95 protein-coding genes and 1 pseudogene (1 of these 96 running past the window's edge) are annotated in these 115,343 nt (G+C 68.0%); 40 read left to right on the top strand and 56 right to left on the bottom strand.

Features of this window, described 5'->3' with window-relative positions; translation table 11 throughout:
* The 16 genes from ABJK40_RS21235 to ABJK40_RS21310 all read right to left on the bottom strand — a co-directional run.
* The coding region (locus ABJK40_RS21235; protein ID WP_348510393.1) for a hypothetical protein at positions 1 to 1,673 on the bottom strand (1,673 nt) is incomplete at its 3' end.
* Positions 1,674 to 1,737: 64 nt separating this feature from the next.
* Positions 1,738 to 2,979 (bottom strand): competence/damage-inducible protein A, encoded by a 1,242-nt coding sequence (locus ABJK40_RS21240; RefSeq protein ID WP_348481992.1) that lies wholly within the window; start codon positions 2,977 to 2,979, stop codon positions 1,738 to 1,740.
* Complete coding sequence (gene pgsA / locus ABJK40_RS21245; protein WP_348481994.1) at positions 2,976 to 3,545, bottom strand: CDP-diacylglycerol--glycerol-3-phosphate 3-phosphatidyltransferase; 570 nt, start codon at positions 3,543 to 3,545, stop codon at positions 2,976 to 2,978. The genes ABJK40_RS21240 and pgsA overlap by 4 nt, the downstream gene beginning before the upstream one ends.
* A complete protein-coding gene (gene rimO / locus ABJK40_RS21250; protein ID WP_348481996.1) occupies positions 3,545 to 4,927 on the bottom strand; it encodes a 30S ribosomal protein S12 methylthiotransferase RimO in 1,383 nt (460 codons plus the stop codon). The genes pgsA and rimO overlap by 1 nt, the downstream gene beginning before the upstream one ends.
* Positions 4,928 to 4,979: 52 nt before the next feature.
* Positions 4,980 to 5,933 (bottom strand): SMP-30/gluconolactonase/LRE family protein, encoded by a 954-nt coding sequence (locus tag ABJK40_RS21255; protein ID WP_348481998.1) that lies wholly within the window; start codon positions 5,931 to 5,933, stop codon positions 4,980 to 4,982.
* Between the two features lie 61 nt (positions 5,934 to 5,994).
* A complete protein-coding gene (locus ABJK40_RS21260) occupies positions 5,995 to 6,960 on the bottom strand; it encodes a 2-oxoglutarate and iron-dependent oxygenase domain-containing protein (protein ID WP_348481999.1) in 966 nt (321 codons plus the stop codon).
* Between the two features lie 10 nt (positions 6,961 to 6,970).
* The gene (locus ABJK40_RS21265) at positions 6,971 to 8,224 is read right to left on the bottom strand and encodes an FAD-binding domain-containing protein (RefSeq protein ID WP_348482001.1); all 1,254 of its coding nucleotides are present in this window, start codon (positions 8,222 to 8,224) and stop codon (positions 6,971 to 6,973) included.
* A gap of 545 nt (positions 8,225 to 8,769) precedes the next feature.
* Entirely contained in the window at positions 8,770 to 9,180 is a 411-nt protein-coding gene (locus tag ABJK40_RS21270) for a DUF2256 and DUF3253 domain-containing protein (protein ID WP_348482003.1), read from the bottom strand.
* Positions 9,180 to 9,518 carry a hypothetical protein gene (locus ABJK40_RS21275; RefSeq protein WP_348482005.1) on the bottom strand — a complete coding sequence of 113 codons (339 nt, stop codon included), beginning with the start codon at positions 9,516 to 9,518 and terminating at the stop codon, positions 9,180 to 9,182. Before ABJK40_RS21275 ends, ABJK40_RS21270 begins: the two co-directional genes overlap by 1 nt.
* 82 nt (positions 9,519 to 9,600) lie before the next feature.
* Complete coding sequence (locus tag ABJK40_RS21280) at positions 9,601 to 12,183, bottom strand: DNA translocase FtsK 4TM domain-containing protein (RefSeq protein ID WP_348482007.1); 2,583 nt, start codon at positions 12,181 to 12,183, stop codon at positions 9,601 to 9,603.
* Between the two features lie 91 nt (positions 12,184 to 12,274).
* Positions 12,275 to 12,823 carry a hypothetical protein gene (locus tag ABJK40_RS21285; protein WP_348482008.1) on the bottom strand — a complete coding sequence of 183 codons (549 nt, stop codon included), beginning with the start codon at positions 12,821 to 12,823 and terminating at the stop codon, positions 12,275 to 12,277.
* A 9-nt stretch (positions 12,824 to 12,832) separates the two neighbouring features.
* Complete coding sequence (locus tag ABJK40_RS21290; protein WP_348482010.1) at positions 12,833 to 14,596, bottom strand: ribonuclease J; 1,764 nt, start codon at positions 14,594 to 14,596, stop codon at positions 12,833 to 12,835.
* Positions 14,589 to 15,479, bottom strand: coding sequence for a 4-hydroxy-tetrahydrodipicolinate synthase (gene dapA, locus ABJK40_RS21295; RefSeq protein WP_348482012.1), 891 nt, complete (start codon positions 15,477 to 15,479; stop codon positions 14,589 to 14,591). The genes ABJK40_RS21290 and dapA overlap by 8 nt, the downstream gene beginning before the upstream one ends.
* A 75-nt stretch (positions 15,480 to 15,554) precedes the next feature.
* Positions 15,555 to 16,175, bottom strand: a complete 621-nt coding sequence (locus tag ABJK40_RS21300; RefSeq protein WP_348482014.1) for a MarR family transcriptional regulator — start codon at positions 16,173 to 16,175, stop codon at positions 15,555 to 15,557.
* 30 nt (positions 16,176 to 16,205) lie between these two features.
* Positions 16,206 to 17,318 carry a lysylphosphatidylglycerol synthase transmembrane domain-containing protein gene (locus tag ABJK40_RS21305; RefSeq protein ID WP_348482016.1) on the bottom strand — a complete coding sequence of 371 codons (1,113 nt, stop codon included), beginning with the start codon at positions 17,316 to 17,318 and terminating at the stop codon, positions 16,206 to 16,208.
* 143 nt (positions 17,319 to 17,461) lie between these two features.
* Positions 17,462 to 18,865 (bottom strand): NAD-dependent malic enzyme, encoded by a 1,404-nt coding sequence (locus ABJK40_RS21310; RefSeq protein WP_348482018.1) that lies wholly within the window; start codon positions 18,863 to 18,865, stop codon positions 17,462 to 17,464.
* An 84-nt stretch (positions 18,866 to 18,949) separates the two neighbouring features.
* On the opposite strand from ABJK40_RS21310, the gene ABJK40_RS21315 reads away from it, so the two are divergent.
* The 4 genes and pseudogenes from ABJK40_RS21315 (at position 18,950) to ABJK40_RS21330 (ending at position 23,529) form a co-directional block, all read left to right on the top strand.
* A complete protein-coding gene (locus ABJK40_RS21315) occupies positions 18,950 to 19,891 on the top strand; it encodes an ABC transporter substrate-binding protein (RefSeq protein WP_348482020.1) in 942 nt (313 codons plus the stop codon).
* Positions 19,888 to 20,796, top strand: coding sequence for an amino acid ABC transporter permease (locus tag ABJK40_RS21320; protein WP_348482021.1), 909 nt, complete (start codon positions 19,888 to 19,890; stop codon positions 20,794 to 20,796). The genes ABJK40_RS21315 and ABJK40_RS21320 overlap by 4 nt, the downstream gene beginning before the upstream one ends.
* Positions 20,793 to 21,536, top strand: a pseudogene (locus ABJK40_RS21325) (amino acid ABC transporter ATP-binding protein); the annotation flags it as partial. The gene ABJK40_RS21320 and the pseudogene ABJK40_RS21325, both read left to right, overlap by 4 nt.
* Positions 21,537 to 21,609: 73 nt before the next feature.
* Complete coding sequence (locus ABJK40_RS21330) at positions 21,610 to 23,529, top strand: SGNH/GDSL hydrolase family protein (RefSeq protein WP_348482023.1); 1,920 nt, start codon at positions 21,610 to 21,612, stop codon at positions 23,527 to 23,529.
* A gap of 46 nt (positions 23,530 to 23,575) precedes the next feature.
* Here ABJK40_RS21330 and ABJK40_RS21335 read toward each other — a convergent pair whose 3' ends face one another.
* The 6 genes from ABJK40_RS21335 to ABJK40_RS21360 form a co-directional block, all read right to left on the bottom strand.
* On the bottom strand, positions 23,576 to 24,436 hold the full coding sequence (locus tag ABJK40_RS21335; protein ID WP_348482025.1) for a DUF1996 domain-containing protein: 861 nt from the start codon (positions 24,434 to 24,436) through the stop codon (positions 23,576 to 23,578).
* A 55-nt stretch (positions 24,437 to 24,491) separates the two neighbouring features.
* Entirely contained in the window at positions 24,492 to 26,021 is a 1,530-nt protein-coding gene (locus ABJK40_RS21340; protein ID WP_348482027.1) for a right-handed parallel beta-helix repeat-containing protein, read from the bottom strand.
* 122 nt (positions 26,022 to 26,143) lie between these two features.
* Positions 26,144 to 26,944, bottom strand: coding sequence for a molybdopterin-dependent oxidoreductase (locus ABJK40_RS21345; RefSeq protein WP_348482029.1), 801 nt, complete (start codon positions 26,942 to 26,944; stop codon positions 26,144 to 26,146).
* Entirely contained in the window at positions 26,941 to 27,822 is an 882-nt protein-coding gene (locus ABJK40_RS21350; RefSeq protein ID WP_348482031.1) for a cytochrome b/b6 domain-containing protein, read from the bottom strand. The genes ABJK40_RS21345 and ABJK40_RS21350 overlap by 4 nt, the downstream gene beginning before the upstream one ends.
* Before the next feature lie 146 nt (positions 27,823 to 27,968).
* Positions 27,969 to 28,469 carry a plastocyanin/azurin family copper-binding protein gene (locus tag ABJK40_RS21355; RefSeq protein WP_348482033.1) on the bottom strand — a complete coding sequence of 167 codons (501 nt, stop codon included), beginning with the start codon at positions 28,467 to 28,469 and terminating at the stop codon, positions 27,969 to 27,971.
* Positions 28,466 to 30,100, bottom strand: a complete 1,635-nt coding sequence (locus ABJK40_RS21360) for a long-chain fatty acid--CoA ligase (protein ID WP_348482035.1) — start codon at positions 30,098 to 30,100, stop codon at positions 28,466 to 28,468. The genes ABJK40_RS21355 and ABJK40_RS21360 overlap by 4 nt, the downstream gene beginning before the upstream one ends.
* Positions 30,101 to 30,142: 42 nt before the next feature.
* On the opposite strand from ABJK40_RS21360, the gene ABJK40_RS21365 reads away from it, so the two are divergent.
* The 4 genes from ABJK40_RS21365 (at position 30,143) to ABJK40_RS21380 (ending at position 34,742) form a co-directional block, all read left to right on the top strand.
* Positions 30,143 to 30,817 carry a hypothetical protein gene (locus ABJK40_RS21365; RefSeq protein ID WP_348482036.1) on the top strand — a complete coding sequence of 225 codons (675 nt, stop codon included), beginning with the start codon at positions 30,143 to 30,145 and terminating at the stop codon, positions 30,815 to 30,817.
* A 95-nt stretch (positions 30,818 to 30,912) separates the two neighbouring features.
* Positions 30,913 to 31,407 carry a thiol peroxidase gene (gene tpx, locus ABJK40_RS21370; RefSeq protein ID WP_348482038.1) on the top strand — a complete coding sequence of 165 codons (495 nt, stop codon included), beginning with the start codon at positions 30,913 to 30,915 and terminating at the stop codon, positions 31,405 to 31,407.
* A gap of 116 nt (positions 31,408 to 31,523) precedes the next feature.
* A complete protein-coding gene (locus ABJK40_RS21375; protein WP_348510394.1) occupies positions 31,524 to 32,297 on the top strand; it encodes an enoyl-CoA hydratase/isomerase family protein in 774 nt (257 codons plus the stop codon).
* A gap of 75 nt (positions 32,298 to 32,372) precedes the next feature.
* Positions 32,373 to 34,742 (top strand): hypothetical protein, encoded by a 2,370-nt coding sequence (locus ABJK40_RS21380; protein ID WP_348482042.1) that lies wholly within the window; start codon positions 32,373 to 32,375, stop codon positions 34,740 to 34,742.
* A 48-nt stretch (positions 34,743 to 34,790) separates the two neighbouring features.
* Here ABJK40_RS21380 and dapB read toward each other — a convergent pair whose 3' ends face one another.
* The 16 genes from dapB to rimP form a co-directional block, all read right to left on the bottom strand.
* Entirely contained in the window at positions 34,791 to 35,576 is a 786-nt protein-coding gene (gene dapB / locus ABJK40_RS21385; RefSeq protein ID WP_348482044.1) for a 4-hydroxy-tetrahydrodipicolinate reductase, read from the bottom strand.
* A gap of 122 nt (positions 35,577 to 35,698) precedes the next feature.
* On the bottom strand, positions 35,699 to 38,203 hold the full coding sequence (locus ABJK40_RS21390) for a polyribonucleotide nucleotidyltransferase (RefSeq protein ID WP_348482046.1): 2,505 nt from the start codon (positions 38,201 to 38,203) through the stop codon (positions 35,699 to 35,701).
* A gap of 302 nt (positions 38,204 to 38,505) precedes the next feature.
* On the bottom strand, positions 38,506 to 38,775 hold the full coding sequence (gene rpsO / locus ABJK40_RS21395) for a 30S ribosomal protein S15 (protein WP_348482048.1): 270 nt from the start codon (positions 38,773 to 38,775) through the stop codon (positions 38,506 to 38,508).
* Positions 38,776 to 39,070: 295 nt separating this feature from the next.
* On the bottom strand, positions 39,071 to 40,024 hold the full coding sequence (locus ABJK40_RS21400; protein ID WP_348482049.1) for a bifunctional riboflavin kinase/FAD synthetase: 954 nt from the start codon (positions 40,022 to 40,024) through the stop codon (positions 39,071 to 39,073).
* Between the two features lie 91 nt (positions 40,025 to 40,115).
* The gene (gene truB / locus ABJK40_RS21405) at positions 40,116 to 40,988 is read right to left on the bottom strand and encodes a tRNA pseudouridine(55) synthase TruB (RefSeq protein WP_348482051.1); all 873 of its coding nucleotides are present in this window, start codon (positions 40,986 to 40,988) and stop codon (positions 40,116 to 40,118) included.
* Positions 40,989 to 41,000: 12 nt separating this feature from the next.
* The gene (rbfA, locus tag ABJK40_RS21410) at positions 41,001 to 41,390 is read right to left on the bottom strand and encodes a 30S ribosome-binding factor RbfA (RefSeq protein ID WP_348482053.1); all 390 of its coding nucleotides are present in this window, start codon (positions 41,388 to 41,390) and stop codon (positions 41,001 to 41,003) included.
* Positions 41,391 to 41,509: 119 nt separating this feature from the next.
* Positions 41,510 to 42,166, bottom strand: coding sequence for a DsbA family protein (locus ABJK40_RS21415; RefSeq protein WP_348482055.1), 657 nt, complete (start codon positions 42,164 to 42,166; stop codon positions 41,510 to 41,512).
* Between the two features lie 134 nt (positions 42,167 to 42,300).
* Complete coding sequence (locus ABJK40_RS21420) at positions 42,301 to 42,579, bottom strand: hypothetical protein (RefSeq protein WP_348482057.1); 279 nt, start codon at positions 42,577 to 42,579, stop codon at positions 42,301 to 42,303.
* 123 nt (positions 42,580 to 42,702) lie between these two features.
* Positions 42,703 to 43,680, bottom strand: a complete 978-nt coding sequence (locus ABJK40_RS21425) for an oligopeptide/dipeptide ABC transporter ATP-binding protein (protein ID WP_348482059.1) — start codon at positions 43,678 to 43,680, stop codon at positions 42,703 to 42,705.
* Positions 43,680 to 44,738, bottom strand: a complete 1,059-nt coding sequence (locus ABJK40_RS21430; RefSeq protein WP_348482061.1) for an ABC transporter ATP-binding protein — start codon at positions 44,736 to 44,738, stop codon at positions 43,680 to 43,682. The genes ABJK40_RS21425 and ABJK40_RS21430 overlap by 1 nt, the downstream gene beginning before the upstream one ends.
* A gap of 8 nt (positions 44,739 to 44,746) precedes the next feature.
* On the bottom strand, positions 44,747 to 45,655 hold the full coding sequence (locus ABJK40_RS21435) for an ABC transporter permease (protein WP_348482063.1): 909 nt from the start codon (positions 45,653 to 45,655) through the stop codon (positions 44,747 to 44,749).
* Positions 45,652 to 46,872 carry an ABC transporter permease gene (locus ABJK40_RS21440; protein ID WP_348482065.1) on the bottom strand — a complete coding sequence of 407 codons (1,221 nt, stop codon included), beginning with the start codon at positions 46,870 to 46,872 and terminating at the stop codon, positions 45,652 to 45,654. Before ABJK40_RS21440 ends, ABJK40_RS21435 begins: the two co-directional genes overlap by 4 nt.
* Positions 46,873 to 46,977: 105 nt before the next feature.
* The gene (locus ABJK40_RS21445) at positions 46,978 to 48,807 is read right to left on the bottom strand and encodes an ABC transporter substrate-binding protein (RefSeq protein ID WP_348510395.1); all 1,830 of its coding nucleotides are present in this window, start codon (positions 48,805 to 48,807) and stop codon (positions 46,978 to 46,980) included.
* Between the two features lie 159 nt (positions 48,808 to 48,966).
* Positions 48,967 to 51,897: a translation initiation factor IF-2 gene (infB, locus tag ABJK40_RS21450; RefSeq protein WP_348482069.1), complete on the bottom strand. Its 2,931-nt coding sequence runs from the start codon at positions 51,895 to 51,897 to the stop codon at positions 48,967 to 48,969.
* Between the two features lie 355 nt (positions 51,898 to 52,252).
* Complete coding sequence (gene nusA / locus ABJK40_RS21455) at positions 52,253 to 53,680, bottom strand: transcription termination factor NusA (protein ID WP_348482071.1); 1,428 nt, start codon at positions 53,678 to 53,680, stop codon at positions 52,253 to 52,255.
* 11 nt (positions 53,681 to 53,691) lie between these two features.
* Positions 53,692 to 54,267 carry a ribosome maturation factor RimP gene (rimP, locus tag ABJK40_RS21460; protein WP_348482073.1) on the bottom strand — a complete coding sequence of 192 codons (576 nt, stop codon included), beginning with the start codon at positions 54,265 to 54,267 and terminating at the stop codon, positions 53,692 to 53,694.
* A 238-nt stretch (positions 54,268 to 54,505) separates the two neighbouring features.
* Here rimP and ABJK40_RS21465 point away from each other — a divergent pair, with 238 nt between their 5' ends.
* Complete coding sequence (locus tag ABJK40_RS21465; RefSeq protein WP_348482092.1) at positions 54,506 to 56,272, top strand: proline--tRNA ligase; 1,767 nt, start codon at positions 54,506 to 54,508, stop codon at positions 56,270 to 56,272.
* Positions 56,273 to 56,362: 90 nt separating this feature from the next.
* On the opposite strand, the gene ABJK40_RS21470 is transcribed toward ABJK40_RS21465, so the two are convergent.
* Positions 56,363 to 57,211, bottom strand: a complete 849-nt coding sequence (locus ABJK40_RS21470; protein ID WP_348482075.1) for a MaoC/PaaZ C-terminal domain-containing protein — start codon at positions 57,209 to 57,211, stop codon at positions 56,363 to 56,365.
* Positions 57,212 to 57,566: 355 nt separating this feature from the next.
* Between ABJK40_RS21470 and ABJK40_RS21475 the strand changes: the two genes are divergently transcribed.
* Positions 57,567 to 58,811 (top strand): geranylgeranyl reductase family protein, encoded by a 1,245-nt coding sequence (locus tag ABJK40_RS21475; RefSeq protein ID WP_348482077.1) that lies wholly within the window; start codon positions 57,567 to 57,569, stop codon positions 58,809 to 58,811.
* Here ABJK40_RS21475 and ABJK40_RS21480 read toward each other — a convergent pair.
* Positions 58,774 to 59,226 carry a hypothetical protein gene (locus tag ABJK40_RS21480; RefSeq protein WP_348482079.1) on the bottom strand — a complete coding sequence of 151 codons (453 nt, stop codon included), beginning with the start codon at positions 59,224 to 59,226 and terminating at the stop codon, positions 58,774 to 58,776. The genes ABJK40_RS21475 and ABJK40_RS21480 overlap by 38 nt on opposite strands.
* A gap of 179 nt (positions 59,227 to 59,405) precedes the next feature.
* On the opposite strand from ABJK40_RS21480, the gene ABJK40_RS21485 reads away from it, so the two are divergent.
* The 4 genes from ABJK40_RS21485 (at position 59,406) to ABJK40_RS21500 (ending at position 63,821) form a co-directional block, all read left to right on the top strand.
* The gene (locus ABJK40_RS21485; protein WP_348482081.1) at positions 59,406 to 60,410 is read left to right on the top strand and encodes a MoxR family ATPase; all 1,005 of its coding nucleotides are present in this window, start codon (positions 59,406 to 59,408) and stop codon (positions 60,408 to 60,410) included.
* 3 nt (positions 60,411 to 60,413) lie between these two features.
* Complete coding sequence (locus ABJK40_RS21490; protein WP_348482082.1) at positions 60,414 to 61,409, top strand: DUF58 domain-containing protein; 996 nt, start codon at positions 60,414 to 60,416, stop codon at positions 61,407 to 61,409.
* Positions 61,406 to 62,401: a VWA domain-containing protein gene (locus ABJK40_RS21495; protein ID WP_348482084.1), complete on the top strand. Its 996-nt coding sequence runs from the start codon at positions 61,406 to 61,408 to the stop codon at positions 62,399 to 62,401. Before ABJK40_RS21490 ends, ABJK40_RS21495 begins: the two co-directional genes overlap by 4 nt.
* Positions 62,402 to 62,672: 271 nt before the next feature.
* Complete coding sequence (locus tag ABJK40_RS21500) at positions 62,673 to 63,821, top strand: hypothetical protein (RefSeq protein ID WP_348482086.1); 1,149 nt, start codon at positions 62,673 to 62,675, stop codon at positions 63,819 to 63,821.
* A 54-nt stretch (positions 63,822 to 63,875) separates the two neighbouring features.
* Here the strand turns inward: ABJK40_RS21500 and ABJK40_RS21505 are convergent, their stop codons facing one another.
* Positions 63,876 to 64,922 (bottom strand): LLM class F420-dependent oxidoreductase, encoded by a 1,047-nt coding sequence (locus ABJK40_RS21505; RefSeq protein WP_348482088.1) that lies wholly within the window; start codon positions 64,920 to 64,922, stop codon positions 63,876 to 63,878.
* A 117-nt stretch (positions 64,923 to 65,039) separates the two neighbouring features.
* On the opposite strand from ABJK40_RS21505, the gene ABJK40_RS21510 reads away from it, so the two are divergent.
* Together ABJK40_RS21510 and ABJK40_RS21515 are read left to right on the top strand one after the other, a co-directional pair.
* A complete protein-coding gene (locus tag ABJK40_RS21510; RefSeq protein ID WP_348510396.1) occupies positions 65,040 to 67,268 on the top strand; it encodes an alpha-L-fucosidase in 2,229 nt (742 codons plus the stop codon).
* Between the two features lie 20 nt (positions 67,269 to 67,288).
* Positions 67,289 to 69,538 (top strand): EAL domain-containing protein, encoded by a 2,250-nt coding sequence (locus ABJK40_RS21515; RefSeq protein WP_348479913.1) that lies wholly within the window; start codon positions 67,289 to 67,291, stop codon positions 69,536 to 69,538.
* A 35-nt stretch (positions 69,539 to 69,573) separates the two neighbouring features.
* Here ABJK40_RS21515 and typA read toward each other — a convergent pair whose 3' ends face one another.
* Complete coding sequence (typA, locus tag ABJK40_RS21520; RefSeq protein ID WP_348479912.1) at positions 69,574 to 71,463, bottom strand: translational GTPase TypA; 1,890 nt, start codon at positions 71,461 to 71,463, stop codon at positions 69,574 to 69,576.
* A 160-nt stretch (positions 71,464 to 71,623) separates the two neighbouring features.
* Here typA and ABJK40_RS21525 point away from each other — a divergent pair, with 160 nt between their 5' ends.
* A complete protein-coding gene (locus ABJK40_RS21525; RefSeq protein ID WP_348479911.1) occupies positions 71,624 to 72,517 on the top strand; it encodes a neutral zinc metallopeptidase in 894 nt (297 codons plus the stop codon).
* A gap of 96 nt (positions 72,518 to 72,613) precedes the next feature.
* Here the strand turns inward: ABJK40_RS21525 and ABJK40_RS21530 are convergent, their stop codons facing one another.
* On the bottom strand, positions 72,614 to 74,200 hold the full coding sequence (locus ABJK40_RS21530) for a long-chain-fatty-acid--CoA ligase (protein ID WP_348479910.1): 1,587 nt from the start codon (positions 74,198 to 74,200) through the stop codon (positions 72,614 to 72,616).
* 100 nt (positions 74,201 to 74,300) lie between these two features.
* Between ABJK40_RS21530 and ABJK40_RS21535 the strand changes: the two genes are divergently transcribed.
* Entirely contained in the window at positions 74,301 to 75,035 is a 735-nt protein-coding gene (locus ABJK40_RS21535) for a hypothetical protein (RefSeq protein WP_348479909.1), read from the top strand.
* Between the two features lie 51 nt (positions 75,036 to 75,086).
* Here ABJK40_RS21535 and ABJK40_RS21540 read toward each other — a convergent pair whose 3' ends face one another.
* From ABJK40_RS21540 to ABJK40_RS21550, 3 genes are all read right to left on the bottom strand, one after another.
* The gene (locus ABJK40_RS21540; protein ID WP_348479908.1) at positions 75,087 to 76,316 is read right to left on the bottom strand and encodes a cytochrome P450; all 1,230 of its coding nucleotides are present in this window, start codon (positions 76,314 to 76,316) and stop codon (positions 75,087 to 75,089) included.
* Positions 76,317 to 76,414: 98 nt separating this feature from the next.
* Complete coding sequence (locus tag ABJK40_RS21545) at positions 76,415 to 77,194, bottom strand: enoyl-CoA hydratase-related protein (RefSeq protein ID WP_348479907.1); 780 nt, start codon at positions 77,192 to 77,194, stop codon at positions 76,415 to 76,417.
* Between the two features lie 51 nt (positions 77,195 to 77,245).
* The gene (locus ABJK40_RS21550) at positions 77,246 to 78,373 is read right to left on the bottom strand and encodes an acyl-CoA dehydrogenase family protein (protein ID WP_348479906.1); all 1,128 of its coding nucleotides are present in this window, start codon (positions 78,371 to 78,373) and stop codon (positions 77,246 to 77,248) included.
* A 469-nt stretch (positions 78,374 to 78,842) separates the two neighbouring features.
* Here ABJK40_RS21550 and ABJK40_RS21555 point away from each other — a divergent pair, with 469 nt between their 5' ends.
* Positions 78,843 to 79,649: an LLM class flavin-dependent oxidoreductase gene (locus ABJK40_RS21555; protein ID WP_348479905.1), complete on the top strand. Its 807-nt coding sequence runs from the start codon at positions 78,843 to 78,845 to the stop codon at positions 79,647 to 79,649.
* 103 nt (positions 79,650 to 79,752) lie between these two features.
* Here the strand turns inward: ABJK40_RS21555 and ABJK40_RS21560 are convergent, their stop codons facing one another.
* From ABJK40_RS21560 to ABJK40_RS21570, 3 genes are all read right to left on the bottom strand, one after another.
* Complete coding sequence (locus ABJK40_RS21560; protein ID WP_348479904.1) at positions 79,753 to 81,432, bottom strand: nickel transporter; 1,680 nt, start codon at positions 81,430 to 81,432, stop codon at positions 79,753 to 79,755.
* Positions 81,429 to 82,775 (bottom strand): tetratricopeptide repeat protein, encoded by a 1,347-nt coding sequence (locus tag ABJK40_RS21565; RefSeq protein WP_348479903.1) that lies wholly within the window; start codon positions 82,773 to 82,775, stop codon positions 81,429 to 81,431. Before ABJK40_RS21565 ends, ABJK40_RS21560 begins: the two co-directional genes overlap by 4 nt.
* A 145-nt stretch (positions 82,776 to 82,920) precedes the next feature.
* Complete coding sequence (locus ABJK40_RS21570) at positions 82,921 to 85,593, bottom strand: DUF4331 domain-containing protein (RefSeq protein WP_348479902.1); 2,673 nt, start codon at positions 85,591 to 85,593, stop codon at positions 82,921 to 82,923.
* Positions 85,594 to 85,787: 194 nt separating this feature from the next.
* Between ABJK40_RS21570 and ABJK40_RS21575 the strand changes: the two genes are divergently transcribed.
* From ABJK40_RS21575 to ABJK40_RS21590, 4 genes are all read left to right on the top strand, one after another.
* Positions 85,788 to 87,419: an AMP-binding protein gene (locus ABJK40_RS21575; RefSeq protein ID WP_348479901.1), complete on the top strand. Its 1,632-nt coding sequence runs from the start codon at positions 85,788 to 85,790 to the stop codon at positions 87,417 to 87,419.
* Between the two features lie 71 nt (positions 87,420 to 87,490).
* Positions 87,491 to 88,240, top strand: a complete 750-nt coding sequence (locus tag ABJK40_RS21580) for a beta-phosphoglucomutase family hydrolase (RefSeq protein WP_348479900.1) — start codon at positions 87,491 to 87,493, stop codon at positions 88,238 to 88,240.
* 3 nt (positions 88,241 to 88,243) lie between these two features.
* Positions 88,244 to 90,649: a glycosyl hydrolase family 65 protein gene (locus ABJK40_RS21585; RefSeq protein WP_348479899.1), complete on the top strand. Its 2,406-nt coding sequence runs from the start codon at positions 88,244 to 88,246 to the stop codon at positions 90,647 to 90,649.
* A gap of 88 nt (positions 90,650 to 90,737) precedes the next feature.
* Positions 90,738 to 91,634, top strand: a complete 897-nt coding sequence (locus ABJK40_RS21590) for an SDR family oxidoreductase (protein ID WP_348479898.1) — start codon at positions 90,738 to 90,740, stop codon at positions 91,632 to 91,634.
* 47 nt (positions 91,635 to 91,681) lie between these two features.
* On the opposite strand, the gene ABJK40_RS21595 is transcribed toward ABJK40_RS21590, so the two are convergent.
* Together ABJK40_RS21595 and ABJK40_RS21600 are read right to left on the bottom strand one after the other, a co-directional pair.
* On the bottom strand, positions 91,682 to 92,221 hold the full coding sequence (locus ABJK40_RS21595; protein ID WP_348479897.1) for a hypothetical protein: 540 nt from the start codon (positions 92,219 to 92,221) through the stop codon (positions 91,682 to 91,684).
* A gap of 57 nt (positions 92,222 to 92,278) precedes the next feature.
* Complete coding sequence (locus ABJK40_RS21600) at positions 92,279 to 93,040, bottom strand: alpha/beta hydrolase (protein ID WP_348479896.1); 762 nt, start codon at positions 93,038 to 93,040, stop codon at positions 92,279 to 92,281.
* A 95-nt stretch (positions 93,041 to 93,135) separates the two neighbouring features.
* On the opposite strand from ABJK40_RS21600, the gene ABJK40_RS21605 reads away from it, so the two are divergent.
* The 5 genes from ABJK40_RS21605 (at position 93,136) to ABJK40_RS21625 (ending at position 97,118) form a co-directional block, all read left to right on the top strand.
* Positions 93,136 to 94,305: an acyl-CoA dehydrogenase family protein gene (locus ABJK40_RS21605; protein WP_348479895.1), complete on the top strand. Its 1,170-nt coding sequence runs from the start codon at positions 93,136 to 93,138 to the stop codon at positions 94,303 to 94,305.
* 55 nt (positions 94,306 to 94,360) lie between these two features.
* Complete coding sequence (locus ABJK40_RS21610) at positions 94,361 to 94,630, top strand: hypothetical protein (protein WP_348479894.1); 270 nt, start codon at positions 94,361 to 94,363, stop codon at positions 94,628 to 94,630.
* A 75-nt stretch (positions 94,631 to 94,705) separates the two neighbouring features.
* A complete protein-coding gene (locus ABJK40_RS21615) occupies positions 94,706 to 95,521 on the top strand; it encodes an alpha/beta hydrolase (RefSeq protein WP_348479893.1) in 816 nt (271 codons plus the stop codon).
* Between the two features lie 59 nt (positions 95,522 to 95,580).
* Entirely contained in the window at positions 95,581 to 96,486 is a 906-nt protein-coding gene (locus ABJK40_RS21620) for a PD-(D/E)XK nuclease family protein (RefSeq protein WP_348479892.1), read from the top strand.
* Complete coding sequence (locus ABJK40_RS21625; RefSeq protein ID WP_348479891.1) at positions 96,483 to 97,118, top strand: phosphatase PAP2 family protein; 636 nt, start codon at positions 96,483 to 96,485, stop codon at positions 97,116 to 97,118. The genes ABJK40_RS21620 and ABJK40_RS21625 overlap by 4 nt, the downstream gene beginning before the upstream one ends.
* Before the next feature lie 101 nt (positions 97,119 to 97,219).
* Here the strand turns inward: ABJK40_RS21625 and ABJK40_RS21630 are convergent, their stop codons facing one another.
* Entirely contained in the window at positions 97,220 to 97,459 is a 240-nt protein-coding gene (locus tag ABJK40_RS21630; protein ID WP_348479890.1) for a hypothetical protein, read from the bottom strand.
* A 208-nt stretch (positions 97,460 to 97,667) separates the two neighbouring features.
* Here ABJK40_RS21630 and ABJK40_RS21635 point away from each other — a divergent pair, with 208 nt between their 5' ends.
* Complete coding sequence (locus ABJK40_RS21635) at positions 97,668 to 98,015, top strand: hypothetical protein (RefSeq protein WP_348479889.1); 348 nt, start codon at positions 97,668 to 97,670, stop codon at positions 98,013 to 98,015.
* Between the two features lie 70 nt (positions 98,016 to 98,085).
* Positions 98,086 to 99,279, top strand: coding sequence for a hypothetical protein (locus ABJK40_RS21640; RefSeq protein ID WP_348479888.1), 1,194 nt, complete (start codon positions 98,086 to 98,088; stop codon positions 99,277 to 99,279).
* 27 nt (positions 99,280 to 99,306) lie between these two features.
* Here the strand turns inward: ABJK40_RS21640 and nudC are convergent, their stop codons facing one another.
* Positions 99,307 to 100,164, bottom strand: a complete 858-nt coding sequence (gene nudC, locus ABJK40_RS21645) for an NAD(+) diphosphatase (protein WP_348479887.1) — start codon at positions 100,162 to 100,164, stop codon at positions 99,307 to 99,309.
* Positions 100,165 to 100,213: 49 nt separating this feature from the next.
* On the opposite strand from nudC, the gene ABJK40_RS21650 reads away from it, so the two are divergent.
* On the top strand, positions 100,214 to 100,798 hold the full coding sequence (locus tag ABJK40_RS21650; protein WP_348479886.1) for an FABP family protein: 585 nt from the start codon (positions 100,214 to 100,216) through the stop codon (positions 100,796 to 100,798).
* A 14-nt stretch (positions 100,799 to 100,812) separates the two neighbouring features.
* Here the strand turns inward: ABJK40_RS21650 and ABJK40_RS21655 are convergent, their stop codons facing one another.
* Entirely contained in the window at positions 100,813 to 102,441 is a 1,629-nt protein-coding gene (locus tag ABJK40_RS21655; RefSeq protein ID WP_348479885.1) for a M1 family metallopeptidase, read from the bottom strand.
* A gap of 163 nt (positions 102,442 to 102,604) precedes the next feature.
* On the opposite strand from ABJK40_RS21655, the gene ABJK40_RS21660 reads away from it, so the two are divergent.
* From ABJK40_RS21660 to ABJK40_RS21670, 3 genes are all read left to right on the top strand, one after another.
* The gene (locus tag ABJK40_RS21660) at positions 102,605 to 103,783 is read left to right on the top strand and encodes a steroid 3-ketoacyl-CoA thiolase (protein ID WP_348479884.1); all 1,179 of its coding nucleotides are present in this window, start codon (positions 102,605 to 102,607) and stop codon (positions 103,781 to 103,783) included.
* A gap of 137 nt (positions 103,784 to 103,920) precedes the next feature.
* Positions 103,921 to 104,439 (top strand): thermonuclease family protein, encoded by a 519-nt coding sequence (locus tag ABJK40_RS21665; protein WP_348479883.1) that lies wholly within the window; start codon positions 103,921 to 103,923, stop codon positions 104,437 to 104,439.
* 10 nt (positions 104,440 to 104,449) lie between these two features.
* Positions 104,450 to 105,283, top strand: a complete 834-nt coding sequence (locus tag ABJK40_RS21670) for a ChbG/HpnK family deacetylase (protein WP_348479882.1) — start codon at positions 104,450 to 104,452, stop codon at positions 105,281 to 105,283.
* 57 nt (positions 105,284 to 105,340) lie between these two features.
* On the opposite strand, the gene ABJK40_RS21675 is transcribed toward ABJK40_RS21670, so the two are convergent.
* Together ABJK40_RS21675 and ABJK40_RS21680 are read right to left on the bottom strand one after the other, a co-directional pair.
* Positions 105,341 to 105,580, bottom strand: coding sequence for a hypothetical protein (locus tag ABJK40_RS21675; protein WP_348479881.1), 240 nt, complete (start codon positions 105,578 to 105,580; stop codon positions 105,341 to 105,343).
* Positions 105,577 to 106,494 carry a PIG-L family deacetylase gene (locus tag ABJK40_RS21680; protein WP_348479880.1) on the bottom strand — a complete coding sequence of 306 codons (918 nt, stop codon included), beginning with the start codon at positions 106,492 to 106,494 and terminating at the stop codon, positions 105,577 to 105,579. Before ABJK40_RS21680 ends, ABJK40_RS21675 begins: the two co-directional genes overlap by 4 nt.
* A gap of 130 nt (positions 106,495 to 106,624) precedes the next feature.
* Between ABJK40_RS21680 and ABJK40_RS21685 the strand changes: the two genes are divergently transcribed.
* From ABJK40_RS21685 to ABJK40_RS21710, 6 genes are all read left to right on the top strand, one after another.
* Positions 106,625 to 107,350, top strand: coding sequence for a YbhB/YbcL family Raf kinase inhibitor-like protein (locus ABJK40_RS21685; protein ID WP_348479879.1), 726 nt, complete (start codon positions 106,625 to 106,627; stop codon positions 107,348 to 107,350).
* Between the two features lie 303 nt (positions 107,351 to 107,653).
* Positions 107,654 to 109,348, top strand: a complete 1,695-nt coding sequence (locus tag ABJK40_RS21690; protein ID WP_348510397.1) for an EAL domain-containing protein — start codon at positions 107,654 to 107,656, stop codon at positions 109,346 to 109,348.
* A 239-nt stretch (positions 109,349 to 109,587) separates the two neighbouring features.
* Positions 109,588 to 110,628 (top strand): rhomboid family intramembrane serine protease, encoded by a 1,041-nt coding sequence (locus tag ABJK40_RS21695; RefSeq protein ID WP_348479877.1) that lies wholly within the window; start codon positions 109,588 to 109,590, stop codon positions 110,626 to 110,628.
* Positions 110,629 to 110,666: 38 nt separating this feature from the next.
* Positions 110,667 to 112,367, top strand: a complete 1,701-nt coding sequence (locus ABJK40_RS21700) for a glycerol-3-phosphate dehydrogenase/oxidase (RefSeq protein ID WP_348479876.1) — start codon at positions 110,667 to 110,669, stop codon at positions 112,365 to 112,367.
* Positions 112,368 to 112,375: 8 nt separating this feature from the next.
* Positions 112,376 to 113,140 carry a M90 family metallopeptidase gene (locus tag ABJK40_RS21705; RefSeq protein ID WP_348479875.1) on the top strand — a complete coding sequence of 255 codons (765 nt, stop codon included), beginning with the start codon at positions 112,376 to 112,378 and terminating at the stop codon, positions 113,138 to 113,140.
* Between the two features lie 46 nt (positions 113,141 to 113,186).
* Positions 113,187 to 115,343, top strand: partial view of an EAL domain-containing protein gene (locus ABJK40_RS21710; RefSeq protein ID WP_348479874.1) — the 5' portion only. Its footprint extends 813 nt past the window's final position; 2,157 of the gene's 2,970 nt are visible here — the first part of the coding sequence; the start codon lies at positions 113,187 to 113,189; the stop codon falls past the right edge of the window.

Consider the following 115,343-nt stretch of genomic DNA (forward strand, 5'->3'; position numbering starts at 1 on the left):
GCCTCGAGCACGGTGACCCGATCGACCGCCACCGCCCAGCCCCCGACCGATCCCCCACCACCCCCACCACCGGCGCCCCCCGCGCTTGCGTTGCCGCCGGCGCCACCGCCGCCTCCGCCACCGCCGGGTGCGAGCCCGGCGCCCGTGCCCGATGCACCCCCGCCGCCACCGCCGCCGCCCGATCCGGCCGAACCGTCGTCGCCGGCGTCTCCCGTCGCACCGACGGGCACCGTGTCGTCACCGTCGAACAGTCCGACCCCTCCGTCGCCACCGCCCCCGCCGTCACCCTCCTCGCCGCCGAGGCCGGGGCCCCCGTCGTCTCCACGATCCTCGCCGCCCCCTCCCCCGTCGTCACCCTCCGCGTCCGCACCTGCACCATTCGACGCTCCGGGGGCACCGTCACCGCCTGCCTGCGACCCGTCGTCGTCATCGCCTGCGACACCACCCGCGCCGGCCTCGTCGCCGTCACCGTCGGCTCCCGAGCCACCCGGGGACACGTCCGATCCGCGCGTGGGGCTCACGCCGTCACCCCCTCGTCCGCCGTTGACGGTCGAGCGCTCGACGCGGAGCTCACCCGTGTCGACGGCGAGGATCCCGACGCTCGTTCCGGCGACGCCGATCTCGGGGTCGTCGTCGTCGCTCGTTCCGTTGCCAGCGTCGCCCGAGACGATGCGGCTGTCCTCCACGGTCACCGTCTCGGCATCCGCCACGCGCACACCGATCGATCGCCGCCCAGGTTCGGCCGACGCCGCGGTGAGGTCGATCGCCGAGACCCGTCGGTCGCCGTCTCCCTCGACGATGATGCCGACCGACGCAGCATCGATCCGTGCACGCACGGCGCGATCACGGTTCCAGTTCTCGTCGAAGCCGCCGTAGAGGCTCGTGCCGGGTCCGAGCAGGATGGGGTCAGCCTCGACGTACGTGCCGACACTCCGCACGTACAGGTCGGCGCCGTCCGACGCCATCGCCGCCGCGACCGCGAGGGACCTCAGGGGCGACTCCATGGAGCCGTCACCTGCGTCGTCGCCGGTCTCGGCATCGACGAAGACCGTCGCATCGGCCTGCTCGAACACGCGCACCGTGAGTGCATCGACGGCCTCGGGCGCCGTGGCAGCGCGGTCTCCGCTCGACACGACCAGTTCGAACTGCAACGTCACGATCTCGTCGGGTGCGCCGAACGACACCGCGCGACCCCCCAGTGCTCCGACCCCCGCCGTCACGTCGGGTCCGCTGATCTGGCGCCACGTGACATCGTCGTCGCCTGCGCCCTCGGTCACCGTCGACGCCTGGAGGGTCACGACCGATCCGGCGTCGACGTCGAGGTCGGGACCGGCGTCGGCCGCCGCTCCGACCGGTGGCGGAAGCGTGGTCGGCGCGGACGTCGTCGTGGACGACGTGGTGGTGGTGTCGACAGCGGAGGGGGCGGACGTCACCTCGGGGGTCGACACCTCGGCGACGGCACCCGTCCCGCCCGAGCGAGACGCCAGGAATGCGACGCTGCCGATGAGCAACACGATCGCCGATGCGACACCGAGGCCGATCAGTGCGTTGCGTTGGCGCCGTTGCGAGTCGAAGTCGGGCGGCGGCCGCCGTGCGGGATCGGTCCAGTTGACGCCGCGCTCGGTCGACGCCGAGGGGCGGGCCGGGTGGGTCGGAGAGTTCGGGTCAGACATCGCAGATCATCTCTGAGCAGGGACGATAGTCATCAACGAGCTCGACTCGAGGTCAGCTCGACCTTCAGGCGAGGTGGCCGCGCAACATGCCGAGCGCCGTGATCACGGCGAACTGCCGCATCTGCTCGCGCTGGCCGGGGAGACGCACGTGGCGCACGTCGTCGAAGCCCGGCCCGACCATCGCGACCCACAGCGTTCCAGCCGGCTGGCCGTCCTGCTCGGCCGGCCCGGCCACACCCGTCAGCGACAGCGCCACGTCCGCACCCAACGCCTCGCGCACCCCGTGCGCCATCTCGCGCGCCGCCGATTCCGACACGACCGGCCCATCGGACACTCCGAGCAGGTCCTGCTTGATCCGTGTCGCGTAACTGACGATCGACCCCACGAACACGTCGCTCGATCCGGCGATCCCGGTGAGGCGGGCACCGACGAGGCCGCCGGTGACGGATTCCGCGGTCGCGAGGGTGAGACCCCTCTTCCGGCACAGGTCGAGCACGACGGACTCCATGGTGTCGCCGTCCACCCCGAACACGAGGTCACCGAGTTCGGTGCGCACCCGGGCCTCCCAGCGGTCGAGCAGATCGACGCACGTCGCGACATCGGCCGCCTTGGCGGTGAGACGAACCTTGAGCCCTTCCCAGCCGGACGCCAGGAAGGCGAGCGTCGGCGTATCGGGACCCTCGAGTTCGTCGATGATCGCGTCGAGCCGTTCGTTCAGGCCGCTCTCGGATTCGCCCCAGGTACGCAACACACGACTCACGATCACGTCGGTGGTGCCACTTCGGGCGAGCAGGTCGGGGATGATCGCCCGGTGCACCATCTCGCGCATCTCGTGCGGGACCCCGGGTACCGCGTAGACCACCTTGTCGACACCGGCGACGCTGACCGGGCAGATCAGGCCCGGTGCGGTGCCGCGGGTCTGCGCGATGATCGACGCTCCCACCGGCACCATCGCCTGACGCAGGTTGTTCGCCGACATCGTGCGGCCTCGCGACACGAACATCGCACGGATCACCTCCGCGACCGCATCGTCGAGCACGAGCTCGGAGCCCATCACGGCGGCGATCGCGTCACGGGTCAGGTCGTCGTGGGTCGGGCCGAGCCCGCCACACACGATCACCGCGTCGGCGTCGGCGAGCAGTCGACGGAGCTGCACCTCGATGCGCCCGACGTTGTCGCCGACCTTGACCTGCACGAGCGAGTCGATCCCGCGGGCGGCCAGCTCCTCGCCCATCCACGCCGAGTTCGAGTCGATGATCTGACCGAGCAGCAGTTCGGTACCGACCGCCAGGACGGCGACGTTCATGCGACGGACTCCGCCGAGGCCGCTGCGGCGACGCCGACGGGACGCTGCGAGTACCACAGGTACTGCACACCGCTCACCAGCGTGAGCACCACTGCGATCCACAGCAGTGACGTCCACGTCCACGTGGCGTCGAGCGCAGTGAGCGGGAACAGGGCGAATGCGACGGAGAACTGCTGGACGACGGTCTTGTACTTGCCGAGCTTGCTGGCAGGAACGCTGACGCCGCGGCCACTCTTGACGATCCGGTACCCGCTGATCGCCAACTCGCGTACGGCGATGATCGCCACCGGAACGACCCAGTAGATGCCGTGTGCGACGAGGGTGAACATCGCTCCGAGCACGAGGACCTTGTCGGCCAGCGGGTCGAGGAACGCGCCCACCGCGGTGGGCCCGCGACGCCGTGCGATGTACCCGTCGATGCCGTCACTCGAGCACAGCACGAACCAGAGGAAGAACGACCACCACGATCCGGTGCCGTCCTCGGGGATCGCGAGGAACACGAGTGGTGCGAGCAGGATCCGCGTCGTGGTGATCGCGTTCGCCCAACTGTTCAACGACTCGACCATCAGCCCACCCAGGCACCGGCGTCGTCGAGGTCGGTCTGCATCTCCTCGAGGTCGTCACTGTCCAGATGGGCGAGATCGACGCCCGCTGCCACCAGGTCGGGGCCCAGCGCGTCGACGATGTCGACACGCACCAGGTCACCCTGCACGAGGTCGTGAGGAAGGTGGATCACTCCGTCGATCTCGGGCGCTTCGAGGTGGCTGCGACCCACGCCGGGAGCGTCGACCAACACCTCCAGCGTCGTTCCGATCAGCGCATCACGCCGCGACGCGGTGATGTCGTCCTGCATCTCCCGGAGTTCGACGAGGCGACGGTTCATCAGGTCGGCGTCGACGTGACCGTCGAGGCCGGCCGCGTACGTGCCCTCCTCGTCGGAGTAGGAGAAGAACCCGCACCAGTCGAGTTGGGCGCGTTCGACGAAGTCGAGGAGTTGGTCGTGGTCTTCCTCGGTCTCACCCGGGTAGCCGACGATGAAGTTGCTGCGGAACGCTGCGCTGGGCTCGCGCTCGCGGATGTCGGAGATCCGGTCGAGGAAGCGTTGCCCGTCGCCCCACCGCCGCATCCGGCGCAGCAGCGGCTTCGACACGTGCTGCAGCGACAGGTCGAAGTAGGGCACCCCGGTGCGCAGGATCGAGTCGATCAGGGCGTCGGTGAGGTCACTCGGGTACAGGTACAGCAGTCGGACTCGATCGGCCTCGGCGGCCACGGCGTCGATCAGCGGAACGATCGAGCCCGCCCCCAACTCGTCGGGCCGGTCCTTGCCGTAGGACGCCAGGTCCTGAGCCACCAGCACGATCTCGCGAGCCTCGGTCTGTCGGACCTCGTCGACGATCGAGGACACGTCGCGGCTGCGCTGGGGCCCCCGGAAGCTGGGGATCGCGCAGAAGCCGCACGAGCGGTCACAACCCTCGGCGATCTTCACGTACGCCCACGGCGACGCCGACTTCGGGCGAGGGAGGTTGAGCAGGTCGAACGCGGGAAGAGGCACGCTCGACACCGGGATCAGCTTGCGACCCGCCGCAGCGCCGACCGGGACCTCGGTCCCGTCCCGCTCGACGGGCACGAGGTTGAAGGCCTGACCGAACCCGGCCACCTGGTCCACCTCGGGCAGTGCCTCGGCGAGTTCGTCGCCGTAGCGTTCGGCCATGCAGCCCGTGACGACGAGTCGGCTGCCGTCGCGCCGTTGCTCGTCGAGCGCCAGGATCGTGTCGACCGACTCCTTGCGAGCGGTGTCGATGAACGCGCACGTGTTGACCACCACGAGGTCGGCGTCGGCGGCGTTCTCGGTCGCCGTCATGCCGTCGGCGAGCAGCGCTCCGATCAGTTTGTCGGAATCGACGTCGTTCTTGGGACAGCCGAGCGTCTCGACGTAGAAGCGCTGCACGCCAGCACGCTACCGCTCCGGGGAGCGCCGAACCGGTCCGTCGCCTCTCGGTTCACTGGTGTGCGAGGCGCAACCCGGCTCGGGGCCATCGGATGGACACCAGCCGACCGGTGCTCGACAGGGTGATGTACGCGGTTCGCAGGTCGTCACCACCGAAACAGATGTTGGTCGTCAGGACGTCGCCCGTCGCATGATGTTCGACGCGGGAACCGTCCGGTGACACCGCGGTGATCCCACCGTTGATCAGCGTCGCGACACACACCCACCCCTCTGCGTCGACGGCGAGCGAGTCGAGCAACTGGTGGCCGGGCAGACCGTGCAGAACGAGCGTCGGATCGAGCGGAGGGGACGCTGCGAGTTCGCCGACCGCCGAGACCGTACGGCGGAAGATCCGTCCGGTGTGGGTCTCGGCCCAGTACAGGGTCGAACCGTCGGGCGACAGGCCGATGCCATTGGGTGCGTCGACCGGGAACACGACCTCGCGGATCTCCGAGCCGTCGACGCGTGCGTACAGGATCGACGACATGTCGCTGGTCCGAGCGACACCGTCGCGGATGCCGTGGTCCGTGAACCAGAAGCCGCCCTGGCCGTCCATCACGATGTCGTTGGGTGCCCGCAGCGGGCGGCCGGCACATTCGGTGTACAGATCCGTCACGTCGCCGGTGTCGACGTCGACGCGCTGGATCCGGCCGCCGATGTAGCGCCCGGAATCGAAGTGACCGGGGAACGTGAGGCCCATGACCTCGGCCGGTGTGAAGCATCCGCCGTTGTTGCACAGGTAGATCGCACCGTCCGGACCGAGCGCTGCGCCGTTCGGTCCGCCGTCGATCTCGGCGACGGTCTGCGTCGACCCGTCCGGAAGCACCCGTGTGAGACGCGGACCGAACATCTCGACGAGGATGACCGACCCGTCGGACATGGCGATCGGGCCCTCGGGGAAGGCGAGACCGTCGGTGATCTCGATCAGCTCCGGGGTCAGCGTGACGGTGTCGGGCACGGGCTCCATCGACACAGCTTCGTCGGTCCACCCGTGCCGATCGTGACCGGAGTCGATCCGGTGCGTGTGCTCAGACCACCGTCGAACGGAACTTGGCCATCAGGTGGGCTCCCGCCGTGATCGGTTCGTACCTCGGGCGTTCACCCTCGGCGGTGATGCACTCGATGCGGGCGTCCCAGTCGGCATTGTGGAAGAAGGGCATGGTGAGGCGCCGGCGAGCATGTCCACCGTGCGGGACGACGACCCGGTGCATGGTGGAACGCCAGCGGTCGTTGCTCCACCGCTGCATCAGGTCTCCGAGGTTGACGACCAGGGCGCCGTCGGGCGCGACGACGTCGACCCACTGCCCCGGCGACGTCTCCACCTGCAGTCCCGGTTCGGCGTCGAGTCGCAGGATCGTCATCGTGCCGTAGTCGCTGTGGGCGCCGGCGCGGAGTCGACCCGCCTCGGGCGGCCGATCGAGGGCCGGGTAGTGGGCGAGACGCAGAGCCGACCCGTGTCGAGCGACGAACGGTGCGAATCCGCCGTCGTCGAGTCCGAGTGCCAGGGCGAAGGCGTCCATCAGCGTGGCGGCCAGCTCGGCCATCGCCTCGTGGTACGCGGTCAGGATCGGTCGCAGTTCGGGCATCGCCGACGGCCACGGGGTCGGTGACCACACGTCGCGCTCGTCGGCGTCGATCATGTCCGACGTCGGTCGTGGCGGGTCGCCCACCGGGCCGACGTTGTAGGTCTCCTTGAGGTCCGGGGCCGCCTCGCCACCGAGCGAGCGGTTCAGTGCTTCGGCGGAGAACGGCGAGTACCCGTACGGAGCGCTCGGCTCGACCTTCGCAGCGCTCATCCGATCCTCGAGCGACAGGTCGAAGAAGTCGAGTGCTGCTCGATGCGCGGACTCGACCGTCGCGTCGGGAACGCCGTGGCCGGTGACGGAGAAGAAACCGATCTCCCGGCACGCGGCGTCGACCTCGGCGGCGACGGACCTCCTGTGCCGGGTTCCGCCGCCGACGAACCCGTCCAGGTCGATGATCGCAACGCTCACCGCACCGACGCTACGACGACCGGGGCGATCGAACCGACTTCCGCCATGCCGAGAAGCTCGACACGCTGCCGCCCGACGGGCGACACAACCACGGCCACGGGTGGCGCACGAGTCGGTCGTCGTGCTCGCGAGCCCGCGCGACCCGAGCGACGTGGCCGGGAACGGGCGCGTGGGTGACGGCGGCAACTCGGTGGCCGAGCGCGTCGACCGGGTCCCCGAGATGGAGTTCGACGCTTCGATGGAGCGCGATCTCGGCGAGGGTCTCGGTGAGGAACACGAGCCGCTTTGCCGACAGCTGCAGTCGTGCGAGCAGTGCACGGTCGAAGGTGAACACCACGGGCAGGTCGGGGTTCGCCATCAGTGCCGGATCGTCATCGCCCAGAGACTCCGCCGTCAGCCACACGACCTCGGGGTCGCGGTCGCCCGCCACCTCCGTCGGCCCCGTCAGGTCCGGGGTGGACGGTGGTCTCGCTCCACCGCCGAGGAACTCGGGATCGTCGGGCCACCCCTGGATGGGGCACCGTTCGCGCAGTGCGCACCCGGCACACAGCTTCGGTGCGCGCTTCTCCACCTGCCATCGGCTGAAGCCGTAGTGCTTCGACGACCCGACACCGGTGGTCCACTGCCAGCCGAGGCGATTGGCCGCACGCGAGCCGTCGAGAAGATGGGTGAAGAACGCGTCCTCGCCGTCCTGCCAGGCCCGACCGTTGCGGACCGCCCAGTCACTCGACAGCCACATCCTCGTCTGGTTCACGAGCCACCCGTCGCGTTCGAGCTCGCCGACCGTGGCCTCCATGCACGCCATGTCGCGATTCCATCCCTCGAGTACCGCGCCGTCGGCCACATCGGTGGCTCGCACCAGTTCCCTTCGGACCCCGTGCCGGGTCCCCGTGCCGTGGCGTGCGTACCAGTGGCGTGCGAACTCCTGCCACAGCAGTTCGTCCCGGAACTTGCGGACATCTCGTTCGGGGCCGCCGGCGACGTGATCCCAGACCCGTCGCAGGGGCAGCAGACCGTGGCGGATGTACGGGGACAGCGCCGACGCCCCGCGCCGGGACTCCGGGAACACGTCGTTGCGGCGACTCGCGTAGCGGGCCACCTCGAAGGCCGCCAGGGCCGCGTCGGCGGCGGCCTGCCCACCGCGGAAGCGTTCGGAGCCGACGGGCTCGTCACAGAACAGACCGACGAGATGATCGGACACCATCCGTTCGGCGGCTTCGCGTCCCGGCTCGGGAATCGGGAGACGGTTCGTCGATTCGGCCACGTGGACCAGTCTTCCCCGAGACGTCGATGCGCTACCCCTTCGTGCCTCGACTCGAGGAGCAGTTCGACCAGACCGGAGTCGATCGCGACCTCCGTGACGAATCGTCTCGGCCAGGGGCATGGACTCGTCACGAATCGTCTCGGACCGGATCGATGGCTCCGTCACGAATCGTCTCGGACTCGATCGACGGATCCGTCACGAATCGTCTCGCACGCCTCGAGAGGCACGTGACGAATCGTCTCGACGGCCGTGGGGCGAACGGGTTCTCCCAGGTCATCGGTGGTTCACCGCAACCCGAGACGATTCGGAACGTACGGACCCAGAACACCGCGAGACGATTCGGAACGGGCTGACCGGGCGGGTCCGAGACGATTCGGAACGCACGGACCCAGAGCACCGCGAGACGATTCGGAACGCACGGACCGGGCAGGTCCGAGACATTTCGGAACGCACGGACCCAGAGCATCGCGAGACGATTCGGAACGAGCGGACACGGCGGGTCCGAGACGATTCGGAACGCACCCTCCCGGACCTGGCGCAGGCCGTCAGGGTCGGCGACGTCGGAGGCGGATGGGACCCTTCGCGTTCGACGGATCGACGACCCGTCCCTTCTGGGTGATCTCGATCTCGCCCGACGCGACGAGGCGGCGGGCCGCGCGACGGGCAGGTTCCATCAGCGCTCGCCAGTCGTCCTCGTCGGCCCCACCCACGGCACTGGCCGCCTCGGACGGACAGATCGTCGCGTCGCCGGCACGACCGGCGAGCAGGTCGAGGATGGATGCTTCGAGCGCCCGGTCGGTGTCGTCGAGTCCCGACCGGCGACAGGCATCGGAGCAGTACCGGACATCGTCCCAGTCGCGCTCCCACTTCTTGCGCCACTCGATCGTGCGGCCGCAACACGCACAGGTCTTGGGCTCGCGCTGCACACCGCGCTGAACGTGACGACCGGTCGACATCAGGCGGCGAAGCGCTCCAGCGTCGCCGCACCCGACGCATCGGTCCGATACACGAGGACGAGGTCGCCACCGGCAGGGAGCAGGTCCGACGCCACTTGCACGCTGTCGTCGAGGCTCACCGCGACGTGCACGTTTCGATCCGCCGGCACCTCGAAGTTCACCCGGCCCCAGTAGACCGGGAACTGGCGACCGTCGACGTGGACCGTGGGCGAGATCCTCCGCTGGAGCATTCCCGTCATGGCGAACGGTCCCATGTTCCCGATCTCGAGCTCGAACGTGACCACTCGTCGAGCACCCGTGTGCCACTCGACGTACGGCACGACTGCCGGCGAGACCACCGGGGCCTCGTTCGTGATGGACGGAGGCGCCGCAGCGGGTGGCGGCGAAGCCGGCGGCGGCGGTGTGTCGGACGACGCCATGTCAGAGTTGGCCGTTCTGCTGGAGCAGTTCGAACTCCTCGACCGTCATCAGCACCGCGCGCGCCTTGGACCCTTCACTCGGCCCCACGACGCCGCGGGTCTCCAACAGGTCCATGATGCGACCCGCCCGGGCGAAGCCGACCTTCAACTTCCGTTGCAGCATCGACGTGGAACCGAGTTGGCTGCGGACGATGAGTTCCATCGCCTGGCGCATCATCGCAGTGTCCTCGTCCTCCTCGCCCGCCGAGAACGCGTTGGCGTCGGAGGTGACGTCGAGACCCGACGCATCGAAGGCCGACGCTCCCGGAGCGGGAGGCGTGAGCGCCGGCGAACTCATCGCGCTCGGCCCATCGGACCCGGACTCGTCACCGGCCTCGATCTCGGCCGACGTGATCACCTCGGGCGCCTGGGCCTTCCAATGCGACACCACTTCGCGCACCTCCTCCTCGGTGATGAACGCGCCCTGGATGCGGTTGGCGACCGACGAGTTGCCGGGGAGCAGCAGCATGTCTCCCTTGCCGACGAGCTTGTCGGCACCGGGCTGATCGAGGATCACGCGCGAGTCGGTGAGCGACGACACGGCGAAGGCCATGCGTGCCGGGATGTTCGCCTTGATCACGCCGGTGATCACGTTCACCGACGGACGCTGTGTGGCCACGATCAGGTGGATGCCCACCGCACGTGCCTTCTGGGCGATGCGGGTGATCGACTCCTCCACGTCGCGCGCGGCCACCATCATCAGGTCGTTCAGCTCGTCGACGACGACGACGATGTACGGCATGTGCTCGTAGACCGGCGGCCCGTCGGGGTCGGTGCCGGGCGGATCGTCGATCTTTCCCGCTGCGAATGCCTTGTTGAACCCGCCGATGTCGCGGTAGCCGACTTCGGAGAGGACGTCGTAGCGACGCTCCATCTCCTTGACCGCCCACCCGAGGGCGTTGGCGGCCTTCTTCGGGTTGGTCACCGGCTGGGTGAGCAGGTGCGGCAACTTCGCGTACTGACCCATCTCGACCTGCTTCGGGTCGATCAGGATCAGGCGGACGTCGTCGGGAGTGGTGCGCATCAGCAGCGACGTGATGATGCAGTTGATCCCGGACGACTTGCCCGCGCCGGTGGCACCGGCGATCAGCATGTGCGGCGTGGAGGCGAGGTCGAGCATGACCGTCTTGCCTTCGATGTCCTTGCCCACCGCCACCTCGAGCGGGTTCGTGGCGCGCTGCGCCTCTCCCGAGGCGAGCAGGTCGCCGAGGGCGACGAGTTGACGCTGATGGTTCGGCACCTCGACACCGATCGCCGACCGGCCGGGAATGGGCGCGAGGATGCGCACGTCGGTGGCCGCCATCGCGTACGCGATGTCCTTCTGGAGGTTGGTCACCTTGGAGACCTTGACACCGTGGCCGAGCTCGAGCTCGTAGCGCGTGACGGTCGGTCCGACGGTCATGCCGATCAGTTCGGTCTCCACGTTGTGGGAGGCGAGCGATTCCTGCAGCGTGTTCCCGCGCTGCTCGATCGCCTTGATGTCGATCTTCTTCTCGCCCGGCTGCAGCAGGAACTTCATCGGCGGGAGCACCCAGTCGCCGACCTGTGCGCCGTCGGGGCTGACCCTGTCGCCCTTCGACGAACCCGTTCGGACCGTCGGCTTGGCCGTGCGCTTCTTCGGCGCGTCGCCGACGCTCACTCCCCCGTCGGACTCCACGTCGTACAGCGGCGGCCCCGACGCGAGCGCCTCACCGGTGATCGACGTGGTCGGAACACCTCGTGGAGGCGTCGGGTCCTCGTCGACCTGGTCGAACAGGCGCGCCCGCTGCTGCTCGCGACTCTCGTCACGGTCGCTCGACAGCGTGGTGATGTTGCCGAGTCCCGAGCGCGCCGCACGCCCCACGGGCCGCAGCACCGCGTTGAGGAAGCCGCCGGTCTGCTGGGCCATGGTGCGCAGCGACGTCTGGGTGATCAACATGAGCGATCCGCCCAACAGGGCGACCAGCACGACGACAGCGCCGGCCGTTGCGATGCCGGCCATCAACGGCTCGGCGATCCCCGCGCCGATCCAGCCGCCCCAGTCGCCGAAGCGGTCGAACCCCTCGGCGTCGGCGTCACGTCGCACGACGTGGACCAGACCGAGAACGGACACGGTGACGACGACCCACGCGACCGCCAGACGTGCCGGGCTCGACGAACGTCCTCGACGCACGAACGCGACGCCGACGCCGCCGAGCACCGGCGGAACGGCGAACCGTCCGAGACCGAAGAACCAACCGAACAACGTCTCGACTCCGCGCCCGATCGGACCGGCGAGGTCGAGGTAGATCGCCAACCCGGCAAGGACGGCCGCTCCGATCAGGCCCAGCCCGACGAACTCGTCGCGTCGCCGATCCACGTACACCCCGGCGGACTCGTCCCGCGACATCACCCGTGTCGGCTCGGGCGGGGTGGCATCGCGGACAGAACCGTTGCGACCGCCACCCTCGGTCCGGCTCGTACGTGACGTGCGCGTTCCGGGGTCGACCTTGGTCGACCGCTTCCCCGACGACTTCGCTGCTGATTTCTTCGGCGGCTTCTTGGCCGACGGGCCCCACGTAGACATGACCCCGTCACCGTACCAAGGGGGTACCTCACCTTCGTGGAGGGGCGGCGCAGAAAGGCGTCGCACGCAGGACCGGAGCCTCCCGGCGCCGTCACACCGGATCGACGGAGAAGACAGTCCCGTCGGGGCCGACCACGATGTCCAGGAAGCCACCGGCACTCGACGACGCGGCGAGCACGTACGTCGCACCGACGCCGTCTCCGTAGACGCTGATCGCGTCGATCTCGGAGTCGGACAGGTCGGCGGTGGCCCCACTCAGGATCCGATCGTCGACGAAGTCCACGTCGGTCGCGGCGAACGTGTTCCCCGAGGCGCCGTCCTGCTTGGGCGCCGGCGGTTGGAGTTCGCCGTCGACATAGGCGTATGCGACAGTGGCGGTGGCGTCGTCGACGGCGACGAACACGTTGGTGAACTGCGCATTCGACGTCACCTCGAAGTACCGCTGCGGCCCCCCCAGTTCGTCCTCGACGGCCGCCATCGCCTCGCGGACGGCCGTGACGAACGCCGGCGCCTCCACGTCGGGAGCCTCGCCACCGGCGATCGGCGACGTGGATGCATCGTCGTCGCTCCCCGAACACCCTGCAGACAGCGACACGACGAGCACGGCACCGAGCACCCGGATCAGCTTTCGTGCACCCACGACGTGCTGCTACGCCTCCATGACGACGGGGACGATCATCGGACGGCGTTTGGTGCGGTCGCTCACGAACTTCCCGGTCGCCTTGCGCGCTTCCTTCTCCAGCTGTTCCACGTCGCGCACGCCGCTCGACAGTGCCTTCTCCAGCGAAGCGGCCACGACGTCGCAGGCTTCGTCGAGCAGGTCCTCGGCCTCCGGCGCGTACACCCATCCACGGGTGATGATCTCGGGCTGCACCAGCACCTTGCCGGTCTGGGTGTCGACCGTGGACACCACGACGACGACGCCCTCCTCGGCGAGCTTGGCACGATCGCGCAGCACGCCGTTGCCGACGTCGCCGACGATGCCGTCGACGTACAGGTACCCGGACGGCACGCGACCGACCGCGTCGAGACCGTCGGCGGTGAGTTCGAGCACGTCGCCGTCCTCGCACTGGATGATCCGGTTCGCCGGCACGCCCATCAGCTCACCGAGCTTGGCGTTGGCGACCATGTGGCGGTACTCGCCGTGGATCGGGACGAACCACTCGGGCTCCACGATCGAGAGGTAGGTCTTGATGTCGTCGGCCTTGGCGTGGCCGGTGGCGTGCACGTCCATGATCCCGGAGTGCACCACCTGCGCACCGAGGCGCAGAAGACCGTCGATCACCTTGTTGACGCTGCCCTCGTTGCCGGGGATGGCGTGGCTCGACAGCACAACGGTGTCGTTGTCGGTCAGCTTCATCCAGCGGTTCTCGCCGCGTGCCATCAGGCCGAGGGCCGACATCGGCTCGCCCTGCGAACCGGTCGAGATGATGCAGATCTCGCCGTCGTCGTACTTGTCGGCCTCCTCGATGTCGATGAGGGAGGATTCGGGAATCGTGAACACGCCGAGGTCGAGCCCGAGGCGGATGTTCTTCTTCATGCTCAGCCCGAGCGTGGCCACCTTGCGGCCTTCGGCGACGGCGGCGTCGGCGATCTGCTGGATCCGGTGGAGGTGGCTGGCGAAGCTGGCGGTGATGATCCGTCGCCCGCGCTGCTGGGCGAACAGGCCGCGCAGGACGCCTCCGACCTTGGTCTCGCTCGATGCGTAACCGGGTTCCTCGGCATTCGTCGAGTCCGACATCAGCAGCCGGATGCCCTCGTTCTTCGAGAGTTGCCCGATCCTGGCCAGGTCGGCGCGACGATCGTCGACCGGGGTGAGGTCGATCTTGAAGTCGCCGGAGTGGAGCACGACGCCCTGCGCGGTGTGGACGGCGACCGCGTGCGCATGGGGCACGGAGTGGGTGACCGGGATGAACTCCACGAGCAGCGAACCGACGTCGATCTGGTGTCCGTCCTTCACCGGTCGCATGTCGATCTTGCCCATCAGCCCCGCTTCCTCGATGCGGTTGCGCGCCAGGCCGAGCGCGAGCGCCGAGCCGTAGACGGGAAGCTTCTCGGTGCGCAGGTCGCCGATGCCGTCGCCGTCACGCATCAGGTACTGGATGGCACCGATGTGGTCCTCGTGCCCGTGGGTCAGGACGATCGCCTGGATCCGCTTCGCGTTCTCCTTGAGGTAGGTGAAGTCCGGGAGGATCAGGTCGATGCCGTGGTGGTTCGCGTCGGGGAACATCAGGCCGCAGTCGATGAGGATCATCGTGCGGTCCGGGTCGTCGGCGGCGCCCTGCTCGATCACCATGCAGTTCCGGCCGATCTCGCCCAGCCCGCCGAGGAAGACGATCCGGACGGGGACCGTCGCGTCGAGTTTCGCCGTGAGCGGCTGGGTACGGGTTCGTGTACGGGACGTGTCAGTCACGTGAGGTCACCAATCTTTCGTAGACGCCTCGGGCGAGGTCGTCGGTTCCGGCGGGTGCAGGTCCCATGGGGAGCCGGCAGTCGCCGACTGCGTGCCCGAGGGTCTGCATCATCACCTTGGGTTGCACCGGGTTCGGTGCGTCGTCGTTGCCTTCGAAGACGTAGCTCTCGATCAGGCGTCGGTTGTGGCGTTGGGTCTCGGCGATGTCGCCGGCGCCCCACGCATTCATCATCGCAACGTGGTCGGGAGCCGCCCAGTGGGTCGACACGCCGACCACACCGACCGCTCCGACCGCGAGGAGGGGCAGGTTCATCGGCGAATCGCCGGAGTAGACCTCGAAGTCGTCGGCGGTCTCGGCGATCACCTTGGCGGTCTCGCTCGGGTCGCCCGCTGCGTCCTTCAGGGCCACGATGTTGGTGACCTCGTTGGCGAGGGCGATGAGCACCTCGGTGGCCACCTTGCGGCCCGTGCGCTTGGGGATGTCGTACATCATCACGGGCAGGTCGGTGACCGACGCGATCGCACGGTGGTGCAACACGATTCCGGCCTGGCTCGGTCGGTTGTAGTACGGCGAGACCACGAGGATGCCCGCGACCCCCAGCTTGCTCGCCTCGGACGTGAGTCCCATGTCCTGGCGCGTGTTGTTGCCGGTGGTGCCGGCGATGACCGGCACGGTGACCGCCGATGCGACCGCCTCGAACAGCGTCAGCTTCTCGTCGATCGACAGCGTTGCCGACTCCCCGGTCGTACCGGCCACGACGAGAGATTCGTTGCCTTGCGACACCAGCCACTTCGCAAGCGACACGGCGACGTCGACGTCGAGCTCGCCGTGTTCGTCGAACGGCGTGACCATTGCCGTGGAGACCCGGCCGAAGCGGGCCATCAGCGGAGTCCGGACATTCGGGACAGATTCACGGCGCCCAACCTACGAGATCGATGCGCAGATGCCCCGTCCCGTTCAGAAGCTGCCCTCGGCCGACCGGTCGATTCCCTGCGTGAGGATCAGGTCCTCGTGCAGCTCCATCCACACGTCGTGGTAGCTCCCGCACATTACTCCGGTGAACATCTTGGTCTCCCCCGCACCGACCTTGGCCAGTACGTCGACGAGACGACCGGCGTACGGTGCCATCCGGGACAGGCCCTCCCCCATCGCCGCCACCACGGGCAGGGCCTGCTCGTGGAGCGTGACGAGTCGGCCCACCACGTCCGCGTCGTAGTCGACGTCGCTGTGGTCGTTCGGTTCGCCGTCGCGCAGTTGCCAGTCGCCGCAGAGCTCCTTGAACTGCGAATTGCTCGCGAGGAACGCCTCGTAGGGATCGCCGAGGACGGCGGCGACGTCCACGCCCTCCAGGTCGGCGGCGAGGTGTTCGCCGTGTGCCGATCGGCCGTCGGCCGTCAGCTGCCAGAGTCCGCGGTTCTCGCGGAACTGTGCGTATCCGTTGTCGGCCAGTCGCGACAGGTTGAGTTCGACGTCGGCCGCGGGGAGCGTGGTGATCTCCGTGATCGTGTCGACGGCTGCGAAACCCTTGATCCGCAACGCATGGAAGGTCTGGAACTGCGGTGTCGACGGATGGCCCATGAGTGGACAGTGTGACGTATCGTCGCGATGTCAGACGACTCGCGACGCATCGACGTCGGCCGGTCCGCGGGACCCGTCGTCGCAGGGATCCGGGCCCGATGCGAGTCGGGCCGATTCGTCACCTTTGCGGGCGACTCTCCACCACGCCCACAGTGCCGCGCCGGAGGCGATCGGGAGCACGTAGGTGAGGAACCGGTAGACGATCACACTGGCCAGCGCCTGCTCGGTGCCGACCCCCGCTGCCACCAGTGCGCCCGTCATGCCCGCCTCCACCACGCCCACCCCTCCGGGGGTCGGGGCGAACGTGCCGAGCAGGTGCGTGAGGAAGAACACCCGGAAGAACTCCGTCAACCCGAGTTCGTCACCGACCCCGACGCCGCGCAGGGCGACGAGCAGGATCAGCGAACCGCACGCCTGCGCGGCGGCGGTCCGCAGCAGCAGCACGGCGGGGTTGCGCACGATGGCGTGCAACTCGGTGCGGACCTCGGCGAGTCCGACGGCCGGGTCGTGTGCGCCGAGCGACGGCACACGCGGGGCCAGGCGGAGCCAGATCGCACGCAGGCGGGCGCCGGTCCAGGCCTCCAGGCGATCCGAGCGCAGCGTGAGCACCCAGAACACTGCCGATGCGATCACCACCAGTGCGATGGCGGTGAGGATCAGGATGTCGGTCGCGTCGGCCGAGCGTCGGGTGAGGTCGACGAGCAGCGCAGCGAACGGCAACAGCCACGAGACGAAGGTCGTTGCGATCCCGTAGGCGAACAGCATCGTGGTGAAGCGCGCGGCCGACACGCCCGAGTCGCGCACGATCGTCCATCGCATCGCCGTTCCCAGCGCCCCGCCCATCGGCACGCCCTTGCTCACCGCGGTGCCCACGTCGTGGACCGTCACGGCGGTGCCGATGCCGATCGGGTCACCGAGCAGTCGACGGACGATGTCGGCTCGTGACCAGCGCTCGTAGAGGGCGAGCAGCACGAGCAGCACGATCGCCGTCGCCGGCAGTGCTCTCGATTCGCGCAGGGCGCCCGTGACGATGTCACGTTGGAACCAGACCGCCACGGCGAGGATCAGCAGGAGTCCCGACCCGGCAGCGACGCGCAGCTTCGAGCGATCCTTCACGATGCGCTCCGTCGCTGCCTCCGACACGAGCTGCAAGGTAGGTGGGAACGACGAGCGCTGCGACGCGCAGCTCGGGGTTTCAGCGATTCTTCACGTGTCGGTGCTCGTCCACCGGCCGCACGGATCCCGGACGACGGAGACCCGGACTCCGGCAGGATCGCCGCCGGACGTCAGGTTCGGCTGACGCCGTCGGCGACGGCGGCTTCCGCCACGGCGGCGGCGACCGCCATCGACACGCTGCGGTCGAACACCGACGGCATGATGTTGGTGGCGCTCAGCTTCTCGTCGGTCACCGAATCGGCGATCGCCTTGGCGGCGGCGAGCTTCATCCCCTCGGTGATGTCCGATGCACGCGCGTCCAGCGCACCGCGGAAGATCCCCGGGAACGCGAGCACGTTGTTGATCTGATTCGGGTAGTCGCTGCGGCCCGTTCCCATCACGGCGACCAGGTCGCCGACCAACTCGGGGCGGATCTCGGGGTCGGGGTTCGCCATGGCGAACACGATCGGCTCGGCGGCCATGTTGCGGATGTCGTCGACGGTGAGGATGTCGGGTGCGCTCACCCCGATGAACACGTCGGCCCCGTGCATCACGTCGGACAGCGAACCCTGCAACCCGTCGGGGTTCGTGTTCTCGGCGAACCACTGCTTCCAGGCGTTGAGGCCGTCACGCCCGTTGTACACGGCTCCCCTGCTGTCCACGCCGACGATCTTGCCTGCACCCGCTCCGAGCAGGATCTTTCCGATCGCCACACCCGCGGCGCCGACGCCGGAGATCACGATCGACAGGTCCTCCATCCTCTTCCCCGTCACCCTCAACGCGTTCTCCAGCGCAGCGAGCGTCACGACGGCGGTGCCGTGCTGGTCATCGTGGAACACGGGGATGTCGAGTGCCTTCTTCAGGGCCTCCTCCACCTGGAATGCGCCGGGAGCGGCGATGTCCTCCAGGTTGATTCCGCCGAAGGTCGGTGCGAGACGGATCACGGTCTCGATGATCTCTTCGGGCGAGTTCACGTCGAGGCAGATCGGGAAGGCGTCGACTCCGGCGAACGCCTTGAACAACAGCGCCTTGCCCTCCATCACCGGCATCGCACCCTTCGGCCCGATGTCGCCCAGACCGAGCACCGCAGTGCCGTCGGAGACGATCGCGACGGTGTTCTTGCGGATCGTGTACTCGTCGGCGAGGCGCTCGTCGGCGGCGATCGCCCTGCAGACGCGGGCGACACCGGGCGTGTAGGCCATCGACAGGTCGTCCATGTCGCCGACCGGGCACAGCGGGAGCACCTCCACCTTGCCGCCTTCGTGCATCCGGAACGTGCGGTCGTGCCACTCCTCGAGGGTGACCCCCTCGACCGCGTGCACCGCGACGACGACCTCGTTCTGGTGCTCGACGCTGGAGCAGTTCACCACGATGTCCCGTTCGAGCTCGCGCCCTTTGGCGACGAACCCTTCGATCGCGAAGATGTTGCCGCCGGCGTCGCCGATCGCCGTGCACAGTCGTCCGAGCACGCCCGGCACGTTGTCCAGGGTGACGTCGAGCGAGATCGAGTACTGCGTTGCGGGGGGATTCGACATGCGCCGAGACGCTACTGGGGAGCGGCCGATCGGCCACGACCACTACATTGGGTGATTCGTGAACACCCTGTCAAGGAGACCTGAATGCGTACCACCACCCGCCGCATCGTGCCGGCACTCGCCGTCGGCGCGCTCGTCCTCACCGCCTGCGGGAGCAGCGACGACGACGCCTCGTCCGACGAGCCCGCCGACACCACCGAGCCGGCCACCGACGACCCCACCTCCACCGCACCGGGCACGGACGACCCGGCGGCCGGTGATCCCACCGGCGCCGACGCATCGTGCTCGAACACACTCGAAGACGGCGTCCTGACCCTGGCCACCGGCGAGCCGGCGTTCGAGCCGTGGGTCATCGGCGACGCACCCGAGTCCGGTGAGGGATTCGAGGCGGCCGTCGCCATGGCCGTGGCTCGCGAGATGGGGTACGAGGGCGACGCCGTCACCTGGGTCCGCGCCGGCTTCGACGAAGCGATCCAGCCCGGTCCGAAGAACTTCGACATGAACCTGCAGCAGTTCTCGATCACGCCGGAGCGCGACGAGACCGTCGACTTCTCGCTCCCCTACTACTCGGGCAACCAGGCGCTCGTCGCACTGGACGGCTCCGCTGCCGTCGGCGCGTCGATCGCCGATCTGAAGGGCCTGCAACTCGGCGCCCAGTCCGGCACCACGAGCCTCGCGTTCATCACCGACGTGATCCAGCCCGACTCCGAACCGCTCGTGTACGACGACAACTCCGCCGTCAAGGCCGCACTCGAGGCGAACCAGCTCGACGCTGCGGTGTTCGACCTGCCGACCGCACTGTTCGTGTCGGCGGTCGAGATCGAGGGATCCAGCGTCATCGGCCAGTTCAGCCGCGACGCCGGTGGTCAGGGCGACGAACTCGGTTTCGTGCTCGAGAACGACAGCCCGCTCAAGCCCTGCGTCGATGCGGCGATCACCGCCCTGACCGATTCGGGCGAACTGGACGAGATCACCGACCAGTGGCTCGAGGTCGGCGACGTCGCCCCGATCATCCCGGCCGAGTGACGGACTCCTCCTCGATGTCGGTCGACCCGGGCTCGCCCGGCATCGAGGACTCCGTTCCGGCGCCGCCGGCCGATGGGGCGTTGACGCGTCGCGAGGTCTACGAACGTGGCCGCCGGCAACGGGGTTTCGCGATCGCTGCCGCGAGCACGATCATCACGCTGGTGGCGTTGGTCGTGCTCGTGCCGCGGGCGCCGCGTTGGGCGCAGGTGAGGCGGTCGTTCTTCGACGCCGATGTCCTGCGCGAGTCCTTCCCCGACCTGCTCCGGGCGTTCTGGCTCGACGTGCAGATCTTCGCGTGGTCCCTGCCGCTGATCTTCGTGCTCTCCCTGCTGGTCGCGATCGCCCGGAATTCGCGCAGCCCCGCCCTGTTCCCGCTGCGAGCTCTCTCCGTGGTGTTCACCGACGTCTTCCGCGGCGTCCCTGTGATCCTCACCATCTACCTGATCGGGTTCGGTGTGCCGGGCCTGATCCCGTCACGGGAGTGGAGCAACCCGTTGATCTGGGGCACCGTCGCACTCGTGCTCTCCTACTCGGCCTACACGTCGGAGGTGTTCCGCGCCGGCATCGAGAGCGTCCACGAGAGCCAGCGCGCTGCCGCACGGTCGCTCGGCATGTCGTCGAACCAGACCATGTCGTCGATCGTGCTCCCCCAGGCGATGAGACGAGTCGTCCCCCCGCTGATGAACAGCCTGGTCAGCCTCCAGAAGGACGTCGCACTGGTCAGCCTGATCGGGCCGGTCGAAGTACTCCGGCGGGCCGAGATCCAGAAGTCGCTCGCCGCGAACTTCACGCCCTATGTCGGCGCTGCGATCATCTTCCTGGCGTTGACGATCCCGTTCACCCGCCTCGCCGACTACCTGTTGAAGCGTGAACGCCGCCGTACCGGCGCCACGGCGATCGTATGACGAGCAAACTCTCGCTGCGCGGGATCACGAAGTCGTTCGGCGCCACCGCCGTGCTGCGGGGTATCGATCTCGACGTGGCTCCCGGCGAGGTCATCACGCTCATCGGCGCCTCGGGTTCGGGCAAGTCCACGTTGCTGCGCTGTGCCAACCTGCTGGAACCGATCGACGACGGTGTCATCCTGCTCGACGGATTCGACATCGCCGAACCCGGCCTCGACCCCGATCCGATCCGCCGACGCATCGGCATGATCTTCCAGAGCTTCAACCTGTTCCCGCACATGAGTGTCGTCGACAACGTCGCCATCGGCCCGCGCAAGGTGCTCGGGGTGCCGAAGCACGAGGCTCGGGAGGCGGCGCGCTCCCTTCTCGTCCGTCTCGGTCTCGAGTCACGCATCGACGCCTATCCCGACCAGATGTCGGGTGGCCAGCAGCAGCGCGTCGCGATCGCCCGTTCCCTCGCGATGAAGCCCGAGGTGATGCTGCTCGACGAGATCACGTCCGCACTCGACCCCGAGCTCGTCGGCGAGGTACTCGACGTCGTGCGCGACCTCAAGGCCGACGGCATGACGATGCTGTTCGCCACGCACGAGATGAACTTCGCCCGCGAGATCAGCGACCGGGTGTGCTTCCTCCACCACGGTCAGATCCTCGAACAGGGTTCCCCCGACGCGCTGTTCGGTGACCCTCGGGAGATCCGCACCCAGGAGTTCCTCCAGCGGGTCACCGACGCTGGTCGGATCTCGGGTCCGCCGCCACCGCCCTCCGCGCCACCGGGTTCCGCGCGACCCGGCGACGACGCACTACCGTCGTCACATGCTCACGGTGGTTGGACGACTCCTCGTGGCGGCGGCGTTGACCACCTCGATCCTCACGATCGGAGGCCACGACCCGACGGCGCCGGATGATTCGTCGCCGATCGCATTCGCCGCGGCGACGGGAACCTCGGCGTACGTCCCCGTCGATCCGTGTCGTCTGGGCGACACCCGTCGCGGCATCGGGTTCGTCCGGGTCGACGACTCCACCGCGACGATCGACACCGACGCCTGCGGCATCCCCGACGATGCCTCGTCCCTGGTGGTCACCACGACCATCGTCGCCCCGAGGGAACGCGGATACCTGGTGACGTATCCCTCGGGTCGTCCGCTGCCGACGGCGGCGACATTGAACTGGCGTGCGTTCCAGACCCGAGCCAACACGGCCACCGTGGCGATCGGCGCCGACCGACGCATCGCCGTCCATCGCAACGGTGCGTTCGACGACGGCGCCGTCGTCCTCGACGTGGTCGGCGCGTTCGTCCCCACCGACTCCTCGACGTCCGGCCGGTTCCGGGCCGAACCGACCGCTCAGCGCCTCCTCGACACACGCTCGGCAACGATGCCGACGGCAGGCTCGGTCCTCTCGATCCCCCTCCCGCGCTCCGTTCCCGCCGACGCGACGGCGTTGGCCGTCAACGTCACCAGCGTCCGCAACGAGGGCGTCGGCTACGTGTCGGCCTCGCCTGCGGGCAGCGGAACGCCCGACACGTCCATCCTCAACGTCGACGCACCGGGTCAATTCCGTGCCGCCGCCACGATCGTCCCCGTCACACCCGACGGATTCGAGGTGTACGTCAGCACCGGCACCCACGTCGTCGTCGACGTCACCGGGTGGTTCACCGGCGACTCCGCCGCCGACTCGGACGCCGGGCTGTTCGTCGCCGTCAACCCGGCGCGTCTGTACGACACCCGCACACGACCCGATCCGATCCACCGCGCCGGGACGATCGACGTGGCACTGCCGCAACTGGGTGTGGGGATCGCCGCGGCGACCTACTCGGTCACGATGATCGCTCCGGGCAGCAGCGGGTACATCACCACCCACGCCGCCGGAACCCCGAGAGGGCCGACCTCGTCGGGTTACGGCGAGGGCGGCGACCTCACGGCACAGTTCGGCGTCGTGGGTGCCTCGTCGCGCGGTGTCGCCGTCTACGCCGACGCCGGCGCCGAGGTGACCTTCGATCTGCTCGGCTACTTCACCGGTACCCCGGCTCCGATCACCGCGCCGTCGGCCCCGGTCAACGTGGTCGACCGCCAGCGGGTCGTCGCGATCGGCGACTCGACGCTCGCCGGCATCGACCGGAACCAGGCGTGGGCGCAGCTGCGCGGTGCCGACATCGATCTCCGAGCGCGCTCGTGTCGTCGACTCGTCCGGGCGTCGTGCAGCGGTCGCGAGGGTCCCGTTCCACCGCCCAATGTGCTCCAGGAGCTGGCGACGATCCCGTTCGGGGCGTTCGACATGGCCGTGATCATGACCGGCTACAACGACGGACCGACCGACGTCGCACGCGGCATCCCGCAGATCCTCGACGCCGCCCGGGCGAAGGGGATCCGCCACGTCATCTGGCTCACCTACTCGCGCGAGTTCGCCTTCGACAAGGGCGCGAGCATCGCCGGCAAGCAGATCTACGCAGCGCACAACACGTTCCTGCGCGACGCCGCGAACGTCACCGGTGACCTCACCGCCGTCGAGTGGAGTGCCGTTGCCCGCCAGGCGCCGTTCTGGCACTACGCAGACGGCATCCATCTCGACAGATACGGGGGGCACGGCGCGGCGGACTTCATCTCCCGAGCGATCGCCCACGTGGCCGGGCAGCGCTGCCCGATGCCGCAGTTCCCGGGTGCTGCGAACGTCGGGGTGTGCCCCGACCCCGGCTTCCAGCCGCCGATCGACATCGCTCGTCTCTACGGCATCTGAGCGACCGCTCGACGGGCCGAGCGGTCGGTCTGCAGCGCGGTGACCGTCAGCCGGAGATGCCGCACACCAGGTCGCGGTTGAGACAGAGAGCGACCTCGCGTTCGAGCTTGTCCTGGTCCCAGGTGTTCCAGAAGTCGGCGTGGGCGGAGTCGATCGACCCCGAACTGAGCGTCAGTCCCTCCGGGTCGACCGCGGGGAAGTCGATCGCCATCTGCAACTGCGGAAGTGCGACGGGATGCGACGCCGGGCAGCCGTCGTCGCTGTAGCGGACGTGCGCACCCGAACCGAAGGACGTGAGCCGACTCTCGTCCCAGCAGTCGGGGAACGTGATCCACAACCGCAGGCCGGCGTCGTCGGGGCACGTGGGCGGACGGTCCTCACGCCTCGCCCCCGAGCCACACCCCCACGCGATCACGTCCTGTCCCTGAGGTTCGTCGGCCGCCTGATCCCCGGCGATCACCATGAACCCCGGCGGGTAGGCCACGACGTCGGCCGGATCGATGCCATCGCCGGGCCGGTAGTACGCGGTGAGCCCGGTCGAGTCGATACGACGGCCGGTTGCATCGAGCAACGTGGGCGACCAGTACGACGCCGTGTCGAGACGCTGGTCGCAGCTCGTGTCGGCGCCGACCGCTCGCTCGTAACCGGGATCGGAGTCGGCCGTCGCGTTGCCGAAGAACTGATGCTGGTGGCTCTTGCCGGGTTGCCACGGCAGAACGATCGGATCGTCGAACGCGATGTGGCTCACCTCGCAGTGCACGATGAACTGCGCCAAGCGTCCCTGCGGTCCGACCCTGCCGGGGTCCGGCTCACCCTCGGAGTCCGACGAGCTCGCGCTCGTCCCACCGCACGCCCCGAGCGCCACCGTCGCCACGACCGCGACCGCGCAGACGACCCTTCCCCGCATCACCGCACCCTACGCCCGCGCCGCTGCGTCCGGTGCTGCTGCGCGTCGAACCGAGTCAGCGGGCAGGGGTGGTGATGGCGGCGAGGTCGACCGCTCGGGGCATGTCCGTGGCGGGCTCGGCCGGCGCCGTGGCGGCGTCGGGCATGTCGTCGAGGTCGGGGATCGGCGGCAGTTCGGCGATCTCGTAGTCGACCGACGGCGGTGCGGTCTCGGCGTCGACGAGCCACTGCAGCACGTTCAACGGCGAGGTCGTCCACGCAGCATCGTCGGCGGGAACGGCCTCGGACTCGCACCCGGCGATGGTCTCGAGGTCGGCGGGGGCACTCGACGCTCCGGCGTTGCCCGACCAGCAGTTGCGCAGTTCGCCGGTGAGCTCCGACACGCCTTCGACGCCGAGGTCGGCGACGCGGCTGTCGGTGATGTCGTTGTCCCGCACGACGTTGTCGTACGACTCCCACAGCAGTTGCTCGGGGATCTCGTCGGCGAGCGGCTCCAGGCGCTGCTCGGCGCAGTCCAGCTCCCACTCCTCCTCCGTGGGCAGATCGTCGTTGGCGCCCTCCTCGAGGAACGGCACCAGGGCGATGCCGGTCTTGTCGTGGTCGTAGATCAGGTTCCGTTCGATCGTGTTGCCGATGCCGCCCGCCACGACCACGCCGTTGCCCATCGCGAGCAGTGCCACGTCGATCGCCGGTGTGTCGGGTTGATTGTTGGAGTAGATGCTGTTGCCGACGATCATGTTCTCGCGCTGCGGGTAGCACAGCTCGTAGGAACCGGAGTTGGGCACGATCCCCGCCCGGTTGTTGCGGAACGTGGAGTTGACGATCATCAGGTTGCCGCCGGCGTTGGTGCCCGAGTAGCCGAGACCGTTGTGCTCGGACAACACGTTGTCCATCACGGCGTTGCACGGCGAGCACTGCCCGATGTAGAAGCCGGCGTCGGGGCTGCCGGCACCGTAGGAGTTCTCGATCTGGCCGTTGACCGAATCGAACGCGTAGATGCCGTAGTCACCGATGCGGTAGGTCGTGACGTACGACGCTCGGTAGCCGTCGGCGTTGGTGAAGAACACGCCGTTGTCCGTGTAGTTCTGCGTCGTCAGGTTCTCCACGGCGACGCCCTGTGCACCCAGGACGCGGATCCCGTTGTCGAGTTCGAACTCGCCGTCGAGCACGACCCCCTCGCGTTCGAGGCCACGCACGACGATCTCGTCGGTCACGACGTCGACGGCCTCGTTGTAGACGCCCGGCGCGATCAGCACGAGGTCACCCGGCATCGCCGCGTCGACGCCGGCCTGGATCGACGGGTACTCGTCGGGGACGTTGAGGATCCCGTCGGCGTCGCCGTCGGTCACCGCACCGATCTCGACGGGAACCGGCTCGGTGTCGGGTGGGGTCGTCGCCTCGGGCTCGGTCGCCGGTGGATCGGTCTCGGCGGTCGTCGGTTCGGATGCAGTGCCCTCGGTGGACGTGGGGATCTGACCGGACTCGACCGGCACCTCGGCGCGACCCGAGTCGCTGCCACCCCCACACGCCGCGATCGCGAGCGCACCCACGGCGACGAACGCCGCCAGTTTCGGACTGATCCTCATGATTCCCCCTTCGCCGGCGCCCACCGCCGATGTCGAGACGAACAGTAGTCAGCCCGAGCGGCGCACACCTGCGACGGCGGCGCCACGCGACGTCGTCGCAGCGCCGCCGTGCGGCGCGCGGCTCAGAACCCGGCGTGCCAGTCGTAGCCCCGCTCGTACCAATAATCGGTCGGACGGGTGTTGGTGAACTCGACGATGCCGACCCGCTTGAGCTGCTTGATCCCGTACTTGAACGGGGTCGCGAGGCGCAGCGGCGCCCCGTGCTCGACGGTGAGGTCGTTGCCGTTCAACGCCCAGGCGAGCAGCGTCTGATCGTGCAGGGCGGTGTACCGGTCGATGCCGACGTAGTACTCCTCGTCGGGGGTCCGCATGGAGATGTAGTCCCAGTCGTCGCCGGCGGGACCGTACTGCTCGAGGAAGTCGGCGAACCTCGCTCCGGTCCAGTGGACGATGTTCGCCCACCCTTCCACGCACTTGTGCTCCCACACGATGTCTCGAACCTCGAGGGCGCGGACGGCGTCGGGTGCCACGGTCGTGTACTCCTCGCCCTCCACCCGCATCGAGATCGCATAGTCGGTGGGCAGTTCCGTCTCCAGGCCGAAGAGCCCGTTCACCCGGATCTCCTCACGGTCCGAGATGTCGAACGTACGAGCCGAGGCACCGTCGCGCTCCAGGGCGGACCAGACGTCGTCGTTGCGCTCCAGACCCCAGCGGAGCAGGCGCGGAATGCGTTCGTTCTCCTCCTGGTTCTGCAATGTGTTGAATCCCACGTAGCCGGCGACGCCGAGGGCGCCGAAGGAGAGGAACGAGCGACGGGATCGACGCTTGTACTCGACCGCCGAGATGATCTCGCCGTCGTCGGTCAACTCCCGGAGCCGGCGTTCGCGCTCGGCCTCCTCACGGTTGGTGGCGTCTCCGATCACGATGCGCTCCCTTCGCCGACGGTCGGACCGGTCACGGCGTCATCGGATCCCTCGGCGCCGACGTCGGTGTCGCTGTCGGTGTCGGTGTCGGTCCGGTTCTCCGGGTCGAGGTCGAGCGATCCGAACGCCGACGCCGGAGCCACCTCGGCGCTGTCCGATCGATCGAGTCGGTAGCCGGTGACCATCGAGGCGAAGTTCGACCACCCTGCTCGCATCACCTGCAGGATGTGGAGCAGGAAGAACAGCATCAGCAGGATCGTCACCGAGAAGTGGACGAAGCGTGCGTAGTCGTAGCCACCGAACGCCGCTTCGAGCCACGACAACTGTCCGGGCTTGTAGATCGCGAACCCGCTGAGCACGAGCAGCGCCGCCATGACGATGACGATGCTGTAGGTCACCTGCTGCGCCGGGTTGTACTTGCCCTGGACCGGCTTGTTCCTGGTGAGGTGCAGATCGTGCGCGACGGTCCGGCGTGCGTCCTTGATGGCCTGGACGTCGGGGACGATGTGTCGCCACTGCCCCTTGCGGCTGAGGAAGAACATGTACGCCAGGCCGTTGAGGACGAAGAACCAACCGAAGTTGAGGTGGAAGGCGATGCCCTTCGCGAGCTTGCGTTCCAACTGCAGGCCGCTCTGGACCTGGTCGGGCCAGAACTCGAAGATCTGCCAGCCGCCGATTCCCAGTGCGTACGGCTCGCGGAGGTCGGACCAGTAGATCCGCATCCCCGAGTACATCATCACCATCAGCACCGGGAAGTTGATCCAGTGCATCCAGCGCAACGCCAACGAGTGCTTCTTCTGTGCGACGTACTCGACGGTCGCGGACTCGTCGGACCCGTGGTCGCTCCCGACCTCGGCGTCGTCGATCGTTTCGCTCATGCGAGGAGTGTCCCACGCCGTGCCAGATCCGTGCGGGAACCGGCCGATGGTTTGTCAACCGTTTCGAACTTCGCCCGCCGCCGTTTCGACACCGGCCGGTCGATCCTCCTGGTTCTGAACTGTCGGACCGACTCGCCGGGTGCTGTTCAGGTGGGTTCGGTGACGATGATCGCGCCGATCATCCCGGCGTCGGAGGTGCCGTGGATCGAGCAGTAGTACGGGAAGACCCCCGGCGTGACGAAGACGTGTGCGTACTCCGCGCCCGGGACGAACGTGTCGCGGTCGATTCCCCAGGTGAGCGTCGGGTCGACCGGGATGATGTCGTGATCGTTGCGGCCTCCATTGACCCACTCGACCTCGGTCCCCGCCTCGATCGTGAGGTCCTGCTGGACGAAGCTGTTGTCGAGCGAGCGCACCTCGGCGGTGTCCCCGTTGGGCTCGAACGTCCGGTCGGGCGCAGGAACCGTGTCGTCCGGCGCTGCGGACGTCTGGCCGACGGGTTCGCTCGCCGCGGTGGTGGTCGGAAGCGGTGCTCGGGTCGCCGGTGGAGCATCGGCGTCGGGAGCGGCGTAGGTGTCGAGCGGGTCGGGCGCACACGACGCACCGACGAGAGCGAGCGCCGCGCCCAGGAGAGCGACTCGCCTCACTGGTCCATGAGGTGGTCGTGGTGTGCGTCGCGCAGCGTCTTCTTCGAGAACTTGCCGACACTGGTCTTGGGGACCTCGTCGATCCAGATCACGCCCTTGGGGAGCTGCCACTTGGCGACCTTGTCCGAGAGGAACTCGATGATCGACGCCTCGCTCGGCTCTTCGCCCGGGACGCGCACGACGCAGGCCAGTGCCGCCTCGCCCCACTTCGGGTGGGGGACCCCGATCACGGCCGCCTCGGCCACCTGCGGGTGCCCCATGATCTCGTTCTCCAGTTCGACGGAGCTGATCCACTCGCCGCCGGACTTGATGAGATCCTTCGTGCGGTCGACGAGGCGGATCCGACCGCGGCTGTCGACCGCCGCGACGTCACCCGTCTTGAGCCAGCCGTCGTCGGTGAAGCTCTCCCTGCTGCGCGGATCGTCGTAGTAGTCCGCTGCGATCCAGTTGCCGCGACACTGCAGCTCACCGCTCGACTCGCCGTCCCACGCGATCGGCTCCATCGTCTCGGGGTCGACGACTCGGGCATCGACACCGAAACTGATCCGGCCGACCTGGGTCCGCAGGTCGGCCTTCTCGTCGTCGCCGAGCAGTTCCTGGTCGGCGTCGAGGTGGCAGACCGAGGCGATCGGGCTCGTCTCGGTCATCCCCCACGCCTGGAGGATCGGAAGGCCGAGTTGCTTGCGATAGCCCTCCGACAACGACTTCGGCACGGCGGAGCCGCCACACGGGATGGACCGCAGCGACGACGTGTCCTTGCCCTCCAGTTCCGGCAGCACGGCCATCCAGATGGTCGGCACGCCTGCGGCGACCGTGACCTTCTCCTCCACGATCAACTTCGCGACCGCCGGGCCGGACAGGTCGGGCCCCGGCATCACGAGCGATGCACCGGTCGCCACCGCAGCATGCGCGAGGCCCCAGGCGTTGGCGTGGAACATGGGGACCACGGGGAGGATCACGTCGGACTCGCGCGCACCGAGGCTGTCGACCATCATCGCCCCCATCGTGTGGAGGTACGTGGAGCGGTGACTGTAGACGACACCCTTCGGGTTACCCGTCGTACCGCTCGTGTAGCACATGCTGGCGGCCTGGTGTTCGTCGGTGATCGTCGGCCACTGCACCGGATCTGCGGCGGCCAGCAGCTCCTCGTAGTCGTGGATCTGCACGCCACCCGCATCGAGGCCATCGGGGATCTCACCCTTGCCGTCGTCCATGATCACGAGGTGCTGCAGTCGCTCGAACGTGGGCATCAGCGGTGCGAGCAACCCGAGCAGCGACTTGTCGGCGAAGATCACCTCGTCATCGGCGTGGTTGACGATGTAGGTGAGCTGTTCCGGGAACAGGCGGATGTTCAGGGTGTGCAGGACGCGACCCGAACACGGCGCTGCGAAATACAGTTCGAGGTGCCGTGCGGTGTTCCACGCGAACGTGGCGACGCGACCGGTCGCCGAGATCCCCAGCGCATCGAGGACGCCCCCGAGTCTGCGGGTGCGTACGGCCCACTCGGCGTACGTGGTCCGCTCCACGCCCGACCCCGTCGACGTGATGATCTCCTTGCGACCGAAGTACTGCTCGGCGCGTTCGAAGAGATGGGTGATCGTCAGTGGAACGTCTTGCATCAGGCCCTGCATGAGCGACGAACGTAGCGCACGGCACAGTACCGTCGTCGGTTCGTGAGCGATGACCTGCTGCCCCCTCCGACCGGCTCGCCGGTGCTGGAGTCCGAACCGCCCGATCACGTGAAGCCTCGTTGGGCACCACTCACGCTCGCCGCATTCGTCGGCCTCGTGATCTGCACCAACATCGCGAACGCCACCTGGGTCCGGTTGACCAACGTGGACAACCCGCGCCCGGAACTGCTGCTGCTGCTGTCGTCGCGCAACCGCTACCTGGCGTTCGCACTCGGATCCGACGTGTCCATTCCCGCCTACGCGGTCATCGGCTTCGTCCGGATCGGTCTGGCCTTCGTCGTCTGTCACCTGATCGGACGCGCCTACGCCGGCGAAGCCATCGGTTGGTTCAAGAAGTACATGGGCTTCAACGACGAGGCGGAGAAGACCTTCGATCGAGGATTCGAGAAGGCCGAGTGGCTGCTGATCCCGATCTTCGCCGGGTCGAACATCGTGGGGGTGCTCACCGGTGTACGCCGGACTCCCTGGGCCAAGCTGCTCACGCTGCTGACGATCGGAATCGCCGGACGCCTGTTGATGATGTGGTGGCTCGCCCGCTTCTTCGAGGATCAGCTGGACAGCTTCCTCGACTTCACGACCCGGTACCAGTGGTACTTCTTCGCCGGGTCGATCGCCCTCGTCGTCCTCGTCAACCTGAAGAACTTCCGCCGCCGTTGACCCACCGCCGGCCCGGGGTCCGGCACGTCGGTCGGCCCGGGTTCGGCGCACCTCGTGGGGTCGCCGCCCGTCGCTGGGGAGTACAGTCGTCGTCCATGGCTGAAGTCACTCTGGGGGGCAACCCCGTCCACACGTCCGGCGACCTCCCTGAGGTCGGTTCCGCTGCTCCGTCGTTCACACTCACGGGGTCCGACCTCGGTGACGTGTCGATGTCCAGCTTCGAGGGCAAGAACCTCGTGCTGAACATCTTCCCGTCGGTCGACACACCCACGTGCGCCACGAGCGTGCGGACCTTCAACGAGCGTGCTGCGGGCCTCGAGAACACCGCGGTCGTCTGCGTGTCGGCCGACCTCCCGTTCGCCCAGGGTCGGTTCTGCGGCGCCGAGGGCATCGAGAACGTGTCGACCGCGTCGACGTTCCGTTCGTCGTTCGGCGACGACTTCGGCGTGAACCTCACCGACGGTCCACTCGCCGGCGTGCTCGCTCGTGCGGTGGTGGTCGTCGGCGCCGACGGCATCGTGAAGCACACGGAGCTGGTCTCCGAGATCGCCAACGAACCCGACTACGACGCCGCTCTCGGCGCCCTCTGACCCGAACCTCTCCGATGCGGTGAGTCTTCCTCGGCCCGCGGCCGAGGAAGACTCACCGCTTTCGCGTCCCGGCACCGACTGGACTCGGTACCACCCGGGTACGCCAGACTCGACGGATGCCTGCACACGCCAGCACCGTTCTCGACGACTACCGCACGGGATGGAATCACGCCGAGCTCGCTCGTGACGACGCCGGGGTGCTCGAGATCACCCTGCACTCCACGGGCGACTCGCTGATGTGGGGTGCCCGACCACACCAGGAACTGGCCGAACTCTTCGCTGCGGTGGCGGCCGACCGAGACAACCGGTGCGTGATCGTCACCGGGAGCGGTGACCGGTTCATCGACTTCACGGGGGCCTCCGAGATGGCGGCGGCCGGCGGGCCCGCCGGCGCGGGGGGCCGCATCCTGTGGGAGGGCAAGCGGCTGATCAACAACTACCTCGACATCGACGTCCCGGTGATCGCTGCGGTCAACGGCCCGGCGCGGGCCCACTCCGAGATCGCCGTGCTGGCCGACATCGTGCTCGCCAGCGAGACCGCCTCGTTCGAGGACGGACCGCACTTCCCGGCCGGCCTCGTCCCCGGCGACAGCATGCAGGTGATCTGGCCCCTCCTCCTCGGACCCAACCGCGGCCGCTACTTCCTGCTCACCGGACAGGTGATCGGAGCCAACGAGGCACTCGACATGGGTGTCGTCGGCGAGGTGCTTCCACCCGACGAACTCCTGCCACGTGCCCGCGAACTGGCTGCGATGCTCGCCGCTCGGGACAAGCACCTCCTGCGGTTCACGCGCCACGTCCTGACGCATCGCCTGAAGAAGCAGATCCTGGACGAACTCGAGATGGGTCTCGCACTGGAAGGCCTCGCGATCGCCGCACCGCGAGGCTGATGAGCGGGCGTTCACGCGACGGCGCCGATGATCCCCCGGTGCCCGCACCACCTCCCACTGTGATTCGATGCTGACGTGGCCGCGGGACCAGACGACTCCGACTCCGACGTCGACACCGATGGCGGGTGCGAGGTCGATGCCCACAGCGCGGCGTCACCCTGGGCGAGCGACGGGATCCCCGTCGGGCCGACCCCGGTGTTCGCATGGGATCAGCCGCAACCGCCACACGTCGAGCCGGGCGACGAGTCCCGGCCACGACGAGGAGGGCGTGTGTGGATCGGCGTCGGCTGTGTCACCGCTGTGATCCTGGGTGCGGTGGCATTCTGGCCACGATCGGGCGAGTCCGACGAGGCAGCCCCTGCGAAACCCGATCCCGTCACGACTCTCGGCACGCTCCCGTCCATCGATGCAACAGCGATTCCGACGTCACTGCTGCCCACCGAACCCGACGACTTCTTGGCCACGGCGCCGGACATCCAGGACGCCGACGCCACGGCGATCGACCTCCCGGATGCCGTCGCAGCGATCGCCGAGCCGACCGAGATCGTCGTGGTGTCCAACAGCGAGATCCTCACACTGTCACTCCCGTCGGCAACGATCCGACGTGTCCAGGTGAGCAGCACGGTCGAGTCGGGTGTCGTCGTCGCACCCGACGCATCGGCGTGGTTCGCAGGGTCCGACCTCAACATCCTTCCCCGGATCGGATCTGCTCTGACCGTCGACGTCTCCAACGGCGGCACCGGTGGCGGGTACGTCCGCGACTGGGTGACCGACGAGTCCGGATCGACCCAGTTCCTGATCGACACGTTCACGGGAATCGAGAACGTGCAGTACATCGTCGACATCGATGGTGAGGTGGCTCAATTCGAAACCGACACCTCGAGCTTCGACACGTTCGACTTCTACGGAGGGCTGCGTTCGGGGGTCGGCGGCACGATCGTCAACGACGCCGGCGGCGTCTACGTGATCGGTTCCGACGATGAGGTCGAGCGGCTTTCGACCGGGCGGGCCCTGGCCTCGAACGACGGATTCGTGCTCCTGCGCGAATGCGACGAGTCGCTCGACTGCGGCTACGTGGTGCTCGACCGGGCCACGGGAGAGCGGCACCCCAGCCCGGCGACCACGGAGCAACTCGGCAACAGCTACGGCTTCGACCTCGCCCCCGATGGGACCGCACTGGTCGCCTACGGCTACGACGGGCAGGAGCGTCGCATGGTCGACCTCGTCGGCGGAACGGTCATCGCCGAGGCCGACTATTACCTCGGAGGGGACCGAAACACACTGTGGGCGGCAGACAGCTCGGGCGTCTTCGCAGTCAACACGAACGGCACCGGATTGAACTTCACCGATCGCATCTCGGGCAACTCGGTGGAGTTCGGCGAGGAGTTCGGACGGATCAGCGGACTCGGCGTACGCATGCCCGACGCCGAACTCGGTCCGCTCGAAGCGATCGTCACGACGCGCACGCTCAATTTTTCCGAGGCGCCGTCGACGCCGATCGGATTCGACGTCGCGGTTCTTGGCCGATTGGGCGCCATGGCATTCGTCGACCTCGACACCGGAACCAGTTCCACGTGGTCGGTCCCCTTCATCGGCGGGAACAACGCTCCCGACCTGGTGACCGACGGCAACGAGATCCTGGTGGTCCCGGCCGGCGGGAACGACGGGTTCATCACGACGTTCGGAGAGACGCGTCCCCTCGAACTTCCCGACGGGGCGACCTCACCGGGGTTCCCGCGGTTTCCGGCCGGCTCGGTCGGCACCGTGTGGAGCCCTCACGATTCGCAAGTTGGAGGCGTCGACCACGAGGTCGTGGCGATCGGCGACAACGTCGACACGACGGCGTCCGGCGACATCACCCTCGACAACAGCGAACTGCTCGGCGAGGACGGGACAGGTCGTCTGGTGGCCCGTGTCAGCGGCGATGTGTTCGTCGTGGATGATGTCGGGACGACCCGGCTCACCGACGGCGACCTCCTGGCACTCGGACCGAATCACGCAATCGTACGCAACTGCGACGATGCACTGCAGTGCTCGGTGGTCCTCACCGACCGGGCGAGCGGCGCGTCCTTCCTGGATGGCCCGTGGCCTCCGGGACTCGCTGATGCCATCGACGACGCCGAATCGGTACGCGAACCCGGCCGATCGCCCCGTCTGAGTGGAACCATCTCTCCCGACGGCGGTGCCGCATTCGTTCGACGATCCTCGAACGGAGACTCCGAGTGGCTCCTCGCCGACTTCGACAGCGCTGTCGCATTCGATGTTCCGGCGCCGACGATCGGACAGCCGATCCTGTGGAACGACGACACCTCGGCGGCGGTCTACCTGAGCGACGGTGGGGTCCAGGTCGTCGAACGATCCGGACAGCGGGTCCTGACGCTCGAAGGTCTCGGTGAGGTACGGGCAATCACGACCGTCGACCCCAGCTTCGCCGGCGACTCGTAGCCCGGATCGGGCGTCCCTGCCGGCGTCGGAAACCAGCGGACGGATCGGTCAGTCGAGGAACGGGTCGAGGGAGCGGGTCAGGCCCGGGTGGTCGGCGATCTTCTTGCAGGCGAGGACGACTCCGGGCATGAAGCTCGATCTGTCGTAGCTGTCCTGCCGGATGGTGATCGTCTGGCCGACCGCACCCAGGATCACCTCCTGGTGGGCGACCATCCCCTGCATCCGCACCGAGTGGGCGCGAATCCCTCGCGGCCCCAGTCCCCCACGCGAGCCCGGGTACACCTCGACCTCGGTCGGGTCCGCGTCGAAGTCGGTGTCGCGCGCTGCGGCCATCCGCTCGATGGTCTCGACCGCGGTTCCCGACGGAGCGTCGACCTTGCGGGTGTGATGCAACTCGATCACCTCGGCGGTGTCGAACCACGGTGCGGCCATCGCCGCGAAGCGCATCATGAGCACGGCGGAGATCGCGAAATTCGGAGCGATCAGGCAGTTCGGACCCTCCCCCTCCCGACCGGCCGGACCGAAGGTCGACTCGAACAGGGCGAGGTCCTCGGCGGTGAATCCGGTGGTGCCGACGACGGCGTGGATGCCGTGCATCCCGAGCCAGGGCAACGACAGACGAGCGGCGTCGGCGACCGTGAAGTCGACCACGACGTCGCAGCGCGCATCGGCGAACGCATGGAGCTCTGTCGACAGAGCCACGCCGTCACACGGAGCCGGACCCTCGACGTGGCGATCGACGGCCGCCACCAGAGTCAGGTCCGGGTCGGAGTCCACCGCTGCGCACACGGCGCGACCCATCTGACCTGCTGCTCCATTGACTCCGACTCGCATCGGGCGATCGTAGGTCGAAAACGACGACGGGCCGCCCGACCTGCTCGAAAGCGGGTCGGGCGGCCCGACGTGATCACTCGGATCGACCGACAACACCGGGGACCGGCGGGTCGGTCAGATGGTCAGCGGTGACGACGACGGCTTCCGCCGCCGTTTCCGCCGCCGTTTCCGCCACCGCGGCGGTTGCCGCTGTCGCGATCGGCCTTGGGCCGCTCGCTCTTCGGGCCGAGGTCGCCGAGGTCACCTTCGAGTTCGGCATCGAAGCTGTCTTCGAAGCTCACGGTCTCGATGTCGGAGTCGCTCGACGGTGCGGGCGCATCGTCGCGATCCTCACGCTCGCGGCGAGGAGCCCGCTCACGCCGGGGCGCGTCGTCGGACGGACCCGAATCGGACGAGCCCGAGTCGGACGGACGCGACTCGGATGAGCTGCTGCCATCACCGGCGACGAGCGGCTGGGTCGGGGTGAGGCTGACCTTGCCCTTGTCGTCGATCTCGTCGACCTTGACCTCGATCGGCTGACCGAGTTCGAGCACGTCCTCGACGGCGTTGATGCGCTTGCCACCACCCATCTTGGAGATGTGCACGAGACCGTCACGGCCCGGGAGGATGTTCACGAACGCACCGAACTTGGTGATGTTCACGACACGACCCATGTACACCGCACCGAGTTCCGCCTTGGGCGGATCGACGATGTTGAGGATCGCCATCTTGGCCTCCTCCATGCGCCACGCCTCGACCGCGCCGATGGTGACGATGCCGCGTGCACCGTCGTCGTCGACGGCGATGTCGGCGCCGGTCTCCTGCTGGATCGTGTTGATGATCTTGCCCTTCGGGCCGATGACCTCACCGATCTTGTCCATGGGGATGTAGATCGTGCTGATCTTCGGCGCCGTCTCCGCGATCTCCTCACGGGTGGCCGGGATGCAGGCGTTCATCACGTCGAGGATGGCGAGGCGGGCGACACGGGCCTGGGCCAGCGCGTCGGACAGCACATCGGCGGGGATGCCGTCGATCTTGGTGTCGAGCTGAAGAGCGGTGATTGCGTCCTCGGTGCCGGCGACCTTGAAGTCCATGTCGCCCATGGCGTCCTCGGCACCCAGGATGTCGGTCAGCGTGACGTACTTGCCGTCCTCGTGGATGAGGCCCATGGCGATGCCCGAGACGTGGCTCCGGACCGGCACGCCGGCGTCCATCAGCGACAGGCTCGACGAGCAGACCGAACCCATCGAGGTCGAGCCGTTGGAGGCCATGACCTCGGAGACCAGGCGCAGCGTGTACGCGAAGTCCTCCTGGTTCGGGATGACGGGCAGGACCGCACGGGCCGCGAGGGCGCCGTGGCCGATCTCGCGGCGCTTCGGCGAACCGACGCGTCCGGTCTCACCGTTGGCCCACGGCGGCATGTTGTAGTGGTGCAGGTAGCGCTTGGTGTCGTTCGGCGACAGCGAGTCGATCATCTGGTTCATGCGCGGCATGGCCAGCGTGAGGACGTTCATCACCTGGGTCTCGCCACGCTGGAAGAGCCCCGAACCGTGAGCGTTCGGCAGCACGCCGACTTCGGCGGTGATCTCGCGGAGATCGCCGGGTGCACGTCCGTCGATGCGGATGCCTTCGTCGAGGACGCGGGCGCGCATGACCTTCTTCATCAGGCTGCGCACTGCTTCCTTGACCATCTTCGACTGGCCGGCGAACTCACCGTCGTCGCCGCAGAAGTGAGCGACGGCGTCAGCGGTCACGGCGTCGACGGCGGCGTTGCGCTCGCCCTTGGCCGAGATCGTGACGGCGGGCTTCATCGCCTCGGTCGAGAACTTCTCGACGGCGGCGAAGATCTCCGGGGTGTAGTCGAGGACCGGGGTCCACTTCATCTCTTCGATCGGGCCGTTGGCCTCGATCACCTTCGCGAGGAGTTCGCGCTGGAGTGCGATCGATTCCTTGATCCACACCTTGCACGCCTGGAGTGCGTCGCCGAGGACTTCTTCGGTGACCTTCTTGGCGCCTTCCTCGTAGTAGTAGAACGCGTTCTCGGAGCCGCCGGCTTCGACCATCATCACGGCGACGTCACCGTCGTCGAGTTCACGACCGGCGATGACGATCTCGAAGGTGCCGTTCTCGGCTTCTTCGAACGTGGGATGCGGGATCCATTCGCCGTCCTGGCTGTACGCCATGCGGACCGAGCCGAGCGGCCCGTCGAACGGGATGCCCGAGATCACCAGTGCGGCGGATGCTGCGTTGATGGAGAGCACGTCGTGCGGGTTGACCTGGTCGGCGGCGAGGACGGTGGTGACGATCTGGGTCTCGTTGCGGAAGCCCTCGGGGAACGACGGACGCAGCGGACGGTCGGTGAGGCGGCACGTGAGGATGGCGTCCTCGGTGGGGCGGCCTTCACGGCGGAAGAACGAGCCGGGGATCTTGCCGGCGGCGTACGCCCGCTCCTCGACGTCGACGGTGAGCGGGAAGAAGTCCATGCCTTCACGGACGGACTTCGCCGCGTTGGCGGTGGTGAGGACCTTCGTGCCGGCAATGGTGGCCACGACGGCGCCCATCGACTGAGGGGCGAACTTGCCCGTTTCGAAGGTGAGTGTCTTGTCGGTCCCCGAGATGGGTCCGGACACGGAGATGGCTTCAGCCATGTGATGTTTCCTTTCGATCTCGCGACACCCTGCCGCGAGGCTTCTCTGCGGAGTGCGAAGGCTGGTTCCCGGGTGACCCGAGATCAACAGCGCAAGACTCCACACAGCGTCTCGGAGTCAGCTTCCGGCAACCGGCGCTTCGAACTCCGTCGACCGGACGTTCCGATCACGCAGGAGTGTATCCACCGTGGCGAGAAGAACACGTGATGGACCCGTTGCCGAACGCGAACCGGTCGCGCCCCGACGGAGCGCGACCGGTTGGAGATCGGTGGAGTCGACCCGACGATGCCGGGTCGGACGGTTCAGCGGCGGAGGCCGAGGTTGGCGACGATGGTGCGGTAACGCTCGACGTCGATGCCCTTGACGTAGTCGAGCATGCGGCGACGACGACCGACGAGCATCAGCAGACCACGACGGCTGTGGTGGTCCTTCTTGTGCTTCTTCAGGTGCTCGGTGAGGTGGGTGATGCGCTCGGTCATGAGCGCGATCTGTACCTCGGGGGACCCGGTGTCGGATTCGTGGATCTTGTGCTGCGCAATGGTTGCGCCCTTGGTTGCCATGGTGTTGGCCATCGTGGTACTTCGCCTTCTCCGGAACGAACCGGAAATCGTGTGTCAGGTCGCAACCCGGTGGGACCGGTGTGCATCACGCCTGCGCAGCGGTTCGACAGCGACCTGTCGGACCAGCCCAAACGGACGGATCGATGCTACCGGCGCCCGCACGTTTCCGCTCGCAACCGTCCCGGACCAGCGAGCAACGCCGGGGTCTCGGGTCCGATGGTGCCTTCGCCGAGCCCGACGTTCGCATCCGGCGGTGCGCTGGCGGGCGGGCGGGGTGATTGGTGTCTGACACCGATCACCCCGGAGTTCAGCCGGCGGAGTCGATCAGGAGCGTGCGCGCGTTCTCCACGTCCGACCGGAGTTGCTCGATGAGCGCATCGATCCCGTCGAACTTGCGTTCCGAACGCAGGAAGTGGCTGAACCGGACGATCGCGGTCTCGCCGTAGAGGTCACCCTCGAAATCGAGCAGGTGGGCTTCGAGGAGGGAGGTCTCGGCGTGCTCGTAGAAGGTGGGTCGGCGTCCGAGGTTGATCGCACAGTCGTGGACCGAACCGTCCGGCCGTTCGTACCGGCCGGCGTACACCCCGTCGGCCGGCAGACACATCCGGTTGGACACCTCGACGTTCGCCGTGGGGAAACCGAGGAGGCGGCCGCGCTGGTCACCCTGCACGACGGAGCCGCGCACTTCGAACGTGTGCCCGAGCATCGCATTGGCGAGCGTGACGTCACCGCCGGCGAGTGCACGGCGGATCGCCGTGGAACTGACCGGCTCGTCGACGCCGTCGGCACGCGCCAGCAGTTCCAGTGGCTCGACATCGAAGTCGGCCTCGGCACCGATCTTGCGGAGCAGGTCCACGTTGCCGTCGCGCCCGCGACCGAAGTGGAAGTCCTCCCCCACCACGATCGCCGCCACGGCGAGATGATCGACGAGCACCCGCTGGACGAACGCTTCGGGTGACTCGTTGGCCTGGTCTTCGTCGAAGTGGACCATGACCACGGCGTCGAGGCCGGTGGCCGCGAGCCGCGCCAGTTTCTGGTCGGCGTCGGTGAGCAGCTTGGGTGCCGACTCCGGGCGCACGACGGTGGCGGGATGGTGATCGAAGGTGACGAGCACGCTGCGGCACCCCCGCTCTGCCGCCACCCGTCGGACGTGGTCGATCACGGCCTGGTGGCCGACATGGACGCCGTCGTATGCACCGATCGTGATGACCGACCGTTCGCCGGGGAATGCGGGTGTCGATTGATCGTGGAGAATCCGCACGACCGAAACGCTAGCTCCCGGCGTGGATTCCGACGAAAGGTGCGCACACCCGGTGGCACACATCCGGGACGGATGTCACCGGCTTCGCATGTCAGACGGGCACGATCACCATCGACCTGGCGGTGTGTGCATCGGCTCGCTCGTAGACGGCGGCGAGAGAACCGTCGGGGCGGAACAGCGCCCACGGGCCGTCACCGTCCCAGGCGGGCAGTGGCCGGCCATTCGCGACGAGGTCGACCTGACGGGCGTCGAGGTCGATCCGATCCAGGGTACGGACGGCGTCCTCGACCGGCAGGAGGACGCAGTCGTCGGGGCCGGCAGCTTCGCCGAGCGTGAATCGCCCGACCGCGGTCCGGCGCAGGTTGCGCAGGTGCGCTCCACCGCCGAGGAGGTGGCCGAGGTCCGCTGCGAGCGTGCGGATGTAGGTGCCCGACGAGCACTCCACCGCCGCGAGCAGGACGTGAGGCTCCTCGGTGGGCATGAGCGTGAACGAGTGGATGGTGACCGGGCGCGGCGGGCGATCGACCTCGATCCCCTGTCGCGCCAGTTCGTGCAGTCGCTTGCCGTCGATCTTGATCGCCGACACCATCGGTGGGATCTGCTCGATCGCACCGAGGAGGTGTTCGTCCACCAGCGCCTGGGCATCGACGATGGAGATGTCCCCCATCTCGTGGGTGGCGGTGACCTCTCCGTCGGCGTCGAGGCTGTCGGTCTCCACACCGAACACGATCTCGCCGATGTACGCCTTGTGCGTCTTCTCCACGAACCGCAGCAACTTGGTGGCCTTGCCCACGGCCACCACCAGCACGCCGGTGGCGCTCGGGTCGAGCGTTCCTCCGTGACCGACCTGTCGCTCGTCGAAGCGACGTCGCAGCATCGCCACGACGTCGTGGCTGGTCACCCCGGTCGGCTTGTCGACCACGGCGATGCCGTGTGTCGTCGCCGGCTTCTTGCGCCGCGCCATGTCGAGCGCTGCTCAGCCGCGACGTTCGCGGTCGGCGCGAAGGATCTCGTCGATGCGCTCCGACGACCGGATCGCGATGTCCGGCTTGAAGTCGAGGATCGGTGTCTTCTTCGCCTTGATCTGTCGGGCGATGGACGCCTGCAACTTGACGCGGTAGTCGCCGAGCGCCTCGATGATCTCCTCGTCGCCCTCCTCACCGGCGAGCGAGTCGAAGAACACCGTGGCCCTGTTGAGCTCGGGATCGACGTCGATGCCGGTCACCGTGACGAACTCCAGACGCTCGTCGTCGAAACGGACGAGGTCCTCCGCGATGATCTCGCGCAACGTCTCGCCCACGCGGGCCGATCGCGGATACTTGGGCCCGCCGCTGTTCCGACCGCCACGAGACTGATTCCGAGCCATCACCCGAACCTATCTGCGTCCCCACGGCTGTCTGACACCACCACCGACACCGACACCCGGACGCTCGGCACGCGGCACGGCGTGGCCGCACGGTTCCGACACGCACCGAAACGGGCGACTCAGAAGACGGGTGCCGCCCGGTTCGATCGCTTGAGTTCGGCGACTCCGCTGACGGCGAGCTTCTCGACGGCATCCCACAGTTCGATCGCCTCGACACCGGTCGGCGCCTGGGAGATCACCGGGCCGAAGAAGCTTCCTTCGCGCTCGGTCCCGGGTCGGAACGACAGGATCGGCGTTCCGACATCCGGACCTGTGCGGCTCAGCGCGAGCTCGGTGTCGGACCGGATGTGGGCGTCGTGGGAGTCGTCGTCGGCGTGGGCGATCAACTCCGGGTCGAAACCGGCCGCAGCCAACACCGAGGAGAGGAACGCCTGGTTGTCGTCGCGGGCCTCACGACGTCGATCGTCGCGATGCAGCGCCTCGCCGACGGCCGTGTACCACCGTCCGACCGCCTCCGGATCGTCCGACGACAGCCGGATCTGATCGGCGATGCGCAACGACCGATGGCCGAGGAAGTGACCGGCGCGGTACTCGGGCGTGTACCAGTCCTGGGTGTTCTCCTCGTTCAGGATCCACAACGAGATGAACCGCCAGTCGACGGTGTACGAACGTTGCCGCTGCACGTCGACCACCCAGCGCGACGTGATCCACGCCCACGGGCACACGGGGTCGAAGAAGAAGTCCAGATCGGTCGAAGGGCGCTCGGCGGAGGTCATGGATCGAAGTTAGCGCTCGGTGTCCGAGCCGAGACGACGCCGACTTCCGGTCCGTTGCGATCGCATTCCGCCCCTGGACGCGACGATCCGCCCGGGCATTGCACCGGGCGGATCGTGTCGTCGTCGTCTGGACGTCAGTCGGAACTCGGCACGATCACCAGTTGGGCGTCGTTGCCGGACTGCTGCACATCGATCTGAGCGCTGTCGAGTGCTGCGGCCACCTCGTCGGCGACGCACATCGGCACGCCGTGGGATTCCCCGGTGTGGTCGGTGGGGGCCGGTTGTTCGACGAAGCCCAGCGTGAGACCACCGTCAGGGTTGTCCGGCGCGGGCGCCACACGCAGGCATGCTGCGTCGGGAATGTTCTGGTTCTTGCGGGACTGAGTGAGCAGCGTGGCTGCGCTTTCGGTCAAGGTCAACAATGGTCTTCATCCTCCTGGATGGTCACTCGATGTTCGATGGACACCCGAGCGGTACCCGTGAGGCGACCCGACCCAAACGTCAGGGCCCGACGGTCGACACGACCGTTCGGATCGTCAGGCGAGCACCGGGTGGTGACAGGCGACGAAGTGACCCTCGCCGACCTCACGCAGTTGCGGCTCGACCGAGCGGCACTCGTCGGTGGCTGCCGGGCATCGCGAGTTGAAGCGACATCCCGCCGGCGGGTTGATGGCCGAGGGCAGTTCGCCTTCGAGCATCTGATCGTCGACCGCCACGTCGGCACCGGGGATCGCTGCCATCAGCGCACGCGTGTAGTGGTGCGTCGGGGCCTCGAACAGTTGGTCGGACCCGGCGACCTCGCAGGTCTTGCCCATGTACATGACCATGACGCGATCGGAGATGTTCTTCACCACGGACAGGTCGTGGCTGATGAACATCAGTGACACGCCGTAGCGCTCCTTCATGTCCTCGAGCAGGTTGAGGATCTGGGCCTGGACCGATACGTCGAGAGCCGACACCGGCTCGTCGCAGATGATCACCTTCGGGTCGAGCACGAGTGCTCGGGCGATGGAGATGCGCTGGCACTGTCCACCGGAGAACTGGTGCGGCTTGCGTTCGCCGTACCGCGGGTCGATGCCCACCGACTCCATCAGGTCGTCGATCGTGTCGAGGGTCCAACTGTCGTTCTCGCCCCAGACCCGCAGGCCCTCGGAGATGATCTCGTTGACGGTGCGTCGCGGGTTGAGCGAGGAGATCGGATCCTGGAAGATCATCTGGAACCGGGGACGGATCTTGCGCATCTCCTCCTTGGACAACTTCGTGATGTCCTTGCCCTCGAACCACACCGAACCCGAGGTGGGCTTGGGCAACTGGATCGCAGCGCGCGCGGTGGTGGACTTGCCACAACCGGACTCGCCGACGATGCCGAGCGTTTCGCCTTCGACGAGATCGAAGCTCACGTCGGACACGGCGTGGACGGTGCCCCCGGAGATGGGGAACTCCACGACCATGTGCTCGACGCGTACGAGCACGTCGTCGGTGTCGCGGAGATGAGCTGTTCCTGAGCCGGCCATCAGACGAGTTCTCCCACGATTTCCTTCATCGGTAGACCCGCGGCGTTCTCGCCGGCGTCGAGGTTCGCTGCGAGCGCGGCATCGCCGGCGGGGGTCCCGACCGGGTGGTAGCACGCCCACCGGTGGCCGCCCTCACTGCCACTGTCGCCGTCGAGGGGCGGCTTGGAGTTGAGGCAGTCCGGCTGTGCATGACGACACCGAGCAGCGAACGCACACCCCTGTGGCGGATCGAGCAGATTCGGCGGGCGACCAGGGATCGGCTGCAGTCGCGAGTGACTCTTCAACGCCGGGTTCGGGATCGACTGCAGGAGTGCCTGCGTGTAGGGGTGGCGCATGTCGGAGAACAGATCCGACGTCCTGCCGACCTCCATCAACCGTCCGGCGTACATCACCCCGATGCGGTCGGCGCGACCGCGGGCGACGCCGAGGTCGTGGGTGATGAGGATCATCGACATCTTGCGTTCGATGCGCAGTTCGTCCAACAGGTCGAGGATCGACTTCTGCACGGTGACGTCGAGGGCCGTGGTCGGCTCGTCGGCGATCAGCAGACGCGGTTCACAGGCGAGTGCCATCGCGATGACGACACGCTGGCGCATGCCGCCCGACAGTTCGTGCGGGTACTGCCGCATCCGCTGTTCGGGCGACGGGATGTGGACCTGCTTGAGCAGTGCGATCGCACGGTCCTTCGCCTCGGACTTGGACACCTTGAGGTGATAGCGCATCGCCTCGGTGAGTTGTGCGTCGACTCGCTTCACGGGGTTCAACGACGTCATCGGATCCTGGAAGACCATCGAGACGTCGACACCGAAGAAGTGCTTGGCCTCGCCCTTGGACAACCCGTCGATGTCGCGGCCGCCGATCTCGATCGTGCCGGTGCGGGTGCCGTTGCCGGCGAGCAGGTTGATCAGCGTGCGGGCGAACACCGACTTGCCGGAGCCCGACTCGCCGACGATGGCGAACGTCTCCCCCTCGGCCAGGTCGAGAGTGACGCCGTCGACGGCCCGCAGGGTTCCGGCGGGCGTCGAGAAGTCGACGGCGAGGTCGGTGACTCTGAGCATGGAATCGGTCACAGGCTGGCCTCTCGGATGTCGAAACGCTTGAGCAGTTGGTCGCCGACGAAGTTCAGCGACAGCACGGTGAGGAAGATGACGAGGCTCGGGAACGCGACGACGTGCGGGGCGACGTCCAACTTCGCACGCCCGACGGCGATGATCTTGCCCCAGGTGAGTGTCGGCGGTTGCACGCTCAGCCCGAGGAACGAGAGCGTGCCCTCGACGACGATGATGATCCCGGTCGTGAGGAACGCGAACGAGATCAGCGTGGGCATGACGTTCGGCAGCACCTCACGGGCGAGGATGGACGCACGCTTCACGCCGAGGACCTCGGCTGCCTTGACGAATTCACGGTCGGCGACCTGCAGGGTGCTGGCCCGCACGATGCGCGCCAACGCCGGGATCGCCAGGAGCGACAGGGCGAGGATCACGTTCGCGAGGGACTGCCCACGAATGGTGACGATGAAGATCACCAGCAACAGCGCCGGGATCGACAGCATCACGTTGATGATCAGCCGGACGATGCCGTCGATCACACCACGGTAGTAGCCGGCGAAGAGGCCCATCGCCCCACCGAGACCGATGCCGATCGCGGTGACGGAGAAGCCGACGAAGAGTGAGATCCGCCCGCCGTCCACGACCTGGGAGAAGACGTCCTCACCGAAGGAGGCGTTGCCGAACGGGTACCTCCACGACGGACCGGCGTTGATCGCATCCTGGTTGATCGCAGCGGGATCGCGCAGGCCGGGCAACGATTCTCCGAAGATCCAGCCGAGGACGACGATTCCGACGACGGCCACCAGCCACGCGACGGCGAGACCGAACAGGACGTTGCGGCGCTTGCCGTCACCGCCCGGCGTGGCCGCCTGCGCTTCGGCGGCATGCTGGCTCCCGACCGCGATCTCTTGTGCGACGTTGGTCATGAGTCGGCATCGGCTTTCACTCGGGGGTCGACGGCGGTGTACAGCACGTCGATCAGGGTGTTGGTCAGGATGAACAGCGCCGCGACGATGGCGACGATGGTCTGGACGGCGAAGAACTCACGGCGGGCGAACGCGGCGATCAGGTAGCTGCCCATGCCGTCGAGGTCGTAGATGAACTCCACGACGATGGCTCCGTTCACCAGCTGCGCGATGTTCAGCCCGAGCACCGTGATCAACGTGACCGTGGACGGCCGCAGTACGTGACGCAGCAGGATGTGCGTGTTCGACATGCCCTTCGCCTTGGCGACCGACACGAAGTCCTGCTGCAGGTTCTGGATCATGTCGGCGCGAAGCAGTCGGAGGTACACCGGGGTGGCCGCGAGGCCGAGCACGATCGCGGGGAGCCAGATCGATTTGAAGTGCTCTGCCGCGCCGGAGCTCCACGGCTGGTATCCGGAGAGCGAGTACACGTTGCGCTCGACGGCGAACGCGTAGCGGAATGTCTCTCCGAGCACGAACACCGGAATCGACAGGAGTGCGAAGGCGAGGAAGTTGGTGTTGTTGTCGGCGAGCCGCCCGCCGGCGAAGATGCTGTACAACGCCACTGCGGCCACCACGATCGCGAACAGCGTGGTGATGCGGAAGCCGCCGAAGATCCCGATCAACAGGATCAGACCGACACCGGCCGGCATCGCCCAACTCGGCAGACCTCGACCCTTGCGGCCCGCCTGGTAGGCCGACCAGATGCCGAGTGGCACAGCCAGCACCAGCGCGATCAACTGGCTGTACAGGAACAGCCATGCCGTGCGCGGAAGTCGCTGCTTCATCGTGTCGGACAGCTTCTCGCCGTTCTTGTAGAAGGCCAGACCGAGGTCACGGTCGATGACCAACTGCTTGGTCCACTTGCCGTACTGGACGAACAGATTTTCGTCCAGTCCGCGATCCTCGACGCAGGCGTTGACGTTCTCGACGCTCGCTCCGGTGCCGAGGGCCGTGACACACGGCTGGGAGTTGCGCGACACTCCGAGGTCCTCGAGAGCTTGCTTCGTGCTCTCGTCACCGTTCGTGAATTGGAGCATCGTCGAGACCGCGAAGGTCACGAGGACGAGCACGAGGAGTGCTCCTCCGAGTCGCTTCAACGCGAACTTGGGGCCGGCCGCGTACGCGATCCAACCGCACAGGCCCAGGAAGGCGATGAGCACGAGAATGGCAATCATGGAGTGAGGTCCGCCGTTCGGGGTGTCGGGGTCGGTGGTTGCGGGGACGCCGAGTGGGCGTCCCCGCAACCGAGGTGTTTCAGGTCAGGCTCGTGGAGCCCCTGGTCAGCCGATCCAGGCCTCGTGCAGGAACAGTCGACCTGCGTACTGGCCCACGACTCGCGTCTCACCGTCGATCGTGACGGTGTTGACACCGTTCGTTCCGGCGGCGACACCGTTGTTCCAGTCGGTGAAGCCGAGCCAGATGTTGTTCACGTTGGCCGAGAACTGCTGATTGATCTCCTGGCCGATCCGGTCGAGTTCGTCACGATCGGTCGTCGACCACGCCTCGAAGAGGAGTTCGTCGACCACGGGATCGATGATGCGACCGAAGTTCAACGCCAGGCCCTCGGCGTGGCGGCTGTGCCACCACACCAACTCGAGGCCCGGGTTGCCCTGACCGTGGTTGCGCCATGCGAACACCTCGAAGTCGCCGGAGATCGCCCGGGTGATGAGTTCGGACTGGTCGAACTGGTCGATGACGACGTTCAGTCCGCAGTTGTCCGTCCACATCTTCTGGAAGAGCTCGGCCGTGAGCAGGTTCGACGGCGAGTTGGTCGTGCCGTAGTTGATGACGTCGGGACGGCCGATCTCGTCCAACAGCGCGTTGCCGGCTGCGGCGTCGAAGTCGGGGAAGCCCGGGTCCTCCATGAAGCCCGGCGCACCCTCGGCGAACGGTCCGTTCGCCTTGACGTTGCCGGGTGCCCGCAGCTGCAGGTACAGGTCGCGGTCGGTGCACAGTGCGAGCGCCTCGCGGATCTGTGGGTTGTCGAACGGCGCCTTCGCGTTGTTCAGCATCAGGTAGCCGGTCTCCTGGTCGGCTGCGGCGGGAGCGATGGTGTTGCCACCGTCGACCCATTCACCCTCCCAGAACTCCTTGTTCTCTCCGTCGCTGTCCTGGTTGACGTTGGCGTCGCCGGACTGCATCGCTGCGCGCCGGGCCGAACCGTCGGGGTTCGGGCGGAACTCGATGCCATCGAGGTACGGCAGCGGTTCGCCCGCCGAGTCGGTGCGCCAGTAGTCGGGGTTCGCCGACAGACGGGTGACCTCGTCACGCACCTGCTCGTCCATGGTGAACGGCCCGGTCGCGATCATCAGATCGCTGGCGCGGGTCTCGCTGTCCCAGAAGCTGGGGGCGATGAGCCAGCCGGTGCGACCGGCGATGTTCTGTCCGAACGTGGCGAACGGCTTGTTGAACGTCACCGTGACGGTCTTGTCGTCGGTCAGCACGATCGAGTCCGCCGGGTCGCCCGGGTTGTCGGCGCTGACCGGCGAGCCGTTCACGAGGTCGAGGAAGACCTGTCCCTGCAGGATGCCGCTCGCCATCTCGATGAGGCTGCGCTGCACGGCGGCCGCGTCGGCAGGCGTGCCGTCGTGGAACGTGACGCCGTCGCGCATCGTGAGCGTGTGGGTCGTGAAGTCGTCGCTCACCTCGTACGCCTCGAGAAGGAACGGCTGGATGGCACCGTTCTCGTCGACGATCGTCAACGTGTCGGCGACCTGGTTCATCACCGAGATGCACGCCACCGCGCAGTTGGCGCCCGGGATGTCCCACGTGTCGGACTCGGCTTCGAGCAGGGCGACCAGTGTGCCGCCTCGGGTCACGGCCGACGGGTCGACCGGCTCTGCATCGCCGGTGTCGCCTTCTGCGTCGCCGGTGTCGCCTTCGGCATCACCGGTGTCGCCTTCGGCATCACCGGTGTCACCGGCATCCTCACCACCGGTGTCACCGGTGTCGTCGGCGACCGTGTCGCCGGTGTCGTCGGCGACCGAGTCGGCGGTGTCGCCGCCGGTGTCACCAGTGTCTGATCCACCATCGCTGCTCCCGCCACAGGCGGTTGCGATCAACGCACCCGCCAGGAGCGGAGCGGCGACGAGACGTAGACGTCGTTGCATGAGCTTCCCCCTTCACGCGAACCCCGGGTGGGTTCGACTTCTCAGGAGAGTATGGCACCCGTCACACGGCAGAAGAAATCACGGAGCGGAAATCTATCGCAGCGTCGATTTCCGCCAATGCCCTGCTCGGGCCTCACGGCCCCGAGCACGGCATGTGGGTCAGAGTGCGGTGCGCTGGACCTCGACGTCTTCGTACGTCTCGATGATGTCGCCCGCCTTGAGGTCCTGGAAGTCGTCCAGTCCGATACCGCACTCGAAGCCCTCGCGGACCTCCTTGGCGTCGTCCTTGAAACGACGAAGCGACTCGATCGCACCCTTCCAGATGATCGTGCCCTCGCGGATGAAGCGGACCTTGGACCCGCGCGTGATGACGCCGGACGTGACCATGCAACCCGCGATGGCTCCCTGCTTGGGGACCCGGAAGATCTCGCGCACCTCGGCCTCGCCGGTGACCCGCTCCTCGAACTCGGGATCCAGCATGCCGACCATGGACAACTCGATGTCCTCGAGCAGCTTGTAGATGATCTCGTAGGTCCGAATCTCGACCTGGGCCTGATCGGCGGCCTTGCGGGCCTTGCCGTCGGGACGCACGTTGAAGCCGATGATGGTGGAGTTGGTCGCCTCGGCGAGCGTGATGTCGTTCTCCGTGATCCCGCCGACCGCACGGTGCACGAAGGTCAGCTCGACCTCGGCACTGTTCAACTGACGCAGCGAACTCGTGACCGCTTCGAGCGATCCCTGCACGTCGGTCTTGAGCAGGATGTTCAGTTCGGCCTTCTCGCCCGCCTGGATCTGGGCGAAGATGTCCTCGAGCTTGGTGCCGGTCTTGACCCGCGAATCCTCGCGGAGGTGACGAGCCTTGAGACGCAGCGCACGCGCTTCGCCGACCGCTTGAGCGATCTTCTGGTCGGGCGCGGCCCGGAACTCGTCGCCGGCTTCGGGCACGCCGGACAGACCGAGGACCTGCACCGGGGTGGACGGGCCGGCCGACTTGACCTGCTCGCCCTTGTCGTTGATCATCGCTCGGACCTTGCCCCAGGTGCCGCCGGCCACGATCGGGTCGCCGACGTTGAGGGTGCCCTTGTCGACGAGGATCGTGGCCACGGGGCCACGTCCCTTGTCGAGCTGCGCCTCGATGACGATGCCCTTGGCGCGGCCGTTCGGGTTCGCCTGGAGCTCTTCGAGTTCTGCGACGACCTGGAGCTGCTGGATCATCTCGTCGACACCCTCGCCCTTGAGGGCCGACATCTCGACGACGATCGTGTCGCCGCCCCAGGACTCGGGGACGAGTTCGTACTCGGCGAGTTGCGTGAGCACCCGCTGCGGGTCGGCGTTCGCCTTGTCGATCTTGTTGACCGCCACGACGATCGGCACATCGGCCGCTCGAGCGTGGTTGATCGCCTCGATCGTCTGGGGCATCAGGCCGTCGTCGGCAGCGACCATCAACACGACGATGTCGGTTGCGTCGGCACCGCGGGCACGCATCTGCGTGAACGCCGCGTGGCCCGGGGTGTCGAGGAACGTGACGGAGCCGTGTTCGTTCTGCACCGTGTAGGCACCGATGTGCTGCGTGATGCCGCCGGCCTCACCGTCGACAACGTTGGCACCGCGGATGCGGTCGAGCAGCGTGGTCTTGCCGTGGTCGACGTGGCCCATGACGGTGATCACCGGGGCGCGGGGCTCGAGGTCCTCGTCGTCGTCGGAGTCGTCGAACAACTTCTGCAGTTCGACCTCTTCCTGCTGGCCGGGCTCGACCATCAGGATCTCGGCACCCACCTCGAGCGCGAAGAGCTCCATCTGCTCGTCGGCCAGCGTCATGGTCGCGGTGACCATCTCACCGTTCGTGAGCAGGAAGCGCAGCACGTCGGCCGACGTGCGGTTCAGCTTGGGACCGAACTCCTGGGCCGACACGCCGCGTTCGATGATGATCTCGCCCTCGGGGACAGCGACGTCGGACGACGTGTACTGCGTTGCCTGGGGCTGCAGCTCGTCCTGGTCGCGACGGCGACGCCGACGACCGGTGCGGCGCGGAGGTCGGCGACCGCCGCCGGGTCGACCTGCACCACCGGGGCGCGGGCCACCGGGGCCTCCGCCGGGACGAGCTCCGCCGCCACCGCCGGGACCACCGCGATACCCACCGGCACCTGCCGGACGGGCACCGGCCGGGGCCGGACGCGATGAGCCGGGAGGAGGCGGGATCGGCTTGCCCGAAGGCGAGAGCGGCTTGGCTCCACCGGGGGGCGGCGGGACCGCTCGGCCCGAGGGACCGACGGGTCCGCGTGCGGTGGGCGCTGCGGGATCGACGATGTCGGCCGGGATCGGCGGATGAGCGTCCGGGGGCGGTGTGCCGTCGGCGCTGGGACGCGCGCTCGAGATGACGCGACGCGGCTCGGGAGCAGGCGGCGGAGGTGCGACGACCGGAGCCGGCTCCACACGGGCCGCCATCTTCGGGATCGGCTTGCCTTCGGCCGCGAGGACCACGAGATCGGCGGCGGATGGTCCGGCGGGCTGCACCGGGACACTGGGGGTGGCACCGACGGGTGCCTTGCCCGGAGGAGGCGGCGGCGGGGGCTCCGAGGCGACCGGCCTGCTGTCGCCGACCTTGGGTACGTCGGCGACCGGGGCCTCGGCAGCGGCAGCGGGGGCGGGTGCGTCGGGCACCGGCGCAGCGGTCTCGGCGGGCGCGGACGGTTCGGAGACCCGAGCGTCCTGTGGCGGTGTGGCGGACGTGATCGTGGGCGCCGCGGGCGCCGCCGTGGTGTCCTCACCCGCGTCACCGGCCGTGTCGTCGGCTCGGCCGCTCGACGACTCGGACTTCGGCGCTGCGTCGGCAGCGGCGGTCTTGGCGGCCGCCTTCTTCTTCGCCGGCGCCTTCTTCGACGCGGCCTTCTTCGGCTCTTCGGGCTGTTCGTCTCGCACGAGGCCCTCGCGCTCGGCGCGACGACGGAGCATGTCGGCGTACGCCTCTTGCAGGGACGACGAGGGTGCCTTGGCGGCAACACCCGCAGCTCCGGCGAGGTCGAGTACCTCTTTGTTGGTCATCCCGAGCTCCTTGGCGAGCTCGTGGACGCGGATCTTCTTCGCAGGCACGTTTCGATTCAACCTTTCCCTGTCGTCATTCCCTCACCCAGGGCGCATTTGCGCGGGCGAGTCTCGTTCGTCTGTGTGCGAGGCGCCGATCGCTCGGCGGATCGCATCGATGTCGCGCTCGTCGAGCGGGGTCCGCCACGCTCGGGCGAACTGCCCGGCTGCGATGGCGGTGGCGAGGCAGGCGTCGGACGCGACGCCACCCTCGTGCCGACACAACCACGCACCCCGACCGTCGCTGGCGCCATCGACATCGATGGCGGTGCCGTCGTCACGGACCGAACGTGTGACGCGCACGAGTTCGCGCGTCGTTCGACGTGTACGGCAGCCGATGCAGCTGCGGACGGGGCGGCGCAGATCAATCGCTCGACCCTGCCTTGGTGTAGCCGGCCGCCTCGGCGGATGCCGCCGTGTCGAACCAGATCTCGGCGACCGCGGACTCGAACCACTGCCCGTCGGGCTCGTGGTACTTCATCGAGTCGGCATTGCCCTTGATCGGGAATCCGTCCGGAGCGATCGCCAGGTCGTCGAGCGGTGCGTGTGAACCGGCCGCCACCTCCGACTCGGATCCGGCCGACGCATCGGCTGCGTCGGAGACCGCCGACCCGCCCGCTGCCTCGGCGGCGTCCGCTGCGTCCTCGGCGTCACGTGCCGCCTGACGGGCAGCGGCGGCCTCGGCGGCCTGCTGGTCCTGCCAGGCCGACTCCGAGATGACGGTGCCGTCGCTGGCGTGCCACTCCATCTCGCCGGTCTCCTTGTTCGCGACCCACTGTCCGTCGGCGTAGTCGACCTCTTCCTGGTCGCGGCCGCCCGAGGGGATGCCCTCGGCGTACTGCGTCTCGGAACGGATGTCGACGCGCACACCGGTGAGGCGGGCGGCGAGGCGCGCGTTCTGACCCTCGCGGCCGATCGCCAGGCTGAGCTGGTGGTCGGGAACGATCACGTCGGCCTGGGTGCCGTCGTCGGAGATGATCACCTGGGTGACCTTGGCCGGCGAGAGCGCCTTGGCGACGAAGTCGGGGAGGTCCTCGGAGAACGGGACGATGTCGATCTTCTCGCCGCGCATCTCGTTGACGACCATGCGGACGCGTCCGCCACGGGCACCCACGCAGGCTCCGACCGGATCGACGTTGTGGTCGTTCGACCAGACGGCGATCTTGGTGCGGTGACCGGGTTCACGGGCGCAGGCCTTGATCTCGACGATGCCGTCGGCGATCTCGGGGACTTCCAACTCGAACAGACGCTTGATGAGCCCGGGGTGCGTGCGCGAGACGACGATCTGGGGACCCTTGGGCGTGCGGCGCACCTCGACGATGTACGCCTTCTGACGCTCGCCCTGGGCGGGTCGCTCGAACGGCACCTGCTCGGCCTGGGGCAGCAACGCCTCGGCGCGGCCGAGATCGAGCAGCGTGTAGCGCGTATCCGTGCGTTGGATGATGCCGGTGACGATGTCGCCCTCGCGGTTCGCGTACTCCTCGAACTTGCGGTCGGACTCGACTTCGCGGATGCGCTGGCTCATCACCTGACGGAAGGTCTGGGCGGCGATGCGGCCCATCTCCTCCTTCTTCGGTGTGTCGTCGCGCTCGTTGACCCAGTTGCCGTCCTCGTCCACGTCGTACCCGATGAAGGAGAACTCCATCGTCTCGGGGTTGACCTCGACGACGACCTCGTCGGCCGCGTCGGGACGTCGCTTGTAGGCGGACGCCAGCGCGTCCACCAGGACGTGGAGGAGTGCGTCCTCCGTCAGACCCTTCGTCTCGGCCAACGCCGAAATGGCTTCGCTCATGTCGATGTTCGTCACGACTGCTGCTTCTCCTTCATGCTCTGACCCGACTTGCTCTGGTTGTCCTTCGCCGAGTTCTTCGACTTGGTGTTGCCGGGGCCCTTGCCGGGTTTGGGCTTGGGACCCCACTCGAAGATCGTGCGCGCCTTGTCGACGTCGGCGATCGCGATCGCCCGCTCGTCACCGTCGGCGGTGAGCAGCGTGGCGGTGGTGTCGTCGGCCGCGAGGAGCTTGCCGTCGACACGACGCGCTCCTCCATCGGCGACGGCATGACCGGCGAGGCGCACGGTGACGTCCTTGCCGACTTCTCGTTGGAAGTGTGCCGGTGTGCGCAGGGTCCGTTCGAGGCCGGGGCTCGTGACCTCGAGCGTGTACTGCGTGGTGATCGGTTCCTCGTGATCGAGTTCCCGGCTGATCAGACGCGTCGCCAGCGACAGCGTGTCGAGGTTGATCCCACCGTCGGAACCGGGAGGCGTGTCGACGGTGATGCGCACGGTGCCACCGCGGCGCTCGATGTCGTAGAGGTCCAGGTCGAGGTCGGCGGTGATGGGCTCCACCAGCGCACGTACTCGTTCGAGTTCACTGGCCATGTCGATTCACCTTCCTCTCCTGACGTCGCGCGTGCGACGGTTCCGGGGCCCATTCAACAAACAAGGCGTGAGGCTGACGCCCCACGCCTTGGTCAACGAACCAATTTGCGGGAACCGATGCTAGCAGCACGATCGAACCTTCGGTTCGGGGACCGGATCGTTCGCCGTTCGGCGGACACGACGAAAGGCGAGCGGCCCGGCGCAGTGACGCAACGGTAGGTTCTGCGGCGTGCTGCGCATGTCGACCATGTTCCTGAAGACCCTCCGTGAGGCCCCCGCCGACGCCGAGGTCGCGAGCCACCGGCTCCTGGTGCGCGCCGGATACATCCGGCGCGCCGCGCCCGGTGGTTTCTCCTGGTTGCCGCTCGGCTGGGAGGTGTTCCGCAACGTCGAGAACATCGTCCGTGACGAGATGAACAGAGCCGGCACGCAGGAGGTGCACTTCCCTGCGCTCCTCCCCCGCGAGCCGTACGAGACGACCGGCCGCTGGACCGAGTACGGCGACAACCTGTTCCGCCTCGTCGACCGCAAAGGCGCCGACTTCCTCCTCGCACCCACCCACGAGGAGATGTTCACGCTGATGGTCAAGGACATCGCCGCCTCGTACAAGGACCTGCCGGTCAGCCTCTACCAGATCCAGACGAAGTACCGCGACGAAGCCCGCCCGCGCGCCGGTCTGCTGCGCACCCGCGAGTTCGTCATGAAGGACTCGTACTCGTTCGACCTCGACGACGCCGGGCTCGACGCCTCGTATGCGATGCACCGCGAGGCGTACATCAGGCTCTTCGAGCGACTGCGTCTGCCCTTCGTGATCGTGTCCGCGATGTCGGGGGCGATGGGTGGTTCGAAGTCCGAGGAGTTCCTCGCCCCGATGGCCGTGGGCGAGGACACCTACATCCGGTGCACGTCGTGCGACTACGCCGCCAACGTCGAAGCGGTCACCACGCCGGTGCCCGACGACATCCCCGTCGACGGTCTCCGTGCTGCGGAGATCCACGACACACCCGGCACCCCCACGATCGCCACGCTCGTCGAGTTCGTCAACCAGGACGAGTCGATGCGCCACCCCGATCGCGACTGGACCGCAGCCGACACGTTGAAGAACCTCGTCGTCAACCTCAAGCACCCGGACGGCACGATCGAGCCGCTGGCGATCGGCATCCCGGGCGACCGCGACGTCGACATGAAGCGACTCGAGGCCGTCGTGGCACCCGCCGAGGCCGAGCCGTTCGGGGAGGACGACTTCGCGAAGTACCCGTCGTTGAAGAAGGGCTACATCGGGCCCGGCGCACTGGGCACGAACAATTCGTCGGGCATCCGCTACCTGGTCGACCCGCGGGTCGTCTCGGGCACGCAGTGGGTCACGGGCGCCGATGAGTACAACCGTCACGTGATCGACCTGACCGCCGGACGGGACTTCACCCCCGATGGGGTGATCGAGGCCGCCGAGATCCTCGACGGCGACGTCTGCCCGGCATGCGGCGAGCGCGTCGAGATCGCACGTGGCATCGAGATCGGCCACATCTTCCAACTCGGCCGCAAGTACGCCGAGGCGCTCGACCTGTGGGTGCAGGGCGAGGACGGCAAGCCGCTCACGCCCACCATGGGTTCCTACGGCGTGGGCGTCTCGCGCTGTCTCGCCGCGGTGGCCGAAGCGCACTGCGACGAACTCGGGCTGGTGTGGCCGCGCGAGATCGCACCGGCCGACGTCCACCTGGTCATGGCGGGCAAGCCCGGCAGCCCGCAGGAGTCGGCGGCAGAGAAGCTGGCCGGCGAACTCGAGGCCGCCGGCCTGCGGGTGCTGTTCGACGACCGCGTCAAGGTCTCGCCCGGCGTGCGGTTCAAGGACGCCGAACTGATCGGCGTCCCCACGATCGCCGTCGTCGGACGCGGCATCGAGGCCGAGGAACCGACCATCGAGGTCAAGGACCGCGCATCCGGCGACAGCGACGACGTCGCTCTGGCCGACATCGTCGCCCACCTCGTCGCCGTCTGCACCACCTGACCTCCACGGATCCACCCGTGCGGTGAGCCTGGGTCGGCTCCCGGCCGACGGAGGCTCACCGCAGCGGGTTCATGAGCGGGTTCCGGTGCGTCAGCCGTGGCGGAGCAGGCCCTGGTCGATCACGACGCGCTCGGTGTCGCCCGTGCCGGCGCTCGTCGTGAACACGGTCTCACCGTCTCCGATCGACCACGTGCGGATCGTCAGCGTCTCACCGGGGAACACCGGCGACGCGAAGCGACCTTCCACGTGTCGGAACCTGGTCGGGTCGGAACCACAGACCGCGTGGAGCAGCGCTCGCCCGGTGAATCCGTAGGTGCACAGTCCGTGCAGGATCGGCGTGTCGAACCCGCCCATGGCCGCGAAGGCCGGGTCGGTGTGGAGCGGGTTGCGGTCGCCCGACAGTCGGTACACGAACGCCTGGTCGCGTGAGGTCTGGTAGGTCACTTCGTGGTCCGGGTCGGATGCGGGCGGTTCGTTCTTCGGCCTGGACGGGCCGCGTTCGCCGCCCCACCCGCCGGCACCACGGATGAACGCCGAGGACGTCAGGCTGTACAGGGGCTCGTCGTCCATCACCGCGGTGCTCGTGGTCTCGACCACGGCCGCCGTGCCCTTGTCCCACATCGCGGTGATCTCACCGGTGATCGTGACGGATCCTTCGATGGGAACCGGGCGGTGCAGGGTGATCGCCTGCTGGCCGTGGACGAGCAACGCCGGGTCGAACGACCCGATGTGACGCATCGCGGAGCCTCGGCCGTACCCGATGACGACCGGGAACGTCGGCAGCACCAGTTGCTCGGTGTCGGCCGTGTTCTCCGTGGTGAACGCCAACTCCTCGTGGCCGGCGCCGACGCCGACGGCGTAGAGGAGGGCGTCCTTGGAGGTCCACGCGACCTCGATCGGGTCAGAGGTGGAGCCGAGTGCGTCGGGGTTCAGAGCCATGCATGGACCGTAGATCGCACCCACGCTCGATCGACGACCCGACGGACACGTCAACGCCCGGCTCCGCAGGGGTGAAGGCCCTCGCCCGCCTGGCGTGGTGAGTTCCGGGAGTCGATCGAGGCATGTGTCAGGCTGGCCTGACTCGATCGATCTCGGTGTCAGGCCGGCCTGACAGTCCGGTGATCGGGGAGGTGGAACCGGCGGGCCGCGGTTGGTCTCGCATGCCCTCCTCGTCCCACGTCGGGAGAGACTCACGTCGCAGCTGACCTCGGCGTTCCGATACGCAGGCGGATCGTCGGGCCGAATCGGGGCTTCGTCGGGGTCGATGGAGACGGGACTCGTAGCCTCACCGGCGATGACTCAGAAGAACCTCAGCGCCGACGTCCTGGTCGTGGGCGGCGGCCCGGCCGGTTCGGCCGCAGCGACGGAACTCGCTCGGGCGGGGCGATCGGTGATCGTGATCGACAAGGCGACCTTTCCACGCGACAAGTGCTGCGGCGACGGATTGACCACGCTCGCGCTCCGTGAGCTCGACGGCCTCGGGTTCGACCCCGGAACCGTCGGCGACTGGTTCGACGTGTCCGGCGCCGCCTTGCGCTCTCCGTCGGGGCGCGAGGTCACCGTGCCGTTGCCCACCGACGGCCGGTACGCCGCCGTGGCCCCTCGACTCCAACTCGACGACGCACTCCTCGACATCGCTCGAGCGGCAGGTGCCGACGTCCGGGACGGACACGGCTTCCGGTCGCTCGATCACCGGACCGACGCCGATGGCGGTGAGATCGTGCGCGTCGACGCCGACGGCCTCACGATCGACACGCGCTACGTCGTCGCCGCCGACGGGATGTGGAGCCCCGTGCGCAAGGCGGTCGGACTCAACGAACCCGGCTACCTCGGCGAGTGGCACGGGTTCCGTCAGTACGCACGCAACGTGACCGGAACGGCGTCGCGTCGACTCCACGTCTGGTTCGAAGCCGACCTGCTTCCCGGCTACGCGTGGTCGTTCCCGCTCCCCGGCAACCGCGCGAACATCGGCTTCGGGGTGCTGCGCGACGGCGATCGGTCCGGGAAGGAGATCAAGGCGATCTGGCCCGACCTGTTGGCGCGGCCGCACATCGTCGAGGCGTTGGGTGCCGGATTCGAGATGGAGGACCGACACACGGCGTGGCCGATCCCCGCCCGGATCGATGCGCTTCCGCTCAGCGCCGATCGCGTGCTGTTCGTCGGCGACGCCGCCACCGCGACCGACGTGATGACGGGGGAAGGCATCGGCCAGGCCCTGCTCACCGGTCGACTCGCTGCGGAGTCGATCATCGCGGCCGGGGCGACTCGGCCCGACGTCGCCAACGAGTTGTACGAGCGCGAGGTGCACCACCACCTGATCGCCGACCACAAGATGTCGCTCGCACTCGGCAGGGTCCTCGCCAAGGAGTGGGGCGCGCGCGGAGCGATCCGCGTCGTCGCCGGGTCCGGCGAGTGGGGCCGGCGCAACTTCGCCCGCTGGATGTTCGAGGACGAGCCCCGGGCGATCGCGCTCACCCCGTCACGCTGGCACCGCAAGCTCTTCAAACAACCCGGTGCCTACCGGTCGGCCGGGGTCTGACCCCGGCCGACCCCGTCAATCGTGAGGGGAGCTTGGCTTCGACGTCGACGTCGCCGACCTGGACGAGGATGCCGTCCGTGTCGATGTCGCCGGGCTCGTCGGGGGACTCCGACACGGCGACCATGTCGTCCTTCTTCGGACCTTCGTAGATCTCCTGGATGGCGAGCATGGCACCCGCCATCGCCGCGCCCATGACGCCGCCCTTGCGTCGGCCCGCTGCGATCGACGACACACGACGATCGGCCAGGGCCTCGTCCTCGGTGCGCTGCCACTGCGATTCGAGCTTCGCGCGGTCGTCGGCGTCGAACGGGACGGCATCGTCCTCCTGGGCCAGCGCGTCGGCGGCCTCGTCGAGGGAGTCGTCGGCGCCGTCGTCGTGCAGGTCGTCCGCCGTCGTCGTGTCGCGGTCGGTCATGACCCGAGGATACGGGTACACGGGGATACGTCCCCGTCGGGCCGACCTGTCGTCTCACGACGGCGCCAGTAGCTTCGGTCTCAATGAGTGACGCGGACTCCCCGACCATCTTCCACCCACCCGGAAATGACGAGACCGCGAAGGCGGCAGCATCTGCGAGCAGGCCATCGGCTGCTCCCATGGACGACCTCAGGACCGCGGAGACCTTCGAACAGATCTTCTTCGAGTTGCGCAAGGTGATGGTCGGCCAGACGCGCCTGCTGGAGCGTCTCCTCGTCGGTGTCCTGTGCCGCGGGCACTGCCTGCTGGAGTCGGTTCCCGGACTCGCGAAGACACTGGCGGCCGAAACGCTGTCGAAGGTCGTCGGCGGCACGTTCGCCCGCATCCAGTTCACGCCCGACCTGCTGCCGTCCGACATCGTCGGCACCCGCATCTATCGCGGGTCGACGGAGACGTTCGACGTCGAACTCGGCCCCGTGTTCGTCAACTTCCTGCTGACCGACGAGATCAACCGCGCACCCGCCAAGGTGCAGTCGGCGCTCCTCGAGGTGATGGCCGAGCAGCAGGTCACGATCGGCGGTGTCACCCACCCCGTGCCGGCCCCGTTCTTCGTCGTCGCCACGCAGAACCCGATCGAGTCCGAAGGCGTCTACAACCTTCCCGACGCACAGCGCGACCGCTTCATGATGAAGATCGTGCTGGATCATCCGACCGCCGAGGAGGAACTGACGATCCTCGACCGGATGGGCGTCACGACCACCGTGCCCGAGCCCTCACAGGTCATCTCGCTCGAACAACTCGTCGAGTTGCAACGTCGCGCCGACTCCGTGTTCGTCGACCGATCGGTCGCGCAGTACGCCGTCGATCTGGTGCAGTGCACCCGCAACCCCGCTCGCTTCAACGTCGGCGATCTCGGCGACATCATCGGACTGGGTGCGAGCCCACGAGCCACGATCAACCTGGTGCGCGGAGCGCGAGCGCTCGCGATGCTGCGAGGGCGCACCTACGCGACGCCCCAGGACGTGTTCGACCTCGCACCCGAGATCATGCGCCACCGGTTGTTGCTCACCTACGACGCGCTCGCGCAGGACGTCACCACCGACGACGTGATCAACCGGATGCTCGCCGCCGTGCCCGCGCACTGGGTCTCCCCCAAGCCCAACGACGCCTTCTCGCGGAGCTGAGCGATGGTGACCACGTCCGCCGGCCGCCCGACCGGGCCGCCGACATCGATGCCCGCAGCCGTGGCCCGACCGGCACCACGCGGTTGGGTCCAGGGTCCCACGCCCGACACCGTCGCCGAACACCTGCGTTCACTCGAGTTGATGATCAACCGACGTCTCGACGGTGTCCTGCACGGGAACCATCAGGGTCTCACGCCCGGCCACGGCTCCGAGCCCGGCGAGTCGCGCCAGTACCAGCCCGGCGACGACGTGCGTCGCATCGACTGGAACGTCACGGCGCGCACCAACGAGACGTTCGTGCGCGAGCAGATCGCCGATCGCGACCTGCTCGCCTGGCTCGTGGTGGACGTGTCGGCCACGATGAACTTCGGCACCCAGGCCAACGACAAGGCGCAGACCGCCATGGCCGCTGCGGCCACGGTCGGCTTCCTGACGGCGCGCGCCCAGAACCGCCTCGGCGCCGTCCTGGTGGCCGGTCCGCGCATCCACGTGATGCAGCCCCGCGCCGGCAAGAACCAGGTGAGGGCGATCCTGGCAGCGCTCGCTTCTCCCCCACCGGCCGAAGGTCTCGGGCGGGCCGACCTCGCGGGTGCCCTCGACCGGGTGGGTGCGATCGCGACGCGGCGCGGCTTCGTCGCCGTCGTGTCCGACTTCGCAGGCGACGCGTGGATCGAGCCGCTCGGACGCACGGGGATCCGCCACGAGATCCTGGCGATCCCGATCACCGACCCGCGAGAACTCGACGTGCCGCCGATCGGCCTCGTGGAACTCGTCGACCCGGCAACCGGCCGGAGCCGCGAGATTCGGGTGACCGCCAAGGTGCAGCGGCGCTACGCCGAGGTCGCGGCCGAGGAACGCGACCGCCGGTTGGCAGGCATGAGACGAGCCCACGCCGAGGTCATCGAACTGTCCACGGCCGACGACTGGCTCGGTTCGATCGTGCGACACGTCCAGCGCAAACGGGTGCAGGCCGTACGCGGCGGGGTGATGCCCCGATGAGCTGGCTGTTCCCCGACTTCATCGCCGCCGGGCGGCTGTGGATGCTCCTCGTCGTCGCAGCGATGGCTGCTGCCTACGTGGGATCGCTGACCTGGCGACGGACGGCACAGGTCCGCTTCACGCAGGTCGACCTGCTCGACCGGGTCGCTCCGAAGCGGCCACGCTGGCGTCGCCACGTCATCGCCTCCGTCCAACTCCTCGGCCTCGCCCTCGCCGTCGTGGCGATCGCCCGACCGGTGGAACGCACGACCGAGCGCACTCGCAGCGAAGGTCGGATCCTGCTCCTGTTCGACGTGTCGCTGTCCATGGAATCCACCGACGTCGCGCCCAATCGGCTCGAAGCGGCGAAGGAGGCGGCACGTGACTTCATCGACGAGGTCGACGACGACGTCGAGGTCGGGTTGATCTCGTTCGCCGGCGTGGTGCGCGTCGAAGTCGACCCCACCCTCGACCGGTCGCGGATCAACCGTCGGATCGAGGGCCTCGAACTGGACATCTCGACCGCGATAGGCGACGCCCTGTTCGTCGCCTCCGATCTGCTCGTCAGCCGCGCCGAGGAGGACCCCGACCGCGACGAGGAACTCGCTCCGGGCGCGATCGTGCTGTTGACCGACGGCGCCACCACGGTCGGACGCGAGACCGCCGATGGAACCGCCACCGCGGTCGAGGCCGGCATCCCGGTGTTCACGATCGCCTTCGGGACCGAAGGCGGCACGATCGTCGATCCGGTGTCGGGCGACGTCGTCCCGGTACCCGTCGCTCCGGCCGAACTCGAAGTGGTCGCGGAAGCCACCGGTGGCCAGGCGTTCGAGGCGCAGAGCGGCGATCAACTCGCCGATGCGTACGACCAGGTGCGCGACAGCCTGGGTGAGACCCTGGGCGAGGAGATCGAGATCACCAAGGAACTCACGTGGCGCTGGGCGATGGCTGCGTTCGTCGCACTCGTCACCGCCTACGCGCTCTCGCTGTGGTGGCTGCGGGGGATGGTCTGACGATGGGCGTGTGCGCGACGGTGGAGGTGCAACCGTGAGTGACGACTTCTGGCTCCCGGGGTCGCAGGTCGGCCCGCCGTCGGGTCCACCCGCACCGCCGGTCGGAGCGCCTCAGCACTGGGGGCCTGCCCCGGGCTTTCCGCCACCACCGGGATCCCCGGCACCGGGCGCGGTGCCTGGCTTCCCGGGTCCCCCGAACCGGGGCGGAGGCTTCGGACCGCACCCGGGCGCCGGTGGCGGTTCCGGTCCGGGGAACGGTTCCCGTCCGACCGTGGTCCTCCTGTCGCTCGCGGCCGTCGTTGCCGTCGTGGCGCTGTTCATCGTGTTCGTCGTGCTGCGCCAGGACTCGGGGGGTTCGGCCGACCGATCCGACGGTGGCGACGACCGGACGGAGGACTCGAACGACGACGGGTCCGAGTCGTCCGACGAACCCACAGCGCCCGAAGCGCCCGACGGGTCCGACGAGGATCCGGCGGCGGGAGGTCCTTCCGGGTCCGACGAGGCGACGCCGACCGGTGCCGCGTTCCAGCCCGACAGCGTCGCCGTCGACGCAGCGTCGGTCTGGGTGACCGACGCGGCGTGCGGCGTGGTGGTTCGGATCGACAAGCGGACCGAGGAGGTCACGGGCGCCGTGGTCGTGGGTTCTTCCGCATCGGGTGTGGCCATCGCCGCGAACTCGGTCTGGGTCGGCACTCGTGACGACGGTTCCGTCTCGCAAATCGATCCGGACGAATTCGTCGTGACCGCCGAGGTCCCGCTGCCCGGCTCGGCTCTCGGGGTGACCGCCGACGGAGACGACGTCTGGGCCACCGATCCGTTCGACAGCGTCCTCTACCGAATCGATGCGGCCACCGCACGACTCGTCGAGACGACACCCGTCGGCCTCGACCCGCATCACGTCACCGTCGTGGACGGCACGGCCTGGGTCACCAACCACGGCGACGGCACGGTCACCGTGATCGACGTGGACGAGATGAGCCGGCCGGTCGACGTCGCAGCCGGCGCGACGCCCCTGCACGTCGAAGTGGGTGGCGGGAGCGCATGGGTCACGAACAACCTCGACGGCACCGTGACGCGTCTCGACGACCAGACCGGCGAGGTGCAAGCGGTGATCGAGGTCGGCACGTGGCCACACGCACTGGCCTACACGCCCGATGCCGTCTGGGTCGGTACCGAGTCGGGCACCTTCTGGCGGATCGACCCCGACACGAACACCGCCACGCTGGTCGAGGACGCAACCTTCTCCTCGATCGACACCGTCGTCGACGGCACCGACATCTGGGTCGCCGACGCCCTCGGAGGCACCGTCATCCGATTCGACACGGCCACGGGGTCGGTCGGTTCCGTCGTCGACCTGGCCGACTTCGGTGACTGTCAGACGTTCGAGGGCGGTTTCGAACCGCGACCCGATCCGTCGTGACGGAACGTCGTCGGCCACACGCGCACCGGCGGGTGCGGCCGACGACCCGTCCGATCAGGGAAGCAGCGACTTGAGGGTCTCGATGGTGTCGACGTCGTCCTTGCCGACCGCATTGACACTCAGGTGTGTCACGCCGGCTTCGCTGTAGGCCGCGAGACGTTCCTTCACGAAGCTCTTCGGCCCCACGAGGTTGATGTCACGCAGCATCTGGGCGGGCACGAGCGACGCAGCCTTGTCCTTCTCGCCGGCGAGGTAGTGGTCCTGGATGGCGATGGCTTCGTCGACGTAGCCGTACTTCTGCAGGATCGTGTTGTAGAAGTTCTTGTCGCGTGCTCCCATCCCGCCGGTGTAGAGCGCAACGCTCGGACGGGAGTAGTCGAGCAGCGCGTCGGCCTTGTCGCCGACCAGTTCCTCACCGATGGCGACCATGCCGCCTGCCGAGATCTGCAACGGACCGAGTGCGGGGTCACGGTCGACCGTGCCGGCCTTGATGTCGTCGCCCCACACGTTGTGGTACTTCTCGGGATCGAAGAAGATCGGGATCCAGCCGTCGGCGTGCTCGGCGGTGTTCTTCACCGACAGGCCCATCAGCGACGCCCAGAAGATCGGGACGGTGTCGCGCACCGGGTGGTTGATCAGCTTGAGCGGCTTGCCCATCCCCGTGCCCTCGCCTTCGGGCAGCGGGATCTGGACGGTCGGGCCGTCGTAGACGACCTTCTCGCGCTTCATCGTCATCCGACACACGTTGATGTAGTCGCGAATGCGCGGCATCGGCTTGTCGTACGGCACACCGTGGAAGCCCTCGACGACCTGCGGGCCCGACGCACCGAGACCGAGCGTGAATCGTCCGTCGGACACGAAGTCGAGGCCGGCGGCGGTCTGGGCCATGCACGTGGCGGTGCGGGAGAACACGTTGAGGATCGCCGAGCCGATCTCGATCGTGTCGGTCTTCGCGGCGAGATACCCCATCTGGGAGACGGCGTCGAAGCTGTACGCCTCGGGCACCCACACCATGTCGAGGCCCGCCTTCTCCAAGGCGACGACCTTGTCGACGTCGGCCTTGAAGTCGCCGGAGTAGTTGATCATCATCGAGAGCTTCATAGAGGTGCGACGTTACGTGAACGACTGTTCCCAGCCGGAATCGGGCGTGATCCGGCGGATGGACCCGTCGATCGAGGAGGGTGGCCGCCCTCGCGCGTTGCCGCCGTGGCACCTCGCATGCGCGAGACTCTGCACCCGATGACGATGCCGGACTGGTGGAAGGAGCGGCGTCTCGGTCTGCTCGTCCACACGAGCGTGGCTGCCGTACCCGCCTGGGCTCCGATCGGCGAGTACGCCGACATGTACCGCAGCCACCTCGGCGACGACGTGGCCGACGTGATGCTGCACCCGCAGCCGATGGTCGAGACGCTCGCCCACCATCGCGATCGATGGGGTCACATCGAGCACTACGACGACTTCGTCGACCTGCTCGACTTCGACCAGTTCGACGCCGAGCGGTGGGCGGAACTCGCCTCGAGTCTGGGTGCCGGGTACACCGTCTGCGTCGCCAGGCACCACGACGGCTGGGCGTGGTGGGATGCGCCCGGTTCGACGAAGCGGCTCACCGAACGGGGTCCCCGGCGCGACGTGCTGGCCGAGTACGCCGCAGCGTGCGAGCGACACGACATCACGTTCGGGGCGTACCTCTCGCTGGTCGACTGGGGCGACGCGCGGTACCCCAGCGACGAGTACGTCCGCGACGTGTTGCATCCCCAGGTACTCGACCTCGTCGAGCGCTACGACGTGGCGATGCTGTGGGGCGACGGGCACTGGAATCGCGACGCCGGCGTGTGGCAGACGGCGTCGCTGATGGAACAGGTCCGGGCGATCGACCCCGGCATCGTGATCAACGATCGCTGGCGCGCATCGGCGTCGGACGTCCCCGAGGGCTCGCCCGGCATCGTGCGCACCTACGAGTACGACTGCCCCGCCGACATCGTGACCGGGCCGTGGGAGTTGGCCCGTGGCGTCGGCCGCGGTTTCGGCCACAACCGCGCCGAGCGGGCCGAGCACCACGTGGCAGCGACCGAGATCATCGACCTCTACACCGAGGTGCTCGCCAAGGGCGGCAACCTGCTGCTCGGCGTCGGGCCTGCCGCCGACGGCACGATCCCTGCACTCCAGGCCGCACCGCTCCGCGAGGCGGGAGCATGGATCCGCCACCACGACCATCTGTTGGCGCCCACTCGGCCGTGGACCCACTGGGGCGACCGCACCGTGCGCTACCTCGACGCCGGCGACGAGATCGTGGCGATCGACCTGTCGGGTCGCGGGTGCTTCGATGCGCTCGGCAGCCGGCACCACGCCGTCACGTCGGTCGTCGACGCCGACGGTCACGAACTCGCATGGGAGCACGACGACGACACCCTCCGTGTCACTCCGACCGCGACCTCGGACGACTTCACGATCGTCGTGGTCCGAGTCCGCGTCGTCGATGCCGTCATGCCGGCCTCCCTGTTCTCGCTCGACGCCGGCGAGGCGATCCCGCTCGCACCACTGCTCGCGAACGCCCGACCCGGCGACCTGGTCCAACTCGGCGACGGCGTGTACGAGGGGCCGGTTGCGATCCCCGACGGCGTGACCGTGCGGGGTCTCGGACCAGCGCGTACGACGATCCGACCGACCACCGGCACCGCACCGTCGATCGTGCCGGCGGGTCCGACGATCACCGTGGGCCGCAACGCCCGGGTCGAACACCTCGCCGTGTCGAGTGCCGAGAGCGCGTCGCAGCGAACGTCGACGGTCTCGATCGCTCTCGACCAGGATTTCGCCACGGTGCTCGGCTGCTCCGTCGGTGGCGTCCTGACGATCACCGGCTCGGACGTGCTGCTGCGTGCCGTCTCCGGCAGCGGGCTCCGCGCCCTCGACGTCGACCGTCTCCGCGTCTCCCGCTGTCACTTCCGAGGCGGACCGTGGGACGTCGGCGTCGAGATCAGGGGAGGTGGCGGGCATCACGTGGAGTCGAGCGAGTTCCACGACCACCTGTGCGCCATCCGCTTCTCCGGCACCACCGGTTCCACCGCGCGCGGTAACACGATCAGAGCCCGCTGGTGGGGCATCCACGTCGACCACACCGAGGATGCCCACATCCACGGCAACCGCATCCTCGCCACGATGCGCGCCGTCGACCTCGACGGCGGGAGCCGTGCCGTCGTCGACGGCAACGCCGTCGTCGACGGTGACAGCGGGTGCATCGTGCAGGACGGCGCCGCCGACTGCGAGGTCTACGGCAACCACTGGGACCGCTGCCGGATCGGGCTGTTGGCGTGGGACGCCACCACTCTTCACCATCAGGACAACGTGTGCAGCGACCTCCACCAGCTCGGTGGATCGTTCGTCTCCGGTCCGGAGACTGACGGAAGTCACACTCAAGAGTTCGCCGAATCTGACGACGACATCACGTGAGCTCCGTGGATCACCGTCCGATGAGTGAGATCGCCGCGTCACCACGGACGGGACGGGCGTCGTGGAGGGTCCTCGAACGTGTCGGTCCTCTGCTGCGCAGCGAGAACGAGCACGACGCATGGGAGCAGGCCGCGAGGTTCGCCCGCCGTCACTTCGCCGGAGACCTCGCCGCATCCTTCGAGTTCGTCGACACGGACCGCGCAGTGTTCCGCTCCGCCGTGGGCTTCGCCGACCACGACACGACCGAGTTCGCCGTGGCGCCCGGCTCCCAGGCCGCCTACATCCGTTCGTCCGAGGACATCTGTGTCTCGGGCGACATCGCCCTCGACTCGCGATTCGACGCCGGGACGCTCCTGGCCACCGCCGGCGTCCGCAGCAGCCTGAGCGTCGCATTCGACCTCCGCTCGGGTGATCGGGGAATCCTCGGTGTGTACTCACGCACGGCCGACTTCGACTTCGGTGGTGCGGACCACGAGATGATCGGGGTCCTCGCAGCCATGCTCGGAACGGTGATCGATCGGATCCGCAACCAGCGCGACCTCGAAGTGCAAGCCCGCACCGACTCGCTCACGGGGCTCGACAACCGCTCGTCGGTCCTCGCCGAACTCGACGACCGACTGAGCTGCGGTGCCGAGGTCACCGCCCTGCTGATCGACCTCGACGGCTTCAAGTCGGTCAACGACCACTGCGGCCACCGCACCGGTGATCGCGTCCTGCGGACGATCGCCGAGCGGCTCACCCGCTCGGTCGAGACCGGCGACCATCTCGGGAGACTCGGCGGCGACGAGTTCCTGCTCCTCTGCGACGGCGATGTCGGAACGGCACGGGCCGAACAGATCATCGGCCACATCGAGGAGATCGTCGTGATCGAATCTCGCACGATCGGTCTGTCCGCCTCGATCGGCATCAGCCGCAGTCGCCCCGACGACGACGTGAGCAGCATGCTCGAACGGGCCGACCAATTGATGTACTCGGCCAAGGAGCAGGGTCGCGGTCGGGTGAGGGCCGACCAACCGATCGTGCGAACGACCACTCGTCATCTGCTGTCGGCTCCGGTGGCGCACGACGCCGCGGCGCTCGAACGGGCGATCGACGAGTTGTGCGTGGTCGTCCAACCGATCGTGTCCGCAGTCACGGGAGACGTGTGCGGAGTCGAGGCGTTGGCGCGCGGGCCACACGGCCAGCCGTTGGAGTACCCCGACCGACTCTTCGACGTGGCGACGACGTTCGGTCGGATCGGCGACGTCGAGCTCGCTGCGAAACGACTCGCGTTCGCACTCGACCTTCCCGAACACCTCACGTTGTTCATCAACCTGGAACCGTCGCTGCTGTGCGACGCCACGTGGTTGGAGCGCCTCGGGGAGGCGTGGACGTCGAGCAACTGCCTGCGACCGGTGGTCGCGGAGCTCACCGAGCGCTCCGTCCTGGAGCATCCCGGCAGGCTCATCGAAGCCGTCGAAGCCTGCCGAGCGCTGGGATGGCAGATCGCGCTCGACGACGTCGGCGCCCGATCCGAGAGCCTCGCCGCGCTCCGGTGGATCGCCCCCGACATCGTCAAACTGGACATGAGTCTGCTGCGCAACGGGAATCCGGCGCACACCGCTCACGTCGTCGCAGCCGTCGATGCGTACCGCACGAACTCCGAACGCCGTCGCGTGGTCGTCATCGCCGAGGGGGTCGAGACCGAAACCGACGCGAAGCTCGCCGACGTGCTCGGCGCAGACCTCCTCCAGGGATTCCTGTACGGACGGCCTGTCCGCGTCGGCGACGCATCGTGGCTGGGGGTCATGGGTCCGAGAACCGCGACCGAACCCTCGTTGCCTCGACCGGTGCGCCATCTGGTGGAGCGCACCGCGGCGAAGTCGGATCTGCTCGCGATGTCACGACACATCGAGGCGGCGGCCCTGTCGCCCGACTGTGTCGTGCTCGCCACGCTGCAGGACGTCTCGAACTTCACACGCCCGACCCGACGCCAGTACCGGGCGATGGCGCGCCGATGCGGCTTCGTCGGAGTGCTCGGCCGCAACGTCAGCTCGGTTCCGTCGTCGGAGGTCACCGGAATCCGTCTGGTCGACCTGGCCGACGACGACCCGATCACCTCGAGCTGGCAGGTGTTGGCGATGTCTCCGACCGTGTCGCTCGGCTTCGTGGCCACCGAGATCGACACCACCGATGACGTCGACGACATGGAGCGGGTCTTCCGGTACCGCCTGGTCAGTCACCCGACCGAGGTCGAGCGCGCCGTTCGTCGACTGCTGCGCTACTTCTGACCCGGCACGACGCGACGCGGCGCGCCGGGCGACGCTCAGTCGGCGTGTGCGGCCTTCTTGGAGGCGCGGTTGCGGATCGTCGGGTCGAGTTCGACCTTGCGGATGCGGACGTTCGCCGGGGTCACCTCGACGCACTCGTCGATCGAGATGAACTCGAGCGCTCCCTCGAGCGACAGCAGCTTGGGAGGCGTGACGTTGACCGTCTGGTCCGACGACGAGGCACGCACGTTGGTCTGCTTCTTCTCCCGACAGATGTTCACGTCCATGTCGCCCGCACGCGAGTTCTCGCCCACGATCATTCCGCAGTAGACGTCGTCGCCGGCCTTGACCATCAACTGTGAACGCTCCTGCAGGTTGACCATGGAGTAGTTGGTGACCGGACCCGAGCGGTCGGCCACGAGCACACCCTGGGCACGCGCCCGGATCTCGCCTGCCCACGGCTCGTAGCCCTCGGCGGTGTGCGACAGCACGCCGGTGCCACGGGTCTCGGTCATGAACTCGGTCCGGAAGCCGATCAGGCCACGGGCCGGGACGAGGTAGTCGAGGCGGACCCAACCGGTTCCACCCATGTTCTGCATGCGGCCCTTGCGGGTGGCGAGCAACTGGGTGACGGCACCCATGTATTCGTCGGGGACGTCGATCGTGACCCGCTCCACCGGCTCGTGGACCTTGCCGTCGATCTCCTTCGTCAACACGACCGGCTTGCCGACCGTGAGCTCGAAGCCCTCGCGTCGCATCTGCTCGACGAGGATCGCCAACTGCAGTTCGCCACGACCCTGGACCTCCCAGGCGTCGGGTCGCTCGGTCGGGAACACCCGCATCGACACGTTGCCGACGAGTTCGCGGTCGAGTCGGTCCTTCACGAGGCGGGCGGTCAGCTTCTTGCCCTCGCGACCGGCGAGCGGTGACGTGTTGATGCCGATGGTCATCGACAGTGCCGGCTCATCGACCTCGATGATCGGGAGGGCGACCGGGTTCTCCGGGTCGGCGAGGGTCTCGCCGATGAAGATGTCCTCGATGCCGGCGACGGCCACGAGGTCGCCCTGGCGTGCCGAGTCGACCGGGACGCGCGTGAGGTGTTCGGTGAGGAACAGTTCGGCGACCTTGGCACGGGTGATCGTGCCGTCGCGCTTGCACCATGCGACGGACTCGCCCTTCTTGATCGTGCCTTCCATGACCCGCAGGAGAGCCAGGCGGCCGAGGTACGGGGAGGCGTCGAGGTTCGTGACCCACGCCTGCAACGGTGCGCCCTCGGTGTAGGTCGGCGCCGGGATCGAGTCGAGCAGCACCTCGCCGAGCGTGGTGAGATCCTTGCCGGTCACCTCGCCACGCACGATGGCCTTGGCCTCGTCGAGGTCGGTCGTCGACCAACCGTCGCGACCCGAGCAGTACACGATCGGGAACTCGACCTGGTCCTCACGGGCGTCGAGGTCGAAGAACAGTTCGTACACCTCGTCGACGACTTCTTCGACGCGAGCGTCGGGGCGGTCGATCTTGTTGATGGCGAGGATGACCGGCAGCTCGCGAGCGAGCGCCTTGCGGAGCACGAAGCGGGTCTGGGGCAGCGGACCCTCGGCGGCGTCGACGAGGAGCACGATGCCGTCGACCATGGTGAGTGCGCGTTCCACCTCACCGCCGAAGTCGGCGTGGCCGGGCGTGTCGACGATGTTCAGCGTGACCTTCGTGTCGGTCCGCTTGTCGGTCCACACCAGGGACGTGTTCTTGGCGAGGATCGTGATGCCCTTCTCCCGCTCGAGGTCACCGGAGTCCATGACGCGTTCGGCGACCGCCTCGTTGGCACGGAACGCGCCGGACTGGTGGAGCATCGAGTCGACGAGGGTGGTCTTGCCGTGGTCGACGTGCGCGACGATCGCGAGATTGCGCAGATCAGTGCGCGAGGAGAGCGGTGTTTCGGTGACAGACACGGTCGTCCACGCTAGCGGCGGCCCACAAACGAACGATCGACGCGCCCCAGGTCACAATCACGGTTCATCGACCGTTCATCGAGCAGGCCCGACTCCGAACCATCCTCACCCGACCGAGCCCGACGGTCGGCCCCGATGAGGGTCGGTTACAGTCCACGGCGTGACGAAGGTGCAGTCCACGGTGGTGGCGGTCGTGGTCGGTGCTCTCGCCCTCGTTGCCTGCGGAAACTCGGAGGAGAGTTCGCCCGTTCGTGTCGAACCGGCGCCTGGAGCCGCCACGGACCCGCCGGTCACCGCATCCTCGACGCAGCCGATCCCGACCGCGTCGCCGACTGCGACAGCGGCGCCGACGAGCACCGACTCGGGGCCCAGCGCAGAGGAGATCCTCCAGAGGAACGCCCTGTACCAGGTCGGCGCGGTGCCCCCGGTGGGGTGTGCAGCGTGGTCGCAGGTCGAGCTCGGGACGTTCGACGGTGTGCGCGCCTTCTACGAGTCGGTCATGCCGTGTCTGGATGCGGCGTGGACACAGGTCGACCCCGACATGACTCCGGCACTGCTCACGGTCTTCACCGGGCCGGCGCCCGCCGACTCGTGTGCACCCGGCTCCGAGTACTCGTTCTATTGCCCGGGCACCGGCACGATCTTCATGTACGCCGACGAGATGATGGTGCCGTGGAACCAGTACGCGGGAGACGACTTCAGTCACGGGATCACCCGGCTCGCCGCGACCTGGGTGATCGCCCACGAGTACGGGCACCACCTGCAGAACGTCGCCGGCATCTTCGGAGCGGTCGGGCCGGGCTGGCCCGGCACCGAGACGGAGCGGCGACTCGAGCTGCAGGCCAGCTGCCTCGCCGACGTGTTCATGTCGTCGCAGCGCGACGCCTACCCGGTCGCCGAGCAGTACTGGGAGTGGCAGGACAACTGGCGGGCGACACGACTGGCCAACCACGGGTCGCCGGAGAACCACCGCATCTGGGTCGATCGCGGCCGTCAAGGGGCTGATCCCGGCGCGTGCAATGCGTTCATGGCGCCGCCCGCCGAGGTCACCTGACGGGGCGCCCCTCGATCCACCGAACCGCGAGTCGGCCCCGGGTCCCGCGGGCGTCGCGTACTCGATGCGGTGAAGCGGGACCTGACCCCGGTCCTCCTAGCCGACTCGGCGGTCCATGCCTTCCCAGTACGGCTCGCGCAGGTCCTTCTTGAGGATCTTGCCCGTGGGGTTGCGGGGCAGTGCGTCGACCCAGTCGATGCTCGTCGGGCACTTGAACACGGCGAGTTGCGTGCGGGCGAACTCGATGATCGACGTGGCGGTGGCGTCGTCGGCCGTCGCTCCGGCTGCCACCACCACGACCGCCTTGGCGGTCTCCCCCCACTTCTCGTGCGGCACGCCGATCACGGCCACGTCCGCGATCGCCTCGTGCTTCATCAGCACGTTCTCCACCTCGGCCGGATACACGTTCTCGCCGCCCGACACGATCATGTCCTTCACCCGGTCGTGGATGAACAGGTAGCCGTCGTCGTCGAGGTAGCCGGCGTCGCCCGACTTGAACCAACCGTCGGCGGTGACCGACTTCTCGGTCTCCTCCGGCAGGTGCCAGTACCCCTTCATCACCTGGGGCGACCTGATCCAGATCTCACCGACCTCGCCGGCGGGAACCTCGGACTCGCCGTCGTCACCCACGATGCGCAACTCGACTCCCGGCCCGGCCACACCGCACGAGCGAAGGCGGTGCCTGTTCGGGCCGCTCGGGTCGTGGTCCTCGGGCGGCAGGTTGACGACCGCTCCCGTGGTCTCGGTCAACCCGTAGGCCTGCCAGAACTTGCACGGCTCGAACATCTTGACGCAGGCGGCGAGAACCTCTTCGCTGATCGGTGAGGCCCCGTACACGAAGACCTTCAGGCTCGAGTAGTCGGCGTCCTCGACACCCGGCACCATCAACATGAACTGCAGCACGGCGGGCACCAGGAATGCGTGGGTGATCCGCTCCCGTTCGATCAGTCGGATCAGCGCCGCAGGATCGAGTTCTCGGAAGATCACCGACGTGCAGCCTTCGTACATCCCCGCCGTGGCCCACCCGCCTCCCCCGATGTGAAACAGCGGCATCGCTGTCAGGTTGATCGAGTCGCCGTCGAGTTCCCAGATCTCCTTCGCCATCGGCAGGAGACTGAAGAAGTTGCTGTTCGAGAGCATCACGCCCTTGGGGCGCCCGGTCGTGCCCGACGAGTACATCTGGAAGGCGGTGTCGTCGTCGCTCGACTCCACACCGGGGTCGACGGCGTCCTGGGCGGACACCCATTCCTCGTAGTCGACGTAGCCGTGGTCCGTGCCGCCGATCACGACGAACGTCTCGACCTTGGGCAACTGGTCGGCGATCTCTTCGAGGACCGGCACGAAGTCGGGTCCGACGACGAGGACCTTCGCGTCGGCGTCGTCGACGATGAACTGGATCTCGGGCGCGGCCAATCGCCAGTTCACGTCGACCGACACGGCGTTGAGCATGGCTGCACCGAAGAACACCTCGAAGTGCTCGATGCCGTTCTTGTCGAGGAATGCGACGCGATCGTCCACCCCGACTCCGGCGGCGGCGAGCGCCTGGGCCATCCGGGCGGACCGACTCAGGAGTTCGGCCCACGTGAGACGGCGCTCGTCCTGCACGAGGGCGATGTGGTCGGGGCGCTCGACGCCGTGGACACGCACGATGCCGGCGACGTTGGTGATCTCAGGAGAAGCCATCCACGTGACCGTAGTCACTCCGGGCACCTGCGATCCAGACCGATGTCGGGACGCCGCAGCCATCCACCCGGACGAACGGTGCGAACCCTACGATCCGGACGTGACCGCGACGCCGCCTCCACCGCCGCTGCCGTCCCCTCCTTCCCCTGCGAACGCGTCGAGCGCTGCGACCCGGTCCACGGACGGTCGGTCCAACACCCTGTTCGGCATCGTCATCGTCCTCGCGCTCGTCACGATCGGCGTCCTCGGACTCCTGTGGCTCGGAGCTCGCGGCAGTGTCGACGACGCCCTCACCGAGCGGGACATCGCTCTCGCCGAACGCGACGCCGCGAACGCCGCCAACGTCGATGCCGGCACGCAGTTGCGTGCGGCACAGGACGAACTGGCCGATGCGCGGGCGGCGCTCGCCGACGCCGAGGCGGCCGTCTCGTCGGCCTCCACCGCTGCCGGGGCAGCCTCCGACGAGCCGGGGACATCGACACCGGAACCCGTCACCACGACCACCGCCCCTTCGACCACCGCCCCTTCGACCACCGCCCCGCCGACCACCGCCCCTTCGACCACTGCCCCGCCGACTTCGGAGCCGCCCGCTCCAAGTCCTCCGTCGCTGTCGCCCGACGAGATCGGCGACGAGGTGGCCGGGTTGTTCCGGCCCAGCGTTCTGGGGCCGGGCCAGAAGTCCTGCCTCGGTCAAGTGCTGGTCAACGAGTTCGGCGGGGAACGGGTCGTGGCCGCGATCGCGTCGGAGTCACCTCGTGACGATGTCGAGTTCGTCGAGGCCATCCGCGCCGCCGCGAACTTCTGCAACATCGACCCCAGTGCGGTCCTCGGCTGACGGAGAGGCAACGGCAACCGTCGCACGTGCACCGAGACGTCGTCGGGTCGGTCAGCGTTGCGTGAAGCCGAGATCGAACCGGACGACGGCGCGGGCGAAGATGTTGCTCTCGACCAGCGGCTCGGAGATCGCGTGGAGGTCGGTGATGCGCCGGCTCAGTTGGCCGAACGTCGCCGCCAAGGTCGCCCGCGCGACGTGTGTGCCGATGCACAGGTGGGTGCCGAAGCCGAAGGCGACGTGTGGGTTCGGTGACCGCCCGATGTCGAACCGGTCGGGTTCGTGGAACACGGCCTCGTCGCGGTTCGCCGCCGGGTAGAGCAGAGCGATGCGGTCACCGCGCCGCACCGGCTGATCGCCGATCCGGTCGTCGGCCGCCGCGCGCCGGAACATGTTGTTGAGTGGCGTGACCCAGCGCAACACCTCCTCCACCGCTGCGGGCACGCGATCGGGGTCCGCAGCCAACGCCTCCCACTGATCCGGATGGTCCACGAACGCTCGCAACCCGTGGCTGATCGCCGTGCGGGTGGTCTCGGCGCCGCCCGAGATGAAGAGCCCGACCTCGTGGGCGATCGCTTCGGGAGGCAGCGGTTCGCCGTCGATCCGAGCGTGGAGCCAGGTGGAGATGAGATCATCGGTCGGATTCGCGAACTTCTCCGCAGCGACCTCCTGGAGCGCACCCATGAACTCCATGTTCGCTGCGATGAAGTCGTGGAAGACCGTGCCGTCACGGTCGCGCATGTCGGTGCGCATCAGTCGCTCGGACCACGACTTGAGATCCGCCCACCGCTCCTCCGGATATCCGAGCAGCCGGGCCGTGAGCTGCGCCGGGATCTGCCCCGACACCGCGTCGACGACCTCGAACGACTCGGCTCCGTCGGCCAGCGCCGCATCGATGACTTCGGTGACCAGGTCGTTCGTCTCGGCCCGTCGCTGCTCGACCGACTTCTTCGTGAAGTCGCCCTGGACCAACATCCGTTGCTGGCGATGGCGGGGATCGTCCTGGGCGATCATGTTGATCTCCCCCGGGGACGGCACGGCGCGGTACGACTGGGCCGACGCGAACACCGTCGAACGCCGCTCGACGTCCATCAGGTCGGCGTGGCGCGTCACGCCCCAGAGCCCGTTGCGCTCGTCGTGGTAGACGGGCTCGTTGGCCCGCATCCACGCCCAGACGTCGTGCGGGTTGCGGCGATACAGGTCGGGGTCGAGGAGATCGGCGACGAGTCGCCCGCCCTCCCACCGGGTGTTGTCGAGGGCGACCGGTTGCTCCGTCAGCGACATCGGAACATCGTGCCAGACCGTTCCCCCACGGCATGCAGCGAACGCACCGTCCGGCGTGGACTCGACGGGTTCCGGGTGCGGGCGCGACGCACTCCGCGTCAGCGGCCGCGGTACTCGGGTGTGCGCTTGTCGACGAACGCGTCGACGGCTTCGACGTGGTCCTGGGAGACGAAGCACGTCATCTCCAGCGCCGTCGACACGTCGAACGAGGTGAGCAGCGCCTGCTTGATCTGCTGGTTGACGGCGATCTTCGTGCCCTGGACGGCGAGCGGCGGCTGCTCGGACAGTCGGGTGGCCCACGCCCGGCCCACGTCACCGATCTCGGCGGCGCCGCACACCTCCGATGCAACGCCGAGTCGAAGCGCCTCGTCCGCGGTGAGCGGGGCACCGAGCATGAGGTGGCGCTTCGCTGCGAGCGGCCCGAGCAGGAGTGGCCAGATCGCTGCGCCACCGTCACCTGCGACCAGGCCGACCTGCACGTGCGGATCGATGATCGCCGCGGTGTCGGCCATGACAATCACGTCGCAGAGCAGAGCGATCGACGCACCGAGGCCGACGGCCGGACCGTTGAGCGCACAGACGATCGGAACCTCGACGTCGAGTTGGTCCCAGATGATCTGCTTCGCCTCGCGCCGCAGTGCGTGCATCCGTGCCGGGTCGCGCAACTGCGGGAACCAGCTCATGTCACCGCCGGCGGAGAACGCCCGCCCTCGCCCCGTCAGCACGATCGCTCGCGCCTCGGACTCGCATCTGAGGGTCCGGAACAGTTCGGCGAGGTCGTGGTGCAGGGTGGCGTCGACTGCGTTCATCGCGGAGTCGGGGTGATCGATCGTCACCGTGAGGACGTGCCCGCTGCGTTCGATCCCGATCGTCTCCATCGCCCGAACCTACGCGAACCGCTGCGCACTTCCGGGCTCAGGGTTGCGGGTTCAGAACATCGAGGTGTCGTCGTCGAGGCCGAGCAACAGGCGGCCGATCTTCTCGTTCAGCTTCGGGGCCGTCTGGATGTGCTGCGTGACGACGTGGGCGTCGCGCATGCACCGTCCGAGCAGACTCGTCTCGTACACCGCCGTGCCACCTGCCAGCGTGTAGGCCACATCGGCCGCCGACGCCGACGCCGAGGCGGCGTGCGTGGCGGCCAGGCGCATCGCGATCCGTTGATCGAGCGTGACCTGATCACCGCCCTCGACCGATTCCCACGCCGACGAGACCTCGTCGAGCAGGAACGCACGGGCCGATCGCAGCCCGGCCTCGGCGCGCGCCAACTCGATCTGGGTGAACCCGCTCTGGGCCAGTGTGCGGCTGGAGAACTGCGGACGTTTGCCCTGCGCGACGTCGCCGAGTTCGTCGAGCGCGCGCCGGGCGACGCCGAGACCCACGGACGCGACGGAACAGGCGAGCAGCGTGAAGTTGGGGAAGCGGGCCAGCCCACAGTCGGCCACGGGCGGTGTGACCCCGGGGACGATGGTGTGGTCGATCGGGACGAAGGCCGAGTCGACGCTGTAGTCGAGTGACCCCGACCCCCGCATCCCGCCCGTGTGCCACGTGTCGATGAACGACACGTCGGTCGCCGGGAACCAGCACAGCCGCATCGAGTCGGAGGTCATCGCCCCACCGATGATCCAGGCGCAGTGCTGCGTCCCGCTCCCCCACGCCCATCGTCCCGTGACGCGCAGACCGTTCACGTCGTCGACCGAGTCCTCGTGGGCCGCCCCGTTCGGAGCGAACACGCCGCCGGTCACGACCGACGGGTCGCCGTAGATCCGTGCGGCGACCTCGGCGGGAAGGTAGGCCGACAGCGATGAGGTGGTCGAAGCGATCATCGAGCACCAGCCGGCCGCACCGTCCGCGTGCGCAACGGCGGAGATGGCCTCGATCATCTCGGGCGGCGCGACCTCGGGGCCTCCGTAGACCGCCGGAACGCACATCCGCATCAGGTCGGCATCGACCAGCGCCGCGACCGTCCCGGCGGGGAGGCGACGGTCCTGTTCGGCTTCGTCGGCGTGGGCTTCGATCACCTCGGCGATGTCGGCGACGGTGTCGAGGAGTGTCGGCATCCGCTCGACCCTAGACCTCGAATGCGTCCGTGGCGACCACGACGCGTCACTCGAATCCCACCCCGTCCTCTCGTCCGCTCCCGGCCAGACGCAACCGTCGACGTCCCACAGGTGATGGATCGGATCGTGGACGAGATATCGGGCGAACGAGTCGACGGTGAACGATGCACCGTCGCTGCGTTGCGACGTAGTGTCGCTCCCGTTGCCGACGCGTCGAACGCCGGCGCATCGAATCGGCAGTCGGGGACACGGACGATCGAGCACCCACGTCCAGTCGCGGTCGTCGGGGGTCAGCGCGTCGGCCACGGTGTCGAGTGTCCAGGATCGCAACCGACCGGACCGACCCTTCCGTGCCATTCGCCGCCGGCCTCCGGCCGGTCGGGAACAGCGCACACGGGGTGCGACGTCGACCCGATCGACGGACGCGTGACCTCGGGCAGACTCCCGTGATGACTGCTACGGTCGGTCCATGGAATACGGCTTCGTGGTCCCATGGGGCGACGCTGCCGACATCGGAGACCTGGCCGAAGCCGCCGAGGAGGCGGGGTGGGGCGGCCTGTTCGTCTGGGAGCCGGTGTGGGGCGTCGACGCATGGATCTCGCTCGCGCTCGCAGCGGTGCGCACCTCCCGGATCCGGCTGGGCACCATGCTCACCCCGCCGTCGCGTCGCCGCCCGTGGGAGTTGGCGAGTCAGGTCGCGACCGTCGACCGACTGTCGAACGGGCGGGTCACGCTGTCGGTCGGGCTGGGCGCGATCGATTCCGGTTTCGAGGCCTTCGGCGAGGAGTGCGGCAAGCGCGAGCGGGCCGAACTGATGGACGAATGCCTCGACATCGTCTGCGGGTTGTGGGCCGGACAACCGTTCTCCCATTCCGGCGAGCACTATCGCATCGAGCCCACCGAGTTCCCCACGATCGGGCACGTCGAGCAGTCTCCCCGGGTGCCCATCTGGTGCGTGGGTGCGCTGGGCAAGCCGAGGTCGATGGCCCGGGCGTTGCGGTGGGACGGCGTCATTCCCCAGGTGCTCGATCCGGGTACCGACGGCGGCGCACGCCAGCCCAGCCTTCTCGAGGTGGCCGACCTGCGCGACACGATCGAAGCGGGTCCGAACCCGGGGGCGGACATCATCGTCGAAGGTCAATGGACCGAGCACTCCCCCGCGGCGTACGCCGACGCCGGAGCCACCTGGTGGATCGAGTCGATGTGGGGAGCGATGAGCGAACACTCTCCGGTCACCGCCGCCTACGACCGCCTGAAGCAGGGTCCGCCCGCCTGATCGATCCGCTCGGTGGTTCGGCGTCGTTGCGATGACGGCCTGTCGGGCGGATCGGGCGCAGGGATCAGTCGGGTGGATCGGACGCGTGGATCAGGTCGGCGGATCAGATCGTGACGAGACTGCGGATGGCCAGACCCGACCCGACGACGACCACGAGTGACGCAGTGACGAACGGGGTCAGCCTGCCCCACCGCTTCATCGCGGTGCTCATGCGCCCGTTCTCGTCGGAGAGGCGGTGTTGGAGACGGTCGCGCACCTTGACCAGGGTGACGCCTGCGATCGTGAGCACGCCGGCCATTCCGACGCCGTAGCCGAGGACCAGCACCACGCCGAACCAGGTCCGCCCCAGGGCGATCGCCGAGAGCAGGACGATCAACGCGGACGGGCTGGGTACCAACCCGCCGGCGACCCCCATCCCGACCAGACCGCTCCTCGACACCCGCTCCGGCTGACCGTGCCCGGCGTGGTCGTGATCGTGATCGTGATCGTGGTCGTGGTCGTGCCCGGCGTGGTCGTGGTCGTGGTCGTGGTCGTGGTCGTGGTCGTGGTCGTGGTCGTGGTCGTGATCGTCGTCGTGATCGTGGCGGTCAGTCCTCAGAGGACCGTGGGTGTGCCCTCCGGGGCCGTGATGGTGGTGGCCGTGGCCAAGCCACCCATCGTTGCGGCGTCGGACCGCACTGACGAGCAGCGCGAGTCCCAACCCGGCGATCAGCAGTCCACTCGCGACGCCGAGCCACGAGAGCACCGTTTCGCCCGCGAGAGCCGTCGAGATCGTCAGCCCCAACCCGAGCAACAGCACGCCACCCGTGTGCGTCACCGTCACCGTGGCTCCGACCAGGACGGCGTCACGCGCCGAACCCTGCCGCCCCGCGATGTACGCGGCCATGACGGTCTTGCCGTGTCCCGGGAGCAGCGCATGCGAGGCACCCAGCACCAACGCCAGTCCGATCGCCAGGAGCCCGACGCCCGGCGTGAGATCTCGGCGCCCGATCATGTCGTCGAACCGGTCCTGCACGCCGTCGATCGCGCTCCCGAAGAACCCGGGACGCGAAGCCACCAGACTGTCGCGAGCGTCGGCGGCGGTGGACTGATCGTCGTCGAACGCATCGGGAGCGTCGGCGACGCGGGCACCGTCGGGCCCGACCGTCAACCGGACGTCGCGAACGTCGAGAGGCGACTGGAGAAGGTCCTCGGGGTACGTGCGCAGGTCGTTCGTGACGCTCGACGTCGGAACGGGCGAGTCGACGATGCCGACCCCGACGCCGACCGCGTTGATCTCGTGCCAGCCGAGCCGACCGGGCCGGTAGCCATCGGTGAACTCCAACACCTGATCGACGTCGCCGAATCCCGCGGGGACCGTGGCGGCGAGCGCACATTCCAGCCGGCTCGTCTCGAGCCCCGCCTGGCCCTCCTCGTAGGTGAACGTCGACGAGACGATGGTCATGCTCAGCGGTGCCCCGTCGAGACTCAACGACGCCGCCTCGACGAAGCGGCCGCACTCGACGCCGGAGTGGGCAGCGCGCTCCGCGTCGCTGATCGAGTCGTCGCCGTTCGTGTCGACGGCTCCGCGGTCCTGGCTGGTCGGGATCTCGGCCGAGTCGACCACCACGTCCACCGACACCAGGTCGGCGTCGACGACGATGCGACTGAGATGGTTGACGCTGAAGTTGCCGAGCGGATGCGCCGACGCCGCATCGGACGGCAACAGGCTGATCGCCGCGCCCGCCGCGACCGCCAGGACGAAGGCTCGGCGGGCGTGTCGGCGTGGTCTGCGCCCGGTCATCCGCCGTCGCCGAGTTCGGCGAGGGTCGCTGCTGCGAGCGGGGCGTCGAGCGGATCGAAGTGCGGGTTGATCTCGAGCGCAGTCGTCAGCTCGGTCCGGGCCTGGTCGTCGTCGCCGAGCGCCAGGTGGATCATCCCGGCGTGGAAGTGGAACAGCGCATTGGGCGTCCCCAACTCCATCGCCCGCTCGCTGGCGGCGAGCGCCTCGTCGTAGCGGCCGTTCGCGTACAGCGCCCACGCGTGCGCGTCGTGCATCGCGATGAACGGTCGCACCGCCACGGCACGCTCGGCTTCGCGCAGTGCACGTTGGGGCTCGGCGTGATCGGCGAAGAAGAGGACCGGTGCCGCATCGCTCTCCACCCCGTTGGCTTCGAACAACGTCTGCACGGTCTCGACGATGGCGTACTGCTGCTCGGCTTCCTCGGTCATGCCCAGTGATTCGAGGAGTTCGCCGTAGCTGATGAGGAACGACGGCTCGGGCGACCTCTCGACGAGTTCGGCGTAGTGATCGAGTGCCGTGCGCGTCTGGCCCAGCGCCGCTTCGGCTCGGGCCTTTCCGGCGAGCGACGCCGTGTCCTGGGGCGCCTCTTCCTGGGCCCGGTTGTACAGGGTGAGGGCATCGCCTGCGTTGCCGGCATTGAAGGCGAGGTCACCCAGGATCGTCAACGCGAACGCCCGGTCGGTGGGCGTGGCCGCTCCGTCGAGCGCTGCCTGCATCTGACTCGTCGCGGTGGGGATGTCACCACGCAGCTCGGCCAGGTAGGAGGACCGGCTGTACGAGGACGTGTCGGGCGAGAGCAGGATCATTTGATCGATCGCTGCCTCGGCTGCGTCGTAGTTGCCGAGTTGCACTTCCGCATCGCTGAGCGCTCCGAAGAGGATCGGGCTGAATCCGTTGATCTCGAGACCCTGTTCGGCGTAGTCCTTCCCGGCGACGAAGTCGTGGCGGGCCGACGCCAACGAGGAGAGTCCGGCGTAGGCGAGGAAGTTGTCGTCGGGTTCGACCTCGAGTGACTCGTCCAACGCACCCTCGGCGCGGGCGTAGAGCGACGGGTCTGCCGTCACCTTCGCCTGCTGCACGTAGGCGATCCCCAAGGTGGACCACGACACGTGATCCTCAGGGATCGCTTCGAGCCGCGTCTGCAGTTGATCGATGAGACCTTCGAGAGTCGCAGCGGGCGGTCCGGCCGACGCTGCGACGACATCGGGCGAGATCACGTCGGAATCTGCAGCGGTGTCGATCTCGTCGGACGACGAGATACGTGAGACACCGAATGCCCCGACGACCATCAGGGCGACGGTCAGGATGAGGGCGCCGACGATGAGGCGGGAGCGGCGTTTCATGGGGGTGGTTCGTTCCGTTGGCGGTTTTGGATCGGGTCAGTGTACGAAAGAGGCCCGCCCCATGAGGGGCGGGCCCGCTTTCACGTGTTCATGGTGGAGGAGCGGTGACCCGAACTCGGTCGGGTCACTCACTTCACATTGGTGTTCAGCTCCGCAGGACGGTGCCGGGGAAGAACCCGACGATGTCCACGAGCACGTGGGCCGGCTGGAATGTGTAGACACACACCCGGTCGTTGTCGCCCACCTTGGCAACCGAGGCGGCTGCGGTGTTCAGATCCTGCAGGTTCAGGTTCGACGCCGTCGGACGGTCCTCACCACACGGGAAGACCGTGAGGTAACCGGGATCGCCCTCGGGAGTCACGCCTGTCACGTTGAGGACCACGGTTCCTGCGTCATCGGGAACGTCGGTTCCCGGGCCCCGGACGTCGATCTCGATGACCTGACCGGCGATCGGCTTGGAGCCCGTGTAGCCGGCCTGTTCGGCACCCGGACGGGTGTCGAGCAAGCGTTCGGGCACGATCGGCGTGTACGCCGAGGCTGCCGGGAAGGCACCCACGACGTCGACGACGATGTCCGTCGAGGTCTTCGAGTAGACGCACACAGTGTTGTCCGCGCTGACCTTCACCGATGCGAGGTTCGCCCGACGTGTACCGACCTCGGTGTTGAGGTTGGACGTGTTCGGAAGCGCTGCATCACACGGGTAGGCGGTGAGCCAACCCCGCGAGTCGGTCCGCACCGAGGTGAGGTTGAGGAGCACGGCCTTCGAGCCATCAGGACCAACCACACCGTCGACGTCACTGACATCGATGATCTGCGTGGACTCAGCGGCGGCCTTCGTGCCGTCGCGGGTGTCCAGCAGGCGGTTCGCCACGATCTCGGTGTACTTCGACGTCGAGGGGATGAATGCCTGCACGTCGACGACGAGCTGTGTCGCCGTTTCGGTGTAGATGCAAACGTCGCCTGCTGCGTCGGGAGCCACCGAGACCAGACCGGAGACGATCCGGGCCGGATCGGGGTTCAGGCTCGATGCCAGCGGACGAGCATCCTGCGTTCCATCGCCGTCTGCGTCACACGGGAACGCCGTCACGAAGCCGATGGCCTCGGTCTGGGCAGCCGTGATGTTCAGGAACGCCGCTTGGGCGTCGGTCGGGACTGCCGCATCACCGACGTTGACCGTTGTCGTCGAACCGGCAGCAGCCTTGGTACCCGTACGGGTGTCGAGGATGCGCTCCGGGTTGATCGAGATGATCGACGGGTTGCGCGGCGTGTTCTGCGGCGGGATCGAGCCGACGTTCACGCTGTCCGTGTGGGGGTTGGCCACGTACGGGAACTCGTCCTTGAAGTCGAGGTCGTTGCGATCGACGGAGTCGAACGGCGCGAGACCGCTGACGTCGGATCCGTCCTTGAACACGGCTCCTTCGGCAACTGCCAGTGCGATGTCGACGACGTCGTCTTCGAGACGACGACCGTTCGGGAAGCCCTGGAAGTCACCGCCCAGCACGCCCGAAGCACTCGGGCTGGCGGAGACCGGCACTGCCATGTTCAGACGCAACTGCTCCGACGGCATGATCGCTCCGGCGTCGGTGTTGAGGTTGTGACCGTTCAGATCAGCGTTGAGCGCCGGGTTCGTCGTGGCGTCCTCACCATCCGTGCCGAGACCGAAGTTCGCCTCGCTCACACCCTGGAGGAAGATCTCCACCAGGTCGGAACGCGGTGCATCGTCCGAAGTATCGGCCGGTGTCCCTGCGTCGTCACCGGGGACCGGGACGCCGTAGATGGCCTGAACCAGCGGCGGGAGGATCGGGAACTGCACAGCCGCAACGGCTGCATCGATGGTTGCGTCGACGCTCGGCGGGATGCTGTTGAAGGCGTCCTTCAGAGCGAGCGGCAGGACCACTTCGTTGACCAGCGGGTTGCCCAGTCGTGACACCTGGACGCTCGTGTACTGATCGTCGAGTGTGATGGCCGGCGTGCTGCCACCCTCGGTCTGCACGATGCGGTCCGTCGTCGACCAGATGCCGATGACCGGGTTTCCAGCGGCGTCACCGTTGATTGCAAGGTCGGTCTTGGGGACCTGCAGGGCGATGGTGTTGACGTTGTACCCGGCCAGCGTGTCCTCGCCGACCTCCGGCTCCACACCGGCGCCGTAGAGGAGGTCGAAGACGCGGAGATCGAGGAAGAACGGGTCGTCGGCCTGACCGGCGAACGACTTCAGGTCGCCCACCGTTCCGGACTCGACGGCTTCGTCGACGAGCGGCTGGTAGTCGGGCGTCGAGACCGCACCGGAGATCGACGGAGCAGCAATGGCGTCATCCAGGACCGTGGTCGTGACACCGCCTTCTGTGACGTTGAGGTCGTACGTCTGGTACACGTTCAACGTGGGGTCGGTGACCGAATCGAACGGACCAGTGTTCACGAGGAACTGGCCCGGATCCTTGGTGACCGTGTCGAACAACCATTCGTACACCACGTCGGCGACTGCGTCGCCGTCGTTGTCGACGTTGATCTTGTACGAAGCTCCCGTGGTCTCGCCGTCACCGTCGGCCCAGGGGTAGAAGTTCGGTCCACCGTTGGGCTCCGAGAACGGCAACCAGTTGGCGATGATGGTGACCGAGTCCTCGTCGTCAGGGCTGACGAACGCATAGACGTCGGTGTTGTCGGCACGAGGGTCGCCCGCGATGAGCGGGGCCTCGCGGTGACTCGAGGCACTCAGGCTGGACGGCCCGGTGGTCGTGGCGACGAGCGTGGCGACGAGTGCAAAGCCAGCACTGGCCGCTGCACCCTTCTTCCACTTCGCCGTTTGGGTTGGTTGCGACATCAGTTGTGTTCCCCTTGTAGGTTCGGCCGCGTTCCCGGAAATTGAGACCGCGGGCGTCAGTTTCGACCGGGTGGTTCGATGTCAAACGTCACATGGATCATTCTTTTTCGTGGATCACCCGATCGAGTGTCGACGGCCTCGAGGTGCGGTCCCACTTCACCGCCGACATCCTCCGTCGATACCGTCGCCTCCGTATGAACGACTCGACCGACGCCGGCTGGAACTTCGCGGATCTCTGGGAGACCATCGCGACCGGAATCCCCGACGCGCTCTGCCAGCAGCAGGGATCACGTCGGGTGTCCTGGAGCGAGTTCAATCGGCGTGCGAACGGTGTGGCACGTCATCTCGTCGACACCGACGGCGCAGCCGAGCAGGACAAGGTCGCCCAGTACCTCTACAACTGTCCCGAGTACCTCGAGTCGGTCTTCGCCGCCTTCAAGGCCGGCATGGCGGTCGTCAACACCAACTACCGATACGCCGCCGACGAGCTCGTCTACCTCTGGGACAACGGCGACGTCACGACCGTGGTGTTCCACGGAACGTTCACCGACCGGATCGAAGCCGTCCGTGCGCGCGTTCCAGGGATCACCACCTGGCTGTGGGTCGACGACGGTGCCGGGACCTGCCCCGATTGGGCGACCCCCTACGAGGAGGTCGCGTCCGCCGGCTCCGACGAGAACGTTTCCGGCACATGGGGGCGGTCAGGCGATCACCTGATGCTGATCTACACCGGCGGCACGACCGGCATGCCCAAGGGTGTGATGTGGCGCCAGGACGACGTGTTCGGAGTCCTCGACGCGAACAACAAGCAACGCATGCCTCCCGAGCAGGACCTCGACGCCGCCGCCGAACGGATCACGACGGCGGGTCCACGCAACCTGCCGAGCGCGCCGCTCATGCACGGAACCGGATTCTTCAACGCGTTGAGCAACCTGATGATCGGTGGCTCGATCACCACGATGGAGGGCCGCTCGTTCGACCCGATCGAGTTCCTCGACACCGTCGAGACCTTCGACCTCAACTCGACGTCGATTGTCGGCGACGCCTTTGCCAAGCCCATCCTGCGAGCGCTCGACGCCGAGCCCGACCGGTGGGACATCTCCTCGCTGCGGGTGATCGTGTCGTCGGGAGTGATGTGGTCGAAAGAGACCAAGGACGGTCTCCTGCGCCACAACCCGCGGCTGATCCTCGTCGACGCACTCGGGTCGTCCGAGGCGATCGGGATGGCCACCAACACGACGACTGCTGGGGCGAGGGGCGAGACCGCCAGGTTCGTGCTCGGTCCGAACACCCGCGTGGTGACCGATCCGACGGACATGGAACCGAGCCGGGACGTGATCCCGGGATCGGACGAACTCGGACGCGTCGCCCTGCGCGGTCGCACCCCGATCGGCTACTACAAGGACGAGGAGAAGTCGGCCCAGACCTTCGTGCTCATCGACGGCGAGCGCTACTCGATCCCCGGCGACTACGCATCGGTGGACGTCGACGGGACGGTCAACCTCAAGGGTCGCGGGAGCCAGTGCATCAACACCGGCGGCGAGAAGGTCTACCCCGAGGAGGTCGAGGAGTGCCTGAAGCTGCACTCGAGCGTGAGGGATGCCGCGGTCGTGGGACTGCCCGACGAGAAGTGGGGGCAGGCGATCAACGCACTGGTCGAACTGCATCCCGGCAACGACCTCGACCCCGAGGCGCTGCGCGACCACGTGAAGGCACACCTCGCGGCGTACAAGGCGCCCAAGACGATCACCGAGATCGAATCGGTCGGGCGAGCCGCCAACGGCAAGCTCGACTACGCGGCGCTCACGGTCCTCGCCGCGGGCTGAACGTCGGGTCCGACGTCGAACCCACTCGACCCGGATCGCCACCGGGTGCGACGAGCCGTAGCATCGCTCCGATGGGTGATCTGACGGCGGACCGATTCGAGTGGAGCGACTACGACGGGGTGCTGTTCGACCTCGACGGCGTGATCACCCCGACGGCGGAGATCCACGAGCACGCGTGGGGGGAACTCTTCTCCGCCTACGACTACACGGCGGCCGACTACCTCGAACACATCGACGGCAGGCCCCGGTACGACGGTGTCCGATCGTTCCTCGCCAGTCGCGGCGTCGAACTCCCCGAGGGTGACCTCGACGACGCACCGGGCGACGGCACGGTGTGTGCGCTCGGGAACCGCAAGAACGAGTTGTTCAATGAGATCCTCGACCGGGACGGCATCGCGCCGTATCCGGGGTCGCAGGCCACGCTCGACCTGTTGGGGTCCGCGGGCATCCCCGCAGCGATCGTGTCGTCGTCGAAGAACGCGGTGCCGGTCCTCGACGCCGCGGGCCTCGCGGATCGGTTCGACGTCGTGATCGACGGTGTGGTCGCCGCCGATCTCGGACTCGCCGGCAAGCCGGCCCCCGACGGCTACCTCCTCGGTGCCGCTCGACTCGGCGTGGACCCGTCACGCACCGTCGTCGTCGAAGACGCCTCGTCGGGCGTCGCCGCCGGCAAGGCGGGTTCCTTCGCCGTCACGATCGGCGTCGACCGTGGCGCCGGTCACGACACGCTGCTGGCGCACGGAGCGACCTTCGTCGTCGACGACCTCGCCGACCTGCTGGGGTCCGACCACCCGAGCGACGACACCCGAGAGGAACGCTGACCGATGGCTCCCAACCACATGCCACCGCCGACGGGCCTCGAGTCGCATCGCTTCCCCGTCGAACCGTGGCGGCTCGTCGAGACCGAGGTCGGTCACGAGGATCTCGGTCACACCGAGACGCTGTTCGGAGTCGGCAACGGCTACCTCGGCATGCGCGGCAACCCCGAGGAGGGGCGCGACGCCCACACCCACGGCACCTACGTGAACGGCTTCCACGAGACCTGGGAGATCCAGCACGCCGAGAACGCGTTCGGGTTCGCGAAGGTGGGCCAGACCATCGTGAACGTCCCCGACGCGAAACTGATCAAGCTCTACGTCGACGACGAGCCCCTCCTGCTCTCCACCGCTGATCTCGACAGCTACGAACGGTCGATCGACTTCCGTTCGGGGCTCCTCTCCCGCGAGCTCGTCTGGCGGACGCCGGGCGGCAAGCGGGTGCACGTCCGCTCGACACGGATGGTGTCCATGGCCGAGCGCCATCTCGCCGTGATGACCTTCGAGGTCACCATGCTCGACGCGTCGGCGCCCGTCGTCATCTCCTCGCAGCTGCTGAACCGCCAGGACGGCGAGGACGAGTACCACGTCGCCGACGCCGCGCTCGGCGAGGGCGAGGAGGTCCACGATCCACGACAGGCACGACTGTTCGATCACCGCGTTCTACAACCCACGTCGTCACGCGACGACACCGACGACCGCGGGCGCGGCAACGTCGTCCTCGGCTACACCTGCACGAACAGTGCGATGACCCTCGCGTGCGGGTTCCACCACCGCATCGAGTGCGCCTCCGACGTGCGCGTCGAGACCTCGGTGAACCATGACAAGGCCAAGTCGGTCATCCAGGTGGACGCTCAGCCCGGAGTCCCGATCGTGTTGACGAAGTACGTCAGCTACCACACGTCCACGGGGGTGCCGTGCGAGGAACTGGCCGACCGCTGTGCACGCACGCTCGACCGGGCGGCGCGCGAGGGCATCGCCACGGTCCACGCCGGCCAACGCGCGGAACTCGACCGCTTCTGGGCGGCGTCGGACATCGAGATCGACGGAGACGACACCGCGCAGCAGGCCCTGCGTTGGAACCTCTTCCAACTCGCCCAGGCCTCGGTCCGCACGCAGGAGCAGGGGATCGCCGCCAAGGGCGTCACCGCCGGCGGTTACGACGGGCACTACTTCTGGGACACCGAGGTCTACGTCCTGCCGTTCCTCGTGTACACCGACCCCGAGGCGGCTCGCAAGGTGCTCCGGTTCCGATGGCACATGCTCGACGCCGCACGGCGGCGCGCCGAGGTGATGAACCAGCGCGGCGGGCTCTATCCGTGGCGAACCATCAACGGTGAGGAGGCGTCGGCCTACTACGCGGCCGGCACCGCTCAGTACCACATCAACGCCGCCGTGGCCTTCGCGCTGGCGCGCTACCTCGACGCCACGGGCGACGTCGACTTCCTCGCGAACGAGGGTGCCGAGATCCTGGTCGAGACGGCCCGGCTGTGGTTCGACCTCGGCTTCTACGCCACCAACAACAGCGGCTCGTTCCACATCCACCGGGTGACGGGGCCCGACGAGTACACGACCGTCGTCAACGACAACTGCTACACGAACGTGATGGCGCGGTTCAACCTGCGCTATGCGGCACGAACCGTCCGGTTCCTCGCCGAGTGGAACCCCGAGGCGTTCGCTGCGATCCAGCGCCGCACGGGGCTCGAACTGCGAGAACTCGACGACTGGGACGGCGCCGCCGACGCGATGTTCATCCCGTACGACGACGAACGGATGATCCATCCTCAGGACACGAACTTCCTTGACCTGGAGCCGTGGGACTGGGACGGCGTCCCCGCCGACGAGTACCCGCTCCTGTTGAACTTCCACCCGCTCGTCATCTACCGCCACCAGGTACTCAAGCAGGCCGACGTGGTGCTCGCGATGTACCTGCGCTCGCAGCATTTCAGCGACGAGCAGAAGCGGCGCAACTTCGACTTCTACGATCCGATCACCACCGGCGACTCCTCGCTGTCGGCGTGCGTCCAGGGCATCGTCGCCGCTCAGGTCGGCCATCGGAACCTGGCGATCGACTACTTCCGTCGAGCCCTCTACCTCGACATCTGCGACGTGCACCACAACACCGCCGACGGCGTCCACATCGCCAACTGCGGCGGCGTGTGGGCGGGCATCGTGCACGGCTTCGCCGGGCTCGTCGAGACCGGCGAGTACGTCCGGTTCTCACCACGCCTTCCCGACTGCTGGGGAGCCGTGCGGTTCCGGCTGCACCGCCACGGTTCGACCGTCCAGGCCGAACTGACGTCCGCCGGCGTCACGCTGACCCATGTCGACGGCCTCGGTGTGCCGGTGCGCCACGACGAGCAGATCACTGTCGTCACCGAGGGAACCGTCCTGGCGATCCCCTCCCCCGGCTGACGCCCGGTCGGGTCGGCGCATCTCGGCGTGCCGTGCGTCACCACGTCGGTTTCGGCGCCGACCGTACCCACCGGTAGCTTCTCCCTCCATGACTGATCTCGGATTCGACGGCAAGGTAGCGATCATCACCGGAGCGGGTGGTGGCCTCGGGCGGCAACACGCGTTGATGATGGCGGCACGTGGTGCACTGATCGTCGTCAACGACCTCGGCGGCTCCGTCGACGGTTCCGGCTCCGACAAGGGCGCCGCTCAACTCGTCGTCGACGAGATCAAGGCCGCGGGCGGCGACGCCGTCGCCAACACCGACTCCGTCGCCACCCCCGAGGGCGGCGAGAGCATCGTGCAGACCGCGGTCGATGCGTTCGGAACGGTCGACATCGTGATCAACAACGCCGGAATCCTGCGCGACAAGTCGTTCCACAACATGACGCCCGACCTGTTCGACCCGGTCATCGACGTCCACCTCCGCGGTGCGTACCACGTGACCGCTCCGGCATGGAAGATCATGCGCGAGAAGTCCTACGGCCGCATCGTTTCCACCTCCTCCGCTGCCGGCATCTTCGGCAACTTCGGCCAGGCGAACTACGGCGCCGCCAAGATGGGCTTGGTCGGTTTCACCAACGTGCTCGCCGTCGAAGGCGCGAAGTACAACGTGCGGGCCAACGCCATCGCTCCCCTCGCGCTCACCCGGATGACCGAGGACCTCATGGGTGGCGACTTCGGTGCGAAGCTGCAGCCCGAACTCGTCTCGCCGCTCGTCACCTACCTCGCGCACGAGTCGTGTGAGTCGACCGGTCGCGTGTACTCCGTCGGCGGCGGTCGAGTGGCCGAGGTGTTCATCGCGGAATGTCAGGGATTCACCACCGACGACCTGACGCCCGAGACCCTGCGCGACAACTGGGCCACCGTCACCGACCAGAACGGCTACGAGGTCCCTGCCGCCATCGCCGAGGAGACCGCGATGTTCCTCAAGGCCCTCGGCTGACCGTCTCCGTCTGACCGGCGTTCGGCCGACCGCCGCCCCGGCCGGGGTCAGGTGACCGATCGGAAGTGTCGGGCTGCCGTCGCTGCGCAGACGGCGATGGCGATCGCCACGATGACCGAGATCGAGATCCCGTAGCGGAGATGACGATCGAGGCCATCGTCGGTCGTGATCGAGGCCGCCATCCCGAGCAGCCCGACACGAGCGATCGCCACGACGATCACGGCGGTCATCGCGCCACTCGACCTCGATCGGAGGCCGGCGAGCGTGATCCACGCCGAGACCCCGAGAACCACGAGCGACAGCCCGAGCAACCCGCCGACGGAGTCGCCGGTCCCGACCAGGCTCAGGCCGCTCCTGACGGTGTCGAGGCCCGTGACCGCCCCGTCCTCCGCCCACGGAACAGCGAGCGCCACGAACTGGACCACGTGGAGCGCCACCAAACCGGTCGCGAACAGACTCCACGTCCGCTGTTCGCTCGCTGCCGTCGCGATCATCCGCTCGATCTGGGCTCGCTCCAGGGTCGTGAGGTCGGCAGCGTCGTCGTGGGTCCGATGGTTCGATGCCGTGCGGGTCGCTTCGTTCTCCATGGAGCAAGTGGACCGTGTGGCTGCCGATGTCGCAACGGGGACGGATCCCCGCATCCGTCAGGTGTCGGGGTCCTCGGCCAACGCTTCGGCGACGGTGAGCCAGACGTCGGGGTCGATCCCGAGGCCGACGTGGGTGGAACCGACCTCGACCATGGTGACGTCGAGGGAGAAACGGTCGATGCACGCACGCCAGTCGACGACGGAGTCGTTGCGGGTGAAGATCGCCGTGATCGGCGTGGTCACCGGTTCGGTCGCGTCGAGGTGCGCCTGGAGTTCGCGGATCCGAGCGACCTCTTCCGCGTCGTAGGCACCAACCCCTGCGGTGTGCGTGGGGCCGCCGACCACCGGTGAGCCGTAGATCACCACGCGATGGACCGATTCCGGAGCGCTGCGGGCGACCTCTCGTGCCACCACTCCCCCGAGGCTCCAGCCGAGCAGGTTGACGGGTCGTTCACTGCGTTGCGCCAACTCCCGAACCTGCTCGACCATCTGGTCGCGTTTGGCCTCGACGTCGCCCTGGTTGATCCCGAAGCCCCAGCTCCGAGCATCGTGGCCGATCGAACGGAGGTAGCCGCGCAGCGGCGCCGTCGTGACGTCAGGTGCCTTCCAGCCCGGCAGTGCGACGGCGATCCGGCCGTCTCCACGAGGAGCCGACAGCAACGCGCGACTCTTCAGGGCCAGGCGCCACGGTTGCAGTGCCGTGCCGAGTTCCGCAACCAGGCCGGCCCGGCGGGGGCTCCCCTCCGGCGGGGCGATCGCAGCCAGGTCGTCATGGCTCAGTGGTGCGATCGACAGCAGTGGTGTCGTGGAGTTCTTCATGGCGATCTCATCGTCCCGGAGTCGAGTGAACGGCTGTCAACGCTAGCGGTGGTCCGGGTTCTTCGAGAACGGGGCATGCAGGCGACACTGGGCACATGGAGACCACCACCGACAACGGCCCCGGCGACGATCCCCACGCATCCGTGGATTCGTTCCAGGCCGACGCTGCCGACTGGTTGGCGGAACACGCCGCGTCCGCGCCACCCGACTACGGAGCCATCTGTCCACCGGAACTGATCGAGACGGGCATCGAGTGGCAGAGGAGCCTGCGCGACGCCGGCTACGCAGGCATCCACTGGCCGACCGAGCACGGCGGTCGTGGTCTGAGCATCGAGCACAACGCTGCCTGGATGCTGGAATGCGCACGCGCCGGAGTCCCTCCCGTGCTGAACATGGTCGGCCTGGTCCTCACGGCCGGAGCACTGCTGCGCTTCGGCACACCCGAGCAGCAGCAGCGCCACCTGCGACCGACGCTCGACGCCGATCACGTGTGGTGTCAGCTGTTCTCCGAGCCGGGGTCGGGAAGCGACCTCGCGTCACTGTCCACCCGCGCCGAACTCGACGGCGACCGGTTCGTCGTGAACGGCCAGAAGGTGTGGTGCTCGGGTGGGCGGTACAGCAACTGGGGCATCCTGATGGCGCGCACCCGACCAATCGACCCGACGGGCGAGCACGGCGCACCGCAACACGAGGGCATCTCGTTCTTCCTCTGCCCGATGGACCTCCCCGGCATCGAGATCCGCCCGCTGAAGCAGATGACCGGCGAGTCGGAGTTCGACGAGGTGTTCTTCACCGACGTGCACCTCCCCGCCGACCACCTGCTCGGACCGCTGCACGGCGGATGGGGCGTGGCGATGGCCGTGCTGACCAGCGAACGCGGTCACATCGGCACGGCGGTGATCTCACTCGAGCGGCGCCTCGAGCACATGACCCGACTCGCGGAAGGCCACGACCTCGACGCCACGGCCCGACAGGAGCTGATGCGGCTCGTCTCGACGGGCAGCGCCTACAAGGCGATGGCGCAGCGCCAGGGCCCCGTCGCGTCCACCGCAGCGTCGCTGATGAAACTGGGCATCACACAGATGACGTTCGACGCCGCGATGTTGCGTGGCGACCTGGCGGGGGCTGCGAGCCTGCTCGACGGCACCCAGGCATCTGGCATGCTGGCCGCACCGGGAGGTCGCATCGCAGGCGGCACCAGCCAGGTGCAGCGCAACATCATCGGTGAACGACTGCTCGGCCTGCCCCGCGAACCGCGCGTGTGAACCGGATCCGATCCGGCCATCCGCCTCACGACCGACACGAAACGAGCAGACGACCATGGACGATCTCGACAGGATCGGGGACGACCCGCAACCCACGTCGGAACCTCGCAGCGCGCCGTCGGTCTGGCTGATCCTGTTCGCCCTGGTGGCGATCTTCACGGCAGTCTTCATCGTGCAGAACGGCGAACGCGTCCCCGCCGAGTTCCTGTGGTTCGACCGCAGGATCCGGCTGTGGGTCGCGATCGTGGCGTCCGTCGTGCTCGGCATCCTGCTCGACCGGTTGATCCTCACCTGGTGGCGCCGCCGCAAGCGTCATGACGACTGAGGGTCACCGACGTCGGTCGCACGCACCGATTGGTCGGGTGGGGACCGCTGCGACGATGATGGGCGGGTGCGAGCGATGTCGTCGGACCAGGTCAGCGTTGCGATCCACGAATTCGGAGGCACCGGTCGGCCGCTGCTGCTCTCCCACGCCACCGGGTTCCACGGCTACTGCTATCTGCCGATCGCCGATCACCTGAACGAGCAGTTCACCACGTACGCGCTCGACTACCGAGGGCACGGAGCCACGTCGCGACCGGACGACTGGGCCGTCGACTGGGACCGCTACGGCGATGACGCTCTCGCCGCGGCTCTCAGGATCGCACCCGACGGCGGCCTGATCGGCTTCGGCCATTCGATGGGCGGTGCCGGCCTCCTCATGGCGGCACACCGCGAGCCCGGACTGTTCGACCTGATCGTCGCCTTCGAGCCGATCGTGTTCCCCACCGACGTCGATCGGTCGAGCGACGAACCGTCGGCGATGGTCGACGCAGCTCGCCGTCGTCGCCCGTCGTTCGACTCCTTCGAGGCAGCGGTGCAGAACTACTCGTCGAAGCCGCCGATGGATGCGTTCGCACCCGACGTGGTCCGCCTGTACGTCGGACACGGATTCCGTCCGGCACCCGAGGGTGTCCGCCTCAAGTGCGACCCCGAACACGAGGCACGCACCTTCGAGACCGGAGCCTCTCACACGACGTGGGATGTCCTCCCCGAGATCGACACCCGCGTGGTGGTCGTGGCCGGGGGTGACGCGATGGGGCCCGCCGAGGTCGCTCCGCTGATCGCCGAACGGCTGGCGAACAGCATGTTCGTGGAGCAACCGGACTCGAACCACTTCGGTCCGTTCATCGATCCCGGCGGCACCGCCGACCTGATCGTCGACATGACCCACTGACGAAGCACGGATGATGACGTGTTCCAACTCTGGAGCACCCCTTCCGTAGTGTGGACCCCATGTCCGATGTCGTCGACGCCCAGCCGATCACCAGTCCGACGCGCGCTCCGTCGGTCGCGTCGGAGCCGGTGTGGCCGATCCCGTCGTCGCTGTCACCGTCACGCGTGTCGGCGTTCACCTCGTGTCCGATGCAGTTCCGCTTCTCGTCGGTCCAGCGTCTGCCCGAGCCCCCGGGCGTGGCAACGACACGAGGGTCCGTCGTGCACCGTGCGTTGGAACTGCTCTTCGAACTGGCCCCTCCGGAGCGCACACCCGCCGCGCTCACCGGCATGCTCGACCGCGCCCTGGAGGAGTACGCCACCGACGCCGACTACGTCGGTCTGCGACTCGACGAAGCAGGAGCCACGTCGTTTCGCTCCGACTGCGACCGGCTGATCGAGAAGTACTTCGACATGGAGGACCCGACGAAGGTCCGTGACATCGGCCTCGAGGTGCGCATGGCAGCCGACGTCGGTTCGCTGGAACTCCGCGGCATCATCGACCGCCTGGAGTTGGACGACAACGGCGACCTGGTCGTCACGGACTACAAGACCGGCCGCGCACCGTCCGGGCGTTACGAACAGAAGTCGCTCGCAGGCGTCCACTTCTACTCGTTCCTGTGCGAAGCCGTTCTCGGCAAGCGCCCGGCGAAGATCCGGCTGATGTACCTGTCGAACGGCGAGACCATCGAGACCATCCCGTCGCAACAGTCGGTCCGGTTCATCAACACCCGGACCACGGCGGTGTGGAAGGCGGTCGAACGAGCGTGCACCACGGGTGACTTCCGCCCGAACCAGAGCCGCCTGTGCGACTGGTGCAGCTTCAAGCAGTGGTGTCCCGCCTTCGGGGGCGACCCCGACCTCGCCGCCACCGAGGCGGTCGCCGCCCACGAGGCACTCGTCGCAGACGGCGCCCGCGCCTCGTGAGCATCCTCGAGCACGACGATCCCGGCAGCCCGACCGTCGGCGAGAAGATCGACGAAGCCGTCACCGGCGAGGTTCCCGGACAGCACCAGTTCGGTTCCGGAGTCGAGCGGTTCGACGAGATCGCCGACGCCCTGCTGGAACGAGTGCGTGGCAACCCGATCGCAGACCGGGTGTTCACCACGGCGAGTCACGTGGGCGACTTCAGCCTCGTGTGGCACTCGATCAACATCGCGATCGGCATCAGCGAACGCAAACCGAAACGCGTCGTCGCGTTCGCCGCGCTGATCGGCGTGGAGAGCCTGGTGGTCAATCAGGGCGTGAAGCGGATGTTCAAGCGGTCACGTCCCACCGTCGCCGGCGAGACCGGCCTCGCCGTGCGCCGGCCGAGCACGTCGTCGTTCCCGTCCGGCCACGCCAGCGCTGCGACCTTCGCGGCAGCGATGCTGGCGCCGCGAGTCGGTCGGCCCTTCTCGGCTGCGGTGGTCGCCGCTGCGGTCGTCGTGGCCATCAGTCGCGCCTACGTCCGGATCCACCACGCCTCCGACGTCGTGGCCGGTGTGGTGACGGGGTCGCTGATCGTCGCAGCCACACGCCGCCTGGTGAAGAGGTTCGGTCGAGGCGACCTTCTCTGAGACGGGTTGCCGTCGGACGGGGTGCCCTCGGACGGGCTGTTCCGACGCGGGCCCGGCCCGCGAGGGAGCGGACGAGCGCCGGTGAATCGGGAAGCGGCGTCTCAGGCGAGTTCGCTGGTGACCGGCGTGATGTCGCTGACATCGACGGCGGACGCAGCGCGGCCGAGGTCGGTGAGGTTGACATCGGTGAGCAGCGTGCGGACGTCGAGCAGGAGGTCTGCGACCTCGTTCGTCGACACCAGGTCACGCTGCATCATCTTGGCCAGTGCACCATCGATCACGCCCAACGCCTCGTTGATCACGGCGTCGTTGCTGTCAGAGGCATTCTGCTGATCTGTCATTGCGCTTCACGGTACCCCGCCATGCCTGAGGGCGCGCGCACCTGGCCCAAGTTCTCGGAGCGTTCACGAGAACGGAGGATGCGGCGTCCGGCTGTCCGGGCATCGGTTCCACTCGGCATCTACGATGCGCCGATGGACTCCGCAGGCCGAGCGACCGTCGACGCAGACCGCACACTCGGCGGCTGAGCGAGCAGAAGCCTCGACCTCCGTGTTCCGGTCCGAGTCGGCACTCGCTCGCCTGGGTCTGCGTCCGGCCGAGGCCATCCGCTTCAGGCGCAACGACAAAGGCCGGTGGGTCGTCGGCAAGGTCGAGGGAATCGAGGTCGACGGCAGCGTCACGCTGCGCGACCCGGACGGTTCCGCACGGTCCCTGCGTGCGGAGAGACTCGAGATCCGTCGGCCCGGCCCTCACGGTCGTCTGACGTGGCAGGTCGTGAGCGACGTGGCGATCACGTGGGAGCAACTCGAACTCTTCGAACCCGTACCCGAGCCGACCGACGCGCCGGGTCCGCCGACGAGAATCCGCCGGAGCCGGCCGAAGTTGTTCGACGCGTGAACGAGACCGACGCACGGACATCGCAGCCAGTGCGCACGTGTACCCACGGTGAAGTGGCATCATCGGCACCGTGACGACGCCCGGCGCCGACGACGACGACCACCCGCCGACCAACCCGCCCGATCCACTCGATCCACACCCGAGCGGCACGGTCGCCGGGCCCCGATTCGGTGACGGAGGCACCGGTGAGTTCTCGCCGGGCTACGACGCGACCGTCCATCCCGATCCACACGCACGCCCACCCGGAGCGCCGACGGCCGGCGGACCGCCGCCCCCGGCATCGGCGTCTCCTCCGCCGAACTCCCCGCCTCCCCCACCCCCCGATTCCGCGCGTCCGCCGACACCCCTCTCGACCGCCTCAGCGTCCATCGCAGCCGACGGTCGCGGCGCGAACCGGGCGTGGATCGCTCCCGTGATCGCCGCCGTCGTGCTCCTCGGTGGTGTCGGCGTGCTGGTGCTCGGACGAGGGAGCGACGGCGGGCCCGAACCCGTCACCACTGCCCTGATCGCCGAGGCCAACGACCCCGACGATCCGATCGTGGAGACCACCGTGCCCTTCGTGACCTCGCCGCCGTTGCTCGAACCGACCACGACGATCACCACGGACTCGACCACCACGATCGCCACCACGACGACGAGCACCACGACCACGAGCACCACGACCACGGTTGCACCGGCCGCGGGTGGGCCGACCCAGGTGCAACTGGACAACGCCCTTCTCGGCATCGGCGACATCGGTGACGGCGCATGGCTCGAACAGGTGCCCGAGCCCGACGACGACCTGTGCGGCACGGCACCCGACGCGGTCGAACCCGACGCTCGAGCCGACTCGTTGTTCCAGGAGATCGTCGGTGAGCCGATCGGCGTCCGCCAGGTGTCGAACTCGCTCTTCACCTACGCGACTCCCGAGATCGCCGAGCAGGCCTTCACCGCCGACGTCGACCTGCTGGTGAGCTGCAACGCGACCACGGTCGAGGTGGAGGGCACGCAGTACCGCGTCGAGGTCGACGACGACTCGTTCACCGCCGAGGAGTCGGTCGACTTCCCCTGTGCCGACCAGTCGGCGTTCCTCGTCACCCAACTCGTCAACGACCAGGCCGCCGTGCCCTACATCGCCCAGTCGGCCGTCGCCTTCCGGTGCGGCCGCAACATCACCCTGACGACCCTCACCACGACCCTGGCCATCGACGATCTCAGTGACGACGACTTCTTCGACGCTGCGGGCCTCTCCAACATCCGCGTCGGTGAGCTCGCCGGATCCTGAGCACTCGGATCGATCCGCCGCCGATCGCTACGAGTCCTCGTCCAGCCACGCCCGGATGATCTTGCCGGCGATGCTGATCTCGGGCGGGATCATCGGCATCGCGTCCTTGCGATACCACTGAGCGTCCATGATCTCGGCTTCCTCGCAGACGATGTCGCCGCCGACGTAGGCCGCTCGGAAGCCGACCATCAGGCTGTGCGGGAACGGCCACGGCTGGCTCCCGACGTAGCACACGTCGTCGACGTCGACACCGACCTCCTCCTTCACCTCGCGGATCACGGCTCCTTCGAGATCCTCACCCGGCTCGACGAATCCGGCGAGGCAGGAGTACATCGGCATGGGGAACCGCACACCGCGGGCCAGCAGCGCCTCCTGATCGGGGCCTGGCGCGCCGCGGGTGACCAGGGTGATCATCGCCGGCGCCACTCGCGGATAGGAGATCAGGTCGCACGCCGGACACTTCAGACCGCGCTCGCCCGGCGACGGCTCCGTCGGCATCGCACACCTCCCACAGAACTGGTGGGTGCGCGCCCACTCGACGGTCTGCACCGCACGCCCCGCCAGCAGCCACTCGGACTGCGACGCGACGGAGAAGTACCCGTACAGGTCGATCGCTGCGCCGTAGGACGGGTCGTCGCCCTCGGGGACGTCGACGGCCCACCAGCCCTCGCCGTCGAGCAGGCCGATGAAGTGGGCGGGCCACGCCGGGTCCTCGGGTCGATCGTCGACGAACACCTTGGTGGCGATCACGTGGACGTAGCGACGCAGCCCGTCGAACCCGTCGGGGAGTGCGTTCAGCGCGTCGAACATCGTCGCCGTGTTCATCGAGACGGTGTTCACGACGGTGGTGGCGAGTGGCTCGGAGACGGGGTCGCTGGTGGTCATCGCCGCCATCTGTAGCACGCCACCCGACCGCCGCTCCTACGCTCACCCCATGACCGCTGGCCCCGACTCCGCCGCGACCACTCCGGCCACGGACATCGCGACGCCGCAGGCGGCGCCGCAACGCGACGACGGGGTTCTGCACCCGGGCATCGAGGTGCTGGCGCCGCTGCTCGGCACGTGGACCGGCAGCGGTTCGGGTGAGTACCCCACGATCGAGCCGTTCGCGTACGACGAGACCGTCACGTTCGGCCACGTCGGCAAGCCGTTCCTCGCCTACTCACAACGGACGTCGTCCCGACCGGTCGCAGCGGACGACGTCGCTCGCCCGTTGCACGCCGAGTCGGGCTACTGGCGCACCCCCTCGCACGGTCTCGCAGAGATCGTGCTGGCCCATCCGACCGGAATCACCGAGGTCCTCGAGGGCTTCGCCGCACCGAACAGCGCCGGCGCCACCGACACCCTGATCATCGACGTGCGATCAGCCACCGTGGCGCGCTCGTCCTCGTCGAAGGAGGTCACCCGCACCGAGCGGACCTTCGAGGTCACCGGCGACGTGTTGCGCTACACGGTCCGCATGGCCGCCGTGGGCCAACCGTTGCAGCATCACCTGAGCGCCACCCTGCACCGCGTGTGAACGACGGTTCGTGATCAGACGTCCAGTGCCACGCCGTCCAGTTCGGGCGGGAGCGCCTCGGTGCGGAGCCAGTCGTCGAAGAAGTCGTCGAGGTCGTCGCCGGAGAGTTCCTCTGCGAGCGCTTCGAAGTCGGCGGTGGTGGCGTTGCCGCCGCCGAAGCGTTGGCTCCACGTCGTGAGGATGTCGAAGAACACGTCGTCGCCGACCTCGACCCGCAGCGCGTGCAACGTGAACGCTCCACGCAGGTACACCTGGGGACCGAACAGATCCCCCGGGCCGGGATCCTGCACGTGGCGTTCGAGCGACGAACCGGCGAGGAGCAGGCCGCGGATCCAACGGTCGTAGGCGAAGTCGGGGTCCGATGCCTCGTCCCACAGCGCCTCGCCGTACGTGGCGAATCCCTCGTTGAGCCAGATGTCCTCCCAGCGATCGACGGTCACGTTGTTGCCGAACCACTGGTGGGCGAGTTCGTGGGCGATGACCGCCTGCGCGTCGCCGAACTGAAGGATGTCGGCGCCGTAGATCGACAGTGTCTGCGTCTCGAGCGCCCCGCCGAAGGAATCCTCGACCACGGCTGACCCGTACACGTCGAACGGATACGGCCCGAAGAGCTCCTCGAAGGCGTCGATCATCGCCGGCTGATCGTCGAACACCTGGCCGAGTGGTTCGACGAGATCGGTGTCGATCACGTTCCGGACCGGGGTGCCGCCGGCACTCGTGCCGCCGTCGGTGACCGTGAAGTCGCCGATCAGGATCGTCGTGAGGTAGGTCGCCTGCGGGGCGGGCTGGACGAAGGTCCACGTCGTCAGTCCGCCGACGACCTCGGTGTCCTGCAGCGTGCCGTTCGCCGCCACGGTCAGGTCGGACGGCGCGGTGATCCGGTACGTGAACGACGCCTTGTCACTCGGATGGTCGTTCGCGGGGTGGAACGTCGACGCTGCCAGCGGCTCGCCGGCCACGTAGGCGTACCCGTCCTCGGTGTGCCAGCCGGACGGTCGACCGACGTCGCCGGCGACGAACTCGTTGTCCTGCGGCGTGCCCGAGTACTCCACGACCGTGGTGAACTCCGTGCGATCCTCGATCGCAACGCTCGGTGCGATCGTCAACTCGTCCTCGTCGCGCGTGACGACCGCGTCCTGCCCGTCGACCTGGACGAGCGAGACCTCGAAGCCGGTCAGTTCGAGGTTGAACGCCGCCAGGTCCTGGGTGGCCGTCGACACGATCCGGGCGACTCCGTCGAGTCGCTCCGCAACGGGGTCCCAGTCGAGCGTCAGGTCGTAGCTCTGCACGTCGTAGCCGCCGTTGCCGAAGTCGCCGACGTACGGGTCGCCCAACGAGGCGGCCCCCGGTTCCGCCTCGGCGCCGGACGTCGAGACGGGCTCCTCGACGGAGGTGGGCGCGTCGGTCACGGCGACATCGGGCACGTCAAGGGTCGTGATCGGTGCGGTCGTGGCGACGTCCGGCGCCGGCTCGGTGGCCGGCACCGAACGATCGGGAGTGGATCCGTCACGGGACGCCGTCGGCGACTCTCCGACGATCGGTTCGGAGTCCACGCCGATCGCCGTGCGGTCGGCCTGGTTCGCGCACGCCGCTCCCACGCCGACCGTGAGCACGCAGACGGCGATGCTGGAGAACTTTCGCATGATGTCGATCCGAGTTGGAAGGTCCGGGGGCAGCACGAACGGAACGAGGAGGGCCGTCGCTGCCCGTCGACGGCCCTCCCCATCATCCCAGATCCGGCGGGTGCGATGCCGTCGGTTCGAGCCGACTTCGTTCCGCGGCACCCCATTGCGTAGCGTCTGGGTCATGTCTGATGTCGTGATCGTCGATGCCGTCCGCACTCCCATCGGGAAGCGCAACGGCGGCTTGTCCACCATGCACCCGGCCGAGACCCTCGGGCTCGTCCAGAAGGCGCTGATCGACCGGACGGGGATCGACCCGACGCTCGTCGAGCAGGTCGTCGGTGGTTGCGTGAGCCAGGCCGGCGAGCAGGCGTTCAACCTCACCCGGACCGCCTGGCTCGCAGCGGGCCTCCCACTCACCACGGCCGCCACCACCGTCGACACACAGTGCGGATCCAGCCAGCAGGCCACCGGCCTGGCTGCGTCACTGATCGGCTCGGGTGTCGTCGACGTCGCCATCGCCTGCGGCGTCGAGGCGATGAGTCGGGTGCCGATCGGTGCGAGCGGCGCGAAGCAGCTCGGCCTCGGCGTACCGATCCCGCCGCCCTACTTCGACCAGTACGAGATGACCTCGCAGTTCGAGGGTGCCGAGCGCATCGCCGACAAGTGGGAGATCACCCGCGAGGACACCGACGCATTCGGTCTGGCCTCCCAGCAGCGGGCGATCCAAGCGTGGGAGGAGGACCGCTTCGCCGGTCAGTACATCAGCGTCGAGGCCCCCGACGTCGACGAGGAGGGCAACCCCACCGGCACGACCCACGTCGTGTCGCGCGACGAAGGGCTGCGCGAGACCTCGCTCGAGAAGCTCGCCACGCTCAAACCCGTCGGCCGCGAGAACGGTGTGCACACCGCCGGCAACGCATCACAGATCTCCGACGGAGCCGCTGCCATCCTGATGATGACCCAGGAGAAGGCCGACGAGCTCGGCCTGACGGCACGAGCCCGAGTCGTCGACTCCTGCCTCGTCGGCACCGACCCGATCCTGATGCTCACCGGCCCGATCGACGCCACGCAGCGCCTGCTGACGCGCAACGACCTGACGATCGACGACATCGACGTCTTCGAGATCAACGAGGCCTTCGCCTCGGTCGTGCTCGCCTGGGCGAAGGAGACCGGCGCCGACCTGGCCAAGACCAACCCGAACGGTGGGGCGATCGCTCTCGGGCATCCGCTCGGCGGGACAGGTGCATTCCTCCTGACGAAGGCGCTCTACGAGCTCGAGCGCATCGAGGGGAAGTACGCCCTCGTGTCGATGTGCTGCGGTGGCGGCCTCGGCACCGGCACGTTGATCGAACGCATGTGACCACCATGCTGTGACCACCATCCTCTGAGCGCGATGCGGTGAGTCTTCGTCGGCCTCCGGCCGACGCAGACTCACCGCACGCGTGTTGGGGGGTGCGAGGTGGAGCGAGCCCGCACGCGGACGGATAGAACGACGACGTGGTCGACCGCAACGGTGCCGTCATCGTGTTCGTGGTCCTGGCCTGCACGGCGTGCGACGGCGCCGACGACTCGGCTCCGACCACGCTCGTTCCTGGTGCGCTGGAGGCGAACGCCGTCGTCGAAGACGTCGTCGACGGCGACACCATCGACGCGACGATCGACGGTCGCACCGACCGGGTGCGACTCATCGGGATCGACACGCCCGAGACCAAGAAGCCGAACACGCCCGTCGAGTGCTTCGGCCCCGAGGCCACGTCGTTCACCGAATCGCTCCTGCCCGTCGGCACCGCGATCCGGATCGAACGAGACACGGTCAACCGTGACGACTTCGGTCGTCTGCTCGGCTACGTCTACCGCGCCGAGGACGGAGTGTTCGTCAACTACGAGTCGATCCGTCAAGGGTTCGCCACGCCGCTCTCGATCGAGCCGAACACCGCCTACGTCGAACTCTTCGTCGAGGCCGCCCGCTCGGCCGAGTCCGACGACGTCGGACTCTGGTCGGCCTGCAAGGAGTAGCGTCTCGGTCGTGGAGTCACTGGTCGAACGGTTGGGGTACGCCGCCGACACGAAGGTCGTGATCCTCTCGTGCGACGACCTCGGCGCGAGTCACGCGTCGAACGAAGGCGTGTTCCGTGCGCTCCATGACGGCGCCGCCACCTGCGCATCGCTGATGGTTCCCGCGCCGTGGGCATGCCACGCGGCGAACAACGCCCTGCCCGACGACGACATCGGCGTGCACCTCACGCTCAACTCCGAACACGGTTGCTACCGCTGGGGTCCCGTCACGCACTCGCCGTCGCTGCAGTCGGGCGAGGGCGGGTTCCCGCGCACGCTCGCCGACCTCTGGGAGCACGCCGATCCCGCCGAGGTCCTCCGCGAGCTCCGCGCCCAGGTCGAGCGCGCCATGGTCTGGGGCGTCGACGTCACCCACCTCGCACCGCATCTGTCGGCGATCACGCTGCGACCCGAGTTCTTCGACGTGTACCTCGAACTCGCATTCGAGTACCAGCTGCCGATCCGTCTCCCGTCGACGATCTCGGCCGAACAGGCCGGGTTCCCCTTCCGCTCGCTCGCCGCCGAGGAGGGCGTCGTGTTCCCCGACCACTTCGACCACGACTGGCGCGCCGGCAGCAGGACGAGAGTGTTCGATGCGATCGGGTCGTTGCAGCCGGGTGTCACGGAAATCCACGTTCAACCGGCCATCGACACACCCGAGGTGCGTGCCTTCGCCGGCGATGCCGCCGACGGGTGGATCGCCGATCTCGACCTGGTCACCAGCGACGAGCTGCGTCGGCGTCTCGACGACGCCGGCGCCGTGATGATCGGCTTCCGCGACCTCCGCGACCTCATGCGCTCCTGAACCATCGGGTGTCATCCATTCGGTGTCTGACACCGAATGGGTCAGACACCGAATGGGTCAGACGGTGGCGACGAGGGACTCGATGGCGGTGGCGGCGTCGCCCGACTTCAGCAGGTCGAGGATCTCGCCGGTGTCGCCCGCGGCCTTCAGCTTGCCGCGCATGAACGCCACCGTCGGATCGAAGTCGGCTGCAGCCGCGTCGACGATCGGCACCGTGACGACGATCTCCGCGTCGTCCGGGCCCTGGACCCGTTCGTCCTTCTTGGCCACGACGACGCGGTACTGGACCGTGCTCATACGTTCGCATCCTGACGGATGCCGGCGAACAGGTCACGTTCGGTGTCGGAGTCCGGGATCGGGCCGACCTCGTTGCGCGCCAGGATCCAGTCCTCCCACGGGTACGTCTCGCGGAGTTGCTCGTCGGTCAGACCGAACCACCAACCGGCGTTCGGGTCGACCTGCGTGGCGTGTGCCCGCAACGCCCCGGTGCGTGCCCACTGGTAGTCGGCGACGTCGATCTTGGTGGTGATCCGGTCGTCCTGACCCTCGCGAGCCAGCCATTCCTCGGTGAACGGCGACTCGCCGGTGTACTTCAGCATCGCGTCGTGCACGGCCAGGATCCGCGCCTTGGCCCACACGGCGTAATAGAGCTTCAGCGGCTGGAACGGCTCGCCGAGCTCGGGGTACCACTCGGCGTCGCCGGCACGGTCGAATGCGAGCACCGAGATGTCGTGCACGCGCAGGTGATCGGGGTGCGGGTAGCCGGCCTGGTCGTCGCCGTAGGTGATGATGACCTGCGACTTCGTTCGTCGGATGACCGCCACGAGGCGACCGACGGCTTCGTCGAGGTCGGCCTGGTGGAAGCAGTCGGGGTGCTCGTTCGGTTCGGTCTCGGCCATCCCCGAGTCGCGATAACCGAGCATCACGACCTCGTCGAATCCGATGACGGCCGCCGACTCGGCCAGCTCCGACGCGCGCAGGGACGCCACGAGTTCGCGCTCCTGCTCCGGCGTGAGCCCGTGGAAGGGCTGGCCCTCCTCACGAAGCGACGGGTTCTGCAGATCGCCCTCCTCGCCACCGGTGCAGCACACCAGCACGGTGTTCGCGCCGTGCGCCTTGTACTTCGCCAGCGTGGGTGCGCCCTTCGATGCTTCGTCGTCGGGGTGGGCGTGCACCGTCAGGATGGTCAGTGGGGGATTCGTCTCGGACACGTCGGCCACGCTACCCACGGCGACCGACCGGCTCCCACGAACCGTCACGCACGACCAGGCCCCGTCGGGCCCGAGAGGATCGGGTGGTGCGCCGCCCTGGGGCGCAACGGTGCCACTATCCTCGCCCACCGTGTCCCGACGCCCCGTTCGCCTCGCCGTCGCCCTCGTCGCGGCGGCGCTCCTGAGCGCCTGCGACACCGGCGATGGGACCACCCTGCGAGAGCCCGTGGCACCGACCACGCTTCCCCCACCGGACACGACACCGCTCGAGACCGTCCCGTTGGAGGATCCGGCCCTCGACGCCCCGATCGTCTCGGACCCGATCATCGGGAACCCGATCGTCGAGAGCGACCCGCCGATCGACGGTGGCCAGACGATTCCGGCCGCTGAGACCGACAACTCGACGACGGGTTTCGCGCTCTTCACCCCCTGGGCGCCGAACGCTCCGATCGACGTCGTCTACACGTGCGACGGGGCGGACTCGTCGCCGGCGCTCTCCTGGACCGGCGTCCCCGCCGGCACACAGGAGTTGGCCATCAGTTTGGTCGACGAGTCGAACCTGTCCAACGGTCGACCGTTCATCCACTGGGTGCTCGCGGGGATCGCCCCGGACATCGACCGGATCGGTGACGGCGAGGTCCCCGCGGGTGCGATCCGCGGTCTGAACTTCTTCGGCGACGTCGGGTACACGGGTCCGTGCCCCGACCCCGGTTCGTCGGGCACCTTCACGATCACCCTGTTCGCGCTCAACCAGCAACTCGAACTTGCCGATGGAACTCCCGCAGCAGAATTGCTGGACGTCATCGCCACGGTGTCGATCGACTCCACGAGCTCGACCGGAACCGTCACCCGCTGACGGCCCGCCGTTCGGCTGCGCGAAGCGGGAGGAGTACTCCACGGAACGGGACCGATGACGAACGACCAACCTCAGCCGGCGACATCGACGTCGTCGTCGCCGCCGTCATCGCCGCCGCCTCCACCGCCGGCGTCGGCTGCTCCACCCTGGCCGCAGTTCGCCTCCCCGCCGTCCGTTCCTCCACCACCGCCGTCGACGGCCGCTCCCCCATCACCGACCCCGCCCCCACCGCCGAACCCGCCCGCTCCACCGTCACCACCGCACCCACCTCCGGCCTCGACGCCTCCAGCGCCTCCCGCCGTCGTGGACCTCCCGCCCGCGCTCCGTCGACTGCTGCACCACGACGGCACGGCGATCGCAGTGTTCGGCCTCGACGGGTCGATCCGCGACGTGAACACGCCGATGCTCCGCCTCGTCGGGGCCTCGTCGGTCGTCGAGGTGAACGCCGGATCCCCCGCCGACGGCGTGCTGCGCTCGTTCCTCGACCAGATCCCGTCCGAGTTGTTCCGCAGCGGAGCACACGTCTGGCACGGTCGAGTCGACCACCACGATCCGAGCGGACGGCGACTCGTGTTGCGTGCGACGGCCAGTGCCTCCCACGACGCAGCTGCGTCGGGCGGTGGCGATCTGGCACTGCTGCTGCACGACATCACCGACTCCGACGACCGGATGCGCGCCCTCGTCCATCGGGCGACGCACGACCCGCTGACCGGACTCGCGAACCGCCATCAACTCCTGCGTCAGCTCGCCGGTGCGGTCGCTGCACAACGCGGCCGCGTCGGCCACGTCGCCGTGATCTTCCTCGACCTCGACCACCTCAAGTACGTCAACGATGCCTTCGGACACGGAGCCGGCGACCGGCTGCTGGCGTCCTCCGCACGGCGTCTCGAGCAGGCCGTTCGACCCGCCGACGACGTCGCCCGCATCGGTGGCGACGAGTTCCTGGTGATCGCCACCGACGTGACCGACTCGGTCGATGCACTCGAACTCGCCGATCGCATCCGTCGAGCCCTCACGGGTCACCTGAGCGTCGGCGAGATCGACCTCGACTTCTCCGTCAGCGTCGGGGTCGCCCTCACCGACGAGGACGTGATGGACCTCGACGACGACGACGCCGCATCGATGCTGATCAGCAACGCCGACTCCGCGATGTACGAGTCGAAACAGAACGGGCGCGGCCGGTGCACGGTGTACACGTCCCAGATGCGTTCCACGGCGCGGCGTCGCACCGAGATGGCCGGCGAACTCGCCCGTGCCCTGACCGACGGCGCCGTCGGCGTCGCCTACCAGCCCATCCACTCGGCCGTGTCGGGTGCCGTCGTGGCCGCCGAGGCGCTCGTGCGCTGGAGCCATCCGACGATGGGTGACATCGACGCCGCCACCGTCGTCGAGGTGGCCGAGGGTTCGGGGGCGATGGGCCGACTCGGTGAGTTCGTGCTCGAGCAGGCGCTCGTCGACCTCGGCGCATGGCAGGCGACGGGTTCGGCCGACTCGACGTTCGCGGTCCACGTGAACGTCTCACGGGTCCAGCTGGCATCGTCGTCGTTCGTCAATCTCGTGATGGACCGCCTGCGCCACCACCGTCTCGCTCCGGCGCAGCTCGTGTTGGAGGCGCGGGATTCGCCGCTCCTCGGGCGCGAATCGGAGGTCGTCCGATCGATCCGCGCCCTGCGTCGTTTCGGTGTGCAGATCGCCGTCGACAACTTCGGCACCGGCGCCAAGGCGCTCGCGGTACTGACCGATGTCGGTGCCGACGTGTTGAAGCTCGACGGCTCGCTCGCGCTGCCGTCGGGCTCCACGGACACCGACATGAGACTCGTGCGCGCCGTCGTGCTGCTCGCACACTCGCTCGACATGGAAGTGGGAGCCGAACGCGTCAGCGGCAACGACCAACTCCGTCGACTGCAGGCCGCGGGCTGCGACATGGTGCAGGGCAACTTCATCGGCCGACCCGTGCCGGCCCACGCCCTCGATTTCTCGGTGTCGCCCACCATCTGACGGCGCTCGGGCTGACGGTGCTCGGGCTAACGGCGCTCGGGCTGACGGTGCTCGGGCTGACGGTGCTCGGGCTGACGGCGCTCGGGCTGACGGCGCTGGGGCTGACTCGACGCAGCGGACGCCCACCCGACCGCGGGTGGATGCCTCCCGGGACTCGGTGTCGATCGCCGCTCGTGCGCTGCTCCGTGCGGGGGCCGGTGTTTCGGGATCGGTCAGACATCGCTCGGTAGCCTGGTCGCGTGCCGTTGCCGTTGCCTTCGTCCGACTCCGGAGATGCCGACCGTCGCTCGACCCTGCCGCCGCCGCCACCGTCGCGCGGCACATCGCCCGGGAACATCCAGTCCGCCACCGCACCCGCAGGTCCGCCGCCGCCCGCGAGCACGCTGCCGAGCGCTCCGTCGGGGAACGACGTCTGCTACCGCCACCCCTCGCGGCCCGTCGGTCGCCACTGCACGCGATGCGGAAAGCCCGCCTGCGCCGAGTGCCTGCACCAGGTGTCGGTCGGCAGTCACTGCACCGAATGCGTCAAGGCCGCCCGACCGGACATCAGGACCCGGGCCAAGTACTGGCAGGCAGGCAAGCCGGCGATCGTCACCACCACGCTCATCGCGCTCAACGTCGTTGTGTTCGTGATCCTCGGCCTCGTCTACGGCCTGAGCGACATGATCGGGCAGTCCGGCGGGGAGGCCCACGCCCGCTTCGGACTCTTCGGCCCGGCTCTCGGCGGCGATCCCATCGGCCTGTTCCGCACCGCCGACGGCGACCTCGTCACCTCGAACGGGAACGAGTGGTACCGCCTCGTCACCAGTGGGTTCCTGCACTACGGGATCATCCACATCGGCTTCAACATGTACATCCTGTTCATGCTCGGCAACATGCTCGAGCCACAGCTCGGACGGGTCAAGTTCCTGTCGATCTACTTCGCATCGATGCTCGGCGGGTCGGCCGGAGCGCTGCTGATCGAACCGAACGCCCTGACGGCCGGCGCGTCGGGTGCCGTCTTCGGGCTGCTCGGCGCGGCGGCCGTCGGCATGTGGCACCAGGGCATCAATCCGTTCTCCACGGGCGTCGGTCGGTTGCTGTTGATCAACCTCGCGTTCACGTTCCTCTGGCCGAACATCTCGATCGGCGGGCACCTCGGCGGCGTGGTGGCCGGAGCGCTGTGCGCCTTCGTGATGATGGCCCCCGCCTACAAGGGATTCCCGCGCTGGGCCGCGAGCATCACTCCTCTCGCCGTCGCCGTGGTCGCCGTCGTCGCCTCGGTCGTCGCGGTTCGCTGATCGTCGACTCACCGCCGAGGCGGGCGTAGCCTCGGGCCATGGCCCTGCGTCAGACGCACATCGACCGAATCCGCGACGGCAGCTTCGACACGCTGATCATCGGCGGCGGGATCAACGGCGCGGTCACGGCGGCGTCGCTGGCCGGACGCGGTGCGAGTGTCGCACTCGTCGACCGCGGCGACTTCGCCCACTTCACGAGCCAGGCATCGTCAAACATGGTGTGGGGCGGTTTCAAGTACCTCGAGAACTACGAGTTCTGGCTCGTGTTCAAGCTCTGCCAGTCCCGCAACCGCCTGATGCGGGCCTATCGAGCGAACATCAAGGAGATCGGCTTCTACGCCGCCCTCCAGGACAAGCCCTACAAGCCCTGGTTCGCCGCCCTCGGAGCGTTCGGCTACTGGGGCATCGGTCAGTTCGGCACGAAGCCCCCTCGCTATCTCTCCACCGAGAGGATCGAGAAGGAGGAACCGGCGATCAACACCCAGGAGGTGGCCGGAGGAATCGAGTACCGCGACGGCCTGTTGATCGACAACGACGCCCGATTCGTGTTCAGCTTCGTCCGCTCGGCGATCGAAGCCGGCGCGGCTGCGGCCAACTACGTCGAACTCGTGTCGGCGCGCCGCGACGGCAACCGCTGGATCGCACGCCTGCGCGACGTCGACACCGGTGACGAGTTCCAGACCCACGCCCGCACCATCGTCAACGCAGCGGGCCCGTTCGTCGACGAGACCAACCAGGGCTGGGGCCTGCAGACCGACCACCGCATCGTCTACTCCAAGGGCATCCACCTGGTCGTCCCCCGTCTCACCACCCGCAACCACGACAAGGTGCTGGCGTTCTACGACGACGCCGAGCGCCTGTTCTACGTCATTCCCATGGGGCACCGTTCGGTCATCGGAACCACCGACACGCGTGTCGACACGCCCTACACCGAGGTCACCGACGACGACATCGACTTCCTGCTCGCCCAGATCAACGCGCGACTCGATCTCGACGAACCGCTGACGCGCTCCGACATCATCGCCGACCGCTGTGGGGTGCGACCGCTCGTGGTGCAGACCGACGGCGGCGACCAGCAGGACGTCGACTGGACCAAGCTCTCCCGCAAGCACGCCGTGGAGACCGACCACCGCCAGCGGGTGGTCACGATCTTCGGCGGCAAGCTCACCGACTGCCTGAACATCGGTGAGGAGGTGGCCGCCGAGATCGAGCAACTCGGTGTGCCGCTCGAACGCGATCTCCACAACTGGTACGGGGAGCCGGCCAAGGCCACGAAGAAGGAGTTCTTCCGCCAGGCCCGCCTGATGAAGCTCGACCGGATCCGGTCGAAGCCCGAGGTCGAACCGTTGTCCGACCGCCTGTGGCGCCGTTACGGCCGCCGTGCGTTCGCGATGCTCGACGCGATCCGTGAGGAGCCGGCGATGGCCGAGGACATCATGGGTTCGGCCGACTACATCCGCATCGAACTGCACGAGGCCGCCCGGTCCGAGATGGTCACGAAGCTCGAGGACTTCATGCGGCGTCGTTCCAAGATCGAGCTGGTCGTGCGCGACGAGGACATCGCTGCGTCAGCGGGCCTGCGCGAGGTGGCCGAGATCCTGTTCGGCGCCGACGACGCCGACCGACGCCTCGCCGAGTACTTCGGAGGCGAGGACCGGGTTCCCGCCGCCGTCAGGGCCGGACCCCGCCCGACCGAGGCCACCAAGTCCGCCGGCCACACGCTGGTCTCCCCGCGCTGAACACCGCGATGCTCTCCACCCTCCGCAGTTGGTTCACCCGTCCCGCACCGGAATTCGATCCGGCCTGGGAGTCGATCCTGCGTGAGAAGTACGCACACTGGTCGATCCTCGACACCGACGAACTCGCCCGGATGCGGATGCTGACCGCCCGGTTCATCGCCGACAACGACTGGGAAGCCGCCCAGGGGATGAAGATCACCACCGAGGTGCAGGTGCTGATCGCCGCGCAGGCCTCGATGCTCCTGCTCGGGCTCGAGATCGACGAGTTCTTCGACGTCACGTCGATCATCGTGCACACCTCCACGGTTCGTCTCCGGGGTACCCGACGGAGCGCGGCGGGAACGATGAGCGACGGCGTGCAACACCTCGCCGGCCAGGCCACGCCGAAGGGTCCGGTGGTCCTGTCGTGGTCGGCGGTGAAGCGAGGCGCGCTGCGTCCCGACGCCGGCGAGAACGTCACGTACCACGAGTTCGCCCATCGTCTCGACATGCTCGACGGCATCACCGACGGCACGCCGCCGCTCGGCAGCGACGAGGCGACCACGCGTTGGGCGGCGATCTGCACGCCGGCCTTCGAGCGGGTCCAGACCGGCGACTCCGTCCTGCGCAACTACGCCGCGACGAACATCGCCGAGTTCTTCGCCGTGGCCACCGAAGCCTTCCTGAACCGCCCCGACGTGCTCGTCGTCCACGAACCCGACCTCTACGCCCAGCTCCGGTCCTTCTACGGACAGGATCCGGCAGCGAGACTGTCACGAACGACGATCGCCTGACCGCATCCGATTCAAGCCCGGCCCCGACGGTACCGATGACTGCCGCGTGACATCGTCGTGGAGGCCGACAGGGTTCTCGTTCGCCCTGCGACTGCTCGCGCTCCTGCTCCCACCTCTCCTCGGCGTCGGAGTCCTGGCATTCCAGCGGATCGAGACCGAGCAGACCGCGTCCGCCAACGCCCGTCGAGTCGTCGACGAGGCTCGACTCCAACAGGACGTGGCTGCGGTGTACGGACCGGCCCAGCTCGAACAGGTTGCGCTCGAGGGGTTGGCGGCGGTCGACGCCCTCGGTGTCGACCGCGAGATCGTCGTCTCGGTCACCGGTGTCGACTTCGGGCAGGTGTACGGCGACAACGGGGCGCTCCTCGACGCCCGCCTGGACGACCTGATCGAACGACACGGCTCCGTGGCGGTCGCCGGCTCCACGCTCGCCATCCGACTCACGTTCATCCGCGGCGCGATCGCCACGCAGCGCCGGTTGTCCGGGGAGTTCCGCGCGACAGAACGCGATGTGCGCCTCGTGTTCGAGGACCTCAACCGACTCCTGGCCGACGCCCTCGACACCAGGAACCCCACGGCGTCCCCGTCGGCCACACCGCGCATTCTCGTCGCCGACCAGATGCGACTCGCCGCACTGAGCGACGTGCTGTCGGCGGCCGGTGGTCGGGGCACGGCTCTCCTCGACGGTCTCCTCAACCGGACCGAGCTGACGATCGGCGCCATCGAACAGGCGTCGGGCCGTCTCGACTACGCGATCGAGAGATACGAATCGCTGATCGGCACCGACGCCGGGTTCGCTGCCGTCCTCGCTGGCCTCGAACCGGTCCCCGACGAACTGCTGTTGCGTTCGCTCACCGAGTCGGACGCCGACGTGTACGACCCCGTGTACATCCAGACCTCTGCCGGGGCTCTGCTCAACCAACTGGAATTCCTGGGGTCGATCGAGGCGTACTCGGCCCGTGTCCACGAAACAGTGGTCGACGGTCTCGATGCCGACGCCGTGGCCGCGAACTCCGCGGTGTCCAACACCCGTCTGTTCGCCGGCGCCATCGCGATCGTCAGCCTCGCCACCCTGCTCCTCCTGGCCTGGTCGACGTTGCGACCGCTGCGACGCCTCACGAATCGTGCTCGCGACATCAGCGACGGGTCGTTCGACGTCGAGCCGCTCCCCGAACGCGGTCCCCGTGACGTGCGGTTCCTGACCACGACGATGAACTCGATGGCCACGACGCTGCGGATGGTGGATCGCGAGATCGCCGATCTCGCATCGGACTCACCCGGCGAACACGACCGCAACCTCCCCGGCGCCATCGGCATCTCGATCACCCGCTCGTTCGATCGGCTCGAAGAGGTGTCCGCTCGTCTCCAGGAGAGCGAGCAACTGGCATCGGCCATCGTCGAGCACGCCGCCGACGCGATCTGGACGATCGACGCCCACGGGCTGATCACTTCGGCCAACGGCGCCTCGGTGGGTCTGACCGGCGTGTCTGCCACTCGACAACTCGGTGAACCGCTCGAGCGATACCTCCCGAGCACTGCGGGTGAGGTCGACATCCGCAGCGAATCGGGCGAAACCCTGAGGGTCCTCGTGGCGAGCAGCGAGATCACCAGCGGTGATCAGGCGCTGACGACCGTGATCGCACACGACATCTCCGAGCGCCTGCGGTTCGAGCAGAAGCTCGCCCACCAGGCCAACCACGACGCACTCACGGGTCTCCCGAACCGCTATGCCGTCCTCGAAGCGCTCGTCGCGACGCCCGTCGGCGACTCGGTGTCGGTCCTCTTCCTGGACCTCGACGGCTTCAAGTCCGTGAACGACACACGCGGGCACCTCGCCGGCGACCGTGTGCTGGCCGACGTCAGCCGCCGCCTCTCGAGCAATGTGCGGCCGGGTGACTTCGTCGGACGACTCGGCGGAGACGAGTTCGTCGTGATCATGCGCCACGTCGAGGACGGCGACGACGCGATCTCGTTCGCCCACCGCCTGATCCGCGAGATCGAGCAGCCGTACCACGACGGGCAAAACCTGTTCGCCCTCTCGGCAAGCGTCGGGATCGCCGTCTTCCCCCACGGCATCGCTGCCGAGGGATGCGACGCGCTCGGTGCCATCCGACGCGCCGACTCCGCCGTCTACGCGGCCAAGGGCAAGGGGCGGGGTCGTGTCGAGGCGTTCGACGAACGACTCCAGAACCGCATCGTGGAC

Origin of the sequence: Ilumatobacter sp. (assembly GCF_039969435.1) — a bacterium.
In the GTDB taxonomy this organism is placed as follows: domain Bacteria; phylum Actinomycetota; class Acidimicrobiia; order Acidimicrobiales; family Ilumatobacteraceae; genus Ilumatobacter_A.

Bases quoted from the DNA above. Each gene is read 5' to 3' on its own strand.
- ABJK40_RS21650 (WP_348479886.1), top strand. From the start codon at position 100,214: ATGACCGCTGGCCCCGACTCCGCCGCGACCACTCCGGCCACGGACATC.
- ABJK40_RS21550 (WP_348479906.1), bottom strand. From the start codon at position 78,373: ATGCCGACACTCCTCGACACCGTCGCCGACATCGCCGAGGTGATCGAA.
- ABJK40_RS21485 (WP_348482081.1), top strand. From the start codon at position 59,406: ATGGACGACCTCAGGACCGCGGAGACCTTCGAACAGATCTTCTTCGAG.
- dapB (WP_348482044.1), bottom strand. From the start codon at position 35,576: ATGCGAGTCGGAGTCAATGGAGCAGCAGGTCAGATGGGTCGCGCCGTG.
- ABJK40_RS21315 (WP_348482020.1), top strand. From the start codon at position 18,950: ATGCGTACCACCACCCGCCGCATCGTGCCGGCACTCGCCGTCGGCGCG.
- ABJK40_RS21495 (WP_348482084.1), top strand. From the start codon at position 61,406: ATGAGCTGGCTGTTCCCCGACTTCATCGCCGCCGGGCGGCTGTGGATG.
- ABJK40_RS21560 (WP_348479904.1), bottom strand. From the start codon at position 81,432: ATGACCGGGCGCAGACCACGCCGACACGCCCGCCGAGCCTTCGTCCTG.
- nusA (WP_348482071.1), bottom strand. From the start codon at position 53,680: ATGAGCGAAGCCATTTCGGCGTTGGCCGAGACGAAGGGTCTGACGGAG.
- rimP (WP_348482073.1), bottom strand. From the start codon at position 54,267: ATGGCCAGTGAACTCGAACGAGTACGTGCGCTGGTGGAGCCCATCACC.
- ABJK40_RS21515 (WP_348479913.1), top strand. From the start codon at position 67,289: ATGAGTGAGATCGCCGCGTCACCACGGACGGGACGGGCGTCGTGGAGG.
- ABJK40_RS21615 (WP_348479893.1), top strand. From the start codon at position 94,706: ATGTCGTCGGACCAGGTCAGCGTTGCGATCCACGAATTCGGAGGCACC.
- ABJK40_RS21300 (WP_348482014.1), bottom strand. From the start codon at position 16,175: ATGGGCCATCCGTCGACACCGCAGTTCCAGACCTTCCATGCGTTGCGG.
- ABJK40_RS21530 (WP_348479910.1), bottom strand. From the start codon at position 74,200: ATGGCTTCTCCTGAGATCACCAACGTCGCCGGCATCGTGCGTGTCCAC.
- ABJK40_RS21585 (WP_348479899.1), top strand. From the start codon at position 88,244: ATGGCTCCCAACCACATGCCACCGCCGACGGGCCTCGAGTCGCATCGC.
- ABJK40_RS21425 (WP_348482059.1), bottom strand. From the start codon at position 43,680: ATGGCCGGCTCAGGAACAGCTCATCTCCGCGACACCGACGACGTGCTC.
- ABJK40_RS21490 (WP_348482082.1), top strand. From the start codon at position 60,414: ATGGTGACCACGTCCGCCGGCCGCCCGACCGGGCCGCCGACATCGATG.
- ABJK40_RS21475 (WP_348482077.1), top strand. From the start codon at position 57,567: ATGACTCAGAAGAACCTCAGCGCCGACGTCCTGGTCGTGGGCGGCGGC.
- ABJK40_RS21255 (WP_348481998.1), bottom strand. From the start codon at position 5,933: ATGGAGCCCGTGCCCGACACCGTCACGCTGACCCCGGAGCTGATCGAG.
- ABJK40_RS21660 (WP_348479884.1), top strand. From the start codon at position 102,605: ATGTCTGATGTCGTGATCGTCGATGCCGTCCGCACTCCCATCGGGAAG.
- tpx (WP_348482038.1), top strand. From the start codon at position 30,913: ATGGCTGAAGTCACTCTGGGGGGCAACCCCGTCCACACGTCCGGCGAC.
- ABJK40_RS21350 (WP_348482031.1), bottom strand. From the start codon at position 27,822: ATGAGCGAAACGATCGACGACGCCGAGGTCGGGAGCGACCACGGGTCC.
- ABJK40_RS21270 (WP_348482003.1), bottom strand. From the start codon at position 9,180: ATGTCGACCGGTCGTCACGTTCAGCGCGGTGTGCAGCGCGAGCCCAAG.
- ABJK40_RS21465 (WP_348482092.1), top strand. From the start codon at position 54,506: ATGTCGACCATGTTCCTGAAGACCCTCCGTGAGGCCCCCGCCGACGCC.
- ABJK40_RS21545 (WP_348479907.1), bottom strand. From the start codon at position 77,194: ATGGAGACGATCGGGATCGAACGCAGCGGGCACGTCCTCACGGTGACG.
- ABJK40_RS21340 (WP_348482027.1), bottom strand. From the start codon at position 26,021: ATGAGGATCAGTCCGAAACTGGCGGCGTTCGTCGCCGTGGGTGCGCTC.
- ABJK40_RS21470 (WP_348482075.1), bottom strand. From the start codon at position 57,211: ATGGCTCTGAACCCCGACGCACTCGGCTCCACCTCTGACCCGATCGAG.
- ABJK40_RS21575 (WP_348479901.1), top strand. From the start codon at position 85,788: ATGAACGACTCGACCGACGCCGGCTGGAACTTCGCGGATCTCTGGGAG.
- ABJK40_RS21580 (WP_348479900.1), top strand. From the start codon at position 87,491: ATGGGTGATCTGACGGCGGACCGATTCGAGTGGAGCGACTACGACGGG.
- ABJK40_RS21595 (WP_348479897.1), bottom strand. From the start codon at position 92,221: ATGGAGAACGAAGCGACCCGCACGGCATCGAACCATCGGACCCACGAC.
- ABJK40_RS21310 (WP_348482018.1), bottom strand. From the start codon at position 18,865: ATGTCGAATCCCCCCGCAACGCAGTACTCGATCTCGCTCGACGTCACC.
- ABJK40_RS21390 (WP_348482046.1), bottom strand. From the start codon at position 38,203: ATGGCTGAAGCCATCTCCGTGTCCGGACCCATCTCGGGGACCGACAAG.
- ABJK40_RS21570 (WP_348479902.1), bottom strand. From the start codon at position 85,593: ATGTCGCAACCAACCCAAACGGCGAAGTGGAAGAAGGGTGCAGCGGCC.
- ABJK40_RS21280 (WP_348482007.1), bottom strand. From the start codon at position 12,183: ATGTCTACGTGGGGCCCGTCGGCCAAGAAGCCGCCGAAGAAATCAGCA.
- ABJK40_RS21655 (WP_348479885.1), bottom strand. From the start codon at position 102,441: ATGCGAAAGTTCTCCAGCATCGCCGTCTGCGTGCTCACGGTCGGCGTG.
- ABJK40_RS21700 (WP_348479876.1), top strand. From the start codon at position 110,667: ATGGCCCTGCGTCAGACGCACATCGACCGAATCCGCGACGGCAGCTTC.
- ABJK40_RS21505 (WP_348482088.1), bottom strand. From the start codon at position 64,922: ATGAAGCTCTCGATGATGATCAACTACTCCGGCGACTTCAAGGCCGAC.
- ABJK40_RS21430 (WP_348482061.1), bottom strand. From the start codon at position 44,738: ATGCTCAGAGTCACCGACCTCGCCGTCGACTTCTCGACGCCCGCCGGA.
- rbfA (WP_348482053.1), bottom strand. From the start codon at position 41,390: ATGGCTCGGAATCAGTCTCGTGGCGGTCGGAACAGCGGCGGGCCCAAG.
- ABJK40_RS21675 (WP_348479881.1), bottom strand. From the start codon at position 105,580: ATGAGCACGGTCCAGTACCGCGTCGTCGTGGCCAAGAAGGACGAACGG.
- pgsA (WP_348481994.1), bottom strand. From the start codon at position 3,545: ATGGTCGAGTCGTTGAACAGTTGGGCGAACGCGATCACCACGACGCGG.
- ABJK40_RS21565 (WP_348479903.1), bottom strand. From the start codon at position 82,775: ATGAAACGCCGCTCCCGCCTCATCGTCGGCGCCCTCATCCTGACCGTC.
- nudC (WP_348479887.1), bottom strand. From the start codon at position 100,164: ATGACCACCAGCGACCCCGTCTCCGAGCCACTCGCCACCACCGTCGTG.
- ABJK40_RS21240 (WP_348481992.1), bottom strand. From the start codon at position 2,979: ATGAACGTCGCCGTCCTGGCGGTCGGTACCGAACTGCTGCTCGGTCAG.
- truB (WP_348482051.1), bottom strand. From the start codon at position 40,988: ATGGCGCGGCGCAAGAAGCCGGCGACGACACACGGCATCGCCGTGGTC.
- ABJK40_RS21555 (WP_348479905.1), top strand. From the start codon at position 78,843: ATGGAATACGGCTTCGTGGTCCCATGGGGCGACGCTGCCGACATCGGA.
- ABJK40_RS21630 (WP_348479890.1), bottom strand. From the start codon at position 97,459: ATGACAGATCAGCAGAATGCCTCTGACAGCAACGACGCCGTGATCAAC.
- ABJK40_RS21480 (WP_348482079.1), bottom strand. From the start codon at position 59,226: ATGACCGACCGCGACACGACGACGGCGGACGACCTGCACGACGACGGC.
- dapA (WP_348482012.1), bottom strand. From the start codon at position 15,479: ATGGCCCGCTTCGGCCGGGTCTCCACGGCAATGGTCACGCCGTTCGAC.
- ABJK40_RS21590 (WP_348479898.1), top strand. From the start codon at position 90,738: ATGACTGATCTCGGATTCGACGGCAAGGTAGCGATCATCACCGGAGCG.
- ABJK40_RS21440 (WP_348482065.1), bottom strand. From the start codon at position 46,872: ATGATTGCCATTCTCGTGCTCATCGCCTTCCTGGGCCTGTGCGGTTGG.
- ABJK40_RS21415 (WP_348482055.1), bottom strand. From the start codon at position 42,166: ATGACCTCCGCCGAGCGCCCTTCGACCGATCTGGACTTCTTCTTCGAC.
- ABJK40_RS21510 (WP_348510396.1), top strand. From the start codon at position 65,040: ATGCGCGAGACTCTGCACCCGATGACGATGCCGGACTGGTGGAAGGAG.
- ABJK40_RS21605 (WP_348479895.1), top strand. From the start codon at position 93,136: ATGGAGACCACCACCGACAACGGCCCCGGCGACGATCCCCACGCATCC.
- ABJK40_RS21610 (WP_348479894.1), top strand. From the start codon at position 94,361: ATGGACGATCTCGACAGGATCGGGGACGACCCGCAACCCACGTCGGAA.
- ABJK40_RS21335 (WP_348482025.1), bottom strand. From the start codon at position 24,436: ATGCGGGGAAGGGTCGTCTGCGCGGTCGCGGTCGTGGCGACGGTGGCG.
- ABJK40_RS21705 (WP_348479875.1), top strand. From the start codon at position 112,376: ATGCTCTCCACCCTCCGCAGTTGGTTCACCCGTCCCGCACCGGAATTC.
- ABJK40_RS21375 (WP_348510394.1), top strand. From the start codon at position 31,524: ATGCCTGCACACGCCAGCACCGTTCTCGACGACTACCGCACGGGATGG.
- ABJK40_RS21540 (WP_348479908.1), bottom strand. From the start codon at position 76,316: ATGTCGCTGACGGAGCAACCGGTCGCCCTCGACAACACCCGGTGGGAG.
- ABJK40_RS21620 (WP_348479892.1), top strand. From the start codon at position 95,581: ATGTCCGATGTCGTCGACGCCCAGCCGATCACCAGTCCGACGCGCGCT.
- ABJK40_RS21445 (WP_348510395.1), bottom strand. From the start codon at position 48,807: ATGCAACGACGTCTACGTCTCGTCGCCGCTCCGCTCCTGGCGGGTGCG.
- ABJK40_RS21330 (WP_348482023.1), top strand. From the start codon at position 21,610: ATGCTCACGGTGGTTGGACGACTCCTCGTGGCGGCGGCGTTGACCACC.
- ABJK40_RS21435 (WP_348482063.1), bottom strand. From the start codon at position 45,655: ATGACCAACGTCGCACAAGAGATCGCGGTCGGGAGCCAGCATGCCGCC.
- rpsO (WP_348482048.1), bottom strand. From the start codon at position 38,775: ATGGCCAACACCATGGCAACCAAGGGCGCAACCATTGCGCAGCACAAG.
- ABJK40_RS21360 (WP_348482035.1), bottom strand. From the start codon at position 30,100: ATGCAGGGCCTGATGCAAGACGTTCCACTGACGATCACCCATCTCTTC.
- ABJK40_RS21600 (WP_348479896.1), bottom strand. From the start codon at position 93,040: ATGAAGAACTCCACGACACCACTGCTGTCGATCGCACCACTGAGCCAT.